Here is a 115,343-nt window from a genome sequence, read left to right as displayed (position 1 = left end):
GCAATAAAGCACTTGATCTCTCGTCCTACTACAAAAATGACACCGATTGGTCATCACAGCTCGTTCAATCGCAAATTACACCATTTACTTATGAAAACAAGCAATATGGCGTACCGTGGCAAATGGACGCTAAATCATTCTTCTATAATAAAGACATTTTCCAAAAGCTGAATCTTGATCCCCCGAAGACGTGGGATGAATTAATCGATGTGTCAAAAAAGCTGAAAGAACATGGCTACACACCGATCAGCTTTGGAACAAAGGCGACTTGGACAATCTCGCACTATATCGGCACGCTTAATCAGCGGATGGTCGATGAAAAAACGCGAGACAAGGACTATAACGCCAAAACGGGTGAATTTACTGATGAAGGCTACGTAAAAGCACTTGAAAAGCTTCAAGAGCTGATGCCTTACTTTAATAAACATGTAAACTCCGTCGACCACGAATATGTGAGACAGCAATTTAAGAGCGGAAAGTCGGCGATGATATATGCGGAAACAGCGGAAATCAAGCTGGTTGAACCGGTTAATCTCGGGATGTTCCCATTTCCTGAAATCAGCGGGCAGAAAGGATCTTCAGAAGCGTTAACGGGAGCGCCGGAAGGATTCATGATTTCCTCAAGAACAAAACATCCGAAGGAAGCGATGGAATTTTTGCAGTTCTTGACGTCGAAAAGAATGGGCGAAAAGCTCGTGAAAGATGTCGGGAAATACAGTGCAGTGCAAGGTACGGCTACTGAAGAAAATGCAACAGCTATTCAGCGTGAAGCCGTTCAGCATATTGTTGATGCCAAATCAATGGTTCCATGGTTTGATATGGATGTCGATGTTGAAGTCGCAGATGCGTACCTAACAGGCGTCCAGCAAATGCTTGGCGGCGACATGACACCGCAGCAGGTGATGAAAGCCGTTCAAAAGGCAGCAAAGCAGGTGAGGGCGTCAGCTGAATAAATCAAAGAAAAGGTGAAGCTTCGCACCTTTTCTTTTTATAAAGGAGATGAGATACCCTTGGTCAATCAGAATAAAATAATCCCCTATTTGTTTTTGGTGCCCGCTCTCGTTTTTTTACTTTTCGTTTATATCCCGATTTTTGAGAATGTATTCCTCAGCCTGTTTCAGTGGAGCTCATTTTCTCCGGAAAAAACGTTTATCGGCTTAAAAAACTATGTTGAATTATTTCATGATCCTGTCTTCTATCAGGCACTGACCAATAATGTGCTTTATGCAGTGATCTCAATTGTATGCCAGGTATTTGGCGGTTTGATTTTGGCGGCGGTGCTTGAGGATAAGCTGGTCAGAAAATGGTCGCCGTTTTTTCGTACCGTTTTCTTTTTGCCGGTTGTCATCTCAATGACTGTGATCGCGCTTTTGTTTGATTTTATTTACAATCCGGAGACAGGGCTTTTGAATCAGCTGCTTCAGGCCATCGGTCTTGATCAGCTGACGAGGGCCTGGCTCGGGGATGACAGCACAGCTATGCTTTCTGTCATTTTTGTGTCCCAGTGGCAATCTGTCGGTTATATTGCGATGCTGTACATCGTGTCGATTCAAAAAATACCGGATGAACTGTATGAAGCGGCCCGGCTTGACGGCGCGGGTAAAATTCAGCAGTTTTTTCATATTACTGTTCCCCAGACGAAAGAGATGTCTTTTGTTGCGGTGGTCATGACGCTGACCGGGGCCTTTACGGTCTTTAATGAGCCGTACATTTTGACAGGCGGCGGGCCGGGAAACGCGTCAGAAGTCTTGAGCACGTTTTTATATAAAAGCGCCTTTACAAAGGATATGATGGGCTACGCCTCAGCGATTGCCACTGTCGTGTTAATCATTACGCTTGCATTATCGCTCATGCAAATGAAGTTCTTTAAAACCGGAAAGGAGGAGTAACTGATGCTGCCTCAGAAGAAGACAGATTCGTTCAGATTGGAGCCTGTGCCTGACCAGCACATTGAGGTTAAAGATAAGCCTAGACGAAAATGGTATATCGGAGAAACGTCTGTGTGGGTTTTTCTGTTTCTTTATCTGATTGCGATTGCCTATCCGCTTCTCTGGATGGTGATGAGCGCCTTTAAAAACTCTGACGATATTTTTGAGCACAGCTGGTCGCTGCCGTCTTCGTGGCATCCGGAAAATTTTGTTTCCGCCTGGAACCAGGGGATTTCTTCTTATTTTATGAACAGTGTCATCGTTACGGCGCTGACGTGTGTGATCACTGTCTTTATCAGTGCATGGGCAGCGTATGGCCTTTCCCGGTTTGAGTTTAAAGGAAAAGGATTCTTTTTGGTGCTATGTCTTGGCGGATTGATGCTGACGCCGCAGGTCAGTCTTGTGCCGCTTTATTCTATTATTCAGTCGCTTGGCCTGTACAATACGTATTGGGCGTTAATCCTGCCGTATGCGGCTTATCGGATCCCATTCACCATCATTTTGATCCGCTCTTATTTTTTTTCTATTTCAAAAGAATTGGAGGAGGCGGCCTATTTGGATGGGTGTACAAGTTTTGGAGTATTTTTCAGAATTTTCTTACCGATGAGCGTGCCGATTTTGGTGACATCCGGCATTTTGACGGCTTACCATACATGGAATGAGTTTATGTTTGCGATTATTTTCATAGATGATGAGAATTTGCGGACCATTCCAGCCGGGCTGATGCAGTTCAGAGACGCGCTGCAGACAAACTGGGGCGTCCTGCTGGCGGGGTTAACGATTTCAGCCGCGCCGATTATTATTCTATTTTTATTGATGCAGAAATATTTTGTCCGCGGGATTGCAAGCGGCAGTGTAAAAGGATAAAGGAGGAAGCGCTATGAAATTGATTGCGGTTGGAGATAATGTTGTAGATTACTACCAGGATCAAGAAACATTTTACCCGGGAGGAAATGCCTTAAACGTTGCTGTGCTTGCCAAGCGGCTCGGGCATGAGTCTTCCTATATCGGAATCGTCGGCAATGACGAAGCCGCGGCGCATCTGTTGAACGTTCTCAAGCTGGAGCAGGTCAATGCAGATTATATCCGCCAGGCGCACGGGGAAAACGGGATGGCGATTGTCACCCTTGATGAACAGGGGGACCGTATTTTTGTCAGGTCAAATAAAGGCGGCATTCAGTCCCGGCTTCGGCTCGTGTTCCAGGAGAAAGATATAGCCTTTATCAGCGGACATGATCTGCTGCATACGAGCGTGTACAGCAGGCTTGAGAACGATCTTCCGCAGCTGTGCGGGCTTGTCCCGGTCTCATTTGATTTTTCAACCAATCGGGAGGATGATTATTTGAGGAGGGTCTGTCCTTATGTGACGTATGCGTTTTTTTCAGGAAGCGATTTGAGTGAGTCGGAATGCGGTGAGCTTGCCAAAACAGCTCATGGATACGGAGCCAAAATGGTTTGTATGACCCGAGGGGGCCAAGGAGCAATCCTGTCTGCGGGTGATCGAGTCTATCATCAGCCGATTGTGGAAGCTGATATAATAGATACACTTGGGGCGGGAGATTCTTTTATAGCAGGCTTTTTGACTGCCTTTTGCGTGAAGCAGGATATAACGTACGCTTTGCGCCAGGCTGCTGAAACGGCTGCGAAAACATGCGGTGTGTACGGAGCTTTCGGCTATGGCTATCCTTATCGCTTGGAGGACGGGGGAAGCAGTGAAAAAACGAGAATACTATAAGCAGTGTCTCGTTTTTTATGCCTGTTATGTGTAGGGGCTGTTGATGGTAAAAGTGACACGGTTTGTGTGCATCAAAAACAATGAGCAATAGATTGGCTGGTCGTTTGATGTAAAAGCCGTTTTATCAATTTCAAACAGCGCATCCCCGATATCACAATCCAGGTATTTGCTTTCCTCCTGCTGGGCATATACAACGTTTAATAGCTTCGTATTGTGCGTGGGTACAACTTTGTATTGCTGTTTCAAAATATCATGCATGGAGACGCCGTCAGCAATAAAGGTATCAATGCCGGGAAACAAATCAAGCGGATAATGCGTCACTTCAAAGGTGAGAGGCTGATCATCATTATATAAAATCCGTTTTAATTCAACGACAGGGCTCTCGGGTTGGATTTGAAGCTTTTCTGCGATGGGTTTTGACGCTGGAATGATGTCATGGGACAGCACATGATGCTTCGGTTTTTTGCCGGTTGATTCCATAAATTCCGAGTAGCCGTTTACAGCGATCAGCTCTCGTTTTAATTTAGGGCTTTTAACGAACGTTCCCTTTCCCTGCTGCCTGATCAGATAGCCTTCTTCGACTAAATCGAGAATGGCTTTCCTGACGGTGATGCGGCTGACGTTATACTTGGTGCAAAGCTCGTTTTCGGTAGGCAGCTTGGCGGTTGGGGAATACACGCCCTTTTTGATGTCATCAGTGATGATTTGTTTTAGCTGAATGTATAAAGGTGTAGAACTTCCGTTGTTTAACAAAGGGTAGCCTCCTTTTAACCTATTATTTATATTATAATGTATTATGACGTTATAATACAAATTTACATTTTTTATTTTAGAAATATAGCAAAAATGGGAATCGATTACTCTAAAAATAACAGAAAGACCAAGTTGTTTCCAGTGACGAAATAACGGGTCAAAAGATAGGGGGACTTTTCTGATGGCTTCATTAACATTTGAACACGTCAAAAAATCATATCACTCACAATTAACCGTGAAGGACTTTGATTTAGATGTAAAGGATAAGGAGCTTTTGGTGCTGGTGGGGCCGTCAGGATGCGGAAAATCAACAACGCTGCGGATGGTGGCTGGATTAGAAAGCATTTCTGAAGGAAATCTTCTTATTGATGGGGAGCGGGTCAATGATCTTCCGCCGAAAGAACGTGATATTGCGATGGTATTCCAGAACTATGCGCTTTATCCGCATATGACGGTTTTTGATAATATGGCGTTTGGATTAAAGCTCAGAAAGATGGCGAAACAGGAAATTGCCGAGCGGGTTCATGCGGCAGCCAGAATTTTAGAAATTGAACATTTGCTGAAGAGAAAACCGAAGGCGCTCTCCGGCGGGCAGCGGCAAAGGGTGGCGCTTGGCAGGTCGATTGTGAGGGAGCCGAAGGTCTTTTTAATGGACGAGCCGCTTTCTAATCTGGATGCAAAACTAAGAGTGACGATGCGGACAGAAATCAGCAAGCTGCACCAGCGATTAGAGGCAACGATCATTTATGTCACGCATGACCAGACCGAAGCAATGACTATGGGAGATCGGATTGTCGTCATGAATGAAGGGGAAATCCAGCAAGTGGCGAAACCTCATGACATTTATCATTACCCGGCCAATTTGTTTGTCGCAGGCTTCATTGGCTCTCCTGGGATGAACTTTTTGAAAGGCATCATAGAACAGCAGCATGGCGAGCTGTTTTTCACAAATTCTTCGATCCGGCTTCATATTCCTGAAGAAAAAGCAAAGCGGCTGAAGGAAAAGGGATATGCCGGAGAACAGATGATTGCCGGTGTACGGCCGGAGCACATCACACAAATGACAGGAAATGACCAGTTGTTTGATTCAGTGTTTCAAGCGAAGGTGGAAGTGAATGAAAATCTGGGCTCGGAGCTCATAGTGCATGTCATGGCTGGGGACGAGCGGCTCAAGGTCCGCCTGGACGGAAACACGCGAATCGATGCAGGCGATTCAATCCAGCTCTCAGTGAAAATGGACCACGTCGTCTTTTTCGATGCGGAAACGGAAGAGGCTGTGTATTAGAAAAAGGTGCTCCTAAAAAGGAGCACCTTTTTCTTACGGCCAAATCTCATCCGCCCATTCAGGGTGGTCGATAAATGGATTGCGGTTGTGCTGATATTTTTCATAAATGATTTCATTTCTTTTCCGCTCGCGGTCGTCAACCGGATCCTGCTTATTCCATTCGAGCAGGACAGATTGTTTGCCATGATAAGGAGCTGAGCCGTTGCCTGTCTTATCATTAAGCTCAAGATCAGGATAGCCGTCATCACCCTCGTAACGGACAGCCATGTAAAACAGCATGCGGGCAACATCGCCTTTCACATCATCGCGGGGCTCCCATGAATCGCCGTCATAATAATTTCCGGGTGCCTTCGCATATTCAGTGCCGCCATTGTCAAAATCCATATTTCCTCTGGCGCTGTTAACTTGAACATCAGCCGGGCGCAAATGATGAATATCAGTACCAGGTCCCTTGCTCGTACCAAAATCGCCATGGGATTTCGCCCAGACATGCTCGCGGTTCCAATCGCCGACATTGCCGCCGTTCAGGTTTTTGGAACGCGATTCATTCGTATAGAGCAGGATGACGTTATTCGGATTTCTTGGGTCTTCATCCGTTTCTTTCAGCGCGTTCCACACTTCGCTGTAGGACAGCATCGTGTGTCCGCTGATAATACGGTGCAGGGTGCTTTTTAGCGAGTCTCCTGTTTTACCTTCAGCCCCTTCATAATAGGTATCTGTGTCAGCATAGGGTGCAGCGGGGGCGGCTAATGAGAGAAGGCTTCCCGTTCCTGAAGGGGAAGACGCCAATCGGTCATTAAGGCTTAATGTGGTTTGCGCGCTTGCTGAAGCTGCTGGCGCAAGCCATCCGGAAATCAGTAATACACAGACGAGCGGCAGAAACCATGCTTTTTTTGTCATCACTTGCCCTCCTTTTATCAGATCATGTCTATTATCTAAAATTGAAATAAAGGATAGAAGTGTCATTTTGTATATTTTTCATTAAAATTGTAAATTAGTCCCTTTGGAGGAGGCGGAAATCTCCTGTTTCCATATCTTTAGGTCCTGTTTTTGCGGGCTGCCGGCATTTCTGTTTTCATCCGTTCCGCGAACATCGCCTCTCCAGCTTAGCTTGTTCATATGAAAGGCATTTTGACCCTCTCTTTCGCTCTTGCTGGCTCTCTTCCTTACCGTGTTTTCTTTTGACCTTTACATCAAAATAGTTGTGACATGTAGGGTGTATCTGGTTGCTGGATGGATACTGTGGCTAAAAAATAAACGTTTTTTTGGTTAATCTGTCAATGAACTATCATGTTGCTCCTTCTATAATGAAGTCACCATAGCGGCCAGAGGGGGGAGTACATGGAAAAGCAGAAGCTTTCAGTAAAAAACAGCATCACAGATTATATTGAATGGCTCGCCCAATACGGTGCGTCTGCGGATGGCGGCGTAACGAGGCTTTTATACACAAAAGAGTGGATGGACGCACAGCTTGCTGTGAAAACGGAAATGTCTTCTTTCGGGCTTGACACAAGATTCGACGATGTCGGCAATGTGTTTGGAAGGCTTTCGGGCACCCAGTCTCCGGATGAAGTCATTGTAACCGGGTCACATATCGATACTGTCATCAATGGGGGGAAATACGACGGCGCCTATGGTGTTCTGGCGGCAATGCTTGCGATAAAGCGGCTCAAAGAGACATATGGAGCGCCGAAAAAAACACTCGAAGCGGTATCCTTATGTGAGGAGGAGGGCAGCCGTTTTCCAATGACCTATTGGGGATCAGGGAATATGACGGGTGTTTTTTCATTACAGAATGGAGCAGAGCCAAGAGACGAATCAGGAGTCTCGCTGCAACATGCGATGCATGAGAACGGTTTTGGCAAAGGTGTGTTTCAGGCAGCATATCGGACAGATATCAGCGCTTTTGTTGAGCTCCATATTGAACAGGGACAGACATTGGAAATGTCAGGACGGGATCTCGGGATTGTGACAAGCATTGCGGGACAGAGGCGCTATCTCGTCACGCTGGAGGGGGAATGCAATCATGCGGGAACCACCTCCATGAAATGGCGCAAGGACCCGCTCGCAGCCAGCAGCCGTATCATTCATGAGCTGTTGCTGCGGTCGGAGGAGCTGCCGGATGAGCTCCGTCTGACATGCGGAAAAATAACGGCAGAGCCCAATGTAGCCAATGTCATACCGGGCCGCGTCCAGTTTTCAATCGATATTCGCCATCAGCATCAGCATGTGCTGGAACAGTTTCATCAAGACATGGTTGCTTTGATCAACGGCATTTGCCATCAAAAAGGAATTCGCGCCGTGATTGATGAATATATGCGAATAGAGCCTGTGCCGATGGACGAAAGGCTGAAGGCTGCGGCTTTTGAAACAGCATTAGAAAACGGCTTCAGCTGTGAGAAAATGGTGAGCGGAGCAGGGCATGACGCGCAAATGATCGGAAGGCGCTATCCTGCTTGTATGCTGTTTGTGCCAAGCCGAGGCGGCGTCAGCCACTCACCGAAGGAATATACGTCAGCCAGACAGCTTGAGATCGGCATCCGCGCACTGACTGATTTATTATACAAACTGGCTTACTGATAAAGGAGGAATGGCTGTGTCAGGCAGAAGAGAATTATGCACCCCGTTAAGAACGATTATGACGCCGGGGCCTGTTGAGGTTGATCCGCGTGTATTAAGAGTAATGAGCACCCCGGTTGTCGGCCAATTTGATCCGGCGTTTACAGGCATTATGAATGAAACGATGGAGATGCTTCGGGAGCTGTTCCAAACAAAAAACCGCTGGGCATACCCGATTGACGGCACTTCACGGGCGGGAATTGAAGCAGTGCTGGCTAGTGTGATAGAGCCGGAAGATGATGTGCTCATTCCCATTTACGGCCGTTTCGGTTATTTGCTGACTGAAATCGCCGAGCGATATGGGGCAAATGTTCATATGCTTGAGTGCGAATGGGGAACGGTTTTTGACCCGGAGGACATCATACGGGAGATAAAAAAAGTGAAGCCGAAAATTGTGGCCATGGTGCATGGAGAAACATCGACAGGACGGATTCACCCGCTGAAAGCCATCGGCGAAGCCTGCCGCACCGAGGATGCATTGTTTATCGTCGATGCAGTCGCAACAATTGGGGGCTGCGAGGTTAAAGTCGATGAATGGAAGATTGACGCTGCCATCGGCGGAACGCAAAAATGTTTATCTGTGCCCTCAGGAATGGCGCCGATTACATATAATGAGCGGGTGGCGGACGTGATTGCAGCTCGCAAAAAGGTGGAGCGGGGGATTGCGTCACAAGCTGACAGGGCAGCGCTTTCGGGAAATCGGCCAATTACAAGCAACTACTTTGATTTGAGCCAGCTTGAGGATTATTGGAGCGAAAGACGGCTCAATCATCATACAGAAGCGACGACGATGCTGTACGCCTTACGTGAGGGAGTCAGACTGGTGCTTGAAGAAGGCCTTGAGGCGCGTTTTGAGCGGCATCGGCACCATGAAGCCGCATTAGCAGCAGGGATAAAGGCAATGGGGCTAAGATTGTTTGGAGATGACAGCTGCAAAATGCCTGTTGTCACCTGTGTCGAAATTCCCGGCGGCATTGACGGCGAGTCTGTCCGTGATATGCTGCTGGCACAATTCGGCATTGAAATCGCCAGCTCATTCGGCCCGCTTGCAGGGAAGATCTGGAGGATCGGCACGATGGGGTACAGCTGCAGAAAAGAAAACGTGCTATTCGTGCTTGCCGGGTTAGAGGCTGTGCTTCTCAGACATAACGCAGGAATCGAAGCAGGAAAAGCGCTCCAAGCAGCGCTGGATGTGTATGAAAACGCTGGCCGCCAGGCGGCGGTGTAAAGAAAAGCTTGCGGAACTCCGCAAGCTTTTTAACGATATGATTTCGTGTTTTCTCCAATCTGATTTTCTTCGTTTGACTCTTTTTACAAATCCTCTTTCTATGTGTTTCATTTTCTGACAAATCATGAGTCATTTTTTCTTCCATCGTCTATTCTTTATACAAGTTACCTATAAAATCATGCTGAACTAGTTGTTTCTCACGGCAATTTTCGAGAGGAGGATGCAGCATTGGGGAATTTTCACAAGATGTTAGATGCGCTCCTGGAAGACCAGGAGGAGGCTGTACTGGCGACAATTGTTCAAGTTGAAGGCTCCGCGTATCGAAAAGCAGGCGCCTCTATGCTCTTTAAGAAAAATGGCAGACGGATTGGCTTGCTGAGCGGCGGGTGTGTGGAAGAAGATGTATTCCAAAGAATCAGTGCGCTGGGCGATCAGCTCACACCAACGCTGATTCCCTACGACATGAGGTCAGAGGACGATCTTTCTTGGGGCATGGGAGCCGGGTGCAATGGCATTATTCATGTTCATGTGGAGCGAATCACTCAGGAAAAAAGGCGGCACTATGAGAAAGTGAGGGATTGCCTTCATTCAGGCAAAGCTGTCACTTCTGTTATAAAGATTGGATCCTCACATTATTTATTTCTGACGGAGAACGGGCATTTTGGCAACTGGCCGGACGCGCCTCTGCAAGATATTCAACGTACTGTTTCAACGCTTCATTTACCGCATTTCGATCAAACCACTAACATGTTTATTCAGCGAATTGAACCGAAGCCGCGTTTCATTCTGTTTGGGGCGGGACCGGATACTGTACCGCTGGCCAATTTGGCGGCTGACACAGGGTTTTCTGTTATCGTGACGGATTGGCGGTCCGCTTATTGTACATCCTCTCTTTTTCCAAAAGCGGATCAGCTGATCACCGCTTTTCCGGAACAAATGCTTAGCGAATTTCAATTTTTTCCGCATGATGCAGCTGTTGTGGCAACGCATCATTATCAGCACGATAAAACGATCATCAACTTCTTATTTTCTCAAAACCTCCATTATATTGGACTGTTGGGTTCGGCAAACCGCACGAAACGGCTGCTGAACGGAAAACATCCTCCGTCGCACTTTTACAGTCCGGTCGGGCTGAAAATCGGTGCGGAAGGTCCCGAGGAAATTGCGGTAAGTGTAGTTGCAGAAATTATTCAAACAAGAAAACGGCTGGCGGTTGTATGAGAAACCCCTATCTGATCGGCGTGTTTCTCGCTGCCGGCAAAAGCAGAAGAATGGGTCAAAACAAGCTGGCTTTGCCGCTAAAAGGAGAAAACATCGGCTCACTTTCCTTGAAAACTGCTCTGTCGTCCCGCCTTGATCACGTGCTGGTCGTCGAGCGGACAGAACATGCCTCCCTTGAGTGGATAGGAGCGCCGTATCACGCTCCGCCTTTTCAAAAACGCTGGAGCCTGCACGTTTGCCAAGACGCAGAAAAGGGTCAGGGGCATTCAGTCAGCAGCGGGGTGAGAAAAGCAGAAAGCATGGGGGCGGACGGCGTTGTCATTTTGTTAGCCGACCAGCCTCAGCTTTCCGTCGATCATCTCAATGCCCTTGTGGCACTGGCCCCTGAGCCATTTGCCGTGTCATCGTTTTTAGGGGCGTTCACCCCGCCAATCTACTTCTCGTCGGCTTGTTTTCCTTATGTAAAGGGGTTAACGGGAGATGAAGGGGCTCGCAGGCTCCTGAAAAGCGGACAGCTTGGAGCAGGAGCGGTTTTGGAGGCAAAGGATAGCGGCGAGTTGGACGATATTGATACACCCGAGGAATATGACATGGTAAGGAGGGCGATGGCTTGAACGGCCAAGTGACAAAAGCAAGGATGAATATTCAATTATGGAGGCCGGCAGCGCTTGATGAGGCCTATTCGCTTTTAGAGAAGCTTGCTCCGGATGTGTGTGCCGCATCGGGAAGCACGCTGCTTCAGCTTCAGTGGGACAAAGGAACTCTACCGAAACAGCACCTTGTCAGCCTTGAAGGGATTGACGAGATGCGAGGGATCAGCGCCAGTGACACCCACGTGTCGATCGGGGCGCTCACATCACTGAGTGAATGCAGAAAGAACCCTTTGATCAAGAGCACGCTTGGCTGTTTCAGTGACGCTGCTTCCGCTGTCGCCGCACCGGGAATCCGCAGCCGTGCCACGATTGGCGGCAACATAGCGAGTAAAATCGGTGATTTCATTCCGCTTCTGCTTGTGCTTGATGCTGATCTTATCGTATATCAAAAGAAGCTAATCAGGCTGCCGCTTGGCGCTTGGCTCATTGAGGAAGACTTTAGAACGGCTATCGTCACGCGTGTCATCATCCCGCGGGCGGAGGGAGAGCGTGTATTTTATCACAAGCTTGGAAGGCGTCAGGCTTTTACAGGAGCGGTTGCTGTTGCAGCTGGACGTTTTTTGAAAGACGGCGGCATTCGCCTCGCCGCTGGCCATGCCGATATCACTCCTAGGAGATTATTGGACAGCGAAGCGAAATGGATGGCACCAGGGTGGGACTCGCATGAGCTGTACAAAACACTTATCCATGAGCTGCCGTTTTCCTCAGATGCTTTTATGTCAGCGGCATACAGAAAAAAAGCCGCTGCCAACGTCATCATGGCAGAGCTGATGGCTGAGGGAGGGGAATAAATGATCATCAACAAACCGTCAAGAGTCAGACCGGATGGAAGGGATAAGGTCACAGGGGAATTGAAATATATGACCGATCTCAGCTTTCCGGGAATGCTGTATGGCAAGGTGCTGAGAAGTGCTTATCCTCATGCAGAGATTGTGTCGGTTTGCACCATAAAAGCTGAGAAAATGGAAGGCGTGCAGGCCGTCGTCACACATAAAGACGTTCCCGGCTTAAACCGATTTGGCATTGTCATCCCTGATCAGCCGGTTTTATGTGAGGACAGGGTGCGGTATGTCGGGGATGCGATCGCCGCAGTTGCTGCGGAAACTGAAGAAATCGCGGAAGCGGCGCTGGAGCTGATTCGAGTTGAGTATAAAGAGCTGGAAGTCATGGATTCACCAGAAAAAGCGATTCGGCCGAATGCGCAAAGACTGCATGAGGACGGGAATATCCTGCACCGCGCATTTTTTTCAAACGGCGATGTGGAAGAAGGGTTTCAAGCATCTGACACAGTCCTTGAAGAAACCTATGAGCTGCCGCGGCAGATGCATACGTATATGGAAACGGAGGGAGGTGTAGCCGTTCCGGAAGACGACGGGGGTTTTACGATGTATGCAGGAACCCAGCACGGCTATAAAGACCGTTTCCAGCTTGCCCGTATTTTTGACATTCCTGAAGAGAAGATCAGGATTGTGTCAAGTCCGATGGGCGGCTCGTTCGGAGGGAAGGATGAGCTGAATATTCAGCCGTATGCCGCGCTTTTGTCACTGAAAAGTGGACGTCCTGTCAAAATCCATCAGACACGAAAGGAGTCTGTACGTTCTGGCATTAAGCGCCATCCGATGAAGATTACGATAAAAACGGGTGCGGATCATTCAGGAAATCTATTGGCGCATGACGTGAAAATTGTGGCGGACACAGGCGCATATGCTACGCTCGGACCGGCTGTTCTTGATTTTTCTGTCGAGCATGCCGCGGGGCCGTACCGTATTCCGAATATCCGGACTGAAGGAATATCAGTATTTACGAACAACGGGGTGGCGGGGGAATTTCGGGGTTTTGGCGGCAACCAAATCACATTTGCACTCGAAACCCATCTCGATCGTCTCAGCGGCATGCTCGGCATCGACCCGCTCGAGCTGAGAAGAAAAAATATCAGAAAACCGCATGACTTGGGGCCGCTTGAGCATCGAATTGCACCAACTGACGGAGCGGCACAGGTGTTGAATGCCATATCTAAATCTCCCATTCTTACAAGAACCAGCCGGAACTGCGGGTATCTGCAAAGAGGCACGGGAGCGGCAATTACAATGCACGGCGGCGGACTGGGGTATGGCCGAATGGATGCGGCAGGAGGCCGTTTGTCCCTTTCGAGTGAAGGCAAAATCACAGCATCGTTTGGATTTGAAGAATGCGGACAGGGGATTCTAGCAGCGATTGAACAGATTGTCATGGAGGAGTTAGGTTGTGCCGCAGAGGATATTTCCATTGTTATTGGGGATACCGCAAAAGTGCCGAAGTCAGGCTCCTCCACAGCATCCCGTGGCACAAGCATGGTGTGGCACGCGATCCAGCTTTTGAAGAAGCCGTTTCTAGCTCAGTTGAAAAAACGGGCGGCAGAATGGAGCGGCTGTTCAGCGGAAAACCTTATTCCCGGCGCTGCAGGCTTGCGTGACAAAAACACAAAGGCGCTCGTGGTGACGTATAAGGAGCTGGCTGAAAAAGGCCCTTTGGCAGAGGAAACGGCATTTGACTTTCCAACAACGCCTGATCCTGTGGTGGGCGGCCATTTCCTCTACTCATTTGGAGCGGCTGCCGTTGAGGTGGAGGTAGATCTGTTAACAGGCGATGTCAAATTGATAGATTGTGAGCACGCTATTGCGGCAGGTCCGGTTGTCAGTCCGCAGGGATATCGAGGTCAAATTGAAGGCGGCGCTGCCATGGCACTCGGCTACACACTGATGGAGGAAGCGAAAATGACGGATGGCCGTTATGCTGCGGAAAATCTCGATCACTATTTGATTCCCGGAATCAAAGATGTTCCTGACATGAAGGTGATTGCAATAGAAGACTTAATGAAGGGAGACGTATATGGACCGCGCGGTGTTGGCGAAATCGGAACAATCGCCATCACTCCGGCGATTGTAAAGGCAGTACATGATGCGGTCGGATGCTGGATAAACAAGCTGCCAATTTCAAGAGAAGAGCTGCTTGAAGCGATAGACAGAAAGGGGCTGAAGCAATGGACGTAAAAGAGGCCGGGCCATTTCCTGTAAAAAAGGAACAGTTCCGGATGACCGTGAATGGGCAGGAGTGGGAGGTTGCTGCCGTTCCTACGACACATCTGAGTGACCTGCTTAGAAAGGAATTTCAGCTGACCGGGACAAAGGTGTCCTGCGGAATCGGCCGCTGCGGAGCCTGCTCTATTTTAATCGACGGAAAGCTGGCCAATGCGTGTATGACCATGGCTTATCAAGTGGACGGCCATTCCATTACAACAATCGAGGGCGTACAACAAGAGGAACTGGATATCTGCCAAACCGCTTTTCTGGAAGAAGGAGGCTTCCAATGCGGCTACTGTACCCCAGGAATGATAATTGCGCTTAAAGCACTGTTTCGGGAAACCCCTCAACCTTCTGACGAAGATATAGAAGAAGGGCTGGCGGGGAATTTGTGCCGGTGTACCGGGTACGGCGGGATTATGCGGTCAGCTTGCAGGATTAGTAGAGAGTTGAACGGAGGGAGACGGGAGTCCGGCTTTTAAAAGCCGGACTTTTTTAGCCTCAGTCAGACAGCGCGATCAAGACGCAGAAGCGTTGTGGGAAAACACACGATAAATCTCGTAGAACTTGACAGCTTCTGGATTACAAAAAGATTAGTGAACACATAGCAAAGACGCCATAAAAACTTCTTATGGCGTCTGTCGGACAGGGAGGTGTTGGATACGGCGGAGGCAAGGAAAGTTAAACTTAATAATTAAAGATAGCTGCTCCAACAATGATCAACAAAATGAATAGCACCACGATCAAAGCGAAGGAGCTCCCGAAACCGTTTGAGTAACCAGAGTTTCCACTGTATCCACCAGAATTGTAGAATCCCATAATGTCATCTCCTTTAGTGGAGATAGTATAAGATATGCCAACGATTATTTTCGACATAGATTTAAGTCTAAAAAAGAAAAAATGAATATTTTGTCTAAAGGTGTAAGAGAGAACGCGTTATCAAAACTATTAAAAACGCAGCAATTGTCTTCAGAGTATTTTTTCGAGAAAAAACGCGGTCTGTTTATAGGATTGGAGAAGGGAGCTCGGCTGCTAAGAGCTGACTTATTAGTTTGAAACCTCGATTTATAAATGAAAGGACTACAGGATATTTTTCTCGTAGGCAATTATCCTGAAAAATATAGGTGAATGTTTATTCTAGCTGTTGTTTCACTAAGTGTGGGGATCACTTCAAGTACTGTCCTAGGATCAAAAGTTAATTGAAGTGCAAAAAGAAGCCCGCCGGTGAGGCGGGCTTCCTTCTTAACTCCCCCTATACACCTGATAACCAAACGGCGACAGCAAGAGCGGGATATGATAATGTGCATCTGGATCTGCTAGCTGAAAACGGACGGTGACGATGGTTAAAAACGGCTGATCGGCTGCGTTCATGTTTTTACTCGCAAAATAGTCTCCTGCATGAAATTCCATCACATACTCTCCTGACATCAGCTCTTCACCAGCCAGCAGAGGGACATCGACCCTGCCGTCATTGTTAGTGTATACCTCTTTCATAATACTTTCGCCCAGCCGCTTCAATCCAATTTTTACGTTCGCCGCTGGTTTGCCGCAGGTTAAATCTAAAATATGGGTTGTCAGTTTTCCCATCAGGCTTTCAGGCTCCGACATTTTTCAGCGGCTTTCTGTTTTTCTTTCTCGGCGTCTTCTCTTGTCACGGTAAAATGTTGGAAACCGTATGGCGGGCGCGGTTCGGTGTAGACTTTTCCTTTTGAGCCCGGGATTTCTTCGACAACCGTATCCCACGTGTGATTTTGAGATTGGAAGCTGACATCAGTGAGCTGCGGGAACCTCGCTAATATTCTGCAGCCGATATGATAGATTAGGTTTTGGATTGAAGGGGTTTCGAGCTCGTGAAAAACGGTGCTCGCCAAGTCGCGGACTTGTTCAGCCGCAACGTAGCGTGCTGGATCAGAAGCGTATGAGTCATTTGTATTTTCATATTGCCAGCTGATGTTTAAATAGACAAACAGCGGGCGGTTGCCGTCTTCCGGGAGAGTCGTATATTCGTCCCGGATGAAGCCGACGAAGGAGTTGCCGCTCACCTTGACGAGCTGAAGATCCATGATTTCGCTGTATTGCTCGGTAATCGTTATGGTATTCCCGCTTCGTTCTGCTTTCAGCACAGAGCGGCTTCGTTCATTTCGCGATCTTCTGAAGACGAGGCGGCTTGTGCTGAGATCTTTCTCCTCGTATGCAGGCATTGCTTCAAACGGAATGTCTTCGCCAGTCAGAGTGATCGTGTCCATATGAGAATAGGTATCTAAAAATCGGTGAGCTACATAGTGTAGGAACCCCTCGGTTGTCGTTCCTTCATAGGATGCGAGATGGCGCTGGATAAAGTTTTTCATTGAATCCGTTGCCACGACGAGAGTGTTGTCTCCGTCTGTAAATGATGGCAGGAAGGCTTCTCCGCCAATTTCGCATGTCACATCAACGCCGACAACGGTATTATCTCTTCCGGCAAAAGATGATTCCGGGATTTGCTTCACTCCAGTGAGCGGTTTTAAATACGTTCGGTATGCAAATACATTTCCTTTGCCATAAGACATGGTTCTTTTCATTTGCGTCTCTCCTTTTTCAGTGATGATGTCAGCCAGACGAAAGCGGGCGATTCGGTAAATTTCTATAAGGGCCTGCTGGAACTCCGTTTCTCGTTCGCTCTCAAGCCTTGCCAGCAGGGCTTGGTGAATGTCCTGTTTCGTCTTTCCCTTCACCGCTAAAATAAAAGGAAAGCCGAAGCGATCATAATAGTGTTCATTCAGCATGAGAAACTCCTCGTATTCCTGCTGTTCTAATTTGCCGAGCCCTGCGTTCTGCTGCTCTCGTACCGAGTCATCGCTCATTGTTTTCTTTGTTCCGAGCCGGGGATGCTTTTTGATTAAATCAAGCTGTGTCTCGCGATCCGCAGCTTTTACAATGCCAGTCATTTTGCGGTGAAGATCAGAAAGGGACGAAAACGGCCGTAGTGCTGCGGATCTCTCCGCAATCCATGAAGAGTGTTCAAAAATAGAGCCAAGTGTGTCTGTCAGTGTTTGTGTGTCCATTTGGTTCAGGTCATCCATTGTGAACATTGGCATCTTCCTTTACGTTTTTATGTCTGCGCTATTCGGCTGTTTGGTTTGAAAAAAAGCGTGCAGTGCAATGGCCGTCAAACTGCCGATCACAATTCCGCTTCCTGCCAAGACAGAGGCCGCGCCCGAAAGAGATGAAAACAACGCGGGAACTGTTGTAGCGCCAAGCCCCAAGCTGACGGAAGAGGCGATAATCAGCAAGTTGCCTTGCGAATCAAGGTCAACGCTGGATAGCATTTTGATCCCGTAAGAAATGACCATGCCGAACATGACGATCATTGCGCCGCCGAGAACTGGGGTGGGGATCACTGTTGTCAGGGCCGCTGCTTTTGGAACCAGCCCGATCGCGACCAGTATGATTCCTGTGATGGCGATGACGTTGACACTTTTCATCTTTGAGAGCTGAACGATGCCGACATTCTGCGAGAAAGCTGTATAGGGAAACGCGTTAAATAAGCCGCCCAGCAAAATCGCAAGGCCTTCTGCCCGGTAGCCTTTTTCCAGATCCTTCTCCGACAGCCTGCGGTTTGTGATATCAGCGAGGGCAAAATAAACGCCTGTCGATTCAACGAGGCTGACAATCGCAACGAGAAGCATCGTGACAACAGCCGGCAGCTCAAAGGTTGGCGGTCCGAAATAAAACAGAGACGGAACATGAAGCCAAGACGCCTCCAAAACCTCAGAAAAATCGACCTTTCCCATGAAATATGCAGCCGCTGTTCCTGCGATAAGACCGAGTAAAATCGCTATGGAGCGGATAAAGCCTTTAAAGAAATAAAACAGCAATAAGATAAAAGCTGTGACGCCAAACCCGAGTAGCACGTTGTCGAGTGAGCCGAATTCTTTGCTTCCTTCACCTCCGGCCAGGTTATTCATTGCCGTTGGAATCAGGCTGATGCCGATGATCATGACGACTGATCCGGTTACGACAGGCGGAAAAAAACGGACAAGCTTCCCGAAGAAGCCCGCGGCTAAGACGACAATCAGTCCTGCGGCGATAATGGCACCATATATCGCTGGGACACCGTAAGTGCTTCCGATGGAAATCATCGGGCCGACTGCGGTAAACGTGCATCCGAGCACAACGGGAAGGCCGATGCCGAAATATCGGTTTCTCCAGAGCTGCAAAAGAGTTGCCGCCCCGCACATAAACAAATCAATCGCGATTAAATACGTCAGCTGCCCCGCATTCAGCCCGATCGCTGCTCCGACGATCAACGGAACGAGAATGGCTCCCGCATACATGGCAAGCATGTGCTGAAGCCCCAGCATCATTAGCTGTAAGGCATTGTGCTGTTCCTTCATCTTTTTTACACCTCTTTTTCTAATGCGAGTGTATGTTCTAATACTGGAAGTTCTGTTTGCTGTGCTGTTAATTCTTTTTTGTCGCGCAAGCTGAAAAATAGATTCAAAAAGATGGCGGTCAGGCTGCCAGTGATGGTGCCGTCACTGACCAGAATTCTAATCGGAGCGGGGAATTCAGCAAAAATCCCGGGGGCCGTGCTGGCGCCGATGCCGAGTGCGATTGAGCATGCGATGGTCAGGAGGTGGTATTGATTTTTGAGATCCGCTGTGCTGAGCATTTTGACGCCGGAGGCAATCACCATGCCGAACATGACGACGGTCGCGCCGCCAAGTACAGCAGCAGGAACGGCAGATGCAAGGGCGGCAATCTTCGGAATCAGTCCGAGACAGACAAGGATACAGCCTGCGGTAACGACGATGTTTCTTGTTTTCACTTTGGTCAGCTGCAATAAGCCGGCGTTTTGCGCAAAGGTATTATAAGGAAAGGCATTGAACAGCCCGCCGATGAGAATGGCGATTCCTTCCGCTCGATAGCCTTTGACGAGATCTTTTTCAGTTAAAGGTCTGCCGCATATCTTTCCGATTGCGTAAAAAACGCCGGTTGATTCCACAATAATGACGATTCCGACGATCAGCATCGTTAAGATCGGACCGATTTCAAACGTGGGGGCTCCGAAGTAAAAAGGCTTCGGGATTTGGAAGAACGGTGCTTCTGTAACAGAAGAAAAGCTGACTTTGCCCATGATCGCTGCTGCCGCTGTTCCGGCGGCGATGCCGATCAGAACGGACAGTGTTCGGGCAAATCCTTTGAGAAAGCGGTTGAGGACTAAGATCAGAACAAGGACACTGACAGAGAGAAGAAGGTTTTCGAGCGAACCGTATTCGGGGTTGGCGCTGCCTTTTATTTTTTCGCCGCCAGCCATATTTTTCACACCTGTCGGAACAAGTGAAAGGCCGATCAAGGTCACAACGGTACCTGTTACGACAGGAGGAAATAACACAGTCAGCTTGCCGAAAAAACGCGCAAACAAAAAGATGAACACACCGGCCGCGATGATGGAACCGTAAATTGCGTGAATGCCGTAATTGCTGCCGATTGCAATCATCGGGGTGACGGCCACAAATGAACTGCCAAGCATGACGGGAAGCCCGATGCCGATGTATGCTCCGCGCAAGGTTTGCAAAAGCGTCGCGACGCCGCACGTTAACAGGTCAATCGCCAATAGGTAGGACAGCTGTACAGTTGTTACATTCAGCGCCCTGCCGACAAGCAGGGGCACCAAAATCGCACCTGCATACATGGCGAGCACATGCTGCAGGCCAAGCGTAAACACCTTAAACGATCTTTTTTTCACCATAGTCCCTCCCTGTATGTGAACTTTAGTAACATGATATCGTGCCGGCCGAGGGGTGTCATTGGATACAGTAGCTGAAAAAGGCAGGTGTGATTGCTGAAAGTGACGAAAAATGATTCATTTTGTAAGAAAATGTGACAAACGTTAGCTGATCAGCCGCTGCATACGTAAGGCAAGCCGCAAACGCATCGTTGTTTCAGGATCTTTTAAGCTTTTACCCAGAAGCTCTTCGCATTTTTCAAGGCGGTATATGACCGTATTGCGATGAACGTACAGACGCTTTGCCGTCTCTGAAATTTGGCAGTGTGTCTCTAAATAGACGGAAAGCGTATGAAGCAGGCTTTGATCCTCCTGCTGTTTTTCAGCGAGGCTCTGAAGCGTGGAGTTGTAAAATTTCTTCAAATCCTCAACCGGGAGCAAGCGCAGAAGCTCAGGCACATCTTTGGCGTGATACACCTGGATAAATGCGGTGCTTCTCGACAAATGCCCCGATTGCAGAGCATCAGAAGCTTCTGTGAAAGCGTCGGGAACATCAATGAGCTTTTGGCAGATATTGCTGATGCCAAAGGACACGGTTCGTTTAAATTGAGCGCTGACCTGTGTTTGAAACTGTTCTAAAAAGCTGATCACCGAGGCGTGCATTTCACTCCAGCTGTCTGTCGCCTCGATTAGAATAATGCCGACATTTCCTTTCATAAAGAAGTGAGGCGGAAACGGGAAGGCTGATAATTCACCTTCAAGAAATTCGAATACGCTGTCGGAAGCGAGCTGATTTTCTGTAAAGCTGATTGATTCGTCATTGCGATCGAGTTTGCCGGCAATGCACATGTATTTTTGATCCCAGCGCAGCTTGAATTCTTTCGCCTGGTTTTTGATTTCGTCATCTGAAGAAAAGGACCGCTCAATAAAATTGTTGAAAAACTCATTGCGAGCCCGCCGGCTGAACTGCTTCAGCGCATTTTCCTTCAGCAGTTCAAAGGAAATGACGTTGGCCGCTTGTTCAATCGTGAGGATCAATCCTTTATCGCCGGCCTGCACCATGTCCGGTATCAGCAGGTAGCCGCAGTTTTTTTCGTGATTATAAATAGGCAGGACAGAATATGTTTTCTGATCTGAGATTGTAGAGAAACAAGTGAAAAATGGCCCGGATACGGTATTCAGGGTGCCTTTCAGCTTTTCGGTCTCAACTGAAATCTGATGAGACGCAGACAGCATTTTGGCATGCTGGTCAAGCAGCAGCACGGGAAGCTGAAGGAGGTCTGACACCTTTTTGAGGAGGGATTGCAGCCCCTTGCCGCTCATAATGTGGTTTGTGAATTTTTTGTGCGCGTAAATGGCTTGCTGCAGCTCGTTAGAACGCATATCGAGAATATGGCTGAGTGTGGCATTCACAATATCGCCGAGTCGGATGTGTTCCGGAAGCTCAATGATCGGAAACGCATATGAATCGGCCAGTTCGATGATTTCCTTCGGGATATCTTCCAGATAGCGCTTTGTTTTAATGCCGAGGCCCGCGCAGCCGCGTTTTGCCATTTGCCGAATCAGTTCAGATAATTGATGCGGGTGATCCTTCAGGTGATAGGCGGTGGTGACGAGCAATTCATTCTTATGCAAAAAGTCTGCGATATCCGGAGCGTCCATCATATTGACATGCTGAACCTCTCTTTCCCCTCCTGCTTTTCCAGCGATTAAATTGGCGTTTTCAAAAGCCGGTATTTTCATCACATCAAAAATATTCATAGCGCATTCTCCTTTTCTATAAAAACATTGGTTAAGGTGAATAATTTTCAATAGGAATTCTAGCGGTTTTGCTGATGTAATACGATCATAGTAGCAGTAAACTGTTGAAAATAGAACTGGTTGTGTTACATAAACTGACATGAAAAATCGTCATCCTGACATGGGGGGATCAATATGGCTTACGATATGGTGATAAAAGGTGCGAAGGCAGTTACGCCAGATGGCGTTATAGAAGCTGAGATTGCAGTTCAAAACGGTGTCATTGCCGAGATAGGTTCTGACATTGAAGCAAGCGGGACGGAAATCATACAGGCAGACGGGAAATACGTGTTTCCTGGTGTGATAGACTGCCATGTTCATTTTAATGAACCGGGCAGGGAGGATTGGGAGGGGTTTGAAACAGGTTCTCAAATGATGGCCGCAGGCGGTTGCACCACCTATTTTGATATGCCGCTCAACTGTATTCCATCAACCGTGACGGCAGAGCATCTTCTCGCAAAAGCTGAGCTAGGCAGGCAAAAATCTGCCGTGGATTTTGCGCTATGGGGCGGCCTTGTGCCAGGCCATATCGAGGACATCCGTCCGATGGCTGAAGCGGGAGCGATCGGGTTTAAAGCGTTTTTATCAAAGTCAGGCACTGATGAGTTCCGCTCTGTTGATGAACGGACATTGCTCAAAGGCATGGCAGAAATCGCGGCTGCAGGAAAAATCCTCGCTCTCCACGCGGAAAGCGACGCGATCACAAGCTACTTGCAGATGGTTTTGGCCAATAAAGGAAAGGTGGATGCGGATGCGTACGCCGCCTCCCGCCCGGAGGAAGCAGAAGTTGAAGCGGTGTATCGCACGATTCAGTATGCGAAGGTGACAGGCTGTCCGGTTCATTTTGTCCATATCAGCACGGCGAAAGCGGTCCGGCTGATCAGAGAGGCGAAACAGGAAGGTCTTGATGTTTCGGTTGAAACATGCCCGCATTATGTCTTGTTCAGCCATGACGATTTACGGCAAAGGGGCTCTGTCGCAAAATGCGCGCCTCCGCTCCGGTTACGGCAATCAAAAGAGACGCTGATCGAGACGCTCATTGCCGGGGACATTGACATGGTTTCCTCAGACCATTCCCCCTGCCGTCCATCCTTGAAGCGGGAGGATAACATGTTTTTATCATGGGGCGGAATCAGCGGCGGGCAGTTCACTTTATTAGGAATGCTGGAACTGGCGCTTGAGCATCAGATTCCGTTTGAAACCATCGCAGAATGGACAGCGGCGGCCCCTGCAAAACGATTCGGCCTTCAGAAAAAAGGGCGGTTTGAGGCGGGGTATGATGCAGATTTCGTGCTCGTCAGCATGGAGCCGTACACTGTTACAAGAGAATCGATGTTTGCAAAGCATAAAAAAAGCATTTACGAAGGACATACATTTCCCTGCAGCATTTCGGCCACTTACAGCAAAGGCCGGTGCGTGTACAATGATGGGGAAAAAATCACTGAAATTGACGGAGCTCTGGTCGTTCCTTCGTAAGCCCGGCGGATTTTACCGCCGGGTTTTTTGATTTCCTCCGTTCTAGTTTTTAAAATCTCATCAACGTGGTATCTTTTTTTAAAGGAGGCGGAGGCAATGGAGCATGTCAAATACATACTTAAGCAATCCTGGTCGCGCCATTCGAGCTCTAAATGGACGGAAGAATGCCCGTCATGCGGCCAATGCGGCGTGACGGCATTGGTGATTCAAGACCATTTCGGCGGCACGATTTTCAAAACAAGAGTCGATGAGAGCTGGCATTTTTATAACAGCATCAATGGTGTGGTGTACGATTTTACGAGTGAGCAGTTTCAGGCGCCTATTGAATATCAGCACATTCCTTCCTCAAGAGAAGAGGCGTTTTTAGATACGAATGAGGAACAATATCAGCATTTGCGTGAGGCATTTTCCCGCCATATGAACAGCATTTCCGAGGAAACCTGAAAACACGTGTGATAAACTGGAAGAGAGGTGAATGAGTGTGATTTATATCGGACTGACGGGATGGGGGGATCATGACAGCATCTATCCGCCGAAAACGGCCAGCCAGAAAAAATTGCAGGCCTATTCCTCCCATTTTCCGATCGTGGAATTAGACGCGAGCTTTTACGCGATTCAGCCGGCGCGCAATAATGAAAAGTGGGTGAAGGAAACGCCCGAAACCTTCCAATTTATCGTGAAAGCATATCAGGGCATGACAGGGCATCAGCGCGGCGAAATTCCCTTTGACTCAAAAGAGGAGATGTTTGATGCGTTTAAGGTGTCTTTAACGCCATATTTACATAGCAATAAGCTCGCCATGGTGCTGTTTCAATTTCCGCCGTGGTTTGACTGCAAGAAGGAGAATGTCGCCTATTTGAGATGGTGTAAGCACCAAATGGGAGATATTCCTTGCGCGCTTGAATTCAGAAACCGTTCCTGGTTCTCGCCGCCATTTTATGAGCAGACGCTTTCATTTATGAAAGCGGAAGGCTGGATTCACAGTGTCTGTGATGAACCGCAAATCGGAGAAGGCAGCGTTCCGACCGTGTTGCGCGCGACCGATGAAAACAAAACGCTCGTCAGGTTTCACGGACGCAACAAGCAGGGCTGGATGAAGCCTGATGGCGGGAAAAACTGGCGGGAGGTCAGGTACTTATACCGCTACAACCAACAGGAGCTGGAGGATTGGAAAAAGCACCTGAATGAATTGCAGCAGCAATGTAAGGATGTTTTTGTCCTGTTCAACAATAATTCCGGCGGTGACGCTGCGGATAATGGCAAGCAGATGCTTGAACTGCTTGATATCGAGTACAGCGGACTTGCTCCGAGACAGCTCGATTTATTTTAGAAAAGAGGTTTTTATTGATGTCGTTTGTGATTTTGGTCGTCCTGGGATTAATCGCAGGTACGGTAGGAAGTCTGATCGGGCTTGGCGGCGGAATTGTCATTGTGCCGTCTCTGATGTTTTTAAGCACAGTGACGCAGCTGTTTCAGGATGTGACGCCGCAGGTTGCGATTGGAACTTCGCTTTTGGTCATTATTTTTACGGGCCTTTCTTCAACTTTGGCTTATATTAAATATAAAACAGTTGATTATAAGAGCGGGCTCATTTTCTTTATCGGTTCAGGTCCCGGCAGCATGATCGGGGCTTACGTGTCAAAGCTGTTCAATTCAAACTCGTTTTCCGTTTGGTTTGGCATTTTTATGATTCTGATTTCATTATCCTTAATGCTGAAAGCGAAAGCCCGGCCAATCAACAAAGCGCACAAAGGAATTATCCGGACATTTCAGGATGATGCCGGTGAGCCTTATACGTACTCATATCAGGCCTCTGTGGGTATTGCCATTGCCTTTGTTGTCGGTTTTTTAGGCGGACTTTTCGGTATAGGCGGCGGATCACTGATGGTTCCGGCGATGATGCTGTTATTTCTGTTTCCGCCGAAGGTTGCGGTGGCAACGTCCATGTTTATTATTTTCCTGTCTTCTATGACAGGGTCTGTTTCACATATGATTTCCGGGCACGTCAATTGGCTGTACGCCCTCGCGCTTGTGCCCGGCGCTTGGTTCGGCGGAAAGCTTGGCGCCGCCATCAACAGAAAAATGCAGACGAAAACGATCGTTATGATCATGCGGATCGTATTGATTTTGATCGGCTGCCAGCTCATTTATGAAGGCATTTTCAGCTGAACGATTAGGGAGAGATATTATGAAGGAGAAGCTCCGCTTATATCATACAAATGATTTGCACAGCCATTTTGAAAACTGGCCGAAAATTGTAGATTATATCGAGCAGAAAAGAAAAGAGCATCAGTCATACGGCGAAGAGACGCTCGTTTTTGATATTGGCGATCATCTTGATCGTTTTCAATTCGTGACAGAGGCGACATTCGGAAAAGCGAATGTCGATCTCTTAAACCGCCTTCACATTGATGGAGCGGCGATCGGCAATAACGAAGGGATTACGCTTCCGCATGAAGAGCTTGCTGCCTTATATGATCATGCTGAATTTCCTGTCATCGTCTCTAATCTGTTTGATAAAAATGGAAACCGTCCGTCCTGGGCGGTGCCTTACCTTATCAAATCATTGAAAAACGGTATGTCCATTGCTTTCTTAGGTGTAACTGTGCCGTATTATCCTGTATATGACAAGCTGGGATGGACAGTTACGGATGCCCTTGAAAGCATAAAGGAAACCATTCTGGAAGTGAAAGGGCAGGCTGATATTATCGTTCTGCTGTCACATTTAGGCATTCTTGATGATCAAGCAGTGGCTGAAGCGGTGCCTGAGATTGATGTAATCCTCGAATCACATACCCATCATTTGCTTGAAGATGGACAAGTGGTTAATGGGGTACTGCTGGCCAGCGCCGAGAAATACGGCCATTATGTCGGCTGTGTAGAAATCACGGTGGACAGCGTACAGCGAAGCATCATCAGCAAAACGGCTTCTGTGCAGAACATGGCGGAATGGACAGGAGAATCCGCAGAAACAAAAGCGTTTCTCAATGAAAAAGAACGTGAAGCCGAGGAGAAACTGTCCGATGCCGTTGCAGAGCTTGCACAAGATGCTGAGGTGAAGTGGTTTGAAGAATCAGAGCTGCCTTTGCTTTTGGCATACGCCTTAAAGGAATGGTGCGAGACGGACATCAGTATGGTCAATTCAGGTGTCATTCTCGGTCCGCTAAAAGCAGGTCCTGTGACAAAGCTGGATCTGCACCGCATCTGTCCGCATCCGATCAACCCGGTGGCTGTCCGCCTGACGGGAGAAGAACTGAAGGAAACCATTGTCCATGCCGCTTCCGAACAAATGGAGCAGCTCCGGATCAAAGGACTCGGCTTCCGCGGAGAAGTGATGGGGAAAATGGTGTATGCCGGCGTTGAGGTAGAAACGAAACGGCTCGATGACGGGATCACCCACGTCACTCGGATCACACTGAACGGGGAAGATATTGAAAAACATAAACAATACTCCGTTGCGGTGCTTGATATGTTTACGCTCGGCAAACTGTTTCCGTTGATTCGCGACGCTGCAGAAAAAGAATATTTTATGCCGGAATTTTTGCGGGATCTGCTTGCTTGGAAGCTTGCGCAATAAGGCAGTCAGCCCACAACAAGCTGTGCCCTTCATCATAAAGTGATGAATGAAGGGAGTGGTTGACGTGGTAAACCTGACACCGATCATGATAGAAGGACAGCCTTTTACAGCTGTGACAGTAAAGCTTCCCAAAACGAATTTTATGGCCGTCGCCAATGATCACGGATATATTATGTGCGGTGCGCTGGATGTGGCGCTGCTGAATGAAAAATTAAAGGAGCGCGGCATTGTGGCGGGACGCGCAGTTGGTGTCCGCACCATTGACCAGCTGTTAGACGCACCTTTAGAATCCGTCACGTACGCTGCGGAAGATCTTGGCATCAAAGTCGGCATGAGCGGCAGAGAAGCGCTTTTAAAAATGGTGAAATAAAATAAATTGGCCCCGGCTATTACTATGTCCCCTCTTACAAGCATACATTGTGATATGTAAGGGGGGATTTTCTTGCCAAGATATCGCGGCCCTTTTCGCAAGAGAGGACCTTTGCCTTTCCGTTACGTGATGCTCCTGTCCGTTGTCTTTTTTATCCTGTCAACAACGGTCAGCCTTTGGATGATCAATGGCTCGATCAAACCTGTTTTAATGGACATCGGCGAGATGGAAACGAAGCGTATAGCGACAGAGGTGATCCAGGATTCGATTGAGGACTATATGTCTGACAGTGAAAATATGAAAGATATGTTTCAAATGAATTCTGATGAAAACGGAAACTTAACGACAATCGATTTTAATACACAGGTTGTAAACAGTGTGAAAACAAAAGTGACAAAGCAGCTTCAGGCTCATTTGAAAGAGATGGAAACCCATACCGGACACAGCGGCGCCAGTGAAAACATTATGATCAACATTCCGCTGGGACAGGTAACCGGCAACAGCCTTCTTGGAAACCTCGGGCCGAAAATCCCGGTCCGGTTCAATTTAATCGGTGACGCTTTTACAGATGTCAAAACCAAAATCAAGCCGTATGGCATAAATAACGCACTTATTGATATCAGCATCTTTGTCGAAATTAAAGTGAAGGTCATCATTCCATTTGCCAGCAAAACCGCTGTCGTCACAAATAATGTTCCTGTATCGATTAAAGCAGTGCAGGGCGAAGTGCCGCAGTTTTATAATGGAAGCGGCGGCTCGGGTGTCACGCCTTCTGTCCAGCTTCCGAGCAGCAAAGAAAACGGTGCCGATTCAAAAAAAGAAAAAAGCAGCAAATAAGCCGCCTGTTGAAGAGGCGGCTTTTTGTTACTTCTTTTTTTGGTATTCATATCGCTCCCACGCCCTCAAATGAGGGTATGGATCAAATGACCATTCGGTTCTTCCGTTATCTTTGTACATGCCATAGTGCAGATGCGGCGGGAACTTCCCGGCGGTTCCCGGCGGGCCGTATCCGGAGCTGCCGACTGATCCGATCACTTGGCCAGGCTCAACGATTTGTCCTGTTTTAATCCCTTTGGCAAACCCATTGAGATGGGCAAAATAATGATACGTATTGTTAATGTCCCTGATGCCGATTCTCCATCCTCCGAAGCGGTTCCAGCCCTTCATTTCAACTACGCCGTAACATGTGGATTTGACAGGAAGGCCGTAATGGGCAAAGATATCCGTACCTTCATGAATCCGCCTTCCACCGAAGCCGCGGGCATCTCCCCACGTGCTTCGGTAGCTGTAATCGGTTCTGATCGGAAGCGGGAATGCATGCTCGCCCAGATCAATATGGCCGTAGGCTTTAAACAGCTTCATGAATTCAGATATAATCCCCACTGTCTGATCACGCCGGTAATAATTCCAAAGCCCGATCCGGATGTTGTCTTCATCTGTGCCATACGACAGTAAGTATTGGCTGAACGTATACAAGATATCTTCATCGTTGCTGACCTCGGCTTTCCCGTCTCCATCGCCATCCATTCCGATTCCGTCAAACACTTTAATGCTTAACGGCGCATCGTCTTTCGGATTCGGGTTTTCAGGCCCGCTCCAGATGTCATCGGGTATATAGATGCTGATGATTCCCGCCTTTTCAGGCAGATCTTTCCGGTTGCTCCGCACGTTTTCTTCGTATTGATCAACAGCCGCGAGCGCATACCAAGGGATCTGCGTCACAGCTTCGATTTTATGATATAATTCCATCCGTTTCGACAGCACTGGATCTGAAAGTTTTTTTCCAGACGCAGAAGGCTCAAATGCAAACAAAAGGAGAAGAAGAGCGGATAACAAAACTTTCACAAAATAATCTCCTTTCATATTGAATACACATAGTTTGCGGCAACCCGGCTTAAAAATGTCAGTAATCATCTTCCCTTGTCGAGAAATTTTTCCTATGTTAAAGTGTCTAAAGAAAAGACTTTCTTTAGTTAGAAAAACATTATTTTTGTTGCAGAACTAAAACCTGCACCTTTCTCGTTTTCAGAATGTTTCGTGTCAGAAATTGAGTATATTGGATATTGGAGATGATGGGAATTGGCAAAGAAAGACGAACACCTCAGAAAGCCCGAATGGCTTAAAATTAAATTAAATACAAATGAAAACTATACAGGGCTCAAAAAACTCATGCGGGAAAACAACCTGCATACCGTATGCGAAGAAGCAAAGTGTCCGAATATTCATGAATGCTGGGCGGTCAGACGTACAGCGACATTTATGATTTTAGGTTCTGTTTGTACAAGAGCATGCCGTTTCTGTGCTGTCAAAACAGGCCTTCCAACTGAGCTTGATCTGCAAGAGCCGGAACGCGTAGCGGATTCAGTCGCGCTTATGAATTTGAAACACGCGGTCATTACGGCTGTTGCGCGTGACGATCAGAAAGATGGAGGGGCAGGCATTTTCGCGGAAACTGTCCGTGCGATCCGCAGAAAAAGCCCGTTCACAACAATTGAGGTGCTGCCGTCTGATATGGGCGGAAACTATGATAACCTAAAAACCTTGATGGATACACGCCCAGACATCCTGAATCACAATATCGAAACGGTTCGCCGCCTGACGCCAAGAGTCCGCGCGCGTGCGACGTACGACCGTTCATTGGAATTTTTGCGCCGTGCGAAGGAAATGCAGCCTGACATTCCGACAAAATCAAGTATCATGATCGGGCTCGGCGAAACAAAAGAAGAGATTATTGAAGTAATGGACGACCTCTTGGCGAACAACGTGGATATTATGGCAATCGGCCAATATCTGCAGCCGACGAAGAAACACTTGAAAGTCCAAAAATACTACCATCCTGATGAATTTGCAGAATTAAAAGAAATCGCGATGCAAAAAGGCTTCAGCCATTGTGAAGCCGGTCCGCTTGTCCGTTCCTCTTACCATGCGGATGAACAAGTAAACGAAGCATCTAAAAAGCGTCAAGCCCAAGCATAATGCCAAAACGCCAGATCATCTGGCGTTTTTGTCATTCCTATCGATTTTCATGTCCTGACGCGTTTTTCCATTGGCATTTTCATTCTCTGAGACAGGGCTTCCTTGCGGGGAGGTTTTCATTTCTTGAATCGTCCCCGACATGATCTCTCTGATATCCCTTGAACCAGAGCCGAGATTGCTGTAATTTTCGATCGACTGCATATGGTTTGGGTTATCTGAAATATACACATGATAGTATCGCGGGATCACAGAAGCCGCTGTTTTCTTCACTTGATCGGCGGTCAGCTCCCGGTTTTTAGAATCGGTTTTGTATACGACAAGCGCTTCTCGGTCAGTCACCAATGTCGCAGCATCTTGAATATGGGGGAGCTGAACCGTTAAACTTGATATCATGTGAGCGGTTTCTTCCCGGTTCATCACCGGCGTTTTCTGCTGGTCTCCGTCAAATTGTTCTCTTTGATAGCGGACATAGCCAAATTGTTCGTTCTCATTATGCCTGTTAAAAGCCTCGTTGCGGTCCGACACATGAATGGGTTTGGTTTGATTCTGCGTCTGATTCCGGACATTTTGGGCATTATCCAATCCTGCGCCTCCGCACCCGGATAAAAGTCCGGTCAGAAGGCAGAGGCTGACAGCGGTTCGTTTCATTTATCAATCCCTCCTCATGTGTAGGGTAGCCAAATCGCATGATTTATTCTTTAGCAATTGATGGGGACGGGGCAATGAATTATGATAGGAATGAGTGAAAAAGAGGTGAGATCATGATTCTTATTCAAAATGCCGAATTTGAATTGGTGCACAATTTCAAAGACGGCTTCAACGAAGAGGCTTTTAAAGCCCGCTACTCCGATATATTAAATAAATACGATTATATTGTGGGAGACTGGGGATACGGTCAGTTAAGGCTCAAGGGCTTCTTTGACGACCAGAATCAAAAGGCAACCTTCGAAACGAAAATCAGCACATTAGATGAATATATTTACGAATACTGCAATTTCGGCTGTGCGTATTTTGTCTTGAAACGGATCAGAAAATAAATATACACAAAGGGGATGCTGTCATGTATTTTGTTGACAGAAGCAAAATCGAGAAAACACTAGGGTTCTTCGAGCACCAGCTGGCGCTATTTGACTCACAAACAGACTGGCAGTCTGAAATCGGGGAATTGGCACTTCAGCGTATAGGCCATCTGTTAATCGAATGCATTTTGGATACAGGCAATGACATGATTGACGGCTTTATTATGCGGGACCCGGGCAGCTATGACGACATTATGGATATACTTGTTGATGAGAAAGTTGTCACGGAAAAAGAGGGTGATGAGCTCAAAAAATTGATCGCCTACCGCAAAACGTTGGTTCAACAGTATCTGCTCGCTGACAGCGGCGAGCTTTACAGGCTGATCAAGGCGCATCAAACAGCTCTTCAGGACTTCCCGAAACGGATCAGAAGCTATTTGGAAACAGAGCTAGGACCTGTTTCCGCGTTTAAATAACAACTGGAAAGCCACAGGAGTGTTGGATATGAAAACATATAAAGGGTATTTAATTGATTTAGACGGAACGATGTACAATGGCACGGAAAAAATCGAGGAAGCGTGTGAATTTGTCAGAACGCTGAAAGATCGCGGCGTTCCTTATCTTTTCGTGACAAACAACTCTTCGCGCACACCGAAGCAGGTAGCGGACAAGCTCGTGTCTTTTGATATTCCGGCAACAGAAGAGCAGGTCTTCACGACCAGCATGGCAACTGCCCAGCACATTGCACAGCAGAAAAAAGACGCGTCTGTGTATGTGATTGGGGAGGAAGGAATCCGCCAGGCGATTGAAGAAAACGGCCTGACATTTGGCGGAGAAAACGCGGACTTTGTCGTTGTTGGCATCGACCGTTCCATTACATACGAAAAATTTGCTGTCGGCTGCCTGGCAATCAGAAATGGCGCCCGCTTTATTTCCACTAACGGAGATATTGCGATTCCGACTGAAAGAGGGCTTCTGCCGGGAAACGGCTCACTGACATCGGTGTTAACCGTATCTACAGGTGTACAGCCTGTATTTATCGGCAAGCCGGAATCAATTATTATGGAGCAGGCGATGCGCGTTCTCGGCACAGATGTGTCTGAAACACTCATGGTCGGCGACAACTACGCCACTGATATTATGGCCGGCATAAACGCGGGTATGGATACGCTGCTCGTTCACACAGGCGTAACGAAAAGAGAACATATGACAGACGATATGGAAAAACCGACTCACGCCATTGACTCTCTGACTGAATGGATTCCATACATTTGAAAAAAGGGCGCCCTAAAAGGGTGCCCTTATTCTGTATGCCGCGCGCGGTGAGCAAGTCTGCTTGAAGCCGCGGCGGAAATCGCTCCGACGATGTCATCTAAAAAGGTATGGCATTCACCGGTTGATTTATCATTCAATCGTTTAAGGATTCCGGGTTTTTCTTTGTCGATGTAACCGTAGTTCGTAAACCCGATCGATCCGTAAATGTTCACAATGGAAAATGCCAGAACTTCATCTACTCCATATAGGCTTTCATCTATTTCCAGCATCGTTTGCAGCGGTTCAGACAGTTTTTTCTGCTCAGCAAGAACATCCAATTCAATGCCCGTTAAAATCGCGTTTTGCACCTCGCGTTTTGCGAGAACACGATTGACGTTCAGCGTGCATTCATCAATGGTTAAATCCGGATGATATTTTTTCTGCAGAAAAAAGACAAGCTCGGCAATGTCTGATACCTCAACGCCGCGCTCCTTCATCCGTGCTCTTGCTTTAGCTTCCATCTGACTGAATTGTTCGTTTTCTGACATCAGCTTCACCCAATCTTTTTTACTAGTTTATACAAAATGCTTGAGAAGTTTACGACTTTTTCTTGCGCCTTCTTCGGATTAAAATATGTATTCATAATTCCGGCTGTGTATGACTACGATGTGATGAGCCCTAATTCAACAGGCAGGTGATCATGGTGAAAGGTACAATAAAAGAAAAATACGGCATTCACATCAGGCAGCTTTCCATGTACCAGCACACATATCAATGCTTTCAGACGCCTAATTCATACTTTCTGATTGTCCCCGTTTCCCAATTCTCAGAAACAGAGCTGGCGGAGCTTTATTACATGAGTCAGTATTTACAAGAACAAAGTGACCCATACGTTTCGGTTTTTATCTTTACAAAAGAAGGTGAACTGACATTTGAACATGAGGGAAAAACGTACGCTCTGCTGAAGGCGGCCCCCCCTTATTCAAACAGGGCGTTCTCCATTGGAGCGGAGCTTGCGGAATTTCACCGAAAAGGCCGAGGATATCCATATGAGGTGAAGGCAGCCGGAAGAATCGGCCAGTGGAAGGATCTGTGGGGAAAACGAATTGATCAGCTGGAAGCATTCTGGCAGAGAAAGGTTCAGACCCCTCCGCATGAGCCATTCGATAAAAAAATGATCGAATCATTTCCATATTATTTAGGACTGTCAGAAAACGCGATACAATATTTAGTGGACACTGAGCTGGATGACAAGCCCCAAGCCGCTGATTCAGGAACGATATGCCATCAGCGGATGGAAAGGCATACATGGTCACCGGAATCATTGATCAGGATTCCGGCGGATTGGGTGTTTGACCACGCTTCCCGTGATTTGGCTGAATATATGAGGCATACGTTTTTGCATCACAGACAAGATTTTAATCAGCAGGGCTTTCTCTTTTTACAGGAATACGAGCAAGTCACACCGCTGTCTTCATTTTCGAAACGCCTTTTATACAGCCGTCTGCTTTTCCCGCTTCATTATTTTGAAATCGTAGAAAGCTATTACATGTCATCAGAATCAGAAAAGCATTATTTTGAAGAACAGCTTGACTTCATTCTTAATGACTGTGGGCGTTATGAACAATTTCTCAATACAGCGCAGGAATTCATGAATATGCGGGCGCAGAAGCTGTTTGTTCCACGCGTCAGCTGGCTCGGCAAAGGCAGCTCAAGGTGAGGAGAAAATCTGACAAAAATAATTAGAAAATAAAGAATCTTGTCATATCAATGCGTTAAGCGTTTACATTCGCAAAATTCAGCCTAATGCTGTCTTGTCAAAACAGGAGCGGGCTTATATAATGTTTGTAACTTATATGTCTGTGTTGAGTTAACAATTGTCTTTTTCAAGAGGACAATTAAAAGAAAGGTGGAGTTTTTTTGAAAGCGATTCGTGTAGGGCTTTTAGGTTTAGGTACCGTCGGAAGCGGTGTCGTTAAAATTATTCAAGACCATCAGGATAAGCTTATGCATCAGGTCGGCTGTCCGGTTACGATAAAAAAAGTGCTTGTAAAAGATTTAGAGAAAAAGAGAGAAGTAGATTTGCCGAAGGAAGTGCTCACGACAGAAGTGTATGATGTCATTGATGATCCAGATGTTGATGTCGTCATCGAGGTGATCGGCGGCGTTGAACAGACAAAACAATATTTGGTCGACGCGCTGAGATCGAAAAAGCATGTTGTCACAGCAAACAAGGACTTAATGGCTGTGTACGGCTCTGAGCTGCTTGCCGAAGCGAAGGAAAATGGATGCGATATCTACTTTGAAGCCAGTGTTGCCGGCGGGATTCCGATTCTGCGCACGTTAGAGGAAGGCCTCTCATCAGATCGAATTACAAAAATGATGGGAATTGTGAACGGCACAACAAACTTTATCTTAACCAAAATGATCAAAGAGAAAAGCCCATACGAGGAAGTGCTCAAGGAAGCGCAGGATCTCGGTTTTGCCGAAGCTGATCCGACTTCTGACGTGGAAGGGCTTGACGCCGCACGGAAAATGGCGATATTGGCGCGCCTCGGCTTCTCGATGAACGTGGATCTGGAAGACGTCAAAGTAAAGGGGATCTCCCAAATTACAGACGAGGACATCAGCTTCAGCAAACGCCTCGGCTATACAATGAAGCTGATCGGGATTGCTCAGCGTGACGGCAGCAAAATCGAGGTCAGCGTACAGCCGACACTGCTTCCTGACCATCATCCGCTTTCTGCTGTTCATAATGAGTTTAACGCTGTTTATGTATACGGCGAGGCTGTCGGTGAGACGATGTTCTACGGGCCGGGAGCCGGAAGCATGCCGACAGCGACATCCGTTGTTTCTGACCTCGTCGCTGTCATGAAAAATATGCGCCTAGGTGTAACCGGCAACAGCTTTGTCGGACCGCAATATGAGAAAAACATGAAATCGCCGTCTGACATTTATGCACAGCAGTTTTTAAGAATTCATGTAAAAGATGAGGTTGGTTCATTCTCGAAAATTACATCTGTGTTCTCAGAGCGGGGCGTGAGCTTTGAAAAAATCCTTCAGCTGCCAATTAAAGGCCATGATGAGTTAGCTGAAATCGTAATTGTCACACATCATACATCAGAAGCTGATTTCAGTGATATCCTGCAAAACCTAAATGATTTGGAAGTCGTTCAAGAAGTCAAAAGCACATATCGTGTAGAAGGGAACGGTTGGAGCTAATGTGGAAAGGACTTATCCATCAATATAAAGAATTTTTACCTGTAACAGATCAAACACCGGCGCTAACTTTACATGAAGGAAACACACCTCTTATTCACCTGCCGAAGCTGTCTGAGCAGCTCGGAATTGAGCTTCATGTCAAAACGGAAGGCGTCAATCCTACGGGATCATTTAAAGATCGCGGAATGGTTATGGCTGTGGCAAAGGCAAAAGAAGAAGGCAATGACACGATTATGTGCGCGTCAACAGGTAACACTTCCGCTGCTGCGGCAGCATATGCAGCCCGTGCTAACATGAAATGCATTGTCATCATCCCGAACGGAAAAATTGCATTTGGAAAACTCGCTCAAGCTGTCATGTACGGAGCCGAGATTATCGCAATTGACGGAAACTTTGACGATGCGCTTAAAATTGTCCGTTCCATCTGTGAGAAATCACCGATTGCCCTTGTCAACTCAGTCAACCCTTACCGCATTGAAGGCCAAAAAACTGCTGCCTTCGAAGTGTGCGAACAGCTGGGGGAAGCGCCTGATGTTTTAGCGATCCCGGTCGGAAACGCGGGAAACATCACTGCGTACTGGAAGGGCTTCAAGGAATATCATGAGAAAAACGGCACAGGCCTTCCGAAAATGCGTGGCTTTGAAGCTGAGGGTGCGGCGGCAATCGTGCGCAATGAAGTGATTGAAAATCCTGAAACAATAGCGACAGCCATTCGTATCGGAAACCCGGCAAGCTGGGACAAAGCTGTAAAGGCAGCCGAGGAATCCAATGGGAAAATTGACGAAGTCACTGATGATGAAATCCTTCACGCATATCAGCTGATCGCCCGTGTAGAAGGCGTGTTTGCAGAACCGGGTTCTTGCGCGTCTATCGCAGGAGTGCTGAAACAGGTGAAATCCGGAGAAATTCCGAAAGGCAGCAAGGTCGTAGCTGTGTTAACAGGAAACGGACTGAAAGATCCGAACACAGCGGTCGACATTTCAGAAATCAAGCCTGTCACATTGCCGACTGATGAAGACAGCATCCTTGAATATGTAAAAGGAGCGGCCCGTGTATGAACGAAGCCGACATGCTGTTCTCTGTCACTGTTCCCGGAAGCACAGCTAACCTAGGCCCCGGCTTTGATTCAGTCGGAATGGCGCTCAGCAGATATTTGAAGCTGACCGTCTTTGAAAGCGACAAATGGTCTTTTGAGGCTGAAACAGAAACAGTCGCCGGAATTCCGGCGGGTACAGATAACCTGATCTATCAAGTGGCTAAACGGACCGCAGATTTGTACGGAAAAGAAATACCTCCTGTCCATGTGAAGGTGTGGAGCGACATCCCGCTTGCACGCGGCCTTGGCAGCAGCGCCGCGGCGATTGTAGCGGCCATTGAACTGGCTGATGAATTATGCGGCTTAAAGCTGTCTGAAGCGGACAAGCTGCATTTAGCCAGTCTAGAAGAAGGACACCCGGACAATGCTGGCGCTTCTCTCGTCGGCGGACTTGTGATCGGCCTGCATGAGGATGACGAGACCCAAATGATCCGCGTCCCGAATGCTGACATTGACGTAGTCGTTGTCATTCCTTTTTACGAAGTGCTGACAAGAGACGCGAGAGACGTGCTTCCGAAGGAGTTTCCATATGCCGACGCCGTAAAAGCAAGTGCTGTCAGCAATATACTCATTGCTGCGATCATGTCCAAGGATTGGCCGCTTGTCGGGAAAATCATGAAGAAGGATATGTTCCATCAGCCGTACCGGGCGATGCTTGTGCCTGAGCTGTCAAAAGTAGAGCACGTCGCCGAGATGAAGGGCGCATATGGAACGGCTCTCAGCGGAGCAGGCCCGACGATTCTCGTCATGACCGAAAAAGGAAAGGGAGAAGAGCTAAAAGAACAGCTCGCGCTTCATTTCCCTCATTGTGAAGTAGACGCTTTGACCGTCCCGAAAGAGGGAAGTATAATAGAGCGAAATCCTTTATATCAAGTAAAAAGTGTATAGATCATGCCAAGCGTTCCTCAGCGTCAGCAGAGGGCGCTTTTTTTGCTGGAGATAAAGGAGTTTTTATTTAGAAAAACGAAATACATGTAAAAAGGAGGAGATGAATATGAAAAAGCTGATAACCGCAGACGACATCACAGCGATTGTCTCTGTGACCGATCCTCAATACGCCCCAGACGGCACCCGTGCCGCATATGTAAAATCACAAGTGAATCAAGAGAAAGATTCGTATACATCAAATATATGGATCTATGAAACGAAAACGGGCGGGTCTGTTCCTTGGACACATGGAGAAAAGCGAAGCACCGACCCAAGATGGTCTCCGGACGGGTGCACGCTTGCCTTTATTTCTGATCGAGAAGGCGATGCGGCACAGCTGTATATGATGAGCGCTGAAGGCGGAGAAGCGAGAAAACTGACTGATATCCCGTATGGCGTGTCAAAGCCAATATGGTCCCCGGATGGCGAATCGATTCTGGTCACTGTCAGTTTGGGAGAGGGAGAAAACATTGATGACCGAGAAAAAACAGAGCAGGATAGCTATGAACCTGTTGAAGTGCAAGGCCTCTCCTACAAACGGGACGGCAAAGGGCTGACGAGAGGTGCGTATGCCCAGCTTGTGCTTGTCAGCGTAAAGTCGGGTGAGATGGAAGAGCTGACAAGTCACAAAGCTGATCATGGTGATCCTGCTTTTTCTCCTGACGGCAAATGGCTTGTTTTCTCAGCTAATTTAACTGAAACAGATGATGCCAGCAAGCCGCATGATGTTTACATAATGTCACTGGAGTCTGGAGATCTTAAGCAGGTTACACCTCATCGCGGCTCATTCGGATCAAGCTCATTTTCACCAGACGGAAGGTATCTTGCTTTGCTTGGAAATGAAAAGGAATATAAGAATGCTACGCTCTCAAAGGCGTGGCTCTATGATATCGAACAAGGCCGCCTCACATGTCTTACTGAGATGCTGGACGTTCATTTAGCGGATGCGCTGATTGGAGATTCGTTGATCGGTGGTGCTGAACAGCGCCCGATTTGGACAAAGGACAGCCAAGGGTTTTATGTCATCGGCACAGATCAAGGCAGTACGGGCATCTATTATATTTCGATTGAAGGCCTTGTGTATCCGATTCGTCTGGAAAAAGAGTACATCAATAGCTTTTCTCTTTCACCTGATGAACAGCACTTTATTGCCAGTGTGACAAAGCCGGACAGACCGAGTGAGCTTTACAGTATCCCGCTTGGACAGGAAGAGAAACAGCTGACTGGCGCGAATGACAAGTTTGTCAGGGAGCATACGATATCAATACCTGAAGAGATTCAATATGCTACAGAAGACGGCGTGACGGTGAACGGCTGGCTGATGAAGCCTGCACAAATGGAAGATGAGACAACATATCCACTTATTCTCAACATACACGGCGGTCCGCATATGATGTACGGACATACATATTTTCATGAGTTTCAGGTGCTGGCGGCGAAAGGATACGCGGTCGTTTATATCAATCCGAGAGGAAGCCACGGCTACGGGCAGGAATTTGTGAATGCGGTCAGAGGGGATTATGGAGGAAAGGATTATGACGATGTGATGCAAGCTGTGGATGAGGCTATCAAGCGAGATCCGCATATTGATCCTAAGCGGCTCGGTGTCACGGGCGGAAGCTACGGAGGTTTTATGACCAACTGGATCGTCGGGCAGACAAACCGCTTTAAAGCTGCCGTCACCCAGCGCTCGATTTCAAACTGGATCAGCTTTCACGGCGTCAGTGATATCGGCTTTTTCTTTACAGACTGGCAGCTTGAGCATGACATGTTTGAGGACACAGAAAAGCTCTGGGACCGATCTCCTTTAAAATACGCAGCAAACGTGGAGACACCGCTTTTGATTCTGCATGGCGAGCGGGATGACCGATGTCCGATCGAGCAGGCGGAGCAGCTGTTTATCGCTCTGAAAAAAATGGGCAAGGAAACCAAGCTTGTCCGTTTTCCGAATGCATCGCACAATTTGTCACGCACCGGACACCCAAGACAGCGGATCAAGCGCCTGAATTATATCAGCTCATGGTTTGACCAATATCTCTAATAAAAAAAGCCAGGCTGATCAAATATCAGCCTGGCTGCTTTATTAAAAGACTTGTTCTACTTCAACGACACCCGGCACTTCTTCTAGAAGAGCGCGCTCAATTCCGGCTTTCAGCGTAATTGTTGAACTTGGGCAGCTGCCGCATGCGCCTAGAAGACGAAGCTTAACGATACCTTCATCTACGTCTACAAGCTCACAGTCACCGCCGTCACGAAGTAAAAACGGACGAAGTTTGTCCAGTACTTCCTGCACCTGTTCTTTCATTTCAACTTCAGTCATGACATTCGCTCCTTTCGTCGTCATAAAACCATTATATTCAGTGTAACAATAAAAATCTATTGTTTGGTTTGCAAAGTTGCTTTCCCTATTATAGCACATTCAGACTTCAACACAAAAACGGTTTTTTTCTATAAAAACGCCCTTTGGCTCTGTATACTTAAAAGAAAGGACTTACATAGGAGAAGGGGGCGTCTACAAGTGATGAAACCAGTCATTCTAAGCGTGTACGGGGCAGAAACCGTTTGTGCGAGCTGTGTCAATATGCCGACAGCCAAGGATACATACGAGTGGCTTGAGGCTGCGCTGAAAAGAAAATATCCAAATCAGCCTTTTGAGATGCAGTACATCGATATTCATGAGCCGCCTGACAATGAACATGCGAAAGAGCTTGCGGAAAAAATCAGAAATGACGAGTATTTTTATCCGCTTGTGCTCGTAGAAGACAAAATTGTCGGTGAAGGCAATCCAAAATTAAAAGACGTTTATGAGGAAATGGAGAAGCATGGGTATACAGAAAACCGCTGACTTGATCAGCGGTTCTTCTCTATCATTAACCGTTATGGTGTTTATACATCCACAGCAAGCCGGATTTCAGCATACGCGGAACACGGCCGATCAGCGGACGGTCAGCAACAAGCCCGAAGCCGGCTTTTTTTCCGAGTGAACCGAGGACGCCTTTCAGCTTAAACTGCGGCATTGATTCAGGCAGGGCTTCTCCATTCCAGCGTTTTTGCAAGATTTGGACAATCTGCTCTGCTTGAGCCTCTGCCAGCTGGGCGCTCGGTGCATGAGGAAGGCTGGCGCAATCGCCGACAACGTACAGATGTTCATCACCTGGAAGATTGTGATGAGGCGTTAATACAATACGCCCTTGTGCGTCCTTCTCCACATCTAAGTCTCTGACGACTTTGTTTGGCTGGATGCCGGCTGTCCACACGATGGCGTCTGCAGAAATCGGATCATCGTGGTTATACACAACGCCTTCTTCTACTTTTGTGATATTTGCCCTGTTAATAATGCGGACACCGTGCTCTTCGAACCATTTTTGCACATATTTGCTTAAACGCTCGGGAAAGCTTGATAAAATGAGATTACCGCGGTCGAACAAAATAATGTTCAGGTCATCACGGCTTTCTCTCAATTCACTTGCAAGCTCAACGCCGCTTAAGCCCGCTCCGACAATGGCGACGGTGGCATTAGCGCTCAGATTATTCAGCTTTTGGTAGGTTTCGCGGGACTGATCGATGGTTTGAATACTGTAGGTGAATTCAGGCGCTCCCGGCACGTTGTGATATTTATCCTCACAGCCGAGCCCGATTACGGCGTCATCGTAAGAAATCGGTTCACGATCTTGGAACAGCACTTGTTTTTGTACAATATCAATTGATGTGATATCACCGTATTGGACATCCAGGCGAGGGTGCTCTGGGAATGACACTCTGATATGATGGTCAGAAATTGTGCCTGCGGCAAGGGCATAATATTCTGTTTTCAAGCAGTGATAAGGATTTCTGTCAATTAACGTGATTGAAACATCATCAGGCAGCTGGTTTGGCAATAAGCGATGAAGAACACGCATGTTCCCGTAACCTCCGCCGATCAAGACCAATTTTTTCATTTGAATTCCCCTTTAATCCGAAGAGTATGATAGATACATTAAAGAAAATACGAACTATGTAAAATAACATCTAGAATTATATCGAATTTGATCTAAAATCACAATAATAGTTTCAAAATAACCTACAATTTAGCCTGAAAACACAAATTAGTAAAACGTTATTTGAGAAATAATATGTTACGATAATAAATTTTGAATCATCCGTTGTCTTTGACGAATAGTGAAAAATTCGCGATAATGGACATATGTGAGGTGAAACCGCATGAATCCAATGATTGAATTTTGTGTCAGCAATCTGGCTCACGGCTCTCAGGAAGCCCGGGCGATTTTGGAGAAGGATCCCAACCTTGATGTCCTTGAATATGGCTGCTTAAGCTACTGCGGGACATGCATGGAATCGCTTTTCGCTCTGGTAAACGGAGAAGTCGTCATGGGTGAAACGCCTGCTGAGCTTGTTGAGAATATATATACCTTTATTGAAGAAAATCCAATGTTTTAAAGAAAAGGGCCTGGACGGGCCCTTTTTTATTTTGCCGTACAAAAGAACTAAAAAAATGTGTAGACATCAAAAAATATTATTGTTATCGTATAAAAGATATTTTTTTAAATAAAATTTAAGAGGTGTACGAGTATTCATGAATGTTCTGTGGGGGCTGCTGGGCGCAGTTGCGATCATTGCTATCGCGTTTTTATTTTCAGAAAAGAAAAGCAATATTAAGATAAGAACCGTCATCGTTGGTTTATGCACACAGGTGGCGTTTGGATACATCGTGTTGAAATGGGAAGCGGGACGCGCTGTTTTTTTATGGTTTTCAAGCCGTGTACAGCTTCTGATTGACTATGCGAATGAAGGCATCAGTTTTATTTTTGGACCGCTTCTAAAGGTCGGAGACAGTCCGGCCTTTGCATTAAGTGTACTGCCCGTTATCATTTTCTTCTCAGCACTGATTGCAGTTTTATATCATTTGAAAATCATGCAGCTCGTTTTCCGTGTCATTGGCGGCGGATTGTCGAAGCTCCTTGGAACAAGCAAAACGGAATCTCTGGCGGCTGCTGCCAATATTTTTGTAGGACAATCAGAATCTCCGTTAGTGATCAAACCCCTGATTGCCGGGCTGACGCGCTCTGAGTTGTTTACGATTATGACGAGCGGTCTATCGGCAGTTGCGGGATCTACCTTGTTTGGGTACGCGCTTCTTGGTATTCCGATTGAATATTTGCTGGCGGCCAGCTTTATGGCTGCTCCAGCTGGACTAGTCTTTGGTAAATTGATTATACCCGAAACGGAAAAAACGCAAACCGTAAAAAGCGATTTCAAAATGGATGAAGGCGAAGGCGCAGCCAATGTCATTGACGCAGCTGCAAAGGGAGCGTCAACAGGACTGCAAATTGCGTTAAACGTTGGGGCGATGCTGCTTGCGTTTGTTGCGTTAATCGCTGTAGTAAACGGTATTCTCGGCGGGGCTTTCGGCTTGTTCGGTTTAAAAGGCGTAACATTAGAATCCATTCTCGGTTATGTGTTTTCTCCTATCGCCTTTTTGATTGGCGTGCCTTGGCATGAAGCATTGCAGGCGGGAAGCTATATCGGCCAGAAATTGGTGCTGAATGAGTTTGTCGCTTATTCTAACTTCGGTCCGCACATCGGCGAGTTTTCTAAGAAAACTGCTACCATTATCAGTTTCGCGTTATGCGGATTCGCCAATTTTTCATCAATTGCGATTATGCTTGGTACGCTGGGCGGATTAGCACCCAGCCGCCGTTCAGATATCGCGCGTCTCGGCCTGAAGGCTGTTCTTGCAGGAACATTAGCCAATCTGCTCAGCGCAGCCATTGCCGGCATGTTTATATAAACGATAAAAGCTCCTTGCGTCAGTGCAAGGAGCTTTTATGTATGAAAAACGGGGGATAATTGTATTGTGTCCGCTTATAATAGCTTTTATACTAAGAAAAAGAAAAAAAGTTGGAGGCACCTATGAACTCATTTCGATTTACCAAAATGCACGGCCTGGGAAACAGTTATATTTATGTGAATCAATTTGAAGAACAGCTTCCAGAAGAAAAACTGTCAGAGATTGCAATTCAGGTTTCTTCTGTTTATACAGGGATCGGATCCGACGGAATGATCCTGATATGCCCATCAGACCAAGCGCCTGTTAAAATGCGGATTTTTAATAATGACGGATCTGAAGGGAAAAACTGCGGCAACGGCCTGCGCTGCGTCGCAAAATACGCATATGAGCATAAGCTGGTTGAGGAAACATCTTTTCTGATTGAAACTCTCTCCGGGCTTGTGAAAGCGGAGGTTCAAGTCGAAAACGGAAAAGTGAATGTGGTCACTGTCGATATGGGCGAACCGCGCTTGACAAAATCCGAGCTCCCGATGCTTGACGGCGGGGAAGAGCACACAATCAATGAAACGATGGCATTTGGTGAAGTAGAACTAACAGGCACTGCCGTTTCAATGGGAAATCCGCATATCGTTTTTCCGATCGCAGACATTGAACAGGCACCCTTAACGACACTGGGGCCGGTGATTGAGAAAGATCCGAGATTTCCGGAAGGCATCAATGTGGAATTCGTTGAAACCGTGAATGAACAAGAATTGCATTTCCGCGTCTGGGAACGGGGATCAGGGATTACTCAGGCATGCGGGACAGGAGCATGTGCAGCGGCGGTCGCATCTGTATTAAACGGCGTATCAAAGCGAAATCAAGACATCACGGTGCATTTAGCAGGCGGGGATTTGGTGATAAACTGGAAAGATAACGGCCATGTAATGATGACAGGGCCGGCTGAAACCGTTTGTGAGGGTGTCTATTTCTTGTAAAACACCTTGTTTGAGAATTGGAACGATCATGTTTATAATAAAAGACAGCAACCGGTTTTTAAAAGGAGGTTCACAATGATGAGCAACCCGGTAACAATTACAGAAGCAGCAGCTTTGCATATAAAAGATATGATGAAAGAGCATGAAGAAGAAAACGCGTTTCTGCGTGTAGGCGTCAAAGGCGGCGGCTGCAGCGGACTTTCTTACGGCATGGGCTTTGAGCATGAAAAGAGTGAATCAGACAGTGTGTTTGATCAGCACGGCATCACTGTTCTAGTTGACAAAGAAAGCCTTGACATCATGAACGGCACCGTGATTGATTATAAACAATCCATGCTCGGCGGCGGCTTCACCATCGACAATCCAAACGCCATCGCTTCATGCGGCTGCGGTTCTTCGTTCAGAACAGCAACGAATGCAGGCAAGCCTGAAGAGTGCTAAGCACTAAAAACGGATAGCAACTATTACTGACGCTTTTCTTAGCGATAAATCATCGTTAAGGGAGGCGTTTTTATTATGGGGAAATGATGCAGAGAGTTCCGGGAACTTCGGCAAGAGAAACGCTGCTTTGTTGTTTGATTTTTGTTGTAAATACAGCAAAGTTACGCTATATTTAATGCAGAGTATATTTTATTGCATTTACAACAAAATCACGATAGGGAGTTGGTGATGAAGAAGAAGATTTTTGGAATGGTAACAAGGTCAGTATGTGTTCCGTGTTTAAATATATAAAAGGGACACAAGACAATTGAATTTTAAATAAAGGGGCTGAATCCGAACAATGAGTGTAAAAATGAAAAAATGTAGCCGGGAAGATTTACAAACACTTCAACAATTGAGTATTGAAACATTCAATGACACTTTTAAAGAACAGAACTCACCTGAAAAAATGAAAGCCTATTTAGAAAGCGCATTTAACACTGAGCAGCTGGAAAAAGAGTTATCCAATATGTCTTCGCAATTCTTTTTTATTTACTTTGATCATGAAATCGCTGGATATGTAAAGGTCAATATCGATGATGCTCAGTCTGAAGAAATGGGTGCTGAATCACTTGAAATCGAGAGAATTTATATAAAGAACAGCTTTCAAAAACATGGGCTTGGCAAACATCTGTTGAATAAAGCGATAGAAATTGCGCTGGAACGTAATAAAACGAACATTTGGCTAGGTGTGTGGGAAAAAAATGAAAATGCCATTGCCTTTTATAAGAAAATGGGGTTTGTTCAGACCGGCGCCCACTCTTTTTATATGGGTGATGAAGAACAAACGGATTTAATCATGGCTAAAACACTCATATAATATTTTTCGAAGGGTGGATGATGATGTATATTCCAAAATATTTTAAAGTCACAAATGCTGAAGAAATTTGGAATTTTGTACAAGAAAACTCCTTTGGTACGGTTGTCACAACAGAACAAGGAAAACCAATTGCCACACATTTGCCGTTAGGATTCAATAAAAAAGATGATCATTACTATATTACGGGGCATTTCGCTTATGGAAATCCTCAGTGGAGAACGTTTGAAGCCTGTGAAGATGTGCTTGTGATGTTTCAGGGACCGCACGCTTATATTTCTTCTTCCTGGTATTCGCGCGAAAATGTTCCGACGTGGAATTATCAGGCTGTCCACATGTATGGAAAAGCAAGTATGTTAGAGAAAGATGAATTAGCAGAAGAATTAACAATCATGCTGGAGAAATACGAAAAACATCGTGACAATCCTGTTTTATGGGATAAGCTTTCTCCAAAACTCTTAGAACGTGAATTGAAAGGTATCGTTGGATTTAAGATTAAGGTGGAAGACATTCAAGCGGCATATAAATTAAGCCAGAACCGAAATGAAACGGATTATATGAACATCATTGAACAGTTGCAAAATGAAGAAAATCCAAATGCAAAACAAATGGCAGAACTAATGGAAAGTAAATTCAAAAAGCAAATATAAGCTTACTTTGCTGAAGAAGTAGCAGAAAACGCCAACTCAAGCGGAGAACCGCTGACTTGGCGTTTTTTTATGATTAATATTTATCCCCATTAAAAATGGAATTCTTCACAATCACATAATCCACATTGCGGATGGCGTCAAGTTTTGTTCCGCCTGCATAAGAAATAGAAGATTGAAGATCCTGCTCCATTTCAATCAGTGTATCCTTGATTGAGCCTTTATGCGCCACGTGCATTTTTTTGCCTTCGACATTTTTCTTTTCGCCTTTTTGGAATTCAGAGGCTGAGCCGAAGTACTCCTTGTAAAGCTTTCCGTCTTTTTCGATCGTTTGGCCTGGCGACTCTTCGTGTCCGGCAAATAGTGAACCGATCATGACCATCGTTGCGCCGAATCGGATTGATTTTGCGATGTCGCCATGGGTGCGGATGCCGCCATCCGCGATAATCGGTTTGCTGGCAGCCTTGGCACACCAGCGCAGCGCTGCTAATTGCCAGCCGCCTGTGCCGAAGCCGGTTTTGATTTTCGTAATACATACTTTTCCCGGTCCGATGCCGACTTTAGTGGCATCCGCTCCCGCATTTTCAAGCTCTCTGACCGCTTCTGGCGTTCCGACATTGCCAGCAATAACAAAGCTGTCCGGCAAATGTTTTTTAAGGTGCTGGATCATTTCAATGACAGCATTTGAGTGCCCGTGAGCAATGTCAATTGTCACGTATTCAGGCGTCAGATTTTCTTCTGCCAGCTGGCGGACAAATTCATACTCCTCATCTTTGACGCCCACGCTGATAGAAGAGAATAACCCGCGTGCGTTCATATCTTTAATAAAATCAATTCGTGTCTCAGGTTCAAATCGGTGCATGACATAAAAGTAGCCATTTTCGGCTAATTGAATCGCTAGCTTCTCATCTATAATCGTCTGCATATTAGCAGGGACGACGGGCAATTTAAATGTACGTCCGCCTAAACGTACGGATGTATCACATTCTGAACGGCTATTCACAATGCATTTTGCAGGAATTAGCTGAATATCTTCGTAATCAAATACATTTTCCATGGTTTTCACTCCTAAAAACGAATATTTAAAAGTATAATATATGAAATGTTCGCCTTCTATAATGTACTCTGTTTTATTTAGGATGTCAAACATTATGATTTGCTGGCAGGTGTGGTGCAAGTGCCGAAGCTTGTCATGCAGGGTGAGTTTAGGTATCATAGTTTTAACGAATGGTCTTAGAGAGCGGATCAAAACGCGAATGATATACGTTCAGCAAAGCTTGGTCGTTCAGCACCAGGCTTTCTTTATGGCATGGACATGGGAAAGGAGCGAATAAGATGGCCCAAAACGAAGAAAAAACACCGAAGTCCCAAAAGATTCAGGACCGCATTATTATGGCAATGATCTGGGTAGTCGCAGCCCTTGTGATTGCGCTGGTTGTAGGAACTGCATTGAATTATATAAATATCTTCAAATAAAAAAGGAGCTGTGTCGCAGACACAAGCTCTCTTTTTTTATTATTTATTTTCAAAAAGACTTGTTGAGTGAAGAGGCTGTACGCGGGCTTTCGGGTCCATGTAAGCCTTGGCGTTGTTCACTGCTGTCGGTGCCTCACCGAAGCCGCTGGCAATCAGGTTGACTTTTCCTTCGTATGTACAAATGTCACCTGCTGCAAAGAAGCCTTCGATATTTGTTTCCATTGTTGATTTCACGACAATGGAATTTTTCTCGATGTCCAGGCCCCAGTTTTTGATCGGTCCAAGAGATGAAACGAAACCGTAGTTGACGATTAAGTCATCAATTTCTAAAATCTCTTTGCGGTCGCCTTTCACTTCTTCAAGCACTAGCTGTTCGATTTTGCCTTCGCCGATCAGCTCCGCAGGGACGAATGGTGTCAGGACATTAACCTTCGACGCATGAAGGTTTTCCACACTGTGCTCGTGCGCACGGAACTTGTCGCGGCGGTGAATGATCGATACTTCTTTTGCGATTGGCTCAAGCATAAGCGCCCAGTCAACCGCGGAATCTCCACCGCCAAGGATCGCAACGCGTCTGCCGGCGAATTTTTGCAGATCATCAACGAAGTAATGGAGGTTTTTGCCTTCATACTGCTCGGCATTTTCAAGTTCCAGCTTTCTCGGTTTGAATGCGCCGTTTCCTGCAGTGATGATGACCGTTTTAGAGTAGTGGGTTTCTTCATTTGTTACAAGCTTAAACACGCCGTCCGCTTGTTTCTCAACAGATTCAACCGCTTGCTCCAGACAAATGGTTTGGTCGAATTTCGCCATTTGCTCTTTTAGGTTATTGATAAGCTCTTGCGCACGGATTTTCGGGAATCCCGCTACATCATATATATACTTCTCAGGGTATAGGGCGCTAAGCTGTCCGCCGAGCTGAGGCAGGCTTTCGATAATTTTGACGCTTGCCTGTCTCATCCCGCCGTAAAAAGCGGTGAATAAGCCGACCGGTCCCCCGCCTATAATTGTAATATCATAAACCTTTGTATCCTCTCGCATACGAAAATTGCCTCCTAAATGAAAATTGTTATTAATTATACCATATTGCCGTTCAAATTGACGAGTCAGCAGAAAAAATCGTAAGGATCTAACGTGCCCATCCGTTCTTGAAAATATTTCCGCAGGCCGCTACGATAATAACCAAATGAAATGATCTTTTTCTGAATGTTTCTTGGGCCAGCCGGATAAACATGATAATAGTGCTACGGGTAAGGACTTCACAAAAAACTTTTCAATATATTTCATAAAATCCCGCCAATAAGCTGAAGCTAACACAAATGATGATTTTATTATGGGTCTAACAAAAGCAAAAAAAGAGAAGGTGGATGTGATGGCATTGAATAAGCCCAAAATCGTGATTTTAGGTGCAGGATATGGCGGATTGATGACGGTGACAAGGCTGACGAAGTATGTCGGGCCGAATGATGCTGACATTACGCTTGTAAATAAACACAATTATCATTATGAAACGACATGGATGCATGAAGCGAGCGCGGGTACGCTCCATCATGACCGCTGCCGTTATCAGATAAAAGATGTAATCAACCAGTCACGGGTGAATTTTGTACAGGATACCGTAAAGGCAATCAAAATTGATGATAAAAAAGTTGTGCTTGCGAATGGAGAACTGCAGTACGATTATTTAGTCATCGGGCTCGGCGCCGTGCCTGAAACGTTCGGCATTAAAGGCTTAAAAGAATATGCGTTTCCGATTGCCAACATCAACACGTCGCGCCTGCTGCGGGAACATATTGAGCTGCAGTTTGCGACTTACAATACGGAAGCGGAAAAACGGCCGGACAGGTTAACGATCGTTGTTGGCGGTGCCGGATTTACGGGAATTGAATTTCTTGGCGAACTGGCTGCTCGCGTGCCGGAGCTCTGTAAGGAATATGACGTTGACAGAAGCCTTGTCCGCATCATTTGTGTGGAAGCAGCGCCGACCGTTTTGCCGGGCTTTGATCCGGAACTTGTTGATTACGCCGTACATTATCTTGAGGAAAACGGAGTTGAGTTCAAGATCGGCACGGCTGTACAAGAATGTACCCCGGAAGGAGTCAGAGTCGGCAAAAAAGATGAGGAACCAGAGCAGATCAAATCGCAAACCGTTGTTTGGGCGGCAGGTGTCCGCGGCCATCCGATTGTGGAGGAAGCCGGTTTTGAGAATATGCGCGGCCGAGTCAAAGTCAACCCTGATCTCCGCGCCCCGGGACATGACAATGTCTTTATTCTCGGCGACAGCTCGCTGTTTATGAATGAAGATACAGAGCGCCCGTATCCGCCGACTGCGCAAATTGCAATGCAGCAGGGCATAACGGTCGCTAAAAACCTTGGCAGGCTTATTAAAGGCGGAGAGCTTGAGGAATTCAAGCCGGACATTAAGGGAACAGTGGCTTCTCTTGGCGAGCATAACGCGGTTGGGGTTGTTTATGGCAGAAAGCTGAAAGGCACGCCGGCTTCGTTTATGAAAAAAGTCATTGATAACCGCTCGCTGTTTATGATTGGCGGACTCGGACTGACACTGAAAAAAGGCAAGTTCAAGTTTTTCTAAAAACCCGCGGAAGCGGGTTTTCTTTATTAAAAAACGCCAAAATAAAAAGAGAACGAGAGGAAAACAAGTATGTTTCCGCTTACATCAAAAGATTTGTCACATGATCTGACTTTATTGTTGACAGCTTGATATGGTATATTATCAGAAAATTAAGAAAAAGGGTGATGATTAGATGAAAACTGCAACGACAACCGCTTCACATGCATGCCCATTTTGTTCAGGGAAAGGATATTTTCAATTGATTCTCGGCGGTTCAGAGACTTGTCCGTCTTGCCAGGGGACAGGAAAAGACAGTCATTCTTTTTCCAGCCGTTGACTTTATTTCAGCCCCCGCGTTACACTAAAAACAACGCAGGGGGGTGGAATAGGTTGATTAGTCTGCCAGTCGTAATCATCTCAATTGTTTTGTTTTTTGTCTTGTTTTTTGGAATCGGTTTCTTATTAAACATGCTGCTGAGAATGTCTTGGATTATGGCTGTGATTTATCCAATTGTATGCCTTTTCATTATCAGCAAAGAAAAGCTGATCAGCTATGTCCAGTCGCCGGGAGAATCCTTTGCCAGCCTGTTTCATCGTGTCTTATCATTAGCGGCTGCTGATGTGCTGATTTTAGTCAGCGGTTTGGCCGGCGCCATCGTGTCCGGTATAGCGATCAACATGCTCAGAAAAAGAGGATATCAAATGTTTTAAATGCCGCTTTCTTCTAAAGAAAGCTTTTTTTATGCGTTCAGCTCATTCACCATTTTGAATAATGCTCTCTCCACTTGGGAACAATGATTCGGAGGAGAGGTGAATGATGTTGAATATGATCAGACGTTTGCTGATGACCTGTTTATTTCTGCTTGCATTTGGCACGACATTTTTATCAGTGTCAGGAATTGAAGCGAAGGACTTGTCAAAATGGGTGCAGGAACATCAGGAAAAGCACTTGAAGCATGCAGGACTGACATTAAAAGCATTGCAGCAGAAACAAACACAAACCACGTCCGCGGCTGAGGATAAAACAAAACCGTTAGAAGAGGCATTTGATTGGAATGAATATCCAGTCCAAAGAGTAACAGCAACAGGCTACACAGCAGGAGCTGAGTCGACGGGCAAAAATCCTGGTGATCCATTATACGGGCTTACATATTCAGGTGTGAAAGTGAAACGGGATTTATATTCCACGGTTGCTGCTGACCCGTCCGTTTTCCCGATCGGAACAATTTTATTCATTCCGAACTACGGTCTCGGAGTTGTGGCCGACACAGGATCAGCTATTAAGGGAAACCGCCTTGATCTGTACTTTGAGACAGTCAAAGATGTATACAATGAATGGGGCAAAAAAACCCTTGATGTATATGTGATTAAAAAGGGAACGGGAAAGATTACCGAGGATGAGCTTGAGAAGCTCAATGAAACAAAATCTTTGCAAGTGTTCAGAAATCAATATAAAACTGTGAAAGAATAAAACGCTCCAGCGAAAGCAGGAGCGTTTTTTTACATGAAAAAGTAAGCGAGTACCAATGTCAGTAAAATACCTGTTAATCCTCCGAAAAAGACTTCGATCGGCTGATGTCCGAGAAGCTCTTTCAGCTTTTTTTGCTTTTCTTTCTCTGCAGCCTTAGGGAAGTCCTTCGCTTCATTTACGAAACGGTTAAAATCAATGACAAGCTTATTAATGACTGTTGCCTGCTCACCGGCATGACGTCTGACGCCAGTTGCGTCAAACATGGTTATGACGGCGAAAATGGCGGAAACCGCAAAGAGTGAGGAGTCTAATCCATGCTCCAAGGCTACGCCTGTTGAAAGTGCAGTGACCGCTGCGGAGTGAGAGCTGGGCATGCCGCCTGTGCTTGTGACCAGCGACCAGTCCAGTTTTCTGGACACGATAAACTGTATGGGCACTTTGATGACCTGAGCAAAAATAATTGCGGCCAGGCTTGATAATAAAGGAAAATTCGTTAAAAGTTCCATCGGCGACATCCTTTCTATTTGAAAAATCCTTCGTGTTTCAAAAGAAAAAAGCAAGTCTTAGACTGTTGTTTGTTAAAATAAGTATAGTGGAAAGAATGTTTTTCCTATTATACCATTGTTCATTACAAATACCCATTACGTTAGGAGTGTAAGCCTCATGTTTTATGCGGTTCAACAATCAGAGCATACAGAAACCCTTGTGGTCGGGCTTTTTCAAAAAAGCCAGCTGACAGGAAAAGCGTTGGAAATTGATGAAATGCTCGAAGGCCATCTGACACAGCTTTTAAAAGAGGGTGATGTCTCTGCGAAACCGAATCAAGTATCAAAAGTATTCCCTCCATCTTCTGCGGGTATGAAACGGATTTATTTCGTTGGCCTGGGGAGAGAAGCAAATTATTCGTTTGAACAGGCGAAGGAACGTTTTGCTCATGTTTTTCAAGCCATTCATAAAGATCGAAAACAAGAAACTGCTGTCCTGCTTGATACGTTTATTTCGGAAGACGTGCCTCCAGCCGATGCCGCTCATGCTTTAGCTGAGAGCTGCCTGCTTGCTTCCTATGAGGTGCAGGATTATAAGCACAAATCAAATGAGCCTGACAAACAAATTGAAGCCGTGTATGTTGTAACAGATGAAGATACACAGGAAGTGCAGGCAGGGCTTCGCGTCGGCCAGGCATACGGACAAGGGACAAATTCGGCTAGAACGCTTGTGAATATGCCGGGAAACATGCTGACAGCGACTGACCTCGCTTCGTATGCTGAAGAGCTTGCGGCGAAATATGATTTTGAGTGTGAGATATTGGAGAAATCAGAGATGGAAGAGCTCGGTATGGGCGGAATACTTGCGGTAAACCAAGGCTCCACCGAACCGCCGAAAATGATTGTGTTGAAATATCAGGGCAAAAAGGAATGGGAAGACGTCGTCGGACTAGTCGGGAAAGGAATTACCTTTGACACAGGCGGCTACTCCATTAAAACGAAATCTGGAATTGTCGGCATGAAATCAGATATGGGAGGAGCAGCTGCGGTTCTCGGTGCTATGGAAACGATCGGAGAGCTTCGTCCTGAGCAAAACGTGCTGTGCGTTATTCCATCAACCGATAATATGATCTCCGGCGGGGCCATGAAGCCGGATGACGTGATCGTATCTTTAAGCGGAAAAACAATAGAAATCCTTAATACGGATGCTGAAGGAAGGCTAGTGCTTGCAGATGGCATTACATACGCGAAACAGCATGGCGCGTCAGTTCTTGTCGATGTAGCTACGCTTACCGGCGGCGTCGTTGTGGCATTAGGAACTGAAACAACCGGTGCAATGACAAATGATCAAAGCTTTTACCAGCAGGTAGCTGATGCTGCACAAGAGTGCGGCGAGGCAATCTGGCAGCTGCCGATAACAGAGAAGGATAAAAAACGCGTGAAAAGCAGCCAAATGGCGGATCTCAACAATTCACCGGGACGCGAGGGACATGCGATTATGGCAGGAACGTTTCTTGGTGAATTCGCTGAGTCAACACCTTGGGTTCACCTTGATATTGCAGGAACAGCGACTGCCAATAAAGCAACCTGCTTCGGGCCGGCCGGGGCTACTGGCGTTATGGCAAGAACACTGGCTACACTTGCGGAGCGATTTACATTGGAAGAAGATAAAAACGAGTAATGAAAAATCCCTGCTGTATGATGCGGCAGGGATTTTTTCTTCCGAAATCTTTAGTTGACTAAAGTGGATCGGTTATGATACGATACGTTCGTACTTTATTTATCTACTACATTAGCAAACTAAAGGATTTTTGGAGGGGTATCATCATGAATGCAGTCGTCATCGCAGTCCTGCTTATGCTTGTATTAAGCCTGCTGCGTGTCAATATTGTTATCGCATTAATTATAGGCGCCTTGGCCGGCGGGTTAACAGGCGGGCTCGGTCTTGGCGAAACGGTTAAAGCTTTTACAGACGGTCTCGGCGGAAATGCCACCGTTGCAGTTAGCTATGCCATGCTTGGCGCGTTTGCCGCCGCTTTGACGAAAACAGGTCTTCCGGACGCAATGGTGGAAGCCTCCGTTAAATTAATCGGAAATAAAGAAGATTCTCGAAAAAAAGCACTGTCTAAGGTGCTGATTGTGCTGATTATTTTAATTGTATCTTGTTTTTCGCAAAACGTCGTTCCGGTTCACATCGCGTTTATTCCGGTGCTGATTCCGCCGCTTTTGAAAATCTTTAATGAACTTGAAATGGACCGCCGTCTGATCGCGTGTGTAATTACATTTGGCTTAACGGCTCCTTATATTTTGCTTCCGGTCGGTTTCGGCCAAATCTTCCAAGGCATGCTGAAGGACAATATGGCGGATGCTGGGTTAAACGTTCCGCTTGCTGATATTCCGTACGCACTGATTATTCCAGTTGCAGGTATGGTTGTCGGCCTTATTTTATCAGTGATCGTATACCGTAAACCGAAACAATATGAAACAAAAGACATTTCAGGTGCAGAAGCATCGCCATATACGAGAAAAAGCATTGGTATCGCGGTTCTAGCCATTGTTGTGTCACTCGGCGTCCAGCTTTACTTATCTCAGACTTTGGGAGTAGAAGGAATGATTATGGGGGCGCTCGCTGGTCTGATTGTTCTGTTTGTCAGCGGTGTGATGAAGCGTGATGAAGCGGACTCACTGATTACTGATGGAATGGTTTTAATGGCCTTTATCGGCTTTGTCATGCTTGTTGCAGCCGGATTTTCAAACGTATTGACGAAAACCGGAGATGTCGAGTCACTGGTCAAAACGTCAGCTGGTTTTATCGGACACAGTCAGTCCTTGGGCGCATTGCTGATGCTCATTGTCGGCTTATTAATTACAATGGGGATCGGATCTTCTTTTGCGACCATTCCTGTTATCACAACCATTTTCGTGCCTCTATGCATGCAGCTTGGATTCAGCCCGATGGCAACGATTGCGATTATCGGGGCTGCTGCTGCGCTTGGCGATGCCGGTTCACCTGCCAGTGACAGTACGCTTGGGCCGACTTCAGGTTTGAGTGCGGACGGCCAGCATCACCACATTTGGGATACTTGTGTGCCGACATTTATATTTTATAATATTCCGCTTGTCATCTTTGGCTGGATTGCAGCGCTTGTTTTATAGGAAAAAGGCTCCCCTTTACTGGGGAGCCTTTTCTCGTTATGATAAAAAAACCGTCCAATAGAACGGTTTTTACGTAGATGATATGTGATTTCTGTTAAAGCCGGTTGCTTTATGAATAGAGCGGTAGATTGCTGGTGCGATAAACGACAGTATCACAGCCAGCGCTGTATCTTTTACCATAAACCAAATCATAAAGCCCCAAGCCGTGCCGTAGCTCACTGGCGTATGAATCCACAGCTTCAGTGCAAGATACATATAGGTAGTGCCGATGAGATACATGATCGCCGTTCCGATAAGTGAAGCAATGAGAAATCGAATTTTACTTGGCTGAATGTTTCGTTCTAAAAACCATCCCGCTGCAAATGCTGCCGGAATGTATGAGATAATAAACCCGCCGCTTTTCCCTGCAAACGGTGCGAAGCCTGCTGAAAATTGAGCAAACACAGGCGCTCCGGCCAATCCCACAAGTGCATATACAATCATGGCAATCGCTGCCCGTTTGCTGCCAAGAAGCAAAGCTGCCAAGAGACAGAAAAACGGCTGCATCGAAAGCGGAATGCCGGCTACTTGTAAAAAGGGTGCTACTGATGTAATGTTGGCCCCGACAGCCATAAGTGCGGCGAACATGCCAATCAGCGCCATATCTCCCGCACGAAGTTTACGTTGTTTCATCGTTGTTCCCCCTTAGGTTGACATACACAATCATAGAGTAATAAAGAACAAAAAGATTGTCAACATAATTTTAAATTAGGTTAACAAAAAGGAGGCCCATATGTATTTCGGAAAAACAAGACAGTCTGATCAATCTGGAAGAGTGCCGCCAAATCAAAACGTCACCACTTCATTTCCTGTGCTTCATACCGGAGATGTCCCATATTACGAAGATATGACGAAATGGAATCTTCAAGTATACGGTTTGGTTGACCATCCGATGCTGCTAAGCTTTGAAGATGTCAAAGCCTTTCCACGGTATGAATCGAAAAACGACATTCATTGCGTCACGGGATGGTCAAGGCTTGATAATGTGTGGCAAGGCGTGCGGGCTTGTGATATAGCGGAAAAAGCGGGTGTAAAAGAAGAAGCGGGCTACGTCATTTTACATGCTGAAGAGGGCTGGACGACCAATCTGCCGCTTGATGATTTCTTAGCGGAAACTTCCCTTCTGGCTTATGCGCATAATGGCGAACCTTTAACCCCTGAACACGGCTTTCCGCTGCGGGGTGTATTTCCGCATCTGTATTTTTGGAAAAGCGCCAAGTGGCTGCGCGGCATCCAATTTACGAAAGAAAATCACCCTGGCTTTTGGGAGCGGAATGGCTATCACATGAGAGGCGACCCTTGGCAAAATCAAAGGTTTACATGGGATTAAGGTTCTATTTCAAATAGGACAATATGCATCTTTATTAGGTTTTTACTTCCATATTGATAGTCTGCAGGTACCTTATTTGATCAAGGTGCCTTTTTTATTCGGGAAAAAGTTGACTTTCTTTGGAAGAAAACCTATTATTTGAGGTGTCTAGTTGATAGTGAAAATCATTATCATACATTGCGGTTTAGTTTAAGGAGAGGAATGTCGTACTGCATGAAAGAACAAACAACAGACCGGACAAATGGCGGGACATCAAACGCATTTACGATTCCTGGTACGGAAGTGCGTATGATGTCTTCACGCAATGAAAACCGTACCTATCACATTTTTATCTCGAAACCTAGTACGCCGCCGCCACCCGCTGGTTATCCTGTGATTTATCTGCTGGATGCCAATTCTGTCTTCGGAACGATGACGGAAGCCGTTCGAATACAGGGACGCCGACCCGAAAAAACCGGGGTGATCCCTGCAGTGATCGTCGGCATTGGCTATGAGACAGCGGAGCCTTTCTCTTCAGCACGCCATCGGGATTTTACAATGCCAACAGCCCAATCGAAGCTGCCGGAAAGGCCCGACGGCAGAGAATGGCCGGAGCATGGCGGAGCGGAGGGCTTTTTCAGATTTATTGAAGAGGATTTAAAACCGGAGATAGAACGAGATTACCAGATTGATAAAAATAGACAAACAATCTTTGGCCATTCGCTCGGAGGGCTTTTCGTGCTGCAGGTGCTGCTAACAAAGCCCGATGCGTTTCAAACGTATATCGCAGGAAGTCCGTCCATTCATTGGAATAAACCGTTTATTCTCGAGAAAACGGACCATTTCGTCTCTCTCACCAAGAAAAACAATCAGCCTATCAATATCCTGCTTGCCGCAGGAGAATTAGAGCAGCATCATAAAAGCCGGATGAATGATAATGCAAGGGAGCTTTATGAGCGGCTGGCCGTTTTATCTGAACAAGGCATACGAGCAGAATTTTGCGAGTTTTCAGGAGAAGGACATATTTCAGTTCTTCCTGTTTTGGTCAGCAGGGCGCTGCGTTTTGCGCTTCACCCTGACGGACCGCATCTTTCAATGGGCTGAGACATACTCAGCCTTGCCTTTAAAAAAATATTTGTCACTGAAATTATATTTGACTGTCACATGACATTTGGATATGATTATTTTTATAATTGATAATGATAATCATTATCAATAGATTGCGTTTTTCAAGGCGCAGCAGTCTTTTTCGCTGGATGTCTGTTCGGCATTTAGAGCGAAGAAAGGAATTGATGATATGAATGCAAAAAGTATAGAGGGAAAAATTGCTTTTATAACAGGGGCTGCCCAAGGAATAGGCGAAGCTGTTGCGCGGACGCTTGCCAGTCAAGGCGCACATATTGCGGCAGTTGATTATAATCCTGAAAAGCTGGAAAAGGTTGTGAGCAGCCTCAAAGCAGAAGGCCGCCATGCAGAAGCTTTTCCTGCGGATGTGAGAGACAGCGCGGCGATTGATGAGATCACGGTGCGCATCGAACGTGAAATGGGGCCGATTGATATTTTAGTGAATGTAGCGGGTGTCCTTCGCCCGGGACTGATCCATTCGCTTAGCGATGAGGAATGGGAGGCGACGTTCTCAGTGAATTCGACTGGCGTATTTAACGCCTCGCGTTCAGTCAGCAAATATATGATGGACCGAAGATCGGGTTCGATTGTAACAGTCGGATCGAATGCTGCCGGTGTACCAAGAACATCTATGGCGGCATATGCGTCTTCAAAGGCTGCGGCTGTGATGTTTACGAAATGCCTTGGCCTTGAGCTTGCAGAATACAATATTCGCTGCAACATTGTATCTCCTGGATCAACGGAAACAGACATGCAGTGGTCATTATGGGCCGACGAGAATGGAGCGGAGCAAGTCATAAAAGGATCACTTGAGACATTTAAAACAGGGATCCCGCTCAAAAAACTAGCCAAGCCTTCGGATATTGCGGATGCGGTGCTCTTTTTGGTTTCTGGCCAGGCAGGGCATATTACGATGCATAATTTATGCGTAGATGGCGGCGCGACCTTAGGCGTGTAACTGAATTTAAAGGAGGTTCATGAGAATGTTGGATCAAAACGTTATAACAGAAACAAAAGCGGAGCATTTGCTTCATGAATATCAGCCGGGCGCCTTTTTCTTAGCGTCTCCTCATCGTGTATTGTTAGCGAAAGGCATATGTGAAATCGTACCGGAGGCAGACGGGCAAAACCAAATGGAAACCCTTTCTGGCCGAATTGCAGAGACGCTGCGTCAGGCAAAACAATCAGGGCAAAGCCGGCCGCTTGTTGTCGGGGCCGTTCCTTTTGATCAAGTAAAACCAGCGCGGCTCGTTGTACCTGAAGAAGTGCGCTGGTCAGGACCGCTTCAATTTGATCATGAGGAAAAGGAACAGCAGGCTGGGCATACATACCATATAAAGCCTGTTCCTGAACCTGAGGATTATAAAAATGGTGTTGAACAAGGGCTGGCGCGCATTGCCGATGGAACACTCAGCAAAATCGTCCTGTCCAGATCGCTGCATTTGACATCGCCTGAACCGATTCAGACGGATGAATTGCTTCGCCATCTGGCTCAGCATAACACGCATGGCTACACGTTTGCCACAGACGTGTCCAGTCAGGAGGAAACGTCTCCCCGCCGAACATTGCTCGGAGCAAGTCCGGAGCTTCTCGTTTCAAGGATGGGAACACAGGTCGTTTCCAACCCATTAGCCGGCTCAAGGCCGCGCAGTAATGATCCTGTTGAAGACCAGCGCCGGGCAGCTGAATTGCTTTCTTCCGCAAAGGATCTTCATGAGCACGCGGTTGTCGCTGACGCGGTTGCGGCTGCGCTGAGACCTTTCTGCCGGACGCTGGAGGTTCCGGAGAAGCCTTCACTGATCAAAACGGAAACGATGTGGCACCTGTCCAGCGTGATTAAGGGAGAGCTTTCCGATCCGTCTGTAACCGCACTTGAATTGGCGGCTGCGCTCCACCCGACGCCAGCAGTCTGCGGAACACCGACTGATCTTGCAAGAGAAGCGATTCTCAGCATTGAACCATTTGACCGCGGTTTCTTTACCGGCATGGTCGGATGGTGTGACGATGCCGGTGACGGAGAATGGATCGTGACCATCCGTTGTGCAGAAGCAGAAGAACGCTCACTCCGCCTGTATGCTGGAGCTGGTGTTGTGGCCGGTTCAAAGCCTGAGGACGAGCTTCAGGAGACGTCCGCAAAGTTTCGGACAATGCTGCGGGCAATGGGCGTGGATCACATATGAACAGAATGAATTGCTGGAGGGATACAACATGCTGAAAGGATTTACGCCTTGGCCTGATGAGTTAGCTGAGACCTATCGAAAGAACGGCTGCTGGGCCGGTGAGACGTTTGGAGATTTGTTAAGGGACCGGGCAGCCAAATATGGTGATCGCATTGCCATTACATGCGGAAACACCCATTGGAGCTATCGAGAGCTTGACACAAGGGCTGATCGCCTGGCTGCCGGATTTCAAAAGCTCGGCATTCAACAGATGGATCGTGTTGTGGTGCAGCTGCCAAATATCAAAGAGTTTTTTGAAGTCATTTTCGCGCTTTTCCGTCTGGGGGCGCTTCCAGTCTTCGCACTGCCTTCTCATCGAAGCAGTGAAATTACATATTTTTGCGAGTTTGCTGAAGCGGCTGCATATATCATTCCCGACGCTTATTCCGGTTTTGACTACCGTTCGCTTGCCAGACAGGTTCAAAGCAAGCTGCCGACTTTGAAAAACATCATTGTCGCAGGTGAGGCAGAGGAATTTTTACCGCTGGAGGATTTGCATGCAGAACCTGTAAAACTGCCTGAAGTCAAATCATCGGATGTGGCGTTCCTCCAGCTTTCTGGCGGGAGCACCGGGCTATCGAAACTGATTCCGAGGACCCACGATGACTACATATACAGCCTGAAGCGGAGTGTGGAGGTCTGCTGGCTCGACCACAGCACGGTGTACTTGGCCGCGCTGCCGATGGCACACAATTATCCGCTGAGCTCACCCGGGGTTCTCGGCGTATTATACGCTGGAGGAAGAGTGGTATTATCTCCTTCTCCAAGTCCAGATGACGCATTTCCTTTGATTGAACGGGAAAAGGTCACGATAACTGCTCTTGTTCCACCTCTTGCGATGGTATGGATGGATGCGGCATCCTCACGCCGTGATGATTTATCCAGCCTCCAAGTGCTGCAGGTCGGCGGTGCCAAGTTTAGTGCTGAAGCCGCGCGCAGGGTAAAAGCTGTTTTCGGCTGCACGTTGCAGCAGGTGTTCGGAATGGCAGAGGGTCTCGTCAATTATACGAGATTGGATGATCCTGAGGAGATCATTGTCAACACCCAAGGAAAACCGATGTCCCCATATGATGAAGTGCGTGTTTGGGATGATCAGGATCGCGACGTAAAACCTGGTGAAACAGGCCATCTGCTGACGCGGGGACCGTATACAATTCGAGGTTACTATAAGGCAGAAGAGCATAACGCCGCTTCATTTACTGAGGACGGTTTTTACCGTACGGGTGATATCGTCAGGCTGACACGAGACGGCTATATTGTCGTTGAAGGCCGGGCGAAGGATCAAATTAACCGTGGAGGAGAAAAGGTTGCGGCTGAAGAGGTAGAAAATCATCTGCTGGCGCATCCGGCTGTCCATGATACGGCAATGGTCTCCATGCCTGATCAATTTCTTGGCGAAAGATCTTGTGTGTTCATTATTCCCCGAGATGAAGCCCCAAAAGCCGCAGAGCTTAAAGCATTTTTGAGAGAGCGCGGACTGGCGGCATATAAAATCCCTGACCGAGTTGAATTTGTCGAATCCTTTCCGCAGACAGGGGTAGGAAAGGTCAGCAAAAAGGCTCTTCGTGAAGCCATTTCCGAGAAACTTCTTGCAGGGTCAAAAAAATAAATCAACAATTTGAGAGGAAGTGTTCATATGGCTATACCTGCCATTCAGCCGTATCAAATGCCGACAGCATCTGATATGCCGCAAAACAAAGTCTCATGGGTGCCTGATCCAAATCGGGCTGTCTTGTTAATACACGATATGCAAAACTATTTTGTCGATGCTTTCACAGCGGGAGCGTCTCCGGTAACAGAGCTTTCAGCGAATATACGAAAGCTGAAGAATCAATGTGTTCAGCTTGGGATTCCTGTTGTCTATACCGCACAGCCGGGAAGCCAAAATCCGGATGACCGTGCGCTGCTGACAGACTTTTGGGGCCCGGGATTAAACAGCGGTCCTTATGAGGAGAAAATTATAACCGAGCTGGCACCAGAGGATGATGATCTTGTGCTGACAAAATGGAGATACAGCGCGTTTAAGAGAACGAATCTGCTTGAAATGATGCGCAAAGAGGGACGCGATCAGCTGATCATTACAGGAATTTACGCCCATATCGGCTGTCTTGTTACAGCATGTGAAGCATTTATGGAGGATATTAAAGCCTTTTTTGTGGGAGATGCAGTTGCTGATTTTTCATTAGAAAAACATCAAATGGCGCTGGAATATGCGGCTGGACGCTGTGCGTATACCGTGATGACTGACAGTCTTCTTGATCAGCTGCAGAATGCGCCGGCTGACGTTCAAAAAACGTCAGCAAACACTGGCAAAAAGAACGTGTTTACATGTGAGAATATCCGTAAACAAATTGCTGAGCTTCTACAAGAAACATCGGAAGACATCACAGATCAAGAGGATTTGCTCGATCGTGGTCTTGATTCGGTAAGGATCATGACATTGGTGGAACAATGGCGCCGTGAAGGGGCAGAGGTGACTTTCGTGGAATTGGCTGAACGCCCAACGATCGAAGAATGGCAGAAATTGCTCACAACCCGCAGCCAGCAAGTGCTGCCAAACGCGGATTATTTATAAAAGGAGGGTAAACAAACGGATGCCTGATACAAAAGATCTTCAATATTCTTTGACCGGGGCGCAAACTGGCATATGGTTTGCTCAGCAGCTTGATCCGGACAATCCAATCTACAATACAGCGGAATATATAGAAATCAATGGACCAGTCAATATTGCTCTTTTTGAAGAAGCTTTGCGGCACGTGATCAAGGAAGCGGAATCGCTGCATGTCCGCTTCGGTGAAAATATGGACGGGCCTTGGCAGATGATAAACCCGTCTCCGGATGTACAGCTGCACGTCATTGACGTCAGCTCTGAGCCTGATCCGGAAAAAACAGCATTAAACTGGATGAAAGCTGATTTAGCAAAGCCGGTTGATTTAGGGTATGACCCTTTGTTCAATGAAGCTCTGTTTATTGCCGGGCCTGATCGTTTCTTTTGGTATCAGCGCATTCACCATATAGCGATCGACGGCTTCGGTTTTTCCCTGATAGCCCAGCGTGTGGCAAGTACATATACTGCGCTTATAAAAGGACAAACAGCTAAAAGCCGTTCCTTTGGGTCTCTCCAGGCCATTTTGGAGGAGGATACAGATTATCGCGGATCAGAGAAGTATGAGAAGGATCGTCAATTCTGGCTGGACCGTTTTGCAGATGCACCTGAAGTTGTGAGCTTGGCTGATCGGGCGCCAAGAACATCTAACAGTTTTCTTCGTCATACGGCATATCTGCCTCCGTCTGATGTAAACGCGTTAAAAGAAGCGGCGCGCTATTTCTCAGGAAGCTGGCATGAAGTCATGATTGCGGTGTCAGCTGTTTATGTGCACCGTATGACCGGCTCTGAGGATGTTGTGCTCGGCCTGCCCATGATGGGTCGGATAGGGTCCGCGTCACTAAATGTACCGGCTATGGTGATGAACCTTCTCCCGCTCCGGCTGACGGTAAGCTCTTCGATGAGCTTTTCTGAACTGATTCAGCAAATTTCCCGGGAAATCCGCAGCATTCGGCGACATCATAAGTATCGCCATGAAGAGCTTAGGCGCGATCTGAAATTGATAGGAGAAAATCATAGATTATTTGGCCCTCAAATCAATCTTATGCCGTTTGATTACGATCTCGACTTTGCCGGCGTCCGGGGCACAACGCATAATCTTTCAGCCGGTCCTGTTGATGATCTATCAATCAATGTATATGACAGAACAGACGGCAGCGGGCTGCGAATTGATGTTGATGCGAATCCCGAGGTATACAGTGAGTCTGATATTAAGCTTCATCAGCAGCGTATTTTGCAGCTGCTGCAAACGGCTTCTGCCGGAGAGGACATGCTGATTGGGCAAATGGAGCTTCTGTTGCCAGAGGAGAAAGAAAAAGTCATTTCTAAATGGAATGAGACGGCAAAATCCGAGAAGCTGGTCAGCCTTCAGGACATGTTCGAAAAGCAGGCAGTTCTTACGCCAGAACGTATCGCTCTCATGTGTGATGACATTCAAGTCAACTATCGAAAGCTCAATGAAGAGGCAAACCGCCTCGCGCGTCTGTTGATCGAAAAAGGGATTGGTCCGGAGCAATTTGTCGCTTTGGCGCTGCCGCGTTCCCCTGAGATGGTGGCCTCAATGCTTGGTGTGCTCAAGACTGGTGCGGCGTATCTCCCACTTGATCCGGAGTTTCCAGCCGACCGCATTTCTTACATGCTGGAGGATGCGAAACCTTCATGCATCATAACGACTGAGGAAATAGCAGCCAGTCTGCCTGATAACCTGGCTGTACCGGAGCTTGTGCTTGATCAGGCTGTTACACAGGAGATTATAAAACGCTATTCGCCGGAAAATCCGGATGTATCGGTTTCTCTTGACCATCCTGCGTATATCATCTATACCTCAGGATCAACAGGAAGACCGAAGGGTGTCGTTGTGACACAGAAAAGCTTAAGCAATTTTCTGCTGTCCATGCAGGAGGCATTTTCTCTAGGAGAAGAAGACAGGCTGTTGGCTGTGACGACTGTCGCTTTTGATATTTCAGCATTGGAGTTATATCTTCCGCTGATTAGCGGAGCGCAAATTGTGATCGCAAGGAAAGAAACGATCCGTGAGCCGCATGCATTAGCTCAAATGATTGAAAATTTCGATATTAACATCATGCAGGCGACACCGACACTGTGGCACGCTTTGGTAACGAGTGAACCTGAGAAACTTCGGGGGCTTAGAGTGCTTGTAGGAGGCGAGGCGCTGCCGAGCGGTCTTTTGCAGGCGCTTCAAGACCTTCATTGTTCAGTCACGAACTTATACGGTCCCACTGAAACAACGATTTGGTCTGCCGCAGCTTTTCTTGAAGAAGGGCTGAAGGGCGTCCCTCCGATTGGGAAACCGATTTGGAACACGCAGGTGTATGTGCTTGATAATGGATTGCAGCCGGTGCCGCCGGGCGTTGTCGGAGAGCTTTATATTGCAGGAACCGGCTTGGCCAGAGGTTATTTCCATCGCCCTGATTTAACGGCGGAGCGCTTCGTTGCAGATCCATACGGACCGCCGGGAACTCGGATGTATCGGACCGGAGACCAGGCCCGCTGGCGCGCCGATGGGTCTTTGGATTATATCGGGCGGGCGGATCATCAAATCAAAATTCGCGGATTCCGAATTGAACTTGGAGAAATTGATGCCGTGCTTGCCAATCACCCGCACATTGAACAGGCCGCGGTTGTCGTACGGGAAGATCAGCCGGGAGACAAACGATTGGCGGCTTATGTAGTCGCTGATGCTGCTATTGATACTGCAGAGCTTCGTCGTTATATGGGGGCTAGTCTTCCTGATTATATGGTACCGTCGGCGTTTGTGGAGATGGACGAGCTGCCGTTAACACCTAATGGCAAGCTTGACCGGAAAGCACTGCCGGCACCAGACTTCAGCACATCTGTCAGTGATCGGGCCCCGCGGACTCCTCAGGAAGAGATATTGTGTGACTTGTTTGCAGAGGTTCTCGGTTTGGCACGCGTCGGTATCGATGACAGTTTCTTCGAGCTTGGGGGCCATTCTCTTCTTGCAGCCCGTCTGATGAGCCGCATTCGCGAGGTAATGGGAGCCGAACTTGGTATCGCCAAGCTCTTTGACGAACCGACAGTAGCCGGACTCGCTGCCCATCTTGATTTGGCGCAGAGTGCACGTCCCGCTTTGCAGAGAGCTGAGCGGCCTGAAAAGATCCCGCTCTCATTTGCCCAGCGCCGGCTATGGTTCCTGCATTGTCTGGAAGGACCGAGTCCTACTTATAATATTCCGGTTGCTGTCCGTTTGTCAGGTGAGTTGGATCAAGGATTGCTGAAAGCGGCACTTTATGATCTCGTCCGCCGTCATGAAAGTCTTCGGACGATCTTCCCTGAATCACAGGGGACATCCTATCAGCATATTTTAGATGCCGATCGAGCCTGTCCCGAGTTACATGTTACTGAAATTGCTGAGAAGGAGCTTTCTGATCGGCTTGCCGAAGCTGTACGCTACAGCTTTGATCTTGCAGCTGAACCTGCTTTTCGTGCCGAGCTTTTTGTGATCGGTCCTGACAAGTACGTGCTGCTTCTTCTCGTCCATCATATTGTCGGGGACGGCTGGTCCTTAACACCGCTGACCAGAGACCTTGGGACAGCTTATGCGGCTCGCTGCCACGGACGATCTCCCGAATGGGCGCCTCTTGCTGTGCAGTATGCAGACTATGCGCTTTGGCAGCAAGAACTGCTTGGAAACGAGGATGATCCAAATAGCTTGATTGCCGGACAGCTTGCTTTCTGGAAAGAAACCTTGAAAAACCTGCCTGATCAGCTTGAACTGCCAACCGATTATTCACGTCCGGCTGAGCCGAGTCATGATGGAGATACGATTCATTTTCGTATTGAGCCCGAGTTTCACAAGCGATTGCAGGAGCTGGCTCGCGCAAATAGGGTGAGCCTGTTTATGGTGCTTCAATCCGGTCTCGCCGCTTTATTGACAAGGCTCGGGGCGGGCACCGACATTCCGATCGGCAGTCCGATCGCGGGACGGAATGATGATGCGCTGGGCGATCTTGTAGGGCTGTTCATTAATACATTGGTGCTCAGAACTGATACGTCCGGTGACCCAAGCTTTCGTGAGCTTCTAGACAGAGTACGGGAAGTGAATCTGGCCGCCTATGACAATCAGGATCTGCCGTTTGAGAGACTTGTAGAGGTGCTCAATCCGGCTCGTTCGCGTGCGACGCATCCTTTATTCCAAATCATGCTTGCGTTCCAAAACACACCGGACGCTGAACTGCATCTTCCTGATATGGAGAGCAGCCTGCGAATCAACAGTGTCGGTTCTGCCAAGTTTGATTTGACGCTGGAAATTAGTGAAGATCGCCTTGCTGACGGGACACCAAACGGAATGGAAGGACTGCTTGAATACAGCACTGATCTTTTCAAACGGGAAACTGCTCAGGCTCTTGCTGACCGATTGATGCGCCTGTTGGAGGCTGCCGAGTCTGATCCTGACGAGCAAATCGGAAATCTGGATATTCTTGCGCCAGAGGAACACAGCAGCATGGTGACTGATTGGCAAAGTGTATCTGAAAAGATTCCGCACGCATGTTTGCCAGAGCAATTTGAGAAGCAGGCTGCTTTACGTCCTGATGCCATTGCCGTTGTATATGAAAATCAGGAACTGAGCTATGCAGAGCTGAATGAAAGAGCAAACCGGCTTGCCCGAATGATGATTAGTGAAGGTGTCGGGCCGGAGCAATTTGTGGCATTGGCACTGCCCCGATCGTTGGAAATGGCTGTCGGCCTATTGGCGGTGCTAAAGGCCGGGGCAGCTTATCTCCCTCTTGATCCGGATTATCCGGCTGATCGAATTGCTTTTATGCTAAAAGATGCACAGCCTGCGTTTATCATGACGAACACTAAAGCTGCAAATCACATTCCGCCAGTTGAAAACGTGCCGAAAATCGTGCTGGATGATCCCGAGCTGGCAGAGAAACTAAACACGTACCCTGCAGGTAATCCAAAAAATAAGGATAGGACTCAGCCGCTTTCCCCTTTGAATACGGCATATGTCATTTATACATCCGGCTCAACAGGTGTTCCAAAAGGTGTGATGATTCCTCACCAAAATGTAACACGTTTATTTGCAGCGACCGAGCACTGGTTCCGTTTCAGCTCAGGTGATATCTGGACCATGTTCCATTCCTATGCGTTTGATTTTTCGGTGTGGGAGATCTGGGGTCCTCTGCTGCATGGCGGACGTCTTGTAATCGTGCCTCACCACGTCAGCAGATCGCCAGAAGCGTTTCTGCGCCTGCTTGTCAAAGAGGGGGTGACTGTTCTGAACCAGACACCGTCTGCTTTCTATCAGTTTATGCAGGCGGAACGGGAACAGCCGGATCTCGGACAGGCACTCAGTCTGCGCTATGTCATTTTTGGCGGAGAAGCGCTTGAACTCAGCCGTTTAGAGGATTGGTACAACCGCCACCCTGAAAATAGACCGCAGCTTATCAATATGTATGGTATTACAGAAACGACGGTGCATGTGAGCTATATCGAATTAGAACGAAGCATGGCAGCTTTACGGGCAAACAGCTTGATCGGCTGCGGCATTCCCGATCTTGGTGTATACGTGCTGGATGAACGCCTGCAGCCGGTCCCGCCGGGTGTTGCCGGAGAGCTGTATGTATCAGGAGCGGGGTTAGCACGAGGTTATCTAGGCCGGCCTGGTTTAACATCTGAACGCTTCATAGCTGATCCGTTCGGTCCTCCAGGCACCCGGATGTACCGCACTGGGGATGTGGCCCGCCTCCGCGCTGACGGTTCTCTCGACTATGTCGGCCGTGCAGACCATCAAGTGAAAATTCGGGGATTCCGGATTGAATTGGGAGAAATTGAAGCCGCGCTTGTTCAGCATCCGCAGCTTGAAGATGCGGCAGTGATCGTTCGTGAGGATCAGCCGGGAGATAAACGGTTAGCAGCTTATGTCATCCCTTCGGAAGAAACATTTGATACGGCGGAACTGCGCAGATATGCTGCTGAGAGACTGCCGGATTACATGGTGCCTGCTGCCTTTGTGACGATGAAAGAATTGCCGCTGACACCGAATGGAAAGCTTGATCGTAAAGCGCTGCCCGCTCCGGATTTCGCAGCGGCAGTGACAGGACGAGGACCGAGAACGCCGCAGGAAGAAATTCTCTGTGACCTCTTTATGGAGGTGCTTCACTTGCCACGTGTCGGCATTGATGACCGTTTCTTTGATTTAGGCGGACATTCCTTGCTTGCTGTACAGCTCATGAGCCGCATTCGTGAAGCGCTCGGCGTTGAACTCAGCATCGGCAACTTGTTCGAAGCACCTACTGTAGCCGGGCTCGCTGAAAGACTTGAAATGGGATCAAGCCAAAGCGCTCTTGACGTTCTGCTGCCGCTCCGAACAAGCGGAGACAAGCCTCCTTTATTCTGTGTTCATCCGGCAGGGGGGCTCAGCTGGTGTTATGCCGGTTTGATGAACAATATAGGAACAGATTATCCGATCTACGGCTTGCAGGCACGGGGAATCGGGCAGCGCGAGGAGCTTCCGAAAACACTTGATGACATGGCTGCCGATTACATTAAACAAATCCGAACGGTCCAGCCAAAAGGCCCGTACCATCTGCTGGGCTGGTCCCTGGGCGGGAATGTCGTTCAAGCGATGGCTACCCAGCTGCAAAATCAAGGAGAAGAAGTATCCCTGTTGGTGATGCTGGACGCCTATCCGAACCACTTCCTTCCTATAAAAGAGGAACCGGATGATGAGGAAGCGCTTATTGCCCTTCTGGCGTTAGGCGGGTATGATCCAGACAGCTTAGGGGAAAAACCGCTAGATTTTGAAGCGGCGATTGAGATTCTTCGCCGTGACGGCAGTGCGCTTGCGAGCCTGGATGAAACGGTCATTTTAAATTTGAAGAATACGTATGTCAATTCTGTCGGCATTTTAGGTTCCTATAAGCCGAAAACCTTCCGCGGAAATGTTTTGTTTTTCAGATCAACAATCATTCCTGAATGGTTTGACCCGATTGAACCTGACTCGTGGAAGCCTTATATTAACGGACAGATTGAACAAATCGACATCGACTGCCGTCATAAAGATTTATGTCAGCCGGAACCTCTGGCTCAAATCGGCAAGGTTCTCGCTGTCAAATTGGAAGAGTTGAATAAATAAGGGAGGAGAAATAGAATGGCAAATCCTTTTGAAAATGCGGATGGCACATATTTGGTGCTGGTCAATGAAGAAGGCCAATATTCCCTATGGCCGGGTTTTATAGATGTGCCGAGCGGCTGGACAGTCGTTCATGAGCAAAAAGGGCGTGAAGCTTGTTTGGACTATATCCAATCGCATTGGAGCGATATGAGGCCAAACAGCCTAAAGACTGTTGAAAATGTGTAATCGTATCAAAAAGAGACTGCTCGCCGCAGTCTCTTTTTCTAATCTTACGCAGACGTTTGGGTATGATCACAATCTCTGACCGGGTTTCCGTTTTCATCGGTACACCAAGATTGGGATAAAAACGCTAAAAACACAGCGGCCCACTGATCTGCAAACTGAATCAGAATACCCCCGTCATGCCAAGAGCCGTTGTCTTTTTTCCAGCGCGTATCCATTGCATTCCCTTGATTCATATGGATATTGTGCATTCCGTTAGTCGGGGTAAAGCCGAATATTTTATCTGCAGCCTGTTCAGGGCCGAATTTTGAACCGAATATATAAACCGGCGCTTTCTCATCTTGTGCTTTCTTCATATAGGTTTCAATAAAATCATTTAAATCATTATCAGGTCCTGTGATTTCATGAGGCAAAGGCTTCATTTCCCGCGGGTCAAACAAATTGCCCCGCACATAATCCAGTGCCACTTCACGGTTTGCTTCATTGATCCTTGTATATCCATACGGCATGTTCGGAAGGATGGTAATTGAGCCCGAATCAAACTGATCGTCAGCCAAATACAATACTTCAGATTCCTCAGAACTGGACATCACATTGATGGCGCACCTGTAATACGTATTCTCTTCACCGAGCATTTTGACTTGGAAATGAGGACTGTCATCATCTGTTTCCCGCTTCATGTCTAAGACTATGCCTTTTAACACGCCATATTGCTGAACAGCCATATGAATCCTCCTTTATGATCAACTTCATAGTCATAATTCGTGAAATGGTCTCTTTTTTCCTTTTAAAAAATAAAAAAGCCTGCAGAAATCTTTCTGCAAGCTCATTGTGAATTAAGCACCCGCCACAGATGATTCATCCTGTAAAGCTTTCTCGGCAGGAACATACTCATAGCCTAGATCTCTTGCTACAGCTTCATAGGTCACGTGTCCGTTTGCGGTGTTTAAACCCGCTCTCAGTGCCGCATTGTCTGCGAGCGCTTTTACTGCCCCTTTGTTCGCGATTTGCAGCGCGTATGGAACAGTAACGTTAGTCAGGGCGATTGTTGACGTACGAGGGACTGCGCCCGGCATGTTCGCTACAGCATAATGCACAACCCCGTGTTTTTCATATGTTGGCTGATCATGTGTTGTGATATGGTCGACAGTTTCGACGATGCCGCCTTGGTCGATCGCTACATCAACAATGACTGAACCAGGTTTCATTTGTTTTACCATTTCCTCAGTGACAAGAGTCGGAGCTTTAGCACCCGGAATTAATACCGCGCAAATGAGGAGATCCGCTTCCGCTACAGCATCAGCAATATTGACCGGATTAGAAATTAACGTTTTAATCTGATGGCCGAAGATGTCATCAAGCTGGCGCAAGCGGTCTGCGTTTAAGTCAATGATCGTCACATCTGCACCGAGGCCGACAGCCATTTTCGCCGCGTTTGTCCCGACAACGCCTCCTCCGATAATCGTTACTTTTCCGCGAGAAACGCCCGGCACCCCGGCAAGCAGAATGCCTTTTCCGCCTTTAGGCTTTTCTAAGAATTGAGCGCCGATTTGCGCCGCCATTCTGCCCGCAACCTCAGACATAGGCGTCAGAAGAGGCAATGTCCGGCCTTCACTGACCGTTTCATATGCGATGGCAGTTACTCCTTTATCCTTCAAGGCCTGTGCAAGCTCAGGCTCAGCTGCTAAATGAAGGTACGTAAACAGCACAAGTCCTTTGCGGAAATAAACATATTCTTCCGGCAGCGGTTCTTTTACCTTCATGACCATTTCGGCGTCCCAGACCTGCTTCGGATCAGCAATGATTTCCGCTCCTGCTGACTCATAGGCTTCATTTTCAAATCCGCTTCCAAGGCCCGCGCCTGTTTCAATCAGCACCCGGTGGCCGTTTGAAATGAGCTGAGAAACGCCCCCAGGTGTTAATGCGACACGGTTTTCATTGTTTTTTATCTCTTTAGGAACCCCTATGATCATATCTGTCTCCTCCTGTATCCTGTGATATTTTTAGTGTAGCTTGATATTTTGGAAAATTCTTTGTTTGATTAAGAAAATAAAAAAACATGGATTTGTGAAATTTCACAAATCCATGTGCCGAAGTTTGATATCTAAATAGATGGTGAATTTTTGATTCACATTTTTCAAATCAATTTCAGCGATCTGGCTGATCCGCTTAAGGCGGTAATTCAACGTATTAACGTGTATATTTAACAGCTTAGAAGCGGTATTCACGTTGCTGTCCGCTTCAATAAAGCGCTCTAGCGTCTCTACCAGATTTGACTGGTGATCCTGGTCATATTGTTCCAGTTTGGAAAGCGAGTAATTATAATGGCCCGCCTGTTTCCGTTTTTCATTTAAGACATCTAAGTATTGATAAATGCCTAACTCAGAAAAGCTGAAAAGATGTTTGGTCTCTTCAGCGAACCGTTCCTTCGTTTTTAAGACGGACAATGCTTCCTGATAGGAGCGGGAGACAAAAGAAATAGAGTTGTATATTCCGCCAAAAGCGATAGAAACGTCTTCTATTTTATACCGCTCCTTCAGCTGTTTTTGCGTACTTAAAGCAAACTGTTTTAAATCTTGAAAAGGATGATCTGTTTTGGGTGAGGTTAATATAATAAGTTCATTGGAATCTACGGTCGCCAGCAGCACGTAAACCTGCTGGGTCGTTTCCTGTAAATATTGCAGCTGCTGTTCGATTTTTTCAGTCAGCTCGCCATTTATGCGGATGATCATAACGGAGAACTCTGAAGGAGCGGCCATTCCAAGCTTATGGAACCCATCCGCCATATCATCCTCCTGATGGATGTGTCCGGTCAGCATTTTCCAGAAAAATTCTTGGCTGCGTTCTTCATTTTTCGTTTTTCTGATTTGAAGTTTGAGAAGCTTGTTTTTCACTGCTTTTGCTGCCATTTGCAATGTCAGCAGATCTTCATCGGACAATGTTTTTTGGATCTCAAGCGCCCATATGAAGCCAAGTACTTGCTTGTTTTTCCAAATCGAAATAGCGACGCGATTGCTCAGCCCGACTTCATCGATTTGCTTGACTCTGATCGGCTGGTCCGTTTTTAAGAGAGCAGGAATTGTCCCGTCTTTCCACAGCTTGTTAATCACCTTCTCCGGTACCCTTCTGCCAATAATGGTAGACGTCCGGGCAGGGTCTGTGCAGTCGCTGTGTGTACTGTAGGCAAGCAGCTTGTGGTTAACATCCTCTATGGTGATCGGGCACTGCAGAACGTCGCTGATATGATCAGCCACATCTTCAAGTCTGTCAAAACTATATTTAAACGGATCATTCGGCATGGTCATAAATCTCCCTACTTTTCGTGCTTGATTTCTCTTTGACATCTCATCCCCTTCCTTTTATTATGATTGTTGTTGTTTGTGAAAATCAACAACAAAGAACAGAAGCAAAAAAACAATTTCATGAGAGAAACGTTCTATATACATTTGGCGGTGTAATCGCCTTTTTGCAGGACAGTTGTATGCCTCATATAATACGACAGCTTATCCTATTAATCTTCTAAGAAAGTCATCGGAGGCGAGACTAATTAAGGAAAGAAAAAACTGAACCTTTCAGAAATGGTGCTGTAGCATCAAATTTTCTGAAAGGTTTTTTTTGGGAGTTGGAGAGTTATTTGGGTCTTTTGGATTATTCGGAGAATGAAGAGAAGATTAAGAAAATAAACCTATTTACTTTACAGTATATGTCATTTTTAAGTGATTCGGGGTAAACCATTGGACTCATTTTGTAAAATTAAAACATATTTGTTTGACTATGCCGAAAAACTGTTTTTATAATAATGACGTTCTAAAAATAAGTGAATTAGCCCATATTTAGGCTGATGGCACAGGAGGTAATGAGGAATATGGCAGGATTAATTCGTGTCACACCCGAAGAGCTAAGAGCGATGGCGAAGCAATACGGCGTTGAAAGCCAAGAAGTATTAAATCAGGTTGATCGTTTAAACCGAATGATCTCTGATTTGAAAAGCATGTGGGAAGGTGCTTCAAGCGAAGCGTTCGCAGATCAATACGAGCAGCTCAAACCTTCATTTATCAAAATGTCAGATTTGCTTCAAGATGTGAATCAGCAGCTTGATCAAACAGCAAATACACTTGAGTCTACTGACCAAGACATCGCAAATCAAATCCGCGGATAACAGTATGAAAGGGAAGGAGCGCCTGATTCAAAAGAAGACGGCGCTCTTTCTATGTAAGGGTGATCCTAAATGTATATTGATATTACAATAGATTTGAAACATTATAACGGCAGTGTCTTTGATCTCAGATTGTCAGATTACCACCCGGTGAAAAAAGTAATTGATATTGCTTGGCAGGCCCAAAGCGTATCTATGCCTCCGCGCGAAGGGCACTGGATCAGAGTGGTGAACAAGGATAAGGTGTTTTCCGGAGAATGCAAGCTGTCTGATTGCGGCATTACAAACGGAGACCGGCTTGAAATATTATGAAAGGATCTGGTTGAATGTCAGGTAAACAAAAATCATATTTAGAAAACCAATTAGAAGCTGTTGCCGAGAAAACAGATGCCGGCTATACATTTACCTTTCAACGGGAAAAAATAAAGCTTCTCGACGGTCTTGAAGCTAACGTGATCAAAGATATAAATCCATTTTTTCATAAAGAAATCGATGTGACGGATGATGAAGTAATCATCACAATCCAACCTCCCTCCTCCTATAAAGCATTCCGCTTCATGAAAGCTAAGGATAAAAAAAGTAAATGGCAGTTTGCCTATCAGCTTGTTCAAGCCGTACAGCAGCACAATCTGTCGAGGCTGAATTTGATTGTCGCTCCTGAAAACATTGTATTCGATAAAGGGCTTACGCCTTATTTTCTCCATTATGGAGTAAAAGAAAGCATTCCTCCTTACGAGCGTGATGAGGAAAGAGTATGGCAGGAGCTGAAAGCGGCAGCGGCTTTGGCAGTTGACGGCGCTTTTGCGTTTGAAGACTACCTGAAATTCAATGAAACGCTGACGTTCTCCGCAGAGGCAAAGGCGATATTAGATGCTGAATCCTATGATGATTTGCTCGAGCTGATTCGAACCCATATTGATGAGCTCGAAGCCAAAGCAAAAACATACATACATATCCCGAGAAAGAAGTGGAACATCCAGCGATATATCGGCCTGGGGCTCATTGTTTTGCTTGTACCGGCACTTATTTATTCGATGTACGCCTTATTTTTCGCGCAGCCAAAGCACCAGGCGATAGTGGACAGCAACCGTGCGTTCTTAAACAAGCAGTACAGTGAAGTCATCAGCACACTGTCCAAGTACGATGCGGAAAGCCTGCCTGAATCGGTGCAGTATCAGCTGGCGACGTCCTATGTTGAGGTCGAAAACCTGGGGAGTGCAAAAACCAAAAATATAGAAAATAACTTAGTCACCCTTCAATCAGACCCTCAGCATTTCTTGTATTGGATTGATTATGGTCGAGGAGAATACAAAGAAGCGATCAGTATCGGCCGTAAGCTTGAATACAATGATTATATTTACTTTGCCCTAGCTAAATATAAACAGCAGCTTTTATCTGAGGATACAAATGATGAAGACATACAAAAAGAACTTGACTCAGTAAATAGTGAGCTTGAAAAAGCCCAAAAAGAACGTCAAGAAAATAAACAGTCTAATTCTGAAACATCGTTAGTCGATACAAGCGAAGAACAGACACAAACAGACGAAGAAAAACAAGCAGAAGAGAAAGCGGCAGAAGAAAAAGCCGCAGTCGAGGAAAAAGCGAAAAAAGAAGAACAGAAGAAAAAAGAAGACGAGAAAAAAGAAACAGAAAAGAAAGATGAGAAAAAAGATGACAAATAACGTGAGACATGAAGCGCAGGTCATCGCATGCTGCCATTCGACCGTAAGGGGGTTCGCCATTTGAGTCTATTATGGGTTTTTTACCAAAATAACGTTCAAAAATTAAATCTGTCTAACCTCCCGTCGTCTCATCCGGTGACCATAGGGCCTGATGTGAAGGATTCTGTTACGATCAGCACCATTCCATTTAATAGCGGAGTGGTTTCTCTTAAAAGAAAGGAATCCGGCGGCCAATACGAAGTTTTCCTGGGAAATGATTGTCTCGGCACGATTGAGACGGATATATCATTTACTCTCCAAACGGATCAGCAGGATATACGCTTGATATTGACGGGCAGTGAACCTGAGAAATCCGTTTATTTTACGGGAAATCGGGATGAAATTGTATGTTCCTCAGAAAAAACGAATGCAGATATTTATCTGAATCCGCAAGATTTTGCATTTGCAGAACAAAGCACGTTTTCTTTGCTTCGTGCAGGCGGCAGCTGGTCGGTCCGCCCTGAAAGCGGAACGATATTCTTGAACGGAGAGAAAATCAACGCCAATACGCCGCTCAAGCCGGGGGATGAAATATTCTGGAACTTCACGCAAATGAGGGTGACGGAACAAGACCTTTTAGAAATTGTTCATTATGCCCAGTTTGAAACAGCGTTAACAGAAACGGTCAAACCGAGTACAGAGATGCAGAAAAAATATCCGCAGTACAGAAGAACGCCGCGGATGGTATACGATCTGCCGGATGACCGCGTTTCTTTCAGTTTTCCCTCTCAGGAGAGCGATCAAACCAACAGAGGGCTGTGGCTCGTCATCCTGCCTCCGCTTGTGATGCTGATCGTGATGGGCGTAGTTGCCATCATCCAGCCGCGCGGCATATTTATACTCGTTTCTTTGGCGATGTTTATGATGACTCTCATTACCTCGACAGTGCAATATTTCCGGGATAAAAACCAGCGGAAAAAACGCGAGGAAAAACGGGAGCGTGTATATAAGCTTTACTTAGACAATAAGCGGAAAGAGCTTCAGGCACTTGCTGAAAAGCAAAAGCAGGTTCTTGAATTTCACTTTCCTTCATTTGAACAAATGAAATACTTAACAAGTGAAATCAGTGACCGGATCTGGGAAAAATCACTTGAAAGCAAGGATTATCTCCAGCTGCGGCTTGGGACGGGAACAGTTCCGTCAAGCTATGAAATCAATATGAGCGGCGGAGACTTGGCGAATCGTGATATCGATGACCTCATGGAGAAGTCGCAGCACATGCAGCGCGTCTATAAGGACATCCGCAATGCGCCGGTGACGGTCGATTTGGCAGAAGGTCCGATGGGGCTTGTCGGTAAATCGCAAATTGTGAAAAATGAGATTCACCAGTTGATCGGACAGCTGTCGTTCTTTAACAGCTATCACGATTTGCGTTTTGTATTTATTTTTCATGAAGAAGAGTATAAAGACTGGGAGTGGATGAAGTGGCTTCCCCAATTTCAAATGCCCCATATTTATGCAAAAGGATTTATTTATAATGAGCAAACCCGAGATCAGCTCCTGTCTTCACTTTACGAATTGATCAGAGAGCGTGATCTCGAAGATGACAAAGAAAAACTGCAGTTCAAACCGCATTTTGTATTTGTCATCACGAATCAGCAGCTGATCTCTGAGCATGTCATTCTCGAATATTTAGAAGGACAGCATGAGCATCTGGGCATCTCGACAATTGTCGCGGCTGAAACAAAGGAAAGCTTGTCGGAAAACATTACAACTCTTGTCCGCTACATCAATGAGCATGAAGGCGACATTTTAATACAAAAGAAAAAAGCGGTAAGAATTCCGTTCCGTCTCGATCATCATCAGCGTGAGGACAACGAACGGTTCTCACGCACGCTGCGGACGCTGAACCACCAAGTCGGCATTACGAATTCCATTCCGGAAACGGTATCGTTCCTGGAGCTTTTTCATGCGAAGGAAGTAAAAGAAATCGGCATTCAGCAAAGATGGCTGACAAGTGAATCGTCGAAGTCGCTGTCAGTGCCGATCGGCTATAAAGGGAAAGATGACATTGTGTATCTGAACCTTCACGAAAAAGCACACGGTCCGCACGGCTTGCTTGCGGGGACAACGGGATCAGGGAAAAGTGAATTTCTCCAGACCTACATCTTGTCACTTGCAGTGCATTTTCATCCGCATGAAGCGGCTTTCTTACTAATTGACTATAAAGGCGGAGGAATGGCGCAGCCGTTCCGCAACATTCCCCACCTCCTCGGCACGATCACAAATATTGAAGGAAGCAAAAACTTCAGTATGCGTGCGCTTGCTTCCATTAAAAGCGAGCTGAAAAAAAGGCAGCGCCTGTTTGACCAGTATCAAGTCAATCACATCAATGACTATACAAAGCTATACAAGCAAGGGAAAGCAGAAGTGGCGATGCCTCACTTGTTCTTAATTTCTGATGAGTTTGCCGAGCTGAAAAGCGAGGAGCCTGATTTTATCAGGGAGCTTGTCAGCGCCGCGCGTATCGGACGAAGCCTCGGCGTTCATTTGATTTTGGCGACACAGAAGCCAGGCGGCATCATCGACGACCAGATCTGGAGTAACTCGCGCTTTAAAGTAGCGCTCAAGGTCCAGGATGCCACCGACAGTAAAGAAATTTTGAAAAACAGCGATGCCGCAAACATTACCGTAACAGGCCGCGGCTATTTGCAGGTCGGAAACAATGAAGTGTATGAGCTTTTCCAATCTGCATGGAGCGGGGCGCCTTACTTAGAGGAAGTCTACGGTACTGAGGATGAAATCGCGATTGTTACAGATACGGGTTTGATCCCGCTTTCTGAGGTTGATACCGAAGATAACGCGAAAAAAGACGTTCAAACCGAAATCGAAGCTGTAGTTGACGAAATTGAACGCATCCAAGATGAAATGGGAATCGAGAAGCTGCCAAGCCCTTGGCTGCCGCCGCTTGCGGAACGTATTCCGCGCACTCTTTTCCCTTCAGACGAAAAAGACCATTTCCACTTTGCGTATGTCGATGAACCTGATCTGCAAAGACAGGCGCCAATTGCTTATAAGATGATGGAAGATGGAAATATCGGCATCTTCGGCTCTTCGGGCTACGGAAAATCGATTGCAGCCGCAACGTTCCTGATGAGTTTTGCGGACGTATACACACCTGAAGAGCTTCATGTCTATATCTTTGATTTCGGAAACGGAACGCTGCTGCCATTAGCGAAGCTCCCGCATACCGCGGATTACTTCCTGATGGACCAGTCAAGAAAAATTGAAAAGTTCATGATTCGCATCAAAGAAGAAATTGACCGCCGTAAACGTTTGTTCCGGGAAAAAGAAATCAGCCACATCAAAATGTACAATGCGCTGAGCGAAGAAGAGCTCCCGTTCATTTTTATCACCATTGACAACTTTGACATTGTCAAGGATGAGATGCATGAGCTTGAATCGGAATTTGTCCAGCTTTCCAGAGACGGACAAAGCTTGGGTATCTACTTTATGCTGACAGCAACGAGGGTGAATGCTGTCCGCCAGTCATTGTTAAATAACTTGAAAACAAAGGTTGTCCATTATCTCATGGATCAATCAGAAGGATATTCCATTTACGGCCGTCCGAAATTCAATCTTGAGCCGATTCCGGGACGCGTCATCATTCAAAAGGAAGAGCTTTATTTCGCGCAAATGTTCCTGCCTGTTGACGCCGATGATGATATCGGCATGTTCAACGAGCTGAAATCAGACGTACAGAAACTTCAAGGGCGATTTGCTTCAATGGAGCAGCCGGCACCGATTCCGATGCTGCCTGAGAGCTTGTCTACGAGAGAATTGTCTCTCCGCTTCAAGCTGGAACGCAAGCCTTTATCTGTACCGATCGGGCTTCATGAAGAAACAGTCAGCCCAGTCTATTTTGATTTGGGCAAGCATAAGCACTGCCTGATTTTAGGCCAGACTCAGCGCGGGAAAACAAACGTCCTAAAAGTCATGCTCGAACATCTGATTGATGATGAAACCGAAATGATCGGCCTGTTTGACTCGATTGACCGCGGCTTATCTCATTATGCGAAGGAATCAGATGTTTCATATTTGGAAACGAAAGAAGATATTGAGCAGTGGATTGAAACAGCAGAAGACATTTTCAAAACAAGAGAAGCCATGTATGTAGAAGCCGTCCGCCAAGGAGACGCGCAAAATCTTCGATTCTCACAAGTGGTGCTGATGATTGACGGGATAACGAGATTCCAGCAGACGATTGATACGAGAATACAAGACCGTCTCGCTAACTTCATGAAATCATACGCTCATCTTGGCTTCAGTTTTATCCCGGGTGGTAACCACAGCGAATTCTCAAAAGGCTATGACTCCTTGACGACTGAGATGAAGCAAATCCGCCACGCGATTCTGCTGATGAAAAAGTCTGAGCAAAATGTCATTCCTCTCCCGTACCAAAGACAGGAGCCGGAGATTCAGCCGGGCTTCGGATATGTTGTGGAAAACGGGAAGGAGCAAAAAGTTCAAATTCCTTTATGTTCTGCTGAAAGGGAGAGTGCTAGATGACAGAACAACGAAAAAGCTTGATCAAGTTAATATCCGCCGTCATTATCATTTTGCTGCTGCCGGTGTTGTTTTTCCGATTTATCGGAGACGATCCGACGAAAAAAGCAGTCAATTCCACCCGGCAAATCGCGGTGGTGAATGAAGACACAGGCGTATTGAGTGATGAGGTAAAGTCTGATGAAGAGGACAAATCCGCCCAGTTCGGCAAGGAAGTAGCGGCCGTTCTGGGTGAACGTCCTGATTATTCGTGGACGGTCGTAAACCGAAGCGCGGCCGAGACCGGTCTCGCTTCAAAGAAATATGATGCGATCGTCTACATTCCCTCAGACTTCTCAAAAAACATTTTGAGCTATGACAAAGACCATCCTCAAAAAGCAACGCTCGAATTCAGCATTCAAGATAACCTGAATGCGGTTAACAAAGAAAAAGTTCAGCGGGAGCTTGAGGATGCCCAAAAGACAATGAACAAAAAAATGTCGGCCTTATACTGGAACTTTGTTTCGCAAAAAGTGGACAACATCAGAGGAGAATTTGACAAGATCGTCAATAAAGAATCTGAATTCCAGAATGTCATGTACAACTTTTACAAACCAAGCTCTAATGATTTAGCAGGTGAAATCAAACAGCAAAAAGACTTAATCGATGAGCTGAAGAAATCAATGAATGAAGCGCAAGGCACGACAAAAGAAAAAGCTTCTACGGCGGAGGAAGCCAAAAACACGCTGAAAGAATTCATTGATACAGTTGAAAGGTACAAAGAATATCAAGAGAATCAGAAAAAGCTGCTTTTGGCAGCCCAGGATTCAACACAGCAGCAAATCCGGACAGGTCTGGATGCCATCCAGGCACAGCAAAAGGCGAATCAGTTCAGCGAACGCATGAGCGGGTTGGCAACCGGGATCGGCCAAGCGAAGACACAGCTCGGACAAACCAGTAATGTGCTGGCAAACGCCCAGGAAATTAGGGAAGGGCAAGTGTCCCAGCAGGAACTTGGCATGGCAAAAATCCAAAGTAATTTAATCGAACAATATCAGGCCGCATCAAGACAGGCTGCACTAAATCAGGTGTACCAATTGCTTGTCCCGGCACGTCAGGCATTGACAGTTGCGAAAGGGGACGACCCAGTCATAGACGATGGTTCTGACAACAATGATAAAGATAAAGACCCTAAAGAAGAAGATCCTGAAGAACTCAAAATTGATCTTGAAAAACAGCGTGAAGAACTGAAAAATATCGCTGCTGATATTCAGGATATTTCAGACAATCTGAAGGAGCCTGAAAAAGAGGACCCAACACCGGAGGACCCGGGTACTGAACCAGACGATCCGTCCACTGATAATCCAGAAAAACCTGATGACGGGGGCAGTACAAAGCCCGATGATACACAGGGCGACACAGGGAACGACAATAACAGCAGTGATACCGGTAATGACGGACAAACGGACGGCAGTACTCAGGATCAAGACCAGCAGAAGGGAACAGACGGTCAGGAGCAGAACGGCGATGCGTCAGACAGCGGAAAAACCGAAACGGGCACATCTGCCGAACAGACTGCATCTTCTGATTCAGCCCTTCAATTTATCAAGCTGGCAAATGAAGGCGGAACCGGAGATTCAGGAGATACCGGTAGCGGCGGAGATACGACGGAGCCCGGGGACCAAGATCAACCAGGAAACGGTGACATTTCTGATATCGCCAGAGCAAAAGAACAGCTCAGCAAAGCGTCTGAGCGAATTAAGCAAATCGAAGAAGAGCTGAAGGAAAAAGAAAATACACATAATGAAGCACTGAAGAAGAAGCTTCAAGAATTGAAAGAGCAAATGGACGGTCTTAATGATGAAATAGATGATCTCAAAGACCAAGTGAAAACACTCGATGATAATCTCAAAAGACTCGAAGCGAAACGGAAGCGGGAGTTTGAAGGGATTTACAGTGCGATTCGCGAGCTTGAAAATAAAGATCAGCTTCAATTTTCAGGAGAAATCAATACAGAAAGCATCTCCGCTTTAATGAGATACTATAAATATTTGTCTGTTTATGACTCTGTATTATCCGGTACGATTGACAGTGCTGCAAAAGCCGGCGCTATTGAAGGCCAGCAGGGCAACGTCAAATCAGTCCTGGCTCTCACACCTGAAGAATCAGCCAGCTGGGAAGCTCTCAAAAACAACACGATGCAAACAGATGAGGATATTAACAGCTTCATCGACGGCATGACCAAATTTGCGGACGACTACAGCGGCTTTATCCGTGACTCTCAAGCAGGTGTTCTCGACGAACTGACGAAAATCTCTGAAAGTGCCGCAAAAGCGACAGAACAGCTGGTAACAGGCGCAACACAGGAATCTGCGACGTTCAGCAACGACGGGCTGTCTGGCACCATGGCACTGAGTGTCCAAGATACGGTCGGCCAGGAAGTGCTGCAAATGTCAGACATGATGGGTTCATTGTCTGATCGCCAGTCAGGCATCATTGATTACACAACCAACATGCAGCAAAGTGTCAATGATGTTCAAGCGAAAGCCGACACCTTAAACAACAACTGGCGGAAAAATGTCGCCTCCACGAAACTCGTGCGCAATGACGTATACGGCATACTCGGAAACACATTAGTAGACGGGCAAAACAATGGCTATGTATATGATTACTTAGCGAATCCGCTTAAAATCAGCGGAGAGGTTCCAGAAGAAAAAATTCAGACGGTACCGCCGGTTGTCATCCTTGTCATTGTGTTGATCAGCAGTCTGTTAATCGGCTATTTCAGCTCGTATTACCAAAACGCACCGCTTCTCGTCAAAGGAGCGTTATTCGGAATTCTGAATATCCTTGTCGGACTTATGATCAGCTTGTTCGGTTTGAATATTTATTCACTGCCGGACGATCAGACGATTAAGTGGTCGGTGTTTACGATTCTATTGCTGGTCGCAAGCTCTGCCTTCATCCGGACGGCATTCAGATTCGGATCAATCCCTGGATGGGTTGCTTCAGCAGCTATGATTCTATTCTATGTCGCACCGCTTATTGATTTGATCATGCCGAACTTTACATTTGAAGATCCGGTTTCGAAAGTATATATCGACATCCAGTACGGTACTGGGCACTTGTTTACAATGGGAATAACAGTTCTGCTGATCATTACGGTGATTGCCGCGGCTCTGCCGCTGATTATCCGGCTGATGGCTGAACACACAGCAGAAAGCGATGAAACGTATGAAGCGTGATCGCAGCATGGAAAAGGGGATCATGATTTGTATGCTCTCCTTTTCCCTTTTCATACCCTCTGCAGCTGCTGCCCAAACTGAAGAAAATACAGATGTCGCGCCAAACCAGTATGAGAAAAAAGACATCGAAATCGATACGAATTATTTGCATGAAGATACCTACTATGAAGAAAAAACAGAACTGCCTGAGGAACAAAAGGATATCACTTTTGATAAACCGAAGGACAAGGACGCCGAGCTGATAAAAGATTTGTTTACATCAACAAATGCCGAGGATTCCAACACGATTGCGGCCCAGTCGAAACAGCTTGGAATTACATTTGCTGAAAAACCAATAACAAAGACATCATCAACGGAAACAGAAGATGAACAAGAAACATCATCATTGCTGCTGCCGATGATCTATGTCGTACTGATCCTGCTCGGAATTGCAGGCATCGTGTTCCTCATCCCAAAAGTCACAGCGCAGGAAAACAAAAAGGCGTAGGCCGCGTGCTTGTGTTGTGTAAAAGCAGTGCCGTACAATAATAACGGAAAAGGAGGTTTCCAATGGAACTTTATATCATCACCGGAGCGTCAAAAGGGCTGGGTCAAGCCGTTGCATTACAGGCTTTAGAAAAGGGGCATGAAGTCCATGCCTTATCCAGAACGAAAACAGATGTCTCTCATGAAAAACTAACGCAGCATCAAATAGACCTCATCAATCTTGAAGAAGCTGAACAGCAATTTGAAACATTGCTCTCATCCATCGATCCAGATCGTTATTCTGGTATTACCCTTATCAATAACGCCGGAATGGTAACGCCGATCAAACGTGCCGGCGAAGCGTCTCTTGACGAGCTTCAGCGCCATTATCAGCTGAACCTGACTGCGCCCGTGCTTTTGAGTCAGCTGTTTACAAAACGGTTTGCTTCATACAGCGGCAAAAAGACGGTTGTCAACATTACTTCAGGAGCCGCCAAAAATCCATATAAGGGATGGAGCGCGTATTGCAGTTCAAAAGCCGGGCTCGACATGTTTACGAGGACATTCGGATTTGAACAGGAGGATGAAGAGCTGCCGGTGAACATGATTTCGTTCTCACCTGGAGTGATGGACACTGAGATGCAGGCCGTCATCCGTTCTTCATCGAAAAAGGATTTCCACCACATTGAACGATTCCGGAAATTAAATGAAACAGGAAGCCTTCGCAGTCCGGACTTTATTGCCGGCACGCTGCTTTCTTTACTAGAAAAAGGGACGGAAAACGGCCGCATTTATGATATTAAAGAGTTTTTGTAGAGCAGATATTTTCTGCTCTTTTTTTATACAAAAGGCTACAGCCAGCGCATTTTATTGAACAGCCGCATATACTGACTGAAACGTTGCTTTTAGGGTATAACAATGATGATAAGAAGATCAAAATGATGTGACATAAGAATTGAGTTTCTCTGCAAATTATGTTAGGATTCTAAAAATATCTAAAGGAGGGGTTTCCATGAGAAAGGTTACATTAATGGATGTTTTCACCCATCCAATTGCACAAAAATATCTTCAGCGTTCCGGCGTGGCACATGCGATTGCCTGCGCTTATCATGCATACAGGCTGTCTGTGAAGGCTGACATCAATCCTGATTTAGCAGCAAAAGCGGCACTGCTTCATGACATTGGCCATTATGAATGGTATACAGACGGAAAGTGGGATTATGAGAAATACAAAAGAAATGACATTCATGCCATTAAAGGGGCGGAACGGGCGCATAAACTTCTGATTCGGCTTGGCGAGGAACCGAAAGCAGCAAAAGAGATTGCACTAGCCATTTTGCTTCATACAGATTCCTATTTGCCTGAAGGCGAATTAGATAAAAACACACTGCAGCAGATTGTCAAAAAAGCGGACGAACTGGATGAAGAGCCGGGCGGCCACCATCATTACCGCCAAATTGATCCTTCAACCGCACGAAAAAAAATAGAAAAGCTGGACCAATTAATCGACCAAGCCCAGGCATCCGTGATAAAGCCTGTATAAGTACGGAACAGCGCCAGCTTTCTTCGCTGTCTCCGCTTCATCGATACTTCCTTTACACCGCTTCCAAACGTATTCTCCTAAAATCTCCGCACCCCTTTGTTTTATCAGGTAAGCCTGTGTCATTATCCATAAGCGCGGCATAAGCTGAGATAAAACACACAAAGGGGATAAAAATATGGTCAACCAAGGTAGTCCGCAACTGGTCTCTTTAGTCGATCCTTATGTCTATCAGACCATTAAAAAGCTCATCGGCTCAAGGTTCGTTATACAGACAGTACGAGATACGGTCAGAGGCAGACTGATCGATGTTAAACCTGACCATATCACAATTGAAGGAGCCCGAAATTCTGTTTGTTTGATCAGAATCCAGCACATGATTTCCGTCACCCCAGATTACAGTGAGCGGGTCTAACAGTGCTTGCGCATGAAAAATAGGCGTACACCGGGACGTCCTATTTTTCAGTTAAGCGCTGTAAAAACGCACTATGATACATTGTTCCGTCAAGGTCAAAACCGGCAAATTCCTGATAGTCACCATCTGAAAAACAGAAAGTGACGCCGTACACTGTATAGCAGGAACGGACTGAAGCATGCTGGCAGACCCGAAAATGATAACCGTCTGAATCTTTTACATATAGCCGGGATTTCCCGGCAAATGGGGCACAGAGGTGTGCTGCCTCACCAAAACATTCGAATCCGGCAATTTTGCCATCTTGGCTGATATCCAGCAGGATACAATCATTGACTTTAAGCTCCTCAGACCGTATATTCCTGTTCCTTTTCGGAGGAAGAACATAGATATAAGCCAGTTCTGAATCTGTATCGTATGTCACGGCCTTCATCACCAACACTCCTTTCATTATATTAAGAGTTCTGATATGGGTTCATTTTTGTTACAATGATGGGGTATAAGTTCTTTTATCTGACAGACAAAGAAAAACTAGGAGGAACAAAGCTTGTTGAAATCAAAAGTCCATTTTTGGACATTGCAGATTTTATTTGTTTTGCTGATTATTTATGTAGCAACAAAAGTTTCATTTGTATTTCAGCCGTTTATTGTTTTTATCTCGACATTGTTTTTCCCGATGCTAATTGCGGGAATTTTGTATTTCATATTTAATCCGGTCGTCCGCCTGCTTGAGAAAAAAATTCCGCGGACATTATCCATCCTATTGATCTATTTACTGTTTATCGGTTTGCTTGCCTTTATTTCAGCGTCAGTCGGACCTATCATCACCTCACAGGTGACAGGGCTGTTTAACAACCTTCCTGATTATATAAAACAGATTCAGGCGCTGACAAAGGATTTGTCCCATTCTCAATGGTTTACCTGGATGATGAACCAGGATTATGTATCGATATCAAAAATTGAACAGTCATTGACAAGTTTTCTCCAAAACCTGCCGCAAAATATCACGTCCAGTTTATCTGCGGTGTTTGGTGTCGTGACAAACATCACGCTTGTTATTATTACTGTTCCATTTATCCTTTTTTACATGCTGAAAGACGGACACCGCTTTCCGCATTTGGCAGTAAAAATTCTACCGGCTTCTTATCGGACAGAAGGCTTAAAGATTTTTAAAGATTTATCCGATACGCTTGCGGCATATTTCCAGGGGCAGCTGTTAATCTGTCTTTTTGTCGGAACAGCGTGTTTTATCGGCTATTTAATTGCCGGACTGCCGTATGCCCTGATTCTTGGGATTGTCATGGCGATTACCAATATCATTCCCTATGTCGGGCCTTTTCTCGGTGCCGCGCCGGCTGTCATTGTCGGTTTTATGGACTCGCCGGCCAAAGCGCTGTTTGCGATTATTGTGGTCGTCATCGTTCAGCAGCTGGACGGAAACCTGCTGTCTCCTCTTGTGATCGGAAAGCGGCTGAATACCCATCCGCTTACGATTATTTTGCTATTAATCGGAGCGGGAAGCTTCGGCGGAATTCTCGGCATGATTTTAGCGGTGCCGGTTTATGCGGTAGTGAAGGCGTTCTTCCTGAATATTGTCCGCTTGATCAAGCTGCGCCAGCGGTCACGACTCGAGGAAAACGCAAAGCCAGCTGAATAGGCGGGCACCATTAGCGGCTCTTTGCATATGATGCTGTAAATCAATGCGGAGGTGGGGAAATGCCTGCAATTGTGGGGCCGATTTATATCATGTCAGTTACGGGTAATGCCGCGGCAAGCTTTGGAGACGTATTTGCGATTTCGCCCAAAAGCGTCGCTCATTCAGGGGCGGGGTCAGGCACATTTCAGCTTGGTGATTTTGTGAAGATTAACAACCAAACGAGTAAAACTCTCTTCAAAGATGCCGATATCACTGATGAAACAGTTTCGTTTAACGGGTAACAGCCTTTTCACAAGAGGCTGTTGCTTTTTTATTGTATAATATGGGTAGTCTTTGAATAGAGAGGTCATGTTATGAAAATCAGAAAAGCAAATATCAATACGCAAACCGGAATGATCACGGACGTGTATCTGCATGAAAACAGAAAAGAACTGCGCACGCTTGTAGCGGTACCGCAGCTGGAGTGGAGCACGATCATTTCCTATGAAGAAGATAAAGCAACTCTGCCTGAACGGCTGGAAGCGTCGTTGCGCCGGCATACAGAGGAAATCCCTGCTGGTGAGCTGGCCAAAAAAATCATTCATTGGGTAACAGAAATGTAAACGGCGCTTGAAAGTTTAGCTCCTGCCTGATCAGGTGATAATGAAGACAAACAAGACGGGAGGACAGGCTTTTGAGTGAAGATAAAATGGATCTCTATTTGCAGCAAGGAATGTATGGGCCTTTGGAGACAAAGCCTGACGAGCGCCACTTGTTTTTAGGTTCTCTAAGAGAAAGAGTCGTTTTGGCACTGACGAAAGGACAGGTGCTTAGAAGCAAACCGTATAAAGAGGCGGAGCACGAGCTGAAAAACAGCCATAACGTCACCCTTTTGATTAATGGAGAGCTTCAGTATCAGTCTTACTCTCCTTATATCCAAATGGCGAACCGGTACGGAGTGCCCTTCAAGATTGTATCTGATCTTCAGTTTCATACGCCTTTAGGCATCGTCATTGCGGCTGACATCGCTGTGAATCGTGAATTGATATATATTCAGGACGACATTTATAATCGGTCAGTGCTGAAATCTTAAGAGACAAACGGACCGTTTGTCTTTTTGTTCATGGCAATTCACTTACAACTGGAGATAAGATATAATGTTCTCATACTGATGGCGGGGAGGCCGGCTATGAAAAAAGCACTTATTTGTATTGATTATACGAATGATTTTGTGGCGAGTGACGGAAAATTGACCTGCGGGGAGCCCGGCAGAATGATTGAAGAGGCGATCGTCAATTTAACTGAAGAATTCATCACAAACGGTGATTACGTCGTATTAGCAGTAGATTCTCATGATGAAGGGGATCAATATCACCCTGAAACCCGTCTTTTTCCTCCGCATAATATAAAAGGCACGGAAGGAAAAGATCTGTACGGAAAGCTTTTGCCTCTATATCAGAAACATGAACATGAGCCTAATGTTTACTACATGGAAAAAACGAGATATTCTGCTTTTGCGGGAACTGATTTAGAGCTCAAACTCAGAGAGCGGCAGATTGGCGAACTGCACCTTGCCGGTGTCTGCACAGATATTTGTGTGTTGCATACAGCTGTTGACGCATACAACAAAGGTTTTCGGATTGTTGTGCATAAACAAGCTGTCGCCAGCTTTAATCAGGAGGGGCACGCATGGGCTCTTTCCCATTTTGCAAACAGCATCGGAGCGCAAGTGGCAGAGTAAGGAAGGGGAAAAACAGTGTTAGAGTACGGATTTAAAGATGACAGCCTGTCATTACATACAGACCTTTATCAGATCAATATGGCGGAAACGTACTGGAGAGACGGCATTCATGAAAAGAAAGCGATTTTTGAGCTGTTTTTCAGAAGGCTTCCGTTTGAAAATGGCTATGCCGTATTTGCGGGCTTGGAAAAAGCCATTGAATACTTGGAAAATTTCAAGTTTACGGATAGCGATTTGAGTTATTTACAGGATGAACTCGGGTATCATGAAGATTTTATTGAATATTTGCGCGGCTTATCTTTTACAGGTTCACTTTACTCCATGAAAGAAGGAGAGCTCGTTTTTAACAATGAGCCGATTATGAGGGTGGAGGCACCCCTGGTAGAAGCGCAGCTGATTGAAACAGCTTTGCTCAACATTGTGAACTATCAAACATTAATTGCAACAAAGGCTGCCCGGATTAAAGGCGTCATTGGTGATGAAGTTGCGCTTGAATTCGGAACAAGACGGGCGCACGAAATGGATGCGGCCATGTGGGGAGCGAGAGCAGCCTTAATCGGCGGCTTTAGCGCGACAAGCAATGTAAGAGCCGGAAAGCGCTTTAACATCCCGGTTTCCGGCACACATGCGCATGCGCTTGTGCAGGCTTACCGCGATGAATATACAGCTTTCAAAAAATACGCGGAAACACATAAGGATTGCGTCTTCTTAGTTGACACGTATGACACGCTTCGTTCAGGCATGCCGAACGCGATTAGGGTTGCCAAGGAATTCGGCGACCGCATTAATTTCATTGGCATCCGTCTGGACAGCGGCGATTTGGCGTACCTGTCAAAAAAAGCCCGGAAAATGCTTGATGAAGCAGGATTTACAGATGCGAAGGTGATTGCTTCAAGCGATTTGGATGAGCACACCATTATGAATTTAAAGGCTCAGGGAGCGCGCATTGATGTCTGGGGTGTCGGTACAAAGCTGATCACTGCCTATGACCAGCCGGCTCTCGGCGCAGTTTATAAACTCGTTGCCATTGAAGAAGACGGGAAAATGGTTGACACGATCAAAATTTCGTCCAATCCTGAAAAAGTGACGACACCGGGCAGAAAGAAAGTCTACCGCATTATTAATCAGTCCAACCATCATTCTGAAGGCGACTATATTGCGCTTTATGATGAGCAGGTGAATGATCAGAAGCGGCTCAGAATGTTCCACCCGGTTCATACATTCATCAGCAAATTTGTCACGAATTTTTATGCGAAGGATCTTCATGAGCTGATTTTTGAGAAGGGTATTCTTTGCTACCAAAACCCTGAGATTTCAGACATACAGCAGTATGTGCAGGATAACCTCAGCCTGCTTTGGGAGGAATATAAGAGAATCAGCAAGCCGGAGGAATACCCGGTTGATTTAAGCGAGGACTGCTGGAGCAATAAAATGCAGCGGATCCACGAAGTGAAAAGCAGAATTGAAGAAGAGCTTGAGGAAGAATAAAGAAAAACTGGCCTTTCATTCGCGAAGGGCCAGTTTTCTTTATGTATATATTATTTTTCATGTTTAGACAATTTTCGTCAAATTATTTGATATACTTAGGGGTGAAAGCCGCGCGTATTGTAAGGGGGATAAATCAATGAGGGTGTTTGTTGCAAGACAGCCTATTTTTAATAGAAAAGAACATGTTGTTGCTTATGAACTGCTGTATAGAGAAAGCGAAGAGAACGTGTATAGCGCTAAAGACGGCGATCAGGCAACAACAGATTTGGTGATCAACAGCTTTTTAAACATCGGAATTGAGAAGCTGACGGAAGGGAAACGCTGTTTTGTTAATTTTACGGAAAGCCTGATGTTTTCGAATCTTCCTACCTCCTTCAATCCGAAACAGCTTGTCATTGAAATCCTTGAAGATATACCGATCACGCCGGCCCTCATTTCTAGATGCAAAGAATTGAAAAAAATGGGGTATATGCTGGCGCTTGATGATTTTTATGCAATAAACCCGCAAGATGAGGACTTACTGGAAAAACTCATGAGCTATATTGATATATTGAAAATTGATTTTCTCAAAACAACACGAATGGAACGCAGAACAATTTTGCAAACCTACGGCTGCCGCGGCCTGATTTTTTTAGCGGAAAAAGTAGAGACCCGAAAAGAATATAAACAGGCGGTCCAAGACGGCTTTCAATTATTCCAAGGCTACTTTTTCAGCGAGCCGCGCATCATCAGCGGGCATGACCTATCGACTCATTTCTATTCTTACTATGAACTGCTTAACGAACTGAGTAAAGAGCAGCCTAACATAAAGCGTGTGACAGAGTACATAGAGCGGGATTTATCACTGTCCTATCAAATTTTAAAATTTTTAAACTCATCCCACAGCCGTTTGAGCCAGAAAATTGAAAGCATTCAACAGGCCATTATGCTGCTGGGATTTAATGAAATCAAACGGTGGATCTATATTCTTTCCTTTAAGGATTTAAGCAGGAAAGGGCATTCCAGCAAGCACGAAATCATTAAGATTTCTTTGATAAGAGCAAAGCTTTGCGAACTGCTGGCGAGAAAGACATCCCGGCCGCAGCCTGCTTCTTATATGCTGATCGGAATGTTTTCTCTCATAGACACCCTCCTGCATAGAGAAATAGAGGAAATTGTTCAAGAATTGCCTTTAAAAGATGAAGTCGGGCAAGCATTATTAGGCCATCAAAACGACTACTACCAAATGCTTGAGCTTGTGAAATTAATTGAAAGCAACAACTGGGACACTTGCTCGGAATTAGGCAATCAACTCGACAAAGAAGAAGCGTATGAATGTTATCTTGAGGCTCTGGAATGGTGTCATAATCTTATGGACGCAAAATGATTGCGGTCCTCTGACCACCGCAAAGCAAGAATCATTCGGCTTTGCGTTCCGATAAGACTGATATAGATGCCGTCGGGATTAAAGACCGTATCCACTTCATGCCGGACGCCCATTTGTTTGATCAGGCGCTTGATGGTTTGTTTATCGGACTGCTCGGCTGCCGTCAGAATGCGGCGCGAGAGCTCCCGCGAGCCCGCAATGCGGCCGAGAACGAGCTGGGCATCCGCAAATATCCCTGCGGCCTGCCTCGCTGAACGGATAAAGGTATCAATATTGTTGGCAGGAGTGGGCGGACGGCGTACCTCATACGGATACACGTAAAACCAGGGATAACGATATCTCATGGGAGCACCTCGCAAAAAAAGGATGTTTCTATATGTATAGATCCCTAATTGCCGAATATGACAAAGCGAAAAGGCCACAACTTTAGCGTTGCGGTCTTTTTCGGTGTTTGTCGGTCAGGAAACGCCAAGAATCGCATATTCAATTTTGAAAATACGGTATGAAGGACTATAGTCTTGCTTAATGAAAATGCGAAACCCGTTAAAATCAAGGAGATTAAGAATCTTTCTCAATTTCAGCACATATAAACGCTCTTTCGCATAGAAAGATAGTCCCGTTCTTGTTGTGATTCCTTTGAGTATAAGGACCTATTGAGATTTGCGGTGTCACGCAGGACTTTTTTGCATACTTTTCGGTGAAAAATGAGCCGAAAGCAGATACACTATTAGTAACAGATCAAATACCTAGGACTCGTTCACCATACACAATTCATTGATCTTTCAAAAAAAGGAGTGTGGAAACGATGGAAAAGAAACTTGAAGAAGTAAAACAATTGTTATTCCGACTCGAACTTGATATTAAAGAAACGACAGATTCATTACGAAACATTAACAAAAGCATTGATCAACTCGATAAATACAATTATGCAATGAAAATTTCGTGAAAAAGACTTGGAAACAAGTCTTTTTTTTCGTTCTACCGATACAATAAATGGATAAAGTATTATATGATTGTTAAAAAACGAAAAACCTGCTGTCCTTTAAATGTCCCATTTAGTAAAATGGAATGGGAGGGGGGAAGTCGTTATTGAGCAGATATGTTTAGATTCTGTCCGGATCAAGGAGAAAATGAAGGAGATTGTAGATGAAAATATTTTAAATGAGGACTTAAAAGTGAAGCTCATTTCTTTTATCGAAGAAAAAAAACAATTTTCATTTGCAGAACTGGCTTATTACCATTACATAGCATTTGATGGAAAAAACGACAAAGCAATTGAGTTATTGGCGTCAGGTATAGAACTTTTAATTTTATCTGCGGACATTTTTGACGATATTGAGGATAAGGACAATCTTCAGGCTTCTTGGATGAAATTAGATCCTTCTATAGCAACTAACGCAGCTACCGCACTTTATACATTAAGTCTGCAGGTAATAGGTTCAGTCTCAAATCATCCAAAACTTTTAAGCCTTACTTTGCAATATTCACTCCAATCTTTACAAGGACAACATGTAGATTTGAATTTAACAGCCTCATCAGAATCAGAGTATATTGAAATGATTAAACTTAAGTCGGGTTCTCTGGTAACATTGCCCAGTATTCTTGGTGTATATCTGGCAACTGGAGAATGTAATGAAACAGTTGAGGAGTATTCACGTTATTTAGGTGTAGTCGAGCAAATTGCAAATGATCACTATGGACTTTATTACCCTAACAATAATGACTTCAAAACTAGACATACGCTTGCCTTCAATTATCTTAAAAATAAATTTAACCAATCATCAATTGACTTATTAAATTTTTATGCGCAAGAAAATCATATGATAAATAATTTGGAAGATTTGAAGGGAAAGTTAAGAGAATCAGGTGTAATACAATATTTGAATGTTATAAAAAATTTAGCAGTGGAAAATTTTAAGGAATCATTCAAAAAACTGAGATTAGATGAACAAAGAAAAAATAAATTACTTATTCAATTATTAAGGGGGATTTAATTTGAAACATATTGATAAAATCATTAGCCATCTAGTAAACAACCCGGAAGCGTTTGATCAATTTAAGAATGGGAACTTAACCTTGCTAAATATAAATGAAAAAGAAAAGAAAGCAATATTATACGCGTTTGAACAAGGAGAGGTGCCAAGAACAAGCAAGTGGCCTCCAATAGAAGCTATTAGTAATTTTTTTGAGGATGATAAAAGAAAAAGTTTGATTTAATTACGGGATGATGTGATGTACAGATATATTAACGTCTATAAATATTTGTCTCTAGTTTTTATCATTTTAAGTTTTATTTATGTTATATACCTCTCGTATAGCTTTGCTTTTAACATCTTCGTAGGTGCGGATGTAAAGATAAATGAACAGGGTAAGTTAGAGGTCACTAATGTTTTAGATTATACAGATGAATATTATTCAGGTGTGAAAAAGGGAGATATCATTCTTGAAGTAAATGGGGAGAAAGGCAGTGATATTCAATTAAAAAGTGGAAGATTGGTCAATGTAGAAAGTTTAATTGTTGAGAGAGATAATAAATCATTTCATTTACAAAATGTAAGCCTAATCAGTGAAGAAAATTTATTTATGTATCTCATTCCTGTAATATCTTATTCAATCTGTTTATTTTGTATATTTTTTATTTATAGAATAAATAAAGTAAGAAAATCAACTTCTGCTTATATTTTAATATTATTTTTGTTATTTGTATCAGTAGCGTATGTAAGTGCATGCGGGGCAAGAAGAGGTGAAGAGATAAGCACTTACCTGCTTGTTCTTACTTTAGTCAGCTGTCCGGTGTTATATATTCATTTTATATATAAATACTTTATAGAATTAGGAACAAAGTTATTCGAAAAGAAGATTTTAATCATTATGTATATGCTCCCGCTAATAAATCTTTTATTAGAGGACGTTCTGAGTAATAGATTAAAATCTTCGGCTTTTTTGTCTAATCTGAATTTGATTTCATTTTTTGTCCTAGTTCTTACTGTATCGATTCTTATCCATAAAGGGATAAGAAAATTTAAACAAAAAGAGCAAAAGTCAATTTTGAAAGTCCTTGCTTATACAAATATCTTTTCTTTCAGTCCGTTTATTGTCTTTTTTGCTGTTCCATATGTGTTTTTGGAGAAGTATGTCTCACCTTTTAGTTTGGCTGCTTTTACACTTGTTATACCTTTTTCTTTAGTATATCAATTTATGACTAATAGACTTTATAATATCGACTTTGTTGTGGGGCGGCTTAAGTACTACGGTTTTTTAGCCATTACACCTACTATTATCGTAGTGACCATCTTTAATTACATTCAGCAACCAAAGGATATCTTTTATTTAGTTAAACTAACAATTGCAATATATGTGCTTATGTTTGCCGTTTTTTACTTTAAAGAGATTATTGACTTTCGTTTCAAGTTAAAAAGATTTACTGAAAAATTTAATTATCAAGATGGGATTTTTAAATTTACTCAATTAATAAAGCAAGCATCATCAGTAGATCAAGTACTTAATCACTTTAAGAATACAATCTTAGATGTATTAAATATAGATAATGCTTGTGTGTATGATAATTCAAAAGGAGAAATTACTCTCCTTAGCAAGAATAACTTTAAAGATCTCACTTATAAAAATCATGAGCAATATGTGAAAAATTTTACTGGTGATATCGGCAAAATTAAAGAGTTTAAACAAGGTTTTATTATTAAAATAGGTGAACGAGGAGACAAATCATTTTTAGTACTCTGTTTCTCAAGTTATAATACTTTTAAATTAACAAGAGATGAAATTGCATGGCTTCAAACATTAGCGTTTTATACAAATGTTTCATTGGAAAACGTGATGAAAATAGAGGAATTGATGGTGCATCTTGAGGATTTAAAACAACAAGAATCCAACCCCGTATGGCTCAAAAAACTTATGTATACGATCGAGGAAAAACAACGCTCTGATCTCGCCCGCGATCTCCACGATTCGGTTCTTCAGGATTTGATTTCCTTAAAACGCCAGTGTGAGCTGTTTTTGGGTGATTTTAAGAAGGGTGATAATCCGTGCCGTGAAGAGGTGCAGGACAAGCTTGTACAGATGAATGAGCAGATGTCTGATGTGATTTCGATGACGAGGGAGACGTGTCATGAGCTGCGGCCGCAGCTTCTGTATGATCTTGGATTAGTGAAGGCGCTGTCGAAGCTGGTGGCGCAGCAGCAGGAGCGGGTTCCGTTTCACATTCGTTTAAATACCGGGAGATTTACGGCTTCCCTTGATCTGGATTCGCAGCTGAATTTGTACCGGATCATTCAAGAGTTTCTGTCTAATGCGGTCAAGCACTCTCAGGCGACGGATGTGCTGATTATGCTCATCAGTATTCAAAACAAAATCGTTCTTCATTATGAGGACGATGGCGTTGGGTTTGATCAGGAAAAGAATACTGAGCATTCCATGAGCATGGGGCTTTCTGGCATTAAGGAGAGAGTCAGGGCTTTAGATGGGCGCCTTCGGATTGAAACAAGTGAAGGAAAGGGCTTTAAGGCTGATATTGAAATCGAATTGTAATGGATTTATAACGGAAACGACTTGGCACAGGCCAAGTCTTTTTTATAAAATGGAAAAGAGTGAGTAAAAGGGAGGAAAACATGAAAAAGATACTAGTGATTGATGACCATCCGGCTGTCATGGAAGGCACCAAGACAATTTTGGAAACGGATTCGAATTTGTCTGTTGATTGTCTCAGTCCTGAACCGAGCGAACAGTTTATCAAGCAGCATGATTTCTCGTCATATGATCTCATTTTAATGGATCTGAATTTAGGCGGCGAGGTCAATGGGATGGAGCTTTCTAAACAGATTTTACAAGAGAATCCTCATTGTAAAATTATCGTGTATACCGGTTATGAGGTCGAGGATTATTTCGAGGAAGCGATTCGTGCGGGTCTGCACGGTGCCATCAGCAAAACGGAATCTAAAGAAAAGATCACCCAATACATATACCACGTACTCAACGGAGAAATTTTAGTTGATTTTGCTTACTTTAAACAGCTGATGACTCAGCAAAAAACAAAGCCGGCTCCTTCCTCTCAAAAAGAACAAGATGTGCTCACACCTAGAGAATGCCTGATTCTTCAAGAAGTTGAAAAGGGATTTACAAACCAAGAAATCGCAGATGCCCTTCATTTAAGCAAGCGGTCCATTGAATACAGCTTGACATCGATTTTCAATAAGCTGAATGTCGGTTCACGGACGGAAGCGGTTTTGATTGCGAAATCAGACGGTGTACTTTAAATGTTGGGGGTGTAGATGATGGATACGAAACACACATTGCTTGAAGCGCTTGGTATAGAGATTGTTGAAAACACAGCGGAACGATGCGTTGCGGTCATGCCGGTGGATCATCGGACAGTTCAGCCATTCGGATATTTGCATGGGGGCGCTTCAGTGGCCCTGGCGGAAACAGCAGCGAGCGCAGGTGCACAGAACTTGATTGATCATTCAACACAGGCTTGTGTCGGCTTGGAGATTAACGCCAACCATTTAAAATCTGTAAAGGAAGGAACGGTAAAGGCGGTAGCCGAGCCCGTTCATATCGGCAGAACGACGATTGTCTATCACATTCACATATATGACGAGCAAGAGAGGCTGATCTGTATATCCAGGTGCACGCTGGCTGTCATCAAGAAATAAAAAAACAGCCGGAACTCTGCCTGTCCGGCTGCTTATTTTTATAAATAAGAATCCTCTTTTCGTTTAATCACAAAGTTTCTGATTCCGTTATAGTCATCCTGTACGCTTCTCTCATCAAGCTTGACGCCGGAGTTATACGCAGCACGGCAGATCAAGTGCCCGCCGATCGGCGACGTAATAAAGATAAAGAGAATCCCAAGCAGGATTTTAGCGGAGAGCTCCCCCGTCACAAACCACAAATAGAAGAAGACACCGAGCAGAATCATATTGACACCTAATGTTGAGCCTTTAGAAGCAGCATGAGCGCGTGTAAACACATCGGGAAGGCGAAGTACGCCAAATGACGCAATGAGGCATATAAGAGCACCCAGCAAAATGAATACAGCCACAACAACCTTAGCGATTTCGATCATTTTCGATAATCTCTCCTTTCTCCAGGAACTTGGAAAATGCGATCGTTCCGATAAACGATAAAATCCCCAGCAACAAAATAATATCCAAAAACGCACTTGTTTTCAGCAAAATGGAGACAAGCGCCGTGATTGCGATCAGATTGATGCCGATTGCATCCAGAGCCACGACCCGGTCAGGCACAGTCGGACCTTTAATGACACGAATGACATACAAAAAGGTAGACACTGCCATAATGCCGAGCGCGATTTGCAGGATCAGCGTAAACATCACCGGCTCACCTCCTGTATGGCTTTTTCAAATGACTCCCGAATGTCAAAAATCGCTTTTTCCGCATCCTCGATATCCATTGCATGAATATAAAGTATTGTTCTGTCATCTGAAATATCCATCACCAAGGTTCCCGGCGTTAATGTAATGAGCAGAGAAAGCAGGGTGATTTCCCAGTCCTTCGTCAGTTCAGTTTTAAAAGCAAAAATGCCCGGTCTGATATTCAGTTTTGGAGATAAGACTGATTTCATAACACTGACATTGGCAAGGTACAGTTCCTTTATAAAAATGAAACAGAGCTTGATGATAGAAATCAATTTCCATAGATAAAACTGGCGAGTGAAAAAGCGCCGGAAGAAAAAGAGAGAGAGCATGCCCAGAATATAGCCTGTAATGAATCCTGCGGCGCTTGGACTGTTGCTTAAGAACATCCAGCAAAAAGCGAGAAACACATTTAATAAAATTTGAAATGCCATGCGATCTACTCCTTCAGAACAGCTTCGATATATTTTTCCGGATTCAGCAGCGTCTCGGCCGCTTGATCAACGTAAGGCGACACCCATTCTGTACCCAACCCGAAGAGAAGAGACAGCAAGAGAAAAATAGCTGCCGGATAAAGAAGTCCTTTAGCTGTTCGATGATTTGGTTTTGGCGTTTCTTTTTCTTCGCCCCAAAACGCATGTATAAAGACCCTCAGCACAGAGTACAGTACGAGCAGACTCGAAAGCAGAATCAGCATGGATATCGTAAATTCACCTTCTGCGAAGCCGCCCTCCGCAATTTTAAATTTGCCGACAAATCCGCTCAGTGGCGGAATGCCTGCAAGAGAAATAGCGGAAATGAAAAACATCCATCCAAGAACAGGATAGCGTTTGATCAGCCCGCCCATTTTATGCAGGCTCGCGGTTCCAGTCAATGCGATCAGCGTACCTGCCAGCATAAACAAAGCGCCCTTAATCAGCATATCGTGAATTAGATAGTAGATCGCGCCCTGAATGGATGCGGGGGTGTGTACTGCCACACCGAACAAAATCACGCCGACAGCGGTAATAATGTTATAGATCACAATTTTCATGACATTCGAATAAGCGAGTGAACCGATCACACCGAAAATCACAGTCAGCGCCGCCAGCCAAATCATCAGCTGATGGGTAAAGGCAGTATCGTGAATAAAAATCAATGTGAAAACCCTCGTAATCGCATATAACCCGACTTTTGTCAGCAAAGCGCCGAACAACGCGGAGATTGCCGCCGGTGGCGCGTAATAAGAGCCTGGAAGCCAAAAGTAGAGGGGGAAGATTCCGCCCTTCATGCCAAATACCAAAAGCAGCAGGACACCAATCACAGTGATCAGCCCGGTTTGTCCTGTTTCGCTGATTTTCACGCTAAGATCCGCCATGTTTAACGTGCCGGTTACAGCGTATAAAAAGCCGACCCCTATGACAAACAGGGCAGACGACACGATATTAAACACAATATATTTAAGGGATTCCCGCAGCTGAATTTTTGTGCCGCCTAATACAATCAGCATATAGGAAGCAATAAGCAGAAGCTCAAAAAATACGTACATATTAAATAAATCGCCTGTTAAAAACGCTCCGCTGACGCCGGCAAGCAAGAACTGAACGCCGGAGTAGTAAAAGGAGCGCTCCCGTTTTTCACCGACAGAACGGAAGGAATAAAGCCCAACCAATAAACCGATGACCGCTGTTGTGAGAACGAGAAGGCTGGCGAATTGGTCTGCGGCAAGCACAATGCCGTACGGCGCTTTCCATCCGCCTAGGCTGAGTGTCTGGATGCCTTTTGTGAAGACAGTCTGTACAAGTATGCCGCTAATCACAATCCCGATGGCCGATGCCGCCGTGCTGAAGATTCTCATGAGCATAAGATTCTTCGTCATGAAAATCAGAAGAATAGCCGACAAAAGCGGGATCAGGATTGGCAAAATAACAAAATTATTCATGTTGATCATTTCCCCTCATTTGATCCATATCGTCCGATTTCAATTCCTGATAAGCGCGAAAGGCCATGACGAGGATGAATGACGTAACGCCAAAAGAAATGACAATTGCGGTCAAAATCAGGGCTTGCGGAAGCGGATCGACAAATGATTTGGCATGCTCGCTCAAAATCGGAGCGGCGCCTTTCTTTAATCCTCCCATAGTCAAAAGCATTAAATGAACGCCATGGCTTAACAGTGCTGTTCCGATAATGACGCGAAGCAGGCTTTTAGACAGCAGCAAATATGTGGCAGCCATAAAAATAATACCGGCTAATACAGCCATTAAGATTTCCATTATTCTTCCTCTCCAATCGTTTGAATAATGGTCATCGTTATGCCTACGACAACAAGATAAACGCCTAAATCAAATATCGTCGCTGTGGCGAGCTCCGTTTTCCCAAGGATCGGCAGCTGAAAGTATCCGAATGTGTGGGTTAAAAAAGGAGCCCCGAAGACAAAGGAGCCAACGCCTGTTAATACAGCGAGCAGAAGGCCGGCTCCCGCGACATAAATGAAATTGACCGGCAAAAGGGAACGCACGGTTTTTAAATCATACGCCAAGAGCAAGAGAACGATGGAAGAGGACGTGATCAGTCCGCCGACAAAGCCTCCTCCGGGCGCGTTATGCCCTGATAAAAATAAATAGAAAGAGAAAAGCAAAATGATAAAGGATACAAGCTTTGTCGCAGTTTGAAGAATCAAGTCATTTGTTTTTTGTTCATTCACCGCTTTTCCCCTCCTCTTTTACTTTTGTTTTAATCATGCTGTAAATGCCGAGAGCGGCTATCGTTAATACCGTAATCTCAAACATTGTATCAAATCCCCTGAAATCAACGAGAATGACATTGACGACATTATCCCCTCCGCCGAGATCGTGGCTGTGTTTGACAAAGAAGGACGCAATGCTGTCTTTTGTCCGCTGGCTTGAGGATGCGATGCCGAGCAGAGTAACGATAACACCGACGCCTAAAGAAATGATAAAATTCGTCATCCGGAACGTTCTCGTTTTTGTTTTCAGCCTCAGTTTCGGCAAATGGTAGAAGCAAAGCAGAAACAGTGCCACAGAAATCGTTTCAATGACGAGCTGAGTCAATGCCAAGTCCGGCGCTCTGAAAATGACAAAAAACAATGCAAGCGTATAACCGACAACGCCGAGTGCAATGATCGCCGTCAGTCTTGACCTAGCAAAAACAGTCGCCACTGTGGCGCTGATCATGACAAGCATCAAAATGATTTCGTATACACCGATTTTAGCCATGCCTTCCGTTTTAAATGAAAATCCGCCTTTAATGGCAAAAGCTCCGCCTATCAGAATGATGAAACCAGCGAAGATATACAGCAAATAATCTCTTAAAAACCCGGTCATATATTGTTTTGTGATCCGGTAAGAGCCTTTCTCCATCAGAGTCAAAAGCTTATCGTATAACCGGTTGAGTGTGAGTTTCGAAGGAAACAGTTTATAGATTCCCTTCCACTTATTCAGCGACAAATAACCAATTGTTCCGATCACAACAATACCCGCAGTCATGAGCAATTCCGTTGTAACCCCATGCCACTGTGAAATGTGAACGTGGAATTTCTCATGGCCGGCAAGCAGTGTCGGATAGATTGAGTTCATCGCAGGCTCTATCAGGCTGTACGACAATATATTCGGGAAAAAGAAGAGACTGACAGCCAAAGCGACAAGAATGACCGGTGGTACGAGCATGCCGACAGGCGCTTCGTGAGCCTGTTTTTCAAGCTGTTCAGGCTGGTAATTTCCTCTGAATGTTTTAAACAGCAATTTCATGCTGTAGATAAACGTAAATACACTTCCGATCCAGGCGAAAAGAGGGAACAGAACGCCCCATGTCTGCACGTTGAACAGGTCAAAATGTGTCACGCGAAGCATGCTTGTGAAAAACATTTCTTTACTCAAAAATCCGTTAAACGGCGGTAAGCCGGCCATTGAAAATGTCCCGATTAAGGAAATGGTAAATGTAATCGGCATAATCGCCATCAGGCCGCCTAGCTTCCGGATATCCCGTGTGCCTGTTTCGTGATCGATAATCCCGACTGCCATAAACAAGCTTCCTTTAAAGGTTGCGTGGTTGATTAAATGGAAAATGGCAGCCATAGCGGCAACTGTATAATATTCTGTATGGCCGTAATGAAGGGCCGCAGCACTGACTCCGAGCATGGAGATGATCATGCCGAGCTGGCTGACGGTTGAAAACGCCAAAATCGATTTTAAATCAGTTTGTTTCACGGCATGGAATGAACCCCAAACCATCGTAAAGAGGCCAACGAGGGACACGATCCAAAACCACTGAGCTGAAAAGGCGAAAATAGGACTGAATCTCGCAATCACATAAATGCCGGCTTTTACCATAGTAGCTGAATGGAGATAAGCGCTGACAGGCGTCGGAGCTTCCATCGCGTCAGGGAGCCAGATGTAAAAAGGAAATTGCGCTGATTTCGTAAAAGCCCCTAATAAAATGAGAATCATAGCCGGGATAAACAATTCGTGGCCGGCAATTAATTGAACCTGATGAACCATCTCTCTAATACTGAAGGAATCCGTTATCAAATAAAGGAGAATAAATCCGCCGAGCATGCACAGCCCGCCGCTGACCGTAATCAAAAGTGATTTGGCTGCGCCATAGCGCGACTTTTCCCGCTTATACCAATAGCCGATCAGCAAAAAGGATGAAAGGCTTGTAAGCTCCCAGAACATGTAGAGAACCATGACATTGTCTACTAGAACGACGCCGAGCATGGCGCCCATGAACATCAATAAGTAGACATAAAAGGGCCCAAGCTGTTCTTTTTCTTTCGATAAATAAAAAATGCTGTAAAGAGTGACCAAAGAGCCAATGCCTGTGATCAGTAAAGCGAATAATAACCCGAGGCCGTCTATATAAACGGTAAAGTTAATGCCGAGTGACGGAATCCACTCTAATACCGATCGAAGTGTTTCTCCAGATTGTGTCATCCTGATCATTGGGAGAAAGTATATAAACAGCAAGACGGGCAGGATCAACACAAACCAGCCCGTATGCACTCTTTTTGCGTATTTTGCCAAGAAGGGAATGATAAAAGCAAATAAAAAAGGCGATAAAATAGCAAGATGTAAGAGCTGCAAAGATAAGACCTCCTTTTCTCGTTCTCAATTGAAAAATGCGCTATGTATGAAATATACGGTCAAACGACCTAGTCCAAATTATATCGCACTTTTCTGCAAGCTGCCACGCTTCGAACTGCTGTAATGGGTTTTATGAGTTCTTTTGACCTCGAAATAAGTTTAACAAAAAAGAGGTTATTTGTATATTTAAAATCAATCCTGATCAAGCTGAAGGAAAGGAGCTGGTCATGTGAAAAGAAAAGTCGTGATGTGCTCAGGTTTATTCTGCTCAGTATTTGCAGGGACATTCATGTTGAATCAATATGACGGGCGCAGCGGTGTGGCGGCTAGTGATGAGTGGGAGCTGTATTTACTGGAGCACCACCTGTCAGCCAGAATGAGTGAGACGGAATCAAAGGATCTGCCGTTTGGTCCCCGAGAGTATATTCGGATTGTGAATAAATAAAAAAAGAGTTCCGCATAAAACGGAACTCTTTCTGTTTATGAAGTGAAAAAACGAAGCAAAACTGTCGCGCAAATAACTGTGCCTGCACCGCCGAGACGGGTTGAAATTTGGGCAAACGGCATAAGGCCCATTCTTCCTGATGCTGATAAAATGGCAACATCACCCGTTCCGCCGAGGCCGCTGTGGCAGCAGGTAACGATTGCGGATTCAACCGGATACATGTTCATCAGCTTGCCTACAAAATATCCAGAACCAATCATCGCGATAACAACTGAAATACAAATGATGACAAACGGAATAGAAATCACAGACGCTACGTCATCCAACGGAATAAAGAGGATGCCGAGACCGACCATCAGCGGCCATGTAAAGCTTGAAGAAATAAACTTATAAAGCTGGTAAGCGCCTTCTTCCATTTTTTTCGGGAGAATATTTGCATACTTGACAGCCGCAGCTGAAATAATCATTAAGATCGCGCCCGGGATGAAGATGAATTTCTCCAATAACCCGCCAAAAATAAAGAATGTACACGCGAGCAGAACTCCTGCTCCCATTAATTTGAAATCAATTTTTGCTTCGGCTTCTTTTTGATTGAAAATCTCATTTGCTTTTTTAGATTTTACGAGACGTCCGTTCCCGTTTAGATCTGGACGCTTATCGCCAAGCTTTTTCATTAAGGCTGCACATATGATAGCAAAAACATTTCCTATAATTGCGGCTGGAACCAGCTGAGACACAAATACATCAGCAGATGAGCCCAGTATTTGTGAGTAGGCGATTGAAAGCGGCAAAATTCCTTCGCCTATTCCCCCGGCAATAATCGGGACAACAACAAAGAAAAAGGAATCATAGGCACTATAGCCAAAAATAAATCCGACAAGGATGCCGGCTGCAACGGCCGCGATCGTTCCTGCAACCAGTGGAACGAACATTCTGATAAACCCCTGTATTAAAACAATTCTGTTCATACCGAGGATACTTCCCACAACAAGGCAAGCGATATAGAAATAAAGGAAGTTAGACGTTTTCATCAAGTTGGTTACAGCGTCTAAAGATGTTGAATTCAGTACATTGTAAAAGACTAAAAATGAAGGAACAAACAAAGATAAAATAGCAGGGCCGCCAATATCCTTCAATATCGGTATGCGTTGGCCTATGTCTCCGAGAAACACACCAAGAATCATAATGATGGCAAACCCGCCAAGCATATTTGCCGGCAGCTCATTGTAATAGGCTGCAAGAATAATAATAACAGCTAATACTGTGTATAAAGGCAAAGGAATCACACCGATTTCCCAAGACCAAATTTTTTGAAACAGGTTTTTCTCCTGTGAGTCTTTTTGCTCAGGTGAAATTGTCCCCGTTTTTGGAATTGCTCCCATGTCATACACCCCCATGTATTGTTTGTTACAGTCTACAAGAAAGCGTTAACACTTCATATTTTTTTAAGTTAAAAAACTAATAAACAATTAAATTAAGAGGGTCTTTTGGATTAGAAAAAAACCCCTGAGAATCGTCTTCCCAGGGGAGAATGTTTTATCTTTTTCCTTTAATATAAGGCACGCCATTGGCTTTTGGCGCATCTGCCCGCCCGATAAAGCCGGTTAAAGCGAGAATCGTTAAGACATAAGGAGCCATCAGCATATACACATTTGGTATGTCTTTAAAAAGAGGGAGCAGCGATCCAATGATGCTTAAGCTTTGGGCGAATCCGAAAAACAGGGCGGCCCCCAGTGCTCCGATCGGATGCCATTTTCCGAATACAAGCGCTGCCAGGGCGATAAAGCCTTGCCCGGAGATGGTAGAGTGCGTGAAATCAAGCGCAATTGTAGAGGCATATACGCCGCCGCCGAGACCGCCGAACAATCCGCTGATCATCACGCCGATGTAGCGCATTTTATATACGTTGATTCCCATCGTATCGGCCGCCATCGGATGCTCTCCGACAGAACGGATACGAAGGCCGAACGGCGTTTTGAACAAGATAAACCAGGAAATAAAGGCAAGTGCTATTGCAAGAATAGACGTATAATAGACATCCGAAAAGAAGATCTTTCCCAAGACGGGAATATCGCCCAAACCGGGGATTTTCGTCTTATAAAAAGGCTCTGGAATTTTGTCTGTCTGCGCTTTGCCGTAGATCAGTTTGACGATAAATAAAGTTGCCCCAAGCGCCAGCATGTTAATGGCGACACCGCTGACTGTCTGGTCGGCGCGAAACGAAATCGCCGCTGCCGCGTGAATCAGTGAAAACAGGGCGCCTGCTGCCATGGCGGCAAGGAGCGAAAGCCAAGGTGCGGCGGCACCTAATTCCGGGCCAAAAAATAAATTAAATAGCACGCTGGTGAACGCCCCGATAATCATGAGGCCTTCTAAGCCGATATTCACCACACCTGATCTCTCGGAAAACACGCCGCCGAGAGCAGTTAAAATAAGCGGGGCCGCATAGACGAGTGTGGCAGGGACAACGATAGATAAAATCTGCACAATGTCCACTTAGTTCGCCCCCTTTTTCTTCAATTTGCCCATGACGAAACGAATCGCATAGCTTGAAGCCACAAACAGAATAATAATAGCAATCACAATATCAACGACCTCTGATGGAACGCCTGATTCAATCGGCATATTTAATGCGCCGATTTTCAGCCCGCCAAGCAGGCATGCTGCCAGTACAACGCCGATGGCTGTGTTTCCCCCGAGAAGAGCGACAGCGATACCGTCAAAGCCTACGCCAGTAAATGCGCCTTTCACTGCGGCGTATTCGAATGTTCCTAGCCCCTCCATGGCTCCGGCAAGGCCTGCAAAAGCGCCGGAGATAAGCATGGAGGTCATGATATTCTTCCGCACGCTCATGCCGGCATACTGGGAAGCGTGCTGGTTAAACCCGACCGCCCGGAGCTCAAATCCTTTTGTAGTTTTGTTGATGATAAACCACATGATAACTGCTGCGAGAAGGGCAACGATGATTCCCAAATGCAGCCGTGAGTAATCGGTGATCTGTTCAAGAAAAGGAGAGCGGAGGGAGGCGGATTCGTGAATTTTCCCCGTCTTGTCCTGATGATCTGTCAAGACGTTTGAAATGATGTAATTGGTCATGTGCAGCGCGATATAATTCATCATAATGGTGACAATGACTTCATGAACGTAAAATCGCGCTTTCAAAATGCCGGGAATAAACCCCCATAATCCTCCTGCAGCTGCCGCTGTAATCAATGCGAGCGGCAAGTGAATATATGCCGGTCCGTCAAACGCCGTACCGACCCAAACCGCTGCTGTCCAGCCGACGAGCAGCTGGCCCTCGACGCCGATATTAAAGAGTCCGGTTCGGAATGCAAAGGCGACAGCCAATCCAGATAAAATATAAGGCGTAATTTGCCGGATTGTTTCACCGACATAATAGATTTCTCCGAATATCCCATTCCACAAAGCCGAATATCCGCTGGCCACACTGTAGCCGCTCACAAGCATAATCAACGCGCCGGCCGCAAGACCAAGGATGATTGCGATGAGCGGCACGAGTAAATGAGAGAGTCGTTTAACCATTTGCTTTCCCCGCTTCCTTTTGCGTGCTTCCTGCCATCAAGAGACCAAGCTCCTGTTCAGTGGTGTCCTGCGGATTAACGCTGGCGATAATGCGTCCTTCAAAAATAACGGCGATTCTGTCACTGAGATTCATAATTTCTTCAAGCTCAAACGAGAGGAGAAGAACGGCTTTCCCGGCATCACGCTGCTCAATGAGCTTTTTATGGACAAATTCAATCGCTCCGACATCAAGGCCGCGAGTCGGCTGGGCGGCATTTAATAAATCAGGATTTCTGTCTACTTCCCGCCCGATAATCGCTTTTTGCTGGTTTCCGCCTGACAATGCCCGCGCGTGTGTATATTCATCCGGCGTTCTGACATCGTACTCGCTGATCAGGCTGCGTGCTTTTTTGTACATTTCGCCTTTATGTAAAACGCCCAATGCAGAATACGGCTTTTTGTAATAGCTTTGCAGCAGGATATTCTCTCCGATTGGAAAATCAAGGACGAGACCGTGTTTATGGCGATCCTGAGGAATATGCCCGATCCCGGATTCAGTGATTTTTCTTGGCGTCAGGTTTTGGATCTGTTTTCCGTTTAAGGTGATTGTTCCTGAATCTGTTTTGCGGAGTCCTGTCACCGCTTCGATCAGCTCTGATTGCCCGTTTCCGTCGACGCCTGCTATGCCGACTATTTCTCCCGCTTTGACAGAAAGAGACAAATCTCTGACTGTCTCTATTCCGCGGGTATCCTTTACAGTTATGCCGTCAATCGCAAGCACTTCCGCTCCCGGCTGAGCAGCTCTCTTTTCAGTTTTGAACGATACCTCGCGGCCGACCATTAGACTGGCGAGTTCGTCTTGGTTTGTATCACGGACATCAAGGGTTTTGATGCCTTTTCCTTTACGGATAACCGTAACGCGGTCACAAATCTCCATAATCTCTTTCAGCTTATGGGTGATTAAGATGATGGACTTCCCTTCTTTGACTAGGTTCTTCATAATTTGCATCAGTTCCTTAATTTCATGAGGCGTCAAAACAGCCGTCGGTTCATCAAAAATCAGAATATCGGCACCGCGGTAGAGGGTTTTTAATATTTCTGCGCGCTGCTGCATACCGACTGATATGTCAGCTGCTTTTGCTTCAGGATGGATCTGCAGGCCGTATCGATCGGAAATGTCCTGCACCTCTTGGCCAGCACGCTTCCGGTCAATTCTGCCAAACTTCTTTGGCTCCTTCCCGAGAATAATATTTTCAGCAACTGTAAAGGTGTCAACAAGCATAAAGTGCTGGTGCACCATTCCAATTCCAAGGTCATTCGCTTTGTTCGGGCTGTTGATGTGCACCTTCTCGCCGCGCACCCGAATCTCACCCCGCTCCGGCTGATACAGCCCGAAAAGGACATTCATCAATGTTGATTTCCCCGCTCCATTTTCACCGAGCAACGCGTGTATTTCGCCTTTTTTGACTTGAAGATTGATATTGTCATTGGCGACGATACCTGGAAACTCCTTGCGGATATTGAGCATTTCAATGACATATTCCATTGATTGACCGCTCCTTTATTTCAAAATAAAAGAAAACAAGGGATAAGGGCTCGACCTCCTTATCCCTGCGATTCTTATTCAGCTTTGAAGGTTTTCAGCTCTTTCTCAGTTGCCGGGACTTCCAATCCGTCGATGATTTTTTTCTTCCATTTATCGACCGCTTCGATCACATCATCCGATAGATTTTGTTTAGATGGAGAAATGCCGACTCCGTCTTGATCCAGCCCGTAGGTAAGTGTTTCGCCGCCCGGGAACTTTCCGTCACTCGCTTTTTTCGTTACATCTTCAACGACTGTATCTACTTTTTTCACCATGGAAGTGAGGGTGACGTTATCATCTGTTCCTTCTACCTGGCCTTCTGCGTATTGGTCTTTATCGACACCGATGACCCAGACATCGCGTTTTGGATCTTCTTTCTTCAGGTTTTTCGCTTCAGTAAAGACGCCTGTGCCAGTGGCGCCCGCAGAGTGATAAATAACATCTACGCCTGATTTATACATGCTTTCGGCGGTTGCTTTGCCGACATCGGCTTTATCGAAACCTCCTGCGTATTTCACTTCTACAACGGCTTTAGGGTTAACTGCTTGCACGCCGGCACGGAAGCCGACCTCGAATTTTTTGATTAACTCTGATTCCATGCCGCCTACAAAGCCGATTTTTCCTGATTTGCTTGATAGGGCTGCGGCCACTCCGACGAGAAATGAGCCTTCCTGCTCTTTAAACGTAATACTTGCGACGTTGTCTTTATCGACAACAGCATCTATAATCGCAAAGTTTGTATTTTTGCGCTGGTCAGCAATTTCGCTGATTGAATCCTCCATTAAGTAGCCGACGCCGTAAATTAAGTCAAAATTCTCACGCGCCAATTTATTTAAGTTCGTTGTATAGTCTGCATCTGATTTGGATTGAAGATAGTCGTAACCGTTTTTGCCTTTTTTCAGCCCATTCTCTTTCCCAAAGGCTTGGATGCCTTCCCAGGCTGATTGGTTGAAGGATTTGTCATCCACTCCGCCTACGTCAGTAACCATCGCCACACTGAATTTGTTTTTGCCTTCGCCGGAGCCGCTGCTTTTTTCGCTGTTTCCGCATGCTCCTAATATGGTGCCTGCTGCGATCACAAGTGACATCGCCAATCCGATTTTTCGTTTATTCAAGATATAACCCCCCAGAAAAATTTGGTTCAAAGCTGATCCGGCCAGTCATATGATGGGCTGTCCTGAACAATTTCTTAGAATCGATAAAATTTTCTGATAATAACAAATGGAATGCGCTGAGACAGTTCTATTCTTCCCTGAATAAGCGTGGTGTGAGTATTTCCTTCGAAAGGCGGGAAAGAGAAGGATGCGGAAGGCGTTCCGGGCGGAAAACCGTGACATCGTTTTCTGAAGTAAGACTTATGACTTAGTTTTTCGGGATCAACTAACCAATCATAATTTATCATTTAACTAATAAGAAATAAATAGAATTTCGCATAATTTTTTAAAAAGTATCTATTTTTAGAATTATTTGCTTAAAAATGTGAAAGGCCCTTTGTTATTCTTGTATAACTTATCAACAATAGAATCAAGCATCTTGGCAAGAGATATGACAGGAAAAACGCACTGCTCAAAGCAAGCAGTGCGTTTTCTTATAGATATTGCTTTATTCCGTTAAGGTTGCTGTTGTTGACGTTGTACTGAAACACAGGTCTTCCGATCGTTCCGTACGCCATTTCTACATTCAGAACCTGTATATCTTCAAGAAACTTTAAGTATTTTCGTATGGATACTTGAGAGATTTCTGTGTGCTTTGCCAAGTCTTCTGTCGTAAAAGATTCATTTTCAAATGACTGGATACTGGACCAGATCAGCTTCAGCGTGCTTTTTGTCAGGCCTTTAGGAAGCTGCACTTTTTCTGTTGCTTCTTTCTTTTGAAAAAGCTCGGCGTCCAGTTCTTTTTGGCTCATGTTGCGATGGGTTGAATACACCTTTTGTTTTCGTCTGTAATCAGACAGAGCCGTTTGGAAACGTTCAAATTCAAACGGTTTGATTAAATAATCAACAGCTCCGTACCGAAGTGTTTTCTTGATCACGTCAAGTTCGCTGGCCGCTGAGATGACAATCACGTCAACCGCTTCATTTTGGGCTCTCAATTCCGTCAGCAGTTCCAGCCCGTTTTTTCCCGGCATATAAATATCAAGCAAAATGAGGTCGATATGATGCTCGCCTAAAATGTGCAGAGCGCTTTGAAAGGAAGAAGCGATGCCTTTCAGCTGAAAGCCATCTATTTGGCTTAAGTATCGTTTATTTAATTCACCCACCATGGGGTCATCTTCAACTATTAGTACATTAATCATGATTTTCCTCCTTCGGTTCGTACGGGATGCGAATACTGAATGTCGTTCCTTCATTCTTTTCGCTTGTGAGGATCATTTGGCCTTTTAAATTTTCGATGCTTTGCTGTGTGAAATAAAGGCCGAATCCCCGGTTTTTGCCCTTTGTTGAATAGCCTTGTTCAAATACTTTGGCTTGGTCTTCTTCAGACATGCCTGCTCCAGTATCGGTAATTTCAATATCAAGTATGCTGTCATGGAAGCGCATGGACATGGTGATTTGTTTTTTCGGCATATCGGCAACGGCGTCTAAGCCATTGTTGATGAGATTTCCGATGATTGTAATAAGTTCATGGATGACAGAAGGGTCTGCCGCGTTCGGGATGACACCGTTGCATTCAATATCAAGATTTGCGCCCTGCTCACGTATAAAGCTTTGCTTTCCGAGCAGAAAACCGGCCAGTACGGAGCTTTTGACATCATTTATAATTTCACTTGTTTCTGATTTTTGCTGAATGGCAATATCTTTAATATAATCTCCAAGATCATCATACTCTTTCAGCTGGACGAGACCTAATATCACATGCAGTTTGTTCATAAATTCATGAGACTGCGCTCTCAGTGCGTTTGCATACATTTTAACACCGGAAAGCTGTTCAGCTAAATGTTTTACCTCGGTCTTGTCGCGGAATGTTGCAATCGCTCCGACAGTTTGTCCTTTCAGCTGGATAGGAACTTCATTAAACACAAGCTCCAGCCCGTTAATGCGGACGTCTCTGTCTTGAAGAGGTTTTTTTGTCTCAATGACCTTTTTCAAGCGGCTTTTCGGCAAGATGTCATCTACATCCTGATCAATGGGATTTGTGTTGATGCCCATTTTGACGAATAGGCGTTTTGCTTCCGCGTTGGCAAGTTTAATTTTGCCATGTTCATCGACAGCGAGTATTCCTTCCTTCGTCGATTCCAGCATCGCGCTCCGTTCTTCAAGCAGAGTCGCAATTTCATAAGGTTCAAGTCCGTACATGATATTTTTCACTGTACGGGCGACGATAACGGCTCCGATCACACCGACGAAGATGCTGACGCAAATAATAAAGTAAAGCGGCCGTAAGCTATGGCTGATCACTTCATCAATTTCATTTACGGTGATGCCGACCGCGACTGCACCGACTTGTTTCCCATTCTCCGCGTAGACAGGGACGAACGCTCTCTGCGATTTCCCGAGCGTGCCAGAGGCTGTGCTGATATGGACATGCCCTTTTAATACCTCGGACTCATCACCGCCTCTGAATTTTTTTCCGATTTTGCTCGGGTCAGGATGGGTTTTGCGGATACCGTTCATATCCATGACGACAACAAATTCCGTGCCGGTAATTTTCTGAACCCGCTTTGTGTAGCTCTGCAGTTCCTTTTGTTTTTTTCCGCTTTCTAAAGCAGCGGCTGTCATCGGCGCTTCAGCTACCATTTCAGCAGTCTGCAGCGCAGTGGCCTTTTCCTGATCTCTAATTCGTTTGGTGGTTTGGGCACCGACTGTAAAAAACGTAATGAGCAATGCGATTAATACAACGATACAAACAAATATGGTGAGTCTGGTTTGCAGTTTTAATGTTTTTTTCATATAAAACTTCCTTACGTTTTATGATTCCTGCGTACTACTTTACTCTCAAAATGCTGCTTTGTGAAGATTTGGGACCGTAATTCGTAAAAAGGAGAAAAAATGGAATAATTTATCTTGTCAATGTGTTTTAAGTCCTCCATAATAAATGAGGTAGATTATAGAAAGGGACTTTTTTATATGAAAAATACTTATTTGACAGGATATTTTCCGCTGATTGCGATCCTGCTTTTTAGTTCGTCCTTATCCATCTCAACTTCACTTTATGCGTTGAAGATGCTGTCTTCATTTGGAATGTATGATGGAATGCTCGATTATTTTTCAGAGAAAGGAATCAGGCTTGCGTTATTTGCTGCCTTTGCACTTTTATATTTTATGGTTCTGTCCGCTCTGAAATTAATTGCAAATACCGTGACCGAGCTGTCATTGCTGTTTTTTGCTAATGATCCGGAAGGGAACAACCTGAAAAAACTCAGAATGGGTTCCATGATTTATTTGGGCGGCGGGATTTTATCCTTTGTGCTCTTGCAAAATGTCATTTGGATTGTGATCTGGTTTGCGGTCGTCACGCTCGCTTACTTTGTGTTTACCGTGTACCGGATTTATTCGACGCTTTCTCTCATGTCATTAGTCGGATTCATTCTATTGGAACTGCTGTTTTGGTTTACCTTTGTTATCGGTATTCTGTTCATATTTATCAAGCTTTATAATAGCATAATGGCTAGCTTACCTGTGTAAGCTAGCCATTTCAGCGTTTGGTGGTCAGATTTGCGCTTCGTGCTCTATACGCAATAAAACGGCGGCTAGATTCTCAGGTTTCCGCCGTTTCACAACTTCAAAAGTTTTCAATCACGCTGAAAAGATGACAAAATCCTAAAACGAAGCCGTTTTAGGATTTTGTCAACAATCTGTGATGGCTAGCTTCCTAGCCATTTTTTATTTACGGTAAAAATCTTTTTTTAATAGAAGGGGAGGGGAGCATACATTCATTTTTTTTGCCAAACCACTTATAGCGGTTGTTGGCAATGAAAGAATAGACCATATCTCTGACAGGCTTCGGCACTGCGAAAAACAGGACAAAGAGCCGCCATGGGCCTCGCAGATGCCTGAAAACCTTAATGGCTGCAGTTGACTTTGTGTACACTTGGCCGTCTTCAATAAAGACAAAGCTGTCAAACCGATCAGTCGGAAGCCCGCTTTTTTTCAGCAGGCTCTGTCCTGTTTCCGACTGCAGCGATGTGAAAGAAATCAATCCGTCCGGATCACGTTTAATGATAAACTGCACGGCGCCATTGCATAAATTGCAGACACCGTCAAACAGCAAAACGCGATTTGGAATTTGTTCTGAAGTCACTCCATATCCCCTCCGATCCTTTAATAAGCCGCTTGCAGCGTTCCTTTCCAGATGGAAAGCTGAGGGCTGATGCTGTGAAGATATTCAACGCTGGTCGGTGTATCCTTTCCGACCCAGACACCCATTGTATACGTATCAGTCAGGCCGACAAACCACATATCGTGATAATCATTTGATGTTCCGGTTTTACCGCCGATGTAAGGCGCATTGAAATATGCTTTTTTCCCTGTTCCGCTTTTCACAACGGAAGACATCAGTTTTTTCAGCTGCATGTTCGTGCGGACGCTGAATATTTGAGTCGCTTTATCATTCCATTTATAAAGCGTTTTTCCTTTAAGGTCTGTCACCTTTGTAATCGCATGGCTCGGCGTATAGCTTCCGCTGTTTCCGAATGTCGTAT

Annotated in this window: 114 protein-coding genes (2 of these 114 cut by a window edge); 74 read left to right on the top strand and 40 right to left on the bottom strand. The window is 45.7% G+C overall.

Going from position 1 to position 115,343, the window contains the following annotated elements:
- The 4 genes in view from NSQ83_RS17225 to frlD are tightly spaced (at most 57 nt apart) and all read left to right on the top strand, a layout consistent with a single transcriptional unit that may run on beyond the window.
- Window positions 1-953: the 3' portion of an ABC transporter substrate-binding protein gene (locus NSQ83_RS17225; protein WP_198878518.1), read on the top strand. It extends 316 nt beyond the left edge of the window; the window shows 953 of its 1,269 coding nt (coding positions 317-1,269); the start codon falls outside the window, past its left edge; its stop codon occupies window positions 951-953.
- A gap of 57 nt (window positions 954-1,010) precedes the next feature.
- The gene (locus NSQ83_RS17220) at window positions 1,011-1,889 is read left to right on the top strand and encodes a sugar ABC transporter permease (RefSeq protein ID WP_014477910.1); all 879 of its coding nucleotides are present in this window, start codon (window positions 1,011-1,013) and stop codon (window positions 1,887-1,889) included.
- Window positions 1,890-1,892: 3 nt separating this feature from the next.
- Window positions 1,893-2,795: a carbohydrate ABC transporter permease gene (locus NSQ83_RS17215; RefSeq protein WP_198878519.1), complete on the top strand. Its 903-nt coding sequence runs from the start codon at window positions 1,893-1,895 to the stop codon at window positions 2,793-2,795.
- 13 nt (window positions 2,796-2,808) lie between these two features.
- A complete protein-coding gene (gene frlD / locus NSQ83_RS17210) occupies window positions 2,809-3,663 on the top strand; it encodes a fructosamine kinase FrlD (RefSeq protein ID WP_198878520.1) in 855 nt (284 codons plus the stop codon).
- Window positions 3,664-3,687: 24 nt separating this feature from the next.
- Here frlD and frlR read toward each other — a convergent pair whose 3' ends face one another.
- On the bottom strand, window positions 3,688-4,416 hold the full coding sequence (gene frlR / locus NSQ83_RS17205; protein ID WP_003228628.1) for a transcriptional regulator FrlR: 729 nt from the start codon (window positions 4,414-4,416) through the stop codon (window positions 3,688-3,690).
- Window positions 4,417-4,597: 181 nt separating this feature from the next.
- Here frlR and ugpC point away from each other — a divergent pair, with 181 nt between their 5' ends.
- Window positions 4,598-5,701, top strand: coding sequence for a sn-glycerol-3-phosphate ABC transporter ATP-binding protein UgpC (gene ugpC, locus NSQ83_RS17200; RefSeq protein WP_024572486.1), 1,104 nt, complete (start codon window positions 4,598-4,600; stop codon window positions 5,699-5,701).
- A gap of 33 nt (window positions 5,702-5,734) precedes the next feature.
- Here the strand turns inward: ugpC and NSQ83_RS17195 are convergent, their stop codons facing one another.
- Both NSQ83_RS17195 and NSQ83_RS17190 read right to left on the bottom strand, forming a co-directional pair.
- On the bottom strand, window positions 5,735-6,601 hold the full coding sequence (locus tag NSQ83_RS17195) for an endonuclease I family protein (protein ID WP_009968119.1): 867 nt from the start codon (window positions 6,599-6,601) through the stop codon (window positions 5,735-5,737).
- A gap of 81 nt (window positions 6,602-6,682) precedes the next feature.
- Window positions 6,683-6,820, bottom strand: coding sequence for a hypothetical protein (locus NSQ83_RS17190; protein WP_003228634.1), 138 nt, complete (start codon window positions 6,818-6,820; stop codon window positions 6,683-6,685).
- A gap of 222 nt (window positions 6,821-7,042) precedes the next feature.
- Between NSQ83_RS17190 and allC the strand changes: the two genes are divergently transcribed.
- From allC to pucE, 7 genes are all read left to right on the top strand, one after another.
- Window positions 7,043-8,281, top strand: a complete 1,239-nt coding sequence (gene allC / locus NSQ83_RS17185) for an allantoate deiminase (protein WP_163138387.1) — start codon at window positions 7,043-7,045, stop codon at window positions 8,279-8,281.
- A gap of 16 nt (window positions 8,282-8,297) precedes the next feature.
- On the top strand, window positions 8,298-9,548 hold the full coding sequence (gene pucG / locus NSQ83_RS17180; protein WP_160243215.1) for a (S)-ureidoglycine--glyoxylate transaminase: 1,251 nt from the start codon (window positions 8,298-8,300) through the stop codon (window positions 9,546-9,548).
- A 228-nt stretch (window positions 9,549-9,776) separates the two neighbouring features.
- Window positions 9,777-10,769, top strand: a complete 993-nt coding sequence (locus tag NSQ83_RS17175; RefSeq protein ID WP_198878521.1) for an XdhC family protein — start codon at window positions 9,777-9,779, stop codon at window positions 10,767-10,769.
- Window positions 10,766-11,383, top strand: a complete 618-nt coding sequence (gene pucB / locus NSQ83_RS17170) for a xanthine dehydrogenase accessory protein PucB (RefSeq protein ID WP_198878522.1) — start codon at window positions 10,766-10,768, stop codon at window positions 11,381-11,383. The genes NSQ83_RS17175 and pucB overlap by 4 nt, the downstream gene beginning before the upstream one ends.
- Window positions 11,380-12,213 (top strand): xanthine dehydrogenase subunit C, encoded by an 834-nt coding sequence (pucC, locus tag NSQ83_RS17165; RefSeq protein ID WP_046160819.1) that lies wholly within the window; start codon window positions 11,380-11,382, stop codon window positions 12,211-12,213. Before pucB ends, pucC begins: the two co-directional genes overlap by 4 nt.
- Window positions 12,214-14,451, top strand: a complete 2,238-nt coding sequence (gene pucD, locus NSQ83_RS17160) for a xanthine dehydrogenase subunit D (protein WP_198878523.1) — start codon at window positions 12,214-12,216, stop codon at window positions 14,449-14,451.
- Complete coding sequence (pucE, locus tag NSQ83_RS17155; protein WP_198878524.1) at window positions 14,442-14,963, top strand: xanthine dehydrogenase subunit E; 522 nt, start codon at window positions 14,442-14,444, stop codon at window positions 14,961-14,963. The genes pucD and pucE overlap by 10 nt, the downstream gene beginning before the upstream one ends.
- Window positions 14,964-15,168: 205 nt before the next feature.
- On the opposite strand, the gene yuzJ is transcribed toward pucE, so the two are convergent.
- The 6 genes from yuzJ to pucR form a co-directional block, all read right to left on the bottom strand.
- Window positions 15,169-15,300 carry a YhzE/YjcZ family sporulation protein YuzJ gene (gene yuzJ / locus NSQ83_RS17150; RefSeq protein ID WP_009968115.1) on the bottom strand — a complete coding sequence of 44 codons (132 nt, stop codon included), beginning with the start codon at window positions 15,298-15,300 and terminating at the stop codon, window positions 15,169-15,171.
- Between the two features lie 423 nt (window positions 15,301-15,723).
- A complete protein-coding gene (uraH, locus tag NSQ83_RS17145; protein ID WP_003244132.1) occupies window positions 15,724-16,068 on the bottom strand; it encodes a hydroxyisourate hydrolase in 345 nt (114 codons plus the stop codon).
- Complete coding sequence (pucL, locus tag NSQ83_RS17140) at window positions 16,068-17,552, bottom strand: factor-independent urate hydroxylase (RefSeq protein ID WP_080529756.1); 1,485 nt, start codon at window positions 17,550-17,552, stop codon at window positions 16,068-16,070. The genes uraH and pucL overlap by 1 nt, the downstream gene beginning before the upstream one ends.
- A gap of 12 nt (window positions 17,553-17,564) precedes the next feature.
- Window positions 17,565-18,857, bottom strand: a complete 1,293-nt coding sequence (pucK, locus tag NSQ83_RS17135; protein WP_003244570.1) for a uric acid permease PucK — start codon at window positions 18,855-18,857, stop codon at window positions 17,565-17,567.
- Window positions 18,858-18,862: 5 nt separating this feature from the next.
- Window positions 18,863-20,212, bottom strand: a complete 1,350-nt coding sequence (gene pucJ, locus NSQ83_RS17130) for a uric acid permease PucJ (RefSeq protein WP_198878525.1) — start codon at window positions 20,210-20,212, stop codon at window positions 18,863-18,865.
- Window positions 20,213-20,356: 144 nt separating this feature from the next.
- Complete coding sequence (gene pucR / locus NSQ83_RS17125; RefSeq protein WP_339238703.1) at window positions 20,357-21,952, bottom strand: purine catabolism transcriptional regulator PucR; 1,596 nt, start codon at window positions 21,950-21,952, stop codon at window positions 20,357-20,359.
- Window positions 21,953-22,126: 174 nt separating this feature from the next.
- Between pucR and NSQ83_RS17120 the strand changes: the two genes are divergently transcribed.
- The 7 genes from NSQ83_RS17120 to yunB all read left to right on the top strand — a co-directional run bounded on the left by NSQ83_RS17120 (window position 22,127) and on the right by yunB (window position 28,251).
- A complete protein-coding gene (locus NSQ83_RS17120; protein ID WP_204551371.1) occupies window positions 22,127-23,467 on the top strand; it encodes an allantoinase in 1,341 nt (446 codons plus the stop codon).
- A 96-nt stretch (window positions 23,468-23,563) separates the two neighbouring features.
- Window positions 23,564-23,911, top strand: a complete 348-nt coding sequence (locus NSQ83_RS17115) for a hypothetical protein (RefSeq protein ID WP_003242865.1) — start codon at window positions 23,564-23,566, stop codon at window positions 23,909-23,911.
- A 37-nt stretch (window positions 23,912-23,948) separates the two neighbouring features.
- Entirely contained in the window at window positions 23,949-24,797 is an 849-nt protein-coding gene (locus NSQ83_RS17110; RefSeq protein ID WP_003243895.1) for a DUF72 domain-containing protein, read from the top strand.
- Between the two features lie 17 nt (window positions 24,798-24,814).
- A complete protein-coding gene (locus NSQ83_RS17105) occupies window positions 24,815-25,636 on the top strand; it encodes a sulfite exporter TauE/SafE family protein (RefSeq protein WP_003228670.1) in 822 nt (273 codons plus the stop codon).
- A gap of 19 nt (window positions 25,637-25,655) precedes the next feature.
- Window positions 25,656-27,044: a bifunctional UDP-sugar hydrolase/5'-nucleotidase gene (locus NSQ83_RS17100; RefSeq protein WP_128441817.1), complete on the top strand. Its 1,389-nt coding sequence runs from the start codon at window positions 25,656-25,658 to the stop codon at window positions 27,042-27,044.
- 64 nt (window positions 27,045-27,108) lie between these two features.
- On the top strand, window positions 27,109-27,414 hold the full coding sequence (locus NSQ83_RS17095) for a YunC family protein (RefSeq protein ID WP_019712942.1): 306 nt from the start codon (window positions 27,109-27,111) through the stop codon (window positions 27,412-27,414).
- Window positions 27,415-27,486: 72 nt separating this feature from the next.
- The gene (gene yunB, locus NSQ83_RS17090; RefSeq protein ID WP_009968113.1) at window positions 27,487-28,251 is read left to right on the top strand and encodes a sporulation protein YunB; all 765 of its coding nucleotides are present in this window, start codon (window positions 27,487-27,489) and stop codon (window positions 28,249-28,251) included.
- A gap of 27 nt (window positions 28,252-28,278) precedes the next feature.
- Here yunB and lytH read toward each other — a convergent pair whose 3' ends face one another.
- On the bottom strand, window positions 28,279-29,259 hold the full coding sequence (gene lytH, locus NSQ83_RS17085) for an L-Ala--D-Glu endopeptidase (protein ID WP_003243462.1): 981 nt from the start codon (window positions 29,257-29,259) through the stop codon (window positions 28,279-28,281).
- Between the two features lie 234 nt (window positions 29,260-29,493).
- Here lytH and lipA point away from each other — a divergent pair, with 234 nt between their 5' ends.
- Window positions 29,494-30,390 carry a lipoyl synthase gene (gene lipA / locus NSQ83_RS17080; RefSeq protein ID WP_003222888.1) on the top strand — a complete coding sequence of 299 codons (897 nt, stop codon included), beginning with the start codon at window positions 29,494-29,496 and terminating at the stop codon, window positions 30,388-30,390.
- Between the two features lie 15 nt (window positions 30,391-30,405).
- Here lipA and NSQ83_RS17075 read toward each other — a convergent pair whose 3' ends face one another.
- Window positions 30,406-31,038 carry a YhcN/YlaJ family sporulation lipoprotein gene (locus NSQ83_RS17075; protein WP_128422387.1) on the bottom strand — a complete coding sequence of 211 codons (633 nt, stop codon included), beginning with the start codon at window positions 31,036-31,038 and terminating at the stop codon, window positions 30,406-30,408.
- A 113-nt stretch (window positions 31,039-31,151) separates the two neighbouring features.
- Here NSQ83_RS17075 and NSQ83_RS17070 point away from each other — a divergent pair, with 113 nt between their 5' ends.
- Genes NSQ83_RS17070 through nucF form a run of 3 tightly spaced genes read left to right on the top strand, consistent with a single transcriptional unit; the run spans window position 31,152 to window position 32,684 of the window.
- Window positions 31,152-31,427, top strand: a complete 276-nt coding sequence (locus tag NSQ83_RS17070; RefSeq protein ID WP_003228682.1) for a YutD family protein — start codon at window positions 31,152-31,154, stop codon at window positions 31,425-31,427.
- A 23-nt stretch (window positions 31,428-31,450) separates the two neighbouring features.
- Window positions 31,451-31,885, top strand: coding sequence for a DUF86 domain-containing protein (locus NSQ83_RS17065; protein WP_003228684.1), 435 nt, complete (start codon window positions 31,451-31,453; stop codon window positions 31,883-31,885).
- Between the two features lie 28 nt (window positions 31,886-31,913).
- Window positions 31,914-32,684 (top strand): 5' nucleotidase NucF, encoded by a 771-nt coding sequence (gene nucF, locus NSQ83_RS17060; protein WP_003243196.1) that lies wholly within the window; start codon window positions 31,914-31,916, stop codon window positions 32,682-32,684.
- Between the two features lie 26 nt (window positions 32,685-32,710).
- On the opposite strand, the gene NSQ83_RS17055 is transcribed toward nucF, so the two are convergent.
- Window positions 32,711-33,211: a phosphatidylglycerophosphatase A gene (locus NSQ83_RS17055; RefSeq protein ID WP_003243814.1), complete on the bottom strand. Its 501-nt coding sequence runs from the start codon at window positions 33,209-33,211 to the stop codon at window positions 32,711-32,713.
- 152 nt (window positions 33,212-33,363) lie between these two features.
- Between NSQ83_RS17055 and cotNH the strand changes: the two genes are divergently transcribed.
- From cotNH to NSQ83_RS17030, 5 genes are all read left to right on the top strand, one after another.
- A complete protein-coding gene (cotNH, locus tag NSQ83_RS17050; RefSeq protein WP_003242649.1) occupies window positions 33,364-34,383 on the top strand; it encodes a spore coat-associated protein CotNH in 1,020 nt (339 codons plus the stop codon).
- Window positions 34,384-34,583: 200 nt separating this feature from the next.
- Window positions 34,584-35,885 (top strand): homoserine dehydrogenase, encoded by a 1,302-nt coding sequence (locus tag NSQ83_RS17045; RefSeq protein WP_003228694.1) that lies wholly within the window; start codon window positions 34,584-34,586, stop codon window positions 35,883-35,885.
- A complete protein-coding gene (gene thrC / locus NSQ83_RS17040) occupies window positions 35,885-36,943 on the top strand; it encodes a threonine synthase (protein WP_003228697.1) in 1,059 nt (352 codons plus the stop codon). The genes NSQ83_RS17045 and thrC overlap by 1 nt, the downstream gene beginning before the upstream one ends.
- Window positions 36,940-37,869, top strand: coding sequence for a homoserine kinase (gene thrB, locus NSQ83_RS17035; RefSeq protein ID WP_032730335.1), 930 nt, complete (start codon window positions 36,940-36,942; stop codon window positions 37,867-37,869). Before thrC ends, thrB begins: the two co-directional genes overlap by 4 nt.
- A gap of 106 nt (window positions 37,870-37,975) precedes the next feature.
- On the top strand, window positions 37,976-39,949 hold the full coding sequence (locus NSQ83_RS17030; RefSeq protein ID WP_195727735.1) for a S9 family peptidase: 1,974 nt from the start codon (window positions 37,976-37,978) through the stop codon (window positions 39,947-39,949).
- Window positions 39,950-39,991: 42 nt separating this feature from the next.
- On the opposite strand, the gene NSQ83_RS17025 is transcribed toward NSQ83_RS17030, so the two are convergent.
- Window positions 39,992-40,327, bottom strand: a complete 336-nt coding sequence (locus NSQ83_RS17025) for a NifU family protein (protein WP_010886606.1) — start codon at window positions 40,325-40,327, stop codon at window positions 39,992-39,994.
- A gap of 99 nt (window positions 40,328-40,426) precedes the next feature.
- Between NSQ83_RS17025 and NSQ83_RS17020 the strand changes: the two genes are divergently transcribed.
- Entirely contained in the window at window positions 40,427-40,753 is a 327-nt protein-coding gene (locus NSQ83_RS17020; RefSeq protein WP_015714646.1) for a YuzD family protein, read from the top strand.
- Window positions 40,754-40,778: 25 nt separating this feature from the next.
- Here the strand turns inward: NSQ83_RS17020 and NSQ83_RS17015 are convergent, their stop codons facing one another.
- On the bottom strand, window positions 40,779-41,846 hold the full coding sequence (locus tag NSQ83_RS17015; RefSeq protein WP_003228707.1) for an NAD(P)/FAD-dependent oxidoreductase: 1,068 nt from the start codon (window positions 41,844-41,846) through the stop codon (window positions 40,779-40,781).
- Between the two features lie 262 nt (window positions 41,847-42,108).
- Here NSQ83_RS17015 and NSQ83_RS17010 point away from each other — a divergent pair, with 262 nt between their 5' ends.
- The 6 genes from NSQ83_RS17010 to paiB all read left to right on the top strand — a co-directional run bounded on the left by NSQ83_RS17010 (window position 42,109) and on the right by paiB (window position 46,620).
- Window positions 42,109-42,345 carry a YuzB family protein gene (locus NSQ83_RS17010; protein WP_003222913.1) on the top strand — a complete coding sequence of 79 codons (237 nt, stop codon included), beginning with the start codon at window positions 42,109-42,111 and terminating at the stop codon, window positions 42,343-42,345.
- Between the two features lie 136 nt (window positions 42,346-42,481).
- Window positions 42,482-43,696, top strand: a complete 1,215-nt coding sequence (locus tag NSQ83_RS17005) for a NupC/NupG family nucleoside CNT transporter (protein WP_003228710.1) — start codon at window positions 42,482-42,484, stop codon at window positions 43,694-43,696.
- A gap of 122 nt (window positions 43,697-43,818) precedes the next feature.
- Window positions 43,819-44,673, top strand: coding sequence for a diaminopimelate epimerase (gene dapF / locus NSQ83_RS17000; protein WP_003243745.1), 855 nt, complete (start codon window positions 43,819-43,821; stop codon window positions 44,671-44,673).
- 78 nt (window positions 44,674-44,751) lie between these two features.
- Window positions 44,752-45,114, top strand: coding sequence for an iron-sulfur cluster assembly accessory protein (locus NSQ83_RS16995; RefSeq protein WP_003244166.1), 363 nt, complete (start codon window positions 44,752-44,754; stop codon window positions 45,112-45,114).
- A 340-nt stretch (window positions 45,115-45,454) separates the two neighbouring features.
- The gene (gene paiA / locus NSQ83_RS16990; RefSeq protein ID WP_198878529.1) at window positions 45,455-45,973 is read left to right on the top strand and encodes a spermidine/spermine N(1)-acetyltransferase; all 519 of its coding nucleotides are present in this window, start codon (window positions 45,455-45,457) and stop codon (window positions 45,971-45,973) included.
- Between the two features lie 23 nt (window positions 45,974-45,996).
- Window positions 45,997-46,620 (top strand): protease synthase/sporulation negative transcriptional regulator PaiB, encoded by a 624-nt coding sequence (gene paiB / locus NSQ83_RS16985; protein ID WP_198878530.1) that lies wholly within the window; start codon window positions 45,997-45,999, stop codon window positions 46,618-46,620.
- Between the two features lie 73 nt (window positions 46,621-46,693).
- Here paiB and guaC read toward each other — a convergent pair whose 3' ends face one another.
- Window positions 46,694-47,674: a GMP reductase gene (gene guaC / locus NSQ83_RS16980; RefSeq protein ID WP_029725886.1), complete on the bottom strand. Its 981-nt coding sequence runs from the start codon at window positions 47,672-47,674 to the stop codon at window positions 46,694-46,696.
- A 278-nt stretch (window positions 47,675-47,952) separates the two neighbouring features.
- On the opposite strand from guaC, the gene NSQ83_RS16975 reads away from it, so the two are divergent.
- Window positions 47,953-48,093 (top strand): hypothetical protein, encoded by a 141-nt coding sequence (locus NSQ83_RS16975; RefSeq protein WP_003228723.1) that lies wholly within the window; start codon window positions 47,953-47,955, stop codon window positions 48,091-48,093.
- Window positions 48,094-48,132: 39 nt separating this feature from the next.
- Here the strand turns inward: NSQ83_RS16975 and yumC are convergent, their stop codons facing one another.
- Window positions 48,133-49,131 carry a ferredoxin--NADP reductase 2 gene (gene yumC, locus NSQ83_RS16970; protein ID WP_003228725.1) on the bottom strand — a complete coding sequence of 333 codons (999 nt, stop codon included), beginning with the start codon at window positions 49,129-49,131 and terminating at the stop codon, window positions 48,133-48,135.
- A gap of 331 nt (window positions 49,132-49,462) precedes the next feature.
- Between yumC and NSQ83_RS16965 the strand changes: the two genes are divergently transcribed.
- The 4 genes from NSQ83_RS16965 to spsC all read left to right on the top strand — a co-directional run bounded on the left by NSQ83_RS16965 (window position 49,463) and on the right by spsC (window position 52,133).
- Window positions 49,463-50,683, top strand: coding sequence for an NAD(P)/FAD-dependent oxidoreductase (locus NSQ83_RS16965; RefSeq protein ID WP_033881474.1), 1,221 nt, complete (start codon window positions 49,463-49,465; stop codon window positions 50,681-50,683).
- A 172-nt stretch (window positions 50,684-50,855) separates the two neighbouring features.
- Window positions 50,856-50,999, top strand: a complete 144-nt coding sequence (locus NSQ83_RS16960; protein WP_003243733.1) for a YuiA family protein — start codon at window positions 50,856-50,858, stop codon at window positions 50,997-50,999.
- A gap of 53 nt (window positions 51,000-51,052) precedes the next feature.
- The gene (locus tag NSQ83_RS16955) at window positions 51,053-51,373 is read left to right on the top strand and encodes a YuiB family protein (protein ID WP_003243877.1); all 321 of its coding nucleotides are present in this window, start codon (window positions 51,053-51,055) and stop codon (window positions 51,371-51,373) included.
- Window positions 51,374-51,476: 103 nt separating this feature from the next.
- Window positions 51,477-52,133 carry a stationary phase survival protein SpsC gene (gene spsC, locus NSQ83_RS16950; RefSeq protein ID WP_015251313.1) on the top strand — a complete coding sequence of 219 codons (657 nt, stop codon included), beginning with the start codon at window positions 51,477-51,479 and terminating at the stop codon, window positions 52,131-52,133.
- A gap of 29 nt (window positions 52,134-52,162) precedes the next feature.
- Here spsC and NSQ83_RS16945 read toward each other — a convergent pair whose 3' ends face one another.
- On the bottom strand, window positions 52,163-52,639 hold the full coding sequence (locus NSQ83_RS16945; RefSeq protein WP_003244337.1) for a divergent PAP2 family protein: 477 nt from the start codon (window positions 52,637-52,639) through the stop codon (window positions 52,163-52,165).
- 157 nt (window positions 52,640-52,796) lie between these two features.
- Between NSQ83_RS16945 and NSQ83_RS16940 the strand changes: the two genes are divergently transcribed.
- Both NSQ83_RS16940 and NSQ83_RS16935 read left to right on the top strand, forming a co-directional pair.
- Window positions 52,797-54,299, top strand: a complete 1,503-nt coding sequence (locus NSQ83_RS16940; RefSeq protein WP_015251314.1) for a leucyl aminopeptidase — start codon at window positions 52,797-52,799, stop codon at window positions 54,297-54,299.
- Window positions 54,300-54,445: 146 nt separating this feature from the next.
- Entirely contained in the window at window positions 54,446-55,774 is a 1,329-nt protein-coding gene (locus tag NSQ83_RS16935; RefSeq protein WP_003228736.1) for a Na+/H+ antiporter family protein, read from the top strand.
- A 69-nt stretch (window positions 55,775-55,843) separates the two neighbouring features.
- Here NSQ83_RS16935 and NSQ83_RS16930 read toward each other — a convergent pair whose 3' ends face one another.
- Window positions 55,844-56,446, bottom strand: coding sequence for a BioY family transporter (locus tag NSQ83_RS16930; protein WP_003228737.1), 603 nt, complete (start codon window positions 56,444-56,446; stop codon window positions 55,844-55,846).
- 100 nt (window positions 56,447-56,546) lie between these two features.
- On the opposite strand from NSQ83_RS16930, the gene NSQ83_RS16925 reads away from it, so the two are divergent.
- The 8 genes from NSQ83_RS16925 (at window position 56,547) to NSQ83_RS16890 (ending at window position 70,422) form a co-directional block, all read left to right on the top strand.
- On the top strand, window positions 56,547-57,143 hold the full coding sequence (locus tag NSQ83_RS16925) for a sulfite oxidase-like oxidoreductase (RefSeq protein ID WP_003228739.1): 597 nt from the start codon (window positions 56,547-56,549) through the stop codon (window positions 57,141-57,143).
- A 213-nt stretch (window positions 57,144-57,356) separates the two neighbouring features.
- Window positions 57,357-58,226 (top strand): ferri-bacillibactin esterase BesA, encoded by an 870-nt coding sequence (gene besA, locus NSQ83_RS16920; protein WP_024572558.1) that lies wholly within the window; start codon window positions 57,357-57,359, stop codon window positions 58,224-58,226.
- 193 nt (window positions 58,227-58,419) lie between these two features.
- Entirely contained in the window at window positions 58,420-59,205 is a 786-nt protein-coding gene (locus NSQ83_RS16915; RefSeq protein WP_204551367.1) for a 2,3-dihydro-2,3-dihydroxybenzoate dehydrogenase, read from the top strand.
- Between the two features lie 25 nt (window positions 59,206-59,230).
- Window positions 59,231-60,427, top strand: a complete 1,197-nt coding sequence (gene dhbC, locus NSQ83_RS16910) for an isochorismate synthase DhbC (RefSeq protein ID WP_204551366.1) — start codon at window positions 59,231-59,233, stop codon at window positions 60,425-60,427.
- 28 nt (window positions 60,428-60,455) lie between these two features.
- Window positions 60,456-62,075, top strand: a complete 1,620-nt coding sequence (locus NSQ83_RS16905) for a (2,3-dihydroxybenzoyl)adenylate synthase (RefSeq protein WP_204551365.1) — start codon at window positions 60,456-60,458, stop codon at window positions 62,073-62,075.
- A gap of 27 nt (window positions 62,076-62,102) precedes the next feature.
- Complete coding sequence (locus tag NSQ83_RS16900) at window positions 62,103-63,041, top strand: isochorismatase (RefSeq protein ID WP_204551364.1); 939 nt, start codon at window positions 62,103-62,105, stop codon at window positions 63,039-63,041.
- A 19-nt stretch (window positions 63,042-63,060) separates the two neighbouring features.
- Window positions 63,061-70,197: a non-ribosomal peptide synthetase DhbF gene (gene dhbF / locus NSQ83_RS16895; RefSeq protein WP_204551363.1), complete on the top strand. Its 7,137-nt coding sequence runs from the start codon at window positions 63,061-63,063 to the stop codon at window positions 70,195-70,197.
- Between the two features lie 15 nt (window positions 70,198-70,212).
- Window positions 70,213-70,422, top strand: coding sequence for an MbtH family protein (locus NSQ83_RS16890; protein ID WP_003243183.1), 210 nt, complete (start codon window positions 70,213-70,215; stop codon window positions 70,420-70,422).
- 44 nt (window positions 70,423-70,466) lie between these two features.
- Here NSQ83_RS16890 and NSQ83_RS16885 read toward each other — a convergent pair whose 3' ends face one another.
- The 3 genes from NSQ83_RS16885 to adeR all read right to left on the bottom strand — a co-directional run bounded on the left by NSQ83_RS16885 (window position 70,467) and on the right by adeR (window position 73,763).
- Entirely contained in the window at window positions 70,467-71,144 is a 678-nt protein-coding gene (locus NSQ83_RS16885) for a YukJ family protein (RefSeq protein ID WP_003228755.1), read from the bottom strand.
- A gap of 111 nt (window positions 71,145-71,255) precedes the next feature.
- The gene (gene ald, locus NSQ83_RS16880) at window positions 71,256-72,392 is read right to left on the bottom strand and encodes an alanine dehydrogenase (protein WP_038429549.1); all 1,137 of its coding nucleotides are present in this window, start codon (window positions 72,390-72,392) and stop codon (window positions 71,256-71,258) included.
- A gap of 102 nt (window positions 72,393-72,494) precedes the next feature.
- Window positions 72,495-73,763 carry a sporulation transcriptional activator AdeR gene (gene adeR, locus NSQ83_RS16875; protein ID WP_046663926.1) on the bottom strand — a complete coding sequence of 423 codons (1,269 nt, stop codon included), beginning with the start codon at window positions 73,761-73,763 and terminating at the stop codon, window positions 72,495-72,497.
- A 521-nt stretch (window positions 73,764-74,284) separates the two neighbouring features.
- Between adeR and NSQ83_RS16870 the strand changes: the two genes are divergently transcribed.
- The 9 genes from NSQ83_RS16870 (at window position 74,285) to NSQ83_RS16830 (ending at window position 86,446) form a co-directional block, all read left to right on the top strand.
- A complete protein-coding gene (locus NSQ83_RS16870) occupies window positions 74,285-74,578 on the top strand; it encodes a WXG100 family type VII secretion target (protein ID WP_003220661.1) in 294 nt (97 codons plus the stop codon).
- Between the two features lie 69 nt (window positions 74,579-74,647).
- Complete coding sequence (gene yukD, locus NSQ83_RS16865; protein WP_003228763.1) at window positions 74,648-74,887, top strand: ESX secretion system protein YukD; 240 nt, start codon at window positions 74,648-74,650, stop codon at window positions 74,885-74,887.
- Between the two features lie 14 nt (window positions 74,888-74,901).
- Complete coding sequence (gene essB / locus NSQ83_RS16860; RefSeq protein WP_046663925.1) at window positions 74,902-76,257, top strand: type VII secretion protein EssB; 1,356 nt, start codon at window positions 74,902-74,904, stop codon at window positions 76,255-76,257.
- 60 nt (window positions 76,258-76,317) lie between these two features.
- Window positions 76,318-80,805: a type VII secretion protein EssC gene (gene essC / locus NSQ83_RS16855; RefSeq protein WP_198878533.1), complete on the top strand. Its 4,488-nt coding sequence runs from the start codon at window positions 76,318-76,320 to the stop codon at window positions 80,803-80,805.
- Window positions 80,802-84,026 (top strand): type VII secretion protein EsaA, encoded by a 3,225-nt coding sequence (gene esaA, locus NSQ83_RS16850; RefSeq protein WP_198878534.1) that lies wholly within the window; start codon window positions 80,802-80,804, stop codon window positions 84,024-84,026. The genes essC and esaA overlap by 4 nt, the downstream gene beginning before the upstream one ends.
- A 31-nt stretch (window positions 84,027-84,057) precedes the next feature.
- Window positions 84,058-84,513, top strand: coding sequence for a type VII secretion protein EssA (gene essA / locus NSQ83_RS16845; RefSeq protein ID WP_015251327.1), 456 nt, complete (start codon window positions 84,058-84,060; stop codon window positions 84,511-84,513).
- A 62-nt stretch (window positions 84,514-84,575) separates the two neighbouring features.
- Window positions 84,576-85,307: a (S)-benzoin forming benzil reductase gene (locus NSQ83_RS16840; protein ID WP_122894659.1), complete on the top strand. Its 732-nt coding sequence runs from the start codon at window positions 84,576-84,578 to the stop codon at window positions 85,305-85,307.
- 196 nt (window positions 85,308-85,503) lie between these two features.
- Entirely contained in the window at window positions 85,504-86,034 is a 531-nt protein-coding gene (locus tag NSQ83_RS16835) for an HD domain-containing protein (protein ID WP_003244444.1), read from the top strand.
- A gap of 175 nt (window positions 86,035-86,209) precedes the next feature.
- Window positions 86,210-86,446 carry a YuzF family protein gene (locus NSQ83_RS16830; RefSeq protein ID WP_003220677.1) on the top strand — a complete coding sequence of 79 codons (237 nt, stop codon included), beginning with the start codon at window positions 86,210-86,212 and terminating at the stop codon, window positions 86,444-86,446.
- 40 nt (window positions 86,447-86,486) lie between these two features.
- On the opposite strand, the gene NSQ83_RS16825 is transcribed toward NSQ83_RS16830, so the two are convergent.
- On the bottom strand, window positions 86,487-86,876 hold the full coding sequence (locus tag NSQ83_RS16825; protein ID WP_032722441.1) for a DUF2283 domain-containing protein: 390 nt from the start codon (window positions 86,874-86,876) through the stop codon (window positions 86,487-86,489).
- A gap of 114 nt (window positions 86,877-86,990) precedes the next feature.
- Here NSQ83_RS16825 and NSQ83_RS16820 point away from each other — a divergent pair, with 114 nt between their 5' ends.
- The 7 genes from NSQ83_RS16820 (at window position 86,991) to pdeH (ending at window position 92,674) form a co-directional block, all read left to right on the top strand.
- On the top strand, window positions 86,991-88,100 hold the full coding sequence (locus NSQ83_RS16820) for an AI-2E family transporter (RefSeq protein ID WP_015483636.1): 1,110 nt from the start codon (window positions 86,991-86,993) through the stop codon (window positions 88,098-88,100).
- Between the two features lie 59 nt (window positions 88,101-88,159).
- Complete coding sequence (locus tag NSQ83_RS16815; RefSeq protein WP_014477839.1) at window positions 88,160-88,381, top strand: spore germination protein; 222 nt, start codon at window positions 88,160-88,162, stop codon at window positions 88,379-88,381.
- 72 nt (window positions 88,382-88,453) lie between these two features.
- The gene (locus tag NSQ83_RS16810) at window positions 88,454-88,702 is read left to right on the top strand and encodes a YueH family protein (protein WP_021480501.1); all 249 of its coding nucleotides are present in this window, start codon (window positions 88,454-88,456) and stop codon (window positions 88,700-88,702) included.
- A 71-nt stretch (window positions 88,703-88,773) separates the two neighbouring features.
- Entirely contained in the window at window positions 88,774-89,172 is a 399-nt protein-coding gene (locus tag NSQ83_RS16805; protein WP_015251331.1) for a YueI family protein, read from the top strand.
- A 96-nt stretch (window positions 89,173-89,268) separates the two neighbouring features.
- Complete coding sequence (locus tag NSQ83_RS16800) at window positions 89,269-89,820, top strand: isochorismatase family cysteine hydrolase (protein WP_014477836.1); 552 nt, start codon at window positions 89,269-89,271, stop codon at window positions 89,818-89,820.
- Window positions 89,821-89,835: 15 nt separating this feature from the next.
- Window positions 89,836-91,308, top strand: a complete 1,473-nt coding sequence (locus NSQ83_RS16795) for a nicotinate phosphoribosyltransferase (protein WP_003228788.1) — start codon at window positions 89,836-89,838, stop codon at window positions 91,306-91,308.
- A 136-nt stretch (window positions 91,309-91,444) separates the two neighbouring features.
- Complete coding sequence (pdeH, locus tag NSQ83_RS16790) at window positions 91,445-92,674, top strand: cyclic di-GMP phosphodiesterase (RefSeq protein ID WP_339238693.1); 1,230 nt, start codon at window positions 91,445-91,447, stop codon at window positions 92,672-92,674.
- Here the strand turns inward: pdeH and NSQ83_RS16785 are convergent.
- Both NSQ83_RS16785 and NSQ83_RS16780 read right to left on the bottom strand, forming a co-directional pair.
- Window positions 92,650-93,018, bottom strand: coding sequence for a hypothetical protein (locus tag NSQ83_RS16785; RefSeq protein ID WP_038427878.1), 369 nt, complete (start codon window positions 93,016-93,018; stop codon window positions 92,650-92,652). The two genes, pdeH and NSQ83_RS16785, sit on opposite strands and share 25 nt — an antisense overlap.
- A 114-nt stretch (window positions 93,019-93,132) precedes the next feature.
- A complete protein-coding gene (locus NSQ83_RS16780) occupies window positions 93,133-93,258 on the bottom strand; it encodes a hypothetical protein (protein WP_121549029.1) in 126 nt (41 codons plus the stop codon).
- 221 nt (window positions 93,259-93,479) lie between these two features.
- Here NSQ83_RS16780 and degQ point away from each other — a divergent pair, with 221 nt between their 5' ends.
- From degQ to NSQ83_RS16750, 6 genes are all read left to right on the top strand, one after another.
- Window positions 93,480-93,620 (top strand): degradation enzyme regulation protein DegQ, encoded by a 141-nt coding sequence (gene degQ / locus NSQ83_RS16775; protein ID WP_003220708.1) that lies wholly within the window; start codon window positions 93,480-93,482, stop codon window positions 93,618-93,620.
- Between the two features lie 184 nt (window positions 93,621-93,804).
- On the top strand, window positions 93,805-94,668 hold the full coding sequence (locus NSQ83_RS16770; RefSeq protein ID WP_043858576.1) for a polyprenyl synthetase family protein: 864 nt from the start codon (window positions 93,805-93,807) through the stop codon (window positions 94,666-94,668).
- A 1-nt stretch (window position 94,669) separates the two neighbouring features.
- On the top strand, window positions 94,670-94,891 hold the full coding sequence (gene comX / locus NSQ83_RS16765) for a competence pheromone ComX (RefSeq protein ID WP_014480704.1): 222 nt from the start codon (window positions 94,670-94,672) through the stop codon (window positions 94,889-94,891).
- A gap of 15 nt (window positions 94,892-94,906) precedes the next feature.
- Window positions 94,907-97,219, top strand: a complete 2,313-nt coding sequence (locus tag NSQ83_RS16760; protein ID WP_077671126.1) for a histidine kinase — start codon at window positions 94,907-94,909, stop codon at window positions 97,217-97,219.
- 80 nt (window positions 97,220-97,299) lie between these two features.
- Entirely contained in the window at window positions 97,300-97,944 is a 645-nt protein-coding gene (comA, locus tag NSQ83_RS16755) for a two-component system response regulator ComA (RefSeq protein ID WP_003220716.1), read from the top strand.
- An 18-nt stretch (window positions 97,945-97,962) separates the two neighbouring features.
- Entirely contained in the window at window positions 97,963-98,343 is a 381-nt protein-coding gene (locus tag NSQ83_RS16750) for a hotdog fold thioesterase (RefSeq protein ID WP_014477831.1), read from the top strand.
- Between the two features lie 38 nt (window positions 98,344-98,381).
- Here NSQ83_RS16750 and mnhG read toward each other — a convergent pair whose 3' ends face one another.
- The 7 genes from mnhG to NSQ83_RS16715 are packed head-to-tail and all read right to left on the bottom strand — an operon-like array spanning window position 98,382 to window position 104,150.
- Window positions 98,382-98,756, bottom strand: a complete 375-nt coding sequence (gene mnhG / locus NSQ83_RS16745; RefSeq protein ID WP_015714623.1) for a monovalent cation/H(+) antiporter subunit G — start codon at window positions 98,754-98,756, stop codon at window positions 98,382-98,384.
- The gene (locus NSQ83_RS16740) at window positions 98,740-99,024 is read right to left on the bottom strand and encodes a Na(+)/H(+) antiporter subunit F1 (protein ID WP_003228814.1); all 285 of its coding nucleotides are present in this window, start codon (window positions 99,022-99,024) and stop codon (window positions 98,740-98,742) included. The genes mnhG and NSQ83_RS16740 overlap by 17 nt, the downstream gene beginning before the upstream one ends.
- Entirely contained in the window at window positions 99,024-99,500 is a 477-nt protein-coding gene (locus NSQ83_RS16735; RefSeq protein WP_003228815.1) for a Na+/H+ antiporter subunit E, read from the bottom strand. Before NSQ83_RS16735 ends, NSQ83_RS16740 begins: the two co-directional genes overlap by 1 nt.
- Window positions 99,501-99,505: 5 nt before the next feature.
- Window positions 99,506-100,987: a Na+/H+ antiporter subunit D gene (locus NSQ83_RS16730; RefSeq protein ID WP_204551362.1), complete on the bottom strand. Its 1,482-nt coding sequence runs from the start codon at window positions 100,985-100,987 to the stop codon at window positions 99,506-99,508.
- Window positions 100,980-101,321, bottom strand: a complete 342-nt coding sequence (locus tag NSQ83_RS16725) for a Na(+)/H(+) antiporter subunit C (RefSeq protein ID WP_003220730.1) — start codon at window positions 101,319-101,321, stop codon at window positions 100,980-100,982. Before NSQ83_RS16725 ends, NSQ83_RS16730 begins: the two co-directional genes overlap by 8 nt.
- Window positions 101,321-101,752: a Na(+)/H(+) antiporter subunit B gene (locus NSQ83_RS16720; RefSeq protein WP_003228819.1), complete on the bottom strand. Its 432-nt coding sequence runs from the start codon at window positions 101,750-101,752 to the stop codon at window positions 101,321-101,323. The genes NSQ83_RS16725 and NSQ83_RS16720 overlap by 1 nt, the downstream gene beginning before the upstream one ends.
- Window positions 101,745-104,150 carry a Na+/H+ antiporter subunit A gene (locus NSQ83_RS16715; RefSeq protein ID WP_339238686.1) on the bottom strand — a complete coding sequence of 802 codons (2,406 nt, stop codon included), beginning with the start codon at window positions 104,148-104,150 and terminating at the stop codon, window positions 101,745-101,747. Before NSQ83_RS16715 ends, NSQ83_RS16720 begins: the two co-directional genes overlap by 8 nt.
- A gap of 229 nt (window positions 104,151-104,379) precedes the next feature.
- Here NSQ83_RS16715 and NSQ83_RS16710 point away from each other — a divergent pair, with 229 nt between their 5' ends.
- The gene (locus NSQ83_RS16710) at window positions 104,380-104,595 is read left to right on the top strand and encodes a hypothetical protein (RefSeq protein ID WP_088467365.1); all 216 of its coding nucleotides are present in this window, start codon (window positions 104,380-104,382) and stop codon (window positions 104,593-104,595) included.
- 35 nt (window positions 104,596-104,630) lie between these two features.
- Here NSQ83_RS16710 and maeN read toward each other — a convergent pair whose 3' ends face one another.
- The 7 genes from maeN to maeL all read right to left on the bottom strand — a co-directional run bounded on the left by maeN (window position 104,631) and on the right by maeL (window position 113,592).
- Window positions 104,631-105,977, bottom strand: coding sequence for a sodium/malate symporter MaeN (maeN, locus tag NSQ83_RS16705; RefSeq protein ID WP_003244241.1), 1,347 nt, complete (start codon window positions 105,975-105,977; stop codon window positions 104,631-104,633).
- Window positions 105,978-106,131: 154 nt separating this feature from the next.
- Window positions 106,132-107,091 (bottom strand): guanosine ABC transporter permease NupQ, encoded by a 960-nt coding sequence (gene nupQ / locus NSQ83_RS16700; protein ID WP_046663919.1) that lies wholly within the window; start codon window positions 107,089-107,091, stop codon window positions 106,132-106,134.
- Window positions 107,092-108,138 carry a guanosine ABC transporter permease NupP gene (gene nupP / locus NSQ83_RS16695; protein ID WP_029318495.1) on the bottom strand — a complete coding sequence of 349 codons (1,047 nt, stop codon included), beginning with the start codon at window positions 108,136-108,138 and terminating at the stop codon, window positions 107,092-107,094.
- Window positions 108,131-109,663, bottom strand: coding sequence for a guanosine ABC transporter ATP-binding protein NupO (gene nupO, locus NSQ83_RS16690; protein WP_046663918.1), 1,533 nt, complete (start codon window positions 109,661-109,663; stop codon window positions 108,131-108,133). Before nupO ends, nupP begins: the two co-directional genes overlap by 8 nt.
- Before the next feature lie 74 nt (window positions 109,664-109,737).
- Window positions 109,738-110,817: a BMP family protein gene (gene nupN / locus NSQ83_RS16685; RefSeq protein WP_204551361.1), complete on the bottom strand. Its 1,080-nt coding sequence runs from the start codon at window positions 110,815-110,817 to the stop codon at window positions 109,738-109,740.
- 473 nt (window positions 110,818-111,290) lie between these two features.
- A complete protein-coding gene (gene maeM / locus NSQ83_RS16680) occupies window positions 111,291-111,998 on the bottom strand; it encodes a two-component system response regulator MaeM (protein WP_014477821.1) in 708 nt (235 codons plus the stop codon).
- Window positions 111,991-113,592, bottom strand: a complete 1,602-nt coding sequence (gene maeL / locus NSQ83_RS16675; RefSeq protein WP_015384507.1) for a two-component system sensor histidine kinase MaeL — start codon at window positions 113,590-113,592, stop codon at window positions 111,991-111,993. The genes maeM and maeL overlap by 8 nt, the downstream gene beginning before the upstream one ends.
- A 177-nt stretch (window positions 113,593-113,769) precedes the next feature.
- On the opposite strand from maeL, the gene NSQ83_RS16670 reads away from it, so the two are divergent.
- Window positions 113,770-114,327, top strand: coding sequence for a YufK family protein (locus NSQ83_RS16670; RefSeq protein ID WP_003228837.1), 558 nt, complete (start codon window positions 113,770-113,772; stop codon window positions 114,325-114,327).
- A 202-nt stretch (window positions 114,328-114,529) separates the two neighbouring features.
- Here the strand turns inward: NSQ83_RS16670 and NSQ83_RS16665 are convergent, their stop codons facing one another.
- Entirely contained in the window at window positions 114,530-114,943 is a 414-nt protein-coding gene (locus NSQ83_RS16665; RefSeq protein WP_015384506.1) for a thiol-disulfide oxidoreductase DCC family protein, read from the bottom strand.
- A gap of 20 nt (window positions 114,944-114,963) precedes the next feature.
- A protein-coding gene (locus NSQ83_RS16660; protein WP_076457651.1) for a transglycosylase domain-containing protein crosses the window boundary here: on the bottom strand, window positions 114,964-115,343 show its 3' portion. The gene runs 1,495 nt beyond the window's last position; only the last 380 of its 1,875 coding nucleotides appear in the window; the start codon falls outside the window, past its right edge; it ends in the stop codon at window positions 114,964-114,966.

Source organism: Bacillus sp. PS217, assembly GCF_037963535.1.
Taxonomy (GTDB): Bacteria; Bacillota; Bacilli; order Bacillales; family Bacillaceae; genus Bacillus; species Bacillus subtilis.
This window is presented reverse-complemented; position numbering and strand designations above follow the sequence as displayed.

Bases quoted from the DNA above. Each gene is read 5' to 3' on its own strand.
- NSQ83_RS17215 (WP_198878519.1), top strand. From the start codon at position 1,893: ATGCTGCCTCAGAAGAAGACAGATTCGTTCAGATTGGAGCCTGTGCCT.
- frlD (WP_198878520.1), top strand. From the start codon at position 2,809: ATGAAATTGATTGCGGTTGGAGATAATGTTGTAGATTACTACCAGGAT.
- ugpC (WP_024572486.1), top strand. From the start codon at position 4,598: ATGGCTTCATTAACATTTGAACACGTCAAAAAATCATATCACTCACAA.
- NSQ83_RS17195 (WP_009968119.1), bottom strand. From the start codon at position 6,601: ATGACAAAAAAAGCATGGTTTCTGCCGCTCGTCTGTGTATTACTGATT.
- NSQ83_RS17190 (WP_003228634.1), bottom strand. From the start codon at position 6,820: ATGAACAAGCTAAGCTGGAGAGGCGATGTTCGCGGAACGGATGAAAAC.
- allC (WP_163138387.1), top strand. From the start codon at position 7,043: ATGGAAAAGCAGAAGCTTTCAGTAAAAAACAGCATCACAGATTATATT.
- pucB (WP_198878522.1), top strand. From the start codon at position 10,766: ATGAGAAACCCCTATCTGATCGGCGTGTTTCTCGCTGCCGGCAAAAGC.
- pucD (WP_198878523.1), top strand. From the start codon at position 12,214: ATGATCATCAACAAACCGTCAAGAGTCAGACCGGATGGAAGGGATAAG.
- pucE (WP_198878524.1), top strand. From the start codon at position 14,442: ATGGACGTAAAAGAGGCCGGGCCATTTCCTGTAAAAAAGGAACAGTTC.
- yuzJ (WP_009968115.1), bottom strand. From the start codon at position 15,300: ATGGGATTCTACAATTCTGGTGGATACAGTGGAAACTCTGGTTACTCA.
- uraH (WP_003244132.1), bottom strand. From the start codon at position 16,068: ATGGGAAAACTGACAACCCATATTTTAGATTTAACCTGCGGCAAACCA.
- pucL (WP_080529756.1), bottom strand. From the start codon at position 17,552: ATGTTCACAATGGATGACCTGAACCAAATGGACACACAAACACTGACA.
- pucK (WP_003244570.1), bottom strand. From the start codon at position 18,857: ATGAAGGAACAGCACAATGCCTTACAGCTAATGATGCTGGGGCTTCAG.
- pucR (WP_339238703.1), bottom strand. From the start codon at position 21,952: ATGAATATTTTTGATGTGATGAAAATACCGGCTTTTGAAAACGCCAAT.
- NSQ83_RS17120 (WP_204551371.1), top strand. From the start codon at position 22,127: ATGGCTTACGATATGGTGATAAAAGGTGCGAAGGCAGTTACGCCAGAT.
- NSQ83_RS17115 (WP_003242865.1), top strand. From the start codon at position 23,564: ATGGAGCATGTCAAATACATACTTAAGCAATCCTGGTCGCGCCATTCG.
- NSQ83_RS17105 (WP_003228670.1), top strand. From the start codon at position 24,815: ATGTCGTTTGTGATTTTGGTCGTCCTGGGATTAATCGCAGGTACGGTA.
- NSQ83_RS17100 (WP_128441817.1), top strand. From the start codon at position 25,656: ATGAAGGAGAAGCTCCGCTTATATCATACAAATGATTTGCACAGCCAT.
- NSQ83_RS17075 (WP_128422387.1), bottom strand. From the start codon at position 31,038: ATGAAACGAACCGCTGTCAGCCTCTGCCTTCTGACCGGACTTTTATCC.
- NSQ83_RS17070 (WP_003228682.1), top strand. From the start codon at position 31,152: ATGATTCTTATTCAAAATGCCGAATTTGAATTGGTGCACAATTTCAAA.
- NSQ83_RS17065 (WP_003228684.1), top strand. From the start codon at position 31,451: ATGTATTTTGTTGACAGAAGCAAAATCGAGAAAACACTAGGGTTCTTC.
- nucF (WP_003243196.1), top strand. From the start codon at position 31,914: ATGAAAACATATAAAGGGTATTTAATTGATTTAGACGGAACGATGTAC.
- NSQ83_RS17055 (WP_003243814.1), bottom strand. From the start codon at position 33,211: ATGTCAGAAAACGAACAATTCAGTCAGATGGAAGCTAAAGCAAGAGCA.
- cotNH (WP_003242649.1), top strand. From the start codon at position 33,364: ATGGTGAAAGGTACAATAAAAGAAAAATACGGCATTCACATCAGGCAG.
- thrC (WP_003228697.1), top strand. From the start codon at position 35,885: ATGTGGAAAGGACTTATCCATCAATATAAAGAATTTTTACCTGTAACA.
- thrB (WP_032730335.1), top strand. From the start codon at position 36,940: ATGAACGAAGCCGACATGCTGTTCTCTGTCACTGTTCCCGGAAGCACA.
- NSQ83_RS17030 (WP_195727735.1), top strand. From the start codon at position 37,976: ATGAAAAAGCTGATAACCGCAGACGACATCACAGCGATTGTCTCTGTG.
- NSQ83_RS17025 (WP_010886606.1), bottom strand. From the start codon at position 40,327: ATGTGCTATAATAGGGAAAGCAACTTTGCAAACCAAACAATAGATTTT.
- NSQ83_RS17015 (WP_003228707.1), bottom strand. From the start codon at position 41,846: ATGAAAAAATTGGTCTTGATCGGCGGAGGTTACGGGAACATGCGTGTT.
- NSQ83_RS17010 (WP_003222913.1), top strand. From the start codon at position 42,109: ATGAATCCAATGATTGAATTTTGTGTCAGCAATCTGGCTCACGGCTCT.
- NSQ83_RS17005 (WP_003228710.1), top strand. From the start codon at position 42,482: ATGAATGTTCTGTGGGGGCTGCTGGGCGCAGTTGCGATCATTGCTATC.
- dapF (WP_003243745.1), top strand. From the start codon at position 43,819: ATGAACTCATTTCGATTTACCAAAATGCACGGCCTGGGAAACAGTTAT.
- NSQ83_RS16995 (WP_003244166.1), top strand. From the start codon at position 44,752: ATGAGCAACCCGGTAACAATTACAGAAGCAGCAGCTTTGCATATAAAA.
- paiA (WP_198878529.1), top strand. From the start codon at position 45,455: ATGAGTGTAAAAATGAAAAAATGTAGCCGGGAAGATTTACAAACACTT.
- paiB (WP_198878530.1), top strand. From the start codon at position 45,997: ATGTATATTCCAAAATATTTTAAAGTCACAAATGCTGAAGAAATTTGG.
- guaC (WP_029725886.1), bottom strand. From the start codon at position 47,674: ATGGAAAATGTATTTGATTACGAAGATATTCAGCTAATTCCTGCAAAA.
- NSQ83_RS16975 (WP_003228723.1), top strand. From the start codon at position 47,953: ATGGCCCAAAACGAAGAAAAAACACCGAAGTCCCAAAAGATTCAGGAC.
- yumC (WP_003228725.1), bottom strand. From the start codon at position 49,131: ATGCGAGAGGATACAAAGGTTTATGATATTACAATTATAGGCGGGGGA.
- NSQ83_RS16965 (WP_033881474.1), top strand. From the start codon at position 49,463: ATGGCATTGAATAAGCCCAAAATCGTGATTTTAGGTGCAGGATATGGC.
- NSQ83_RS16960 (WP_003243733.1), top strand. From the start codon at position 50,856: ATGAAAACTGCAACGACAACCGCTTCACATGCATGCCCATTTTGTTCA.
- spsC (WP_015251313.1), top strand. From the start codon at position 51,477: ATGATGTTGAATATGATCAGACGTTTGCTGATGACCTGTTTATTTCTG.
- NSQ83_RS16945 (WP_003244337.1), bottom strand. From the start codon at position 52,639: ATGGAACTTTTAACGAATTTTCCTTTATTATCAAGCCTGGCCGCAATT.
- NSQ83_RS16940 (WP_015251314.1), top strand. From the start codon at position 52,797: ATGTTTTATGCGGTTCAACAATCAGAGCATACAGAAACCCTTGTGGTC.
- NSQ83_RS16935 (WP_003228736.1), top strand. From the start codon at position 54,446: ATGAATGCAGTCGTCATCGCAGTCCTGCTTATGCTTGTATTAAGCCTG.
- NSQ83_RS16930 (WP_003228737.1), bottom strand. From the start codon at position 56,446: ATGAAACAACGTAAACTTCGTGCGGGAGATATGGCGCTGATTGGCATG.
- NSQ83_RS16925 (WP_003228739.1), top strand. From the start codon at position 56,547: ATGTATTTCGGAAAAACAAGACAGTCTGATCAATCTGGAAGAGTGCCG.
- besA (WP_024572558.1), top strand. From the start codon at position 57,357: ATGAAAGAACAAACAACAGACCGGACAAATGGCGGGACATCAAACGCA.
- NSQ83_RS16915 (WP_204551367.1), top strand. From the start codon at position 58,420: ATGAATGCAAAAAGTATAGAGGGAAAAATTGCTTTTATAACAGGGGCT.
- dhbC (WP_204551366.1), top strand. From the start codon at position 59,231: ATGTTGGATCAAAACGTTATAACAGAAACAAAAGCGGAGCATTTGCTT.
- NSQ83_RS16905 (WP_204551365.1), top strand. From the start codon at position 60,456: ATGCTGAAAGGATTTACGCCTTGGCCTGATGAGTTAGCTGAGACCTAT.
- NSQ83_RS16900 (WP_204551364.1), top strand. From the start codon at position 62,103: ATGGCTATACCTGCCATTCAGCCGTATCAAATGCCGACAGCATCTGAT.
- dhbF (WP_204551363.1), top strand. From the start codon at position 63,061: ATGCCTGATACAAAAGATCTTCAATATTCTTTGACCGGGGCGCAAACT.
- NSQ83_RS16890 (WP_003243183.1), top strand. From the start codon at position 70,213: ATGGCAAATCCTTTTGAAAATGCGGATGGCACATATTTGGTGCTGGTC.
- NSQ83_RS16885 (WP_003228755.1), bottom strand. From the start codon at position 71,144: ATGGCTGTTCAGCAATATGGCGTGTTAAAAGGCATAGTCTTAGACATG.
- ald (WP_038429549.1), bottom strand. From the start codon at position 72,392: ATGATCATAGGGGTTCCTAAAGAGATAAAAAACAATGAAAACCGTGTC.
- adeR (WP_046663926.1), bottom strand. From the start codon at position 73,763: ATGTCAAAGAGAAATCAAGCACGAAAAGTAGGGAGATTTATGACCATG.
- NSQ83_RS16870 (WP_003220661.1), top strand. From the start codon at position 74,285: ATGGCAGGATTAATTCGTGTCACACCCGAAGAGCTAAGAGCGATGGCG.
- yukD (WP_003228763.1), top strand. From the start codon at position 74,648: ATGTATATTGATATTACAATAGATTTGAAACATTATAACGGCAGTGTC.
- essB (WP_046663925.1), top strand. From the start codon at position 74,902: ATGTCAGGTAAACAAAAATCATATTTAGAAAACCAATTAGAAGCTGTT.
- esaA (WP_198878534.1), top strand. From the start codon at position 80,802: ATGACAGAACAACGAAAAAGCTTGATCAAGTTAATATCCGCCGTCATT.
- essA (WP_015251327.1), top strand. From the start codon at position 84,058: ATGCTCTCCTTTTCCCTTTTCATACCCTCTGCAGCTGCTGCCCAAACT.
- NSQ83_RS16840 (WP_122894659.1), top strand. From the start codon at position 84,576: ATGGAACTTTATATCATCACCGGAGCGTCAAAAGGGCTGGGTCAAGCC.
- NSQ83_RS16835 (WP_003244444.1), top strand. From the start codon at position 85,504: ATGAGAAAGGTTACATTAATGGATGTTTTCACCCATCCAATTGCACAA.
- NSQ83_RS16830 (WP_003220677.1), top strand. From the start codon at position 86,210: ATGGTCAACCAAGGTAGTCCGCAACTGGTCTCTTTAGTCGATCCTTAT.
- NSQ83_RS16825 (WP_032722441.1), bottom strand. From the start codon at position 86,876: ATGAAGGCCGTGACATACGATACAGATTCAGAACTGGCTTATATCTAT.
- NSQ83_RS16815 (WP_014477839.1), top strand. From the start codon at position 88,160: ATGCCTGCAATTGTGGGGCCGATTTATATCATGTCAGTTACGGGTAAT.
- NSQ83_RS16810 (WP_021480501.1), top strand. From the start codon at position 88,454: ATGAAAATCAGAAAAGCAAATATCAATACGCAAACCGGAATGATCACG.
- NSQ83_RS16800 (WP_014477836.1), top strand. From the start codon at position 89,269: ATGAAAAAAGCACTTATTTGTATTGATTATACGAATGATTTTGTGGCG.
- pdeH (WP_339238693.1), top strand. From the start codon at position 91,445: ATGAGGGTGTTTGTTGCAAGACAGCCTATTTTTAATAGAAAAGAACAT.
- NSQ83_RS16785 (WP_038427878.1), bottom strand. From the start codon at position 93,018: ATGAGATATCGTTATCCCTGGTTTTACGTGTATCCGTATGAGGTACGC.
- degQ (WP_003220708.1), top strand. From the start codon at position 93,480: ATGGAAAAGAAACTTGAAGAAGTAAAACAATTGTTATTCCGACTCGAA.
- NSQ83_RS16770 (WP_043858576.1), top strand. From the start codon at position 93,805: ATGAAGGAGATTGTAGATGAAAATATTTTAAATGAGGACTTAAAAGTG.
- NSQ83_RS16760 (WP_077671126.1), top strand. From the start codon at position 94,907: ATGTACAGATATATTAACGTCTATAAATATTTGTCTCTAGTTTTTATC.
- comA (WP_003220716.1), top strand. From the start codon at position 97,300: ATGAAAAAGATACTAGTGATTGATGACCATCCGGCTGTCATGGAAGGC.
- NSQ83_RS16750 (WP_014477831.1), top strand. From the start codon at position 97,963: ATGGATACGAAACACACATTGCTTGAAGCGCTTGGTATAGAGATTGTT.
- mnhG (WP_015714623.1), bottom strand. From the start codon at position 98,756: ATGATCGAAATCGCTAAGGTTGTTGTGGCTGTATTCATTTTGCTGGGT.
- NSQ83_RS16740 (WP_003228814.1), bottom strand. From the start codon at position 99,024: ATGTTTACGCTGATCCTGCAAATCGCGCTCGGCATTATGGCAGTGTCT.
- NSQ83_RS16735 (WP_003228815.1), bottom strand. From the start codon at position 99,500: ATGGCATTTCAAATTTTATTAAATGTGTTTCTCGCTTTTTGCTGGATG.
- NSQ83_RS16730 (WP_204551362.1), bottom strand. From the start codon at position 100,987: ATGAATAATTTTGTTATTTTGCCAATCCTGATCCCGCTTTTGTCGGCT.
- NSQ83_RS16725 (WP_003220730.1), bottom strand. From the start codon at position 101,321: ATGGAAATCTTAATGGCTGTATTAGCCGGTATTATTTTTATGGCTGCC.
- maeN (WP_003244241.1), bottom strand. From the start codon at position 105,977: ATGGGAGCAATTCCAAAAACGGGGACAATTTCACCTGAGCAAAAAGAC.
- nupP (WP_029318495.1), bottom strand. From the start codon at position 108,138: ATGGTTAAACGACTCTCTCATTTACTCGTGCCGCTCATCGCAATCATC.
- nupO (WP_046663918.1), bottom strand. From the start codon at position 109,663: ATGGAATATGTCATTGAAATGCTCAATATCCGCAAGGAGTTTCCAGGT.
- maeM (WP_014477821.1), bottom strand. From the start codon at position 111,998: ATGATTAATGTACTAATAGTTGAAGATGACCCCATGGTGGGTGAATTA.
- maeL (WP_015384507.1), bottom strand. From the start codon at position 113,592: ATGAAAAAAACATTAAAACTGCAAACCAGACTCACCATATTTGTTTGT.
- NSQ83_RS16670 (WP_003228837.1), top strand. From the start codon at position 113,770: ATGAAAAATACTTATTTGACAGGATATTTTCCGCTGATTGCGATCCTG.